Origin of the sequence: Micromonospora sp. WMMD730, from assembly GCF_049178955.1 — a bacterium.
Lineage (GTDB): Bacteria > Actinomycetota > Actinomycetes > Mycobacteriales > Micromonosporaceae > Micromonospora > Micromonospora wenchangensis.
On the sequence record NZ_JBMHML010000002.1, the window covers coordinates 6,185,615 to 6,300,957 of the forward strand.

92 protein-coding genes, 1 tRNA gene, 1 other RNA gene and 2 pseudogenes (1 of these 96 cut by a window edge) are annotated in these 115,343 nt (G+C 72.0%); 34 read left to right on the plus strand and 62 right to left on the minus strand.

Annotated features, from left to right (window positions below):
• Positions 1-387: 387 nt before the first annotated feature.
• Positions 388-4,488 (plus strand): Ig-like domain-containing protein, encoded by a 4,101-nt coding sequence (locus tag ACN265_RS26240; RefSeq protein WP_421410260.1) that lies wholly within the window; start codon positions 388-390, stop codon positions 4,486-4,488.
• An 81-nt stretch (positions 4,489-4,569) separates the two neighbouring features.
• Here ACN265_RS26240 and ACN265_RS26245 read toward each other — a convergent pair whose 3' ends face one another.
• Together ACN265_RS26245 and ACN265_RS26250 are read right to left on the minus strand one after the other, a co-directional pair.
• Positions 4,570-8,181, minus strand: coding sequence for an AAA domain-containing protein (locus ACN265_RS26245; protein WP_421410262.1), 3,612 nt, complete (start codon positions 8,179-8,181; stop codon positions 4,570-4,572).
• Positions 8,181-8,561, minus strand: a complete 381-nt coding sequence (locus ACN265_RS26250) for a hypothetical protein (protein WP_421410264.1) — start codon at positions 8,559-8,561, stop codon at positions 8,181-8,183. Before ACN265_RS26250 ends, ACN265_RS26245 begins: the two co-directional genes overlap by 1 nt.
• Positions 8,562-8,796: 235 nt before the next feature.
• Between ACN265_RS26250 and drmD the strand changes: the two genes are divergently transcribed.
• The 5 genes and pseudogenes from drmD (at position 8,797) to ACN265_RS26275 (ending at position 18,934) form a co-directional block, all read left to right on the plus strand.
• Positions 8,797-11,985, plus strand: a complete 3,189-nt coding sequence (gene drmD, locus ACN265_RS26255; RefSeq protein WP_421410266.1) for a DISARM system SNF2-like helicase DrmD — start codon at positions 8,797-8,799, stop codon at positions 11,983-11,985.
• A complete protein-coding gene (locus ACN265_RS26260) occupies positions 11,985-16,121 on the plus strand; it encodes an Eco57I restriction-modification methylase domain-containing protein (RefSeq protein WP_421410268.1) in 4,137 nt (1,378 codons plus the stop codon). Before drmD ends, ACN265_RS26260 begins: the two co-directional genes overlap by 1 nt.
• Before the next feature lie 83 nt (positions 16,122-16,204).
• The gene (locus ACN265_RS26265; RefSeq protein ID WP_421410270.1) at positions 16,205-17,221 is read left to right on the plus strand and encodes a restriction endonuclease; all 1,017 of its coding nucleotides are present in this window, start codon (positions 16,205-16,207) and stop codon (positions 17,219-17,221) included.
• A 115-nt stretch (positions 17,222-17,336) separates the two neighbouring features.
• Entirely contained in the window at positions 17,337-18,188 is an 852-nt protein-coding gene (locus ACN265_RS26270) for a hypothetical protein (RefSeq protein WP_421410271.1), read from the plus strand.
• A 129-nt stretch (positions 18,189-18,317) separates the two neighbouring features.
• Positions 18,318-18,934 (plus strand): annotated as a pseudogene (locus tag ACN265_RS26275) (DNA-processing protein DprA).
• Between the two features lie 367 nt (positions 18,935-19,301).
• Here ACN265_RS26275 and ACN265_RS26280 read toward each other — a convergent pair.
• Entirely contained in the window at positions 19,302-19,763 is a 462-nt protein-coding gene (locus tag ACN265_RS26280) for a hypothetical protein (RefSeq protein WP_421410273.1), read from the minus strand.
• Positions 19,764-20,389: 626 nt separating this feature from the next.
• Here ACN265_RS26280 and drmA point away from each other — a divergent pair.
• Genes drmA through drmC form a run of 3 tightly spaced genes read left to right on the plus strand, consistent with a single transcriptional unit; the run spans position 20,390 to position 26,525 of the window.
• Entirely contained in the window at positions 20,390-23,893 is a 3,504-nt protein-coding gene (gene drmA, locus ACN265_RS26285; RefSeq protein WP_421410275.1) for a DISARM system helicase DrmA, read from the plus strand.
• Positions 23,890-25,728: a DrmB family protein gene (gene drmB, locus ACN265_RS26290; RefSeq protein ID WP_421410277.1), complete on the plus strand. Its 1,839-nt coding sequence runs from the start codon at positions 23,890-23,892 to the stop codon at positions 25,726-25,728. The genes drmA and drmB overlap by 4 nt, the downstream gene beginning before the upstream one ends.
• Positions 25,725-26,525, plus strand: coding sequence for a DISARM system phospholipase D-like protein DrmC (gene drmC / locus ACN265_RS26295; RefSeq protein WP_421410279.1), 801 nt, complete (start codon positions 25,725-25,727; stop codon positions 26,523-26,525). Before drmB ends, drmC begins: the two co-directional genes overlap by 4 nt.
• A 150-nt stretch (positions 26,526-26,675) precedes the next feature.
• Here the strand turns inward: drmC and ACN265_RS26300 are convergent, their stop codons facing one another.
• Genes ACN265_RS26300 through ACN265_RS26315 form a run of 4 tightly spaced genes read right to left on the minus strand, consistent with a single transcriptional unit; the run spans position 26,676 to position 30,252 of the window.
• Positions 26,676-27,521: an ABC transporter ATP-binding protein gene (locus tag ACN265_RS26300; protein ID WP_357931359.1), complete on the minus strand. Its 846-nt coding sequence runs from the start codon at positions 27,519-27,521 to the stop codon at positions 26,676-26,678.
• 23 nt (positions 27,522-27,544) lie between these two features.
• The gene (locus ACN265_RS26305; RefSeq protein WP_204927311.1) at positions 27,545-28,387 is read right to left on the minus strand and encodes an ABC transporter permease; all 843 of its coding nucleotides are present in this window, start codon (positions 28,385-28,387) and stop codon (positions 27,545-27,547) included.
• On the minus strand, positions 28,384-29,235 hold the full coding sequence (locus tag ACN265_RS26310) for an ABC transporter permease (protein WP_421410281.1): 852 nt from the start codon (positions 29,233-29,235) through the stop codon (positions 28,384-28,386). Before ACN265_RS26310 ends, ACN265_RS26305 begins: the two co-directional genes overlap by 4 nt.
• A gap of 51 nt (positions 29,236-29,286) precedes the next feature.
• The gene (locus ACN265_RS26315) at positions 29,287-30,252 is read right to left on the minus strand and encodes an ABC transporter substrate-binding protein (protein ID WP_204927313.1); all 966 of its coding nucleotides are present in this window, start codon (positions 30,250-30,252) and stop codon (positions 29,287-29,289) included.
• Positions 30,253-30,774: 522 nt separating this feature from the next.
• Between ACN265_RS26315 and ACN265_RS26320 the strand changes: the two genes are divergently transcribed.
• Positions 30,775-30,903, plus strand: coding sequence for a hypothetical protein (locus tag ACN265_RS26320; protein ID WP_255553766.1), 129 nt, complete (start codon positions 30,775-30,777; stop codon positions 30,901-30,903).
• Positions 30,904-31,345: 442 nt separating this feature from the next.
• On the opposite strand, the gene ACN265_RS26325 is transcribed toward ACN265_RS26320, so the two are convergent.
• Positions 31,346-31,418: transfer RNA gene (locus tag ACN265_RS26325), tRNA-Ala, on the minus strand.
• Between the two features lie 85 nt (positions 31,419-31,503).
• Positions 31,504-32,103, minus strand: a complete 600-nt coding sequence (locus ACN265_RS26330; protein WP_088642982.1) for a YqgE/AlgH family protein — start codon at positions 32,101-32,103, stop codon at positions 31,504-31,506.
• Between the two features lie 141 nt (positions 32,104-32,244).
• Here ACN265_RS26330 and ACN265_RS26335 point away from each other — a divergent pair, with 141 nt between their 5' ends.
• Both ACN265_RS26335 and mdlC read left to right on the plus strand, forming a co-directional pair.
• Complete coding sequence (locus tag ACN265_RS26335; RefSeq protein WP_421410283.1) at positions 32,245-33,048, plus strand: S-methyl-5'-thioadenosine phosphorylase; 804 nt, start codon at positions 32,245-32,247, stop codon at positions 33,046-33,048.
• 158 nt (positions 33,049-33,206) lie between these two features.
• The gene (gene mdlC / locus ACN265_RS26340) at positions 33,207-34,802 is read left to right on the plus strand and encodes a benzoylformate decarboxylase (protein ID WP_421410285.1); all 1,596 of its coding nucleotides are present in this window, start codon (positions 33,207-33,209) and stop codon (positions 34,800-34,802) included.
• A gap of 150 nt (positions 34,803-34,952) precedes the next feature.
• Here mdlC and ACN265_RS26345 read toward each other — a convergent pair whose 3' ends face one another.
• The 8 genes from ACN265_RS26345 to pruA all read right to left on the minus strand — a co-directional run bounded on the left by ACN265_RS26345 (position 34,953) and on the right by pruA (position 42,636).
• Positions 34,953-35,933, minus strand: a complete 981-nt coding sequence (locus tag ACN265_RS26345) for a hypothetical protein (protein ID WP_421410288.1) — start codon at positions 35,931-35,933, stop codon at positions 34,953-34,955.
• Between the two features lie 310 nt (positions 35,934-36,243).
• Positions 36,244-36,619, minus strand: a transfer-messenger RNA (tmRNA) gene (ssrA, locus tag ACN265_RS26350).
• A 105-nt stretch (positions 36,620-36,724) separates the two neighbouring features.
• Positions 36,725-37,204, minus strand: a complete 480-nt coding sequence (gene smpB, locus ACN265_RS26355) for an SsrA-binding protein SmpB (RefSeq protein ID WP_204927317.1) — start codon at positions 37,202-37,204, stop codon at positions 36,725-36,727.
• Positions 37,205-37,340: 136 nt separating this feature from the next.
• A complete protein-coding gene (gene ftsX, locus ACN265_RS26360) occupies positions 37,341-38,216 on the minus strand; it encodes a permease-like cell division protein FtsX (protein ID WP_204927318.1) in 876 nt (291 codons plus the stop codon).
• A 70-nt stretch (positions 38,217-38,286) separates the two neighbouring features.
• Positions 38,287-38,967, minus strand: a complete 681-nt coding sequence (gene ftsE, locus ACN265_RS26365) for a cell division ATP-binding protein FtsE (RefSeq protein ID WP_088642977.1) — start codon at positions 38,965-38,967, stop codon at positions 38,287-38,289.
• Positions 38,968-39,085: 118 nt separating this feature from the next.
• The gene (prfB, locus tag ACN265_RS26370) at positions 39,086-40,207 is read right to left on the minus strand and encodes a peptide chain release factor 2 (RefSeq protein ID WP_204927319.1); all 1,122 of its coding nucleotides are present in this window, start codon (positions 40,205-40,207) and stop codon (positions 39,086-39,088) included.
• Between the two features lie 64 nt (positions 40,208-40,271).
• Positions 40,272-40,787: a PadR family transcriptional regulator gene (locus ACN265_RS26375; protein ID WP_145918036.1), complete on the minus strand. Its 516-nt coding sequence runs from the start codon at positions 40,785-40,787 to the stop codon at positions 40,272-40,274.
• A 220-nt stretch (positions 40,788-41,007) separates the two neighbouring features.
• On the minus strand, positions 41,008-42,636 hold the full coding sequence (gene pruA / locus ACN265_RS26380; RefSeq protein ID WP_420118980.1) for an L-glutamate gamma-semialdehyde dehydrogenase: 1,629 nt from the start codon (positions 42,634-42,636) through the stop codon (positions 41,008-41,010).
• Positions 42,637-43,090: 454 nt separating this feature from the next.
• On the opposite strand from pruA, the gene ACN265_RS26385 reads away from it, so the two are divergent.
• Positions 43,091-44,077 (plus strand): hypothetical protein, encoded by a 987-nt coding sequence (locus tag ACN265_RS26385; protein WP_420118979.1) that lies wholly within the window; start codon positions 43,091-43,093, stop codon positions 44,075-44,077.
• Positions 44,078-44,093: 16 nt separating this feature from the next.
• On the opposite strand, the gene ACN265_RS26390 is transcribed toward ACN265_RS26385, so the two are convergent.
• On the minus strand, positions 44,094-44,603 hold the full coding sequence (locus ACN265_RS26390; RefSeq protein ID WP_357931636.1) for a DUF6912 family protein: 510 nt from the start codon (positions 44,601-44,603) through the stop codon (positions 44,094-44,096).
• 196 nt (positions 44,604-44,799) lie between these two features.
• Here ACN265_RS26390 and ACN265_RS26395 point away from each other — a divergent pair, with 196 nt between their 5' ends.
• Together ACN265_RS26395 and ACN265_RS26400 are read left to right on the plus strand one after the other, a co-directional pair.
• Complete coding sequence (locus ACN265_RS26395) at positions 44,800-45,027, plus strand: helix-turn-helix domain-containing protein (protein WP_067306191.1); 228 nt, start codon at positions 44,800-44,802, stop codon at positions 45,025-45,027.
• A gap of 102 nt (positions 45,028-45,129) precedes the next feature.
• Complete coding sequence (locus ACN265_RS26400; protein WP_204927323.1) at positions 45,130-45,711, plus strand: Rv3235 family protein; 582 nt, start codon at positions 45,130-45,132, stop codon at positions 45,709-45,711.
• A 229-nt stretch (positions 45,712-45,940) separates the two neighbouring features.
• Here the strand turns inward: ACN265_RS26400 and secA are convergent, their stop codons facing one another.
• Positions 45,941-48,868 (minus strand): preprotein translocase subunit SecA, encoded by a 2,928-nt coding sequence (gene secA, locus ACN265_RS26405; protein WP_204928218.1) that lies wholly within the window; start codon positions 48,866-48,868, stop codon positions 45,941-45,943.
• A gap of 170 nt (positions 48,869-49,038) precedes the next feature.
• On the opposite strand from secA, the gene ACN265_RS26410 reads away from it, so the two are divergent.
• Positions 49,039-50,193 carry a GNAT family N-acetyltransferase gene (locus tag ACN265_RS26410; RefSeq protein ID WP_421410293.1) on the plus strand — a complete coding sequence of 385 codons (1,155 nt, stop codon included), beginning with the start codon at positions 49,039-49,041 and terminating at the stop codon, positions 50,191-50,193.
• Positions 50,190-51,320 carry a GNAT family N-acetyltransferase gene (locus ACN265_RS26415; protein ID WP_421410295.1) on the plus strand — a complete coding sequence of 377 codons (1,131 nt, stop codon included), beginning with the start codon at positions 50,190-50,192 and terminating at the stop codon, positions 51,318-51,320. The genes ACN265_RS26410 and ACN265_RS26415 overlap by 4 nt, the downstream gene beginning before the upstream one ends.
• Positions 51,321-51,410: 90 nt before the next feature.
• Here ACN265_RS26415 and hpf read toward each other — a convergent pair whose 3' ends face one another.
• The 5 genes from hpf to mtrA all read right to left on the minus strand — a co-directional run bounded on the left by hpf (position 51,411) and on the right by mtrA (position 57,278).
• Complete coding sequence (hpf, locus tag ACN265_RS26420; RefSeq protein WP_204928221.1) at positions 51,411-52,031, minus strand: ribosome hibernation-promoting factor, HPF/YfiA family; 621 nt, start codon at positions 52,029-52,031, stop codon at positions 51,411-51,413.
• A gap of 257 nt (positions 52,032-52,288) precedes the next feature.
• Positions 52,289-52,990, minus strand: coding sequence for a ComF family protein (locus tag ACN265_RS26425; protein ID WP_421410297.1), 702 nt, complete (start codon positions 52,988-52,990; stop codon positions 52,289-52,291).
• Between the two features lie 7 nt (positions 52,991-52,997).
• Complete coding sequence (locus ACN265_RS26430; RefSeq protein WP_421410300.1) at positions 52,998-54,821, minus strand: LpqB family beta-propeller domain-containing protein; 1,824 nt, start codon at positions 54,819-54,821, stop codon at positions 52,998-53,000.
• Positions 54,818-56,503, minus strand: a complete 1,686-nt coding sequence (gene mtrB / locus ACN265_RS26435; protein ID WP_420116052.1) for an MtrAB system histidine kinase MtrB — start codon at positions 56,501-56,503, stop codon at positions 54,818-54,820. Before mtrB ends, ACN265_RS26430 begins: the two co-directional genes overlap by 4 nt.
• Positions 56,504-56,588: 85 nt before the next feature.
• The gene (mtrA, locus tag ACN265_RS26440; RefSeq protein ID WP_067306208.1) at positions 56,589-57,278 is read right to left on the minus strand and encodes an MtrAB system response regulator MtrA; all 690 of its coding nucleotides are present in this window, start codon (positions 57,276-57,278) and stop codon (positions 56,589-56,591) included.
• 215 nt (positions 57,279-57,493) lie between these two features.
• Here mtrA and ACN265_RS26445 point away from each other — a divergent pair, with 215 nt between their 5' ends.
• From ACN265_RS26445 to ACN265_RS26465, 5 genes are read left to right on the plus strand one after another with little or no spacing between them, the layout of a single operon-like run.
• Positions 57,494-58,339 (plus strand): hypothetical protein, encoded by an 846-nt coding sequence (locus tag ACN265_RS26445; protein WP_421410304.1) that lies wholly within the window; start codon positions 57,494-57,496, stop codon positions 58,337-58,339.
• Positions 58,336-58,935, plus strand: a complete 600-nt coding sequence (locus ACN265_RS26450; protein ID WP_421410307.1) for a DUF4129 domain-containing protein — start codon at positions 58,336-58,338, stop codon at positions 58,933-58,935. Before ACN265_RS26445 ends, ACN265_RS26450 begins: the two co-directional genes overlap by 4 nt.
• Positions 58,932-60,362 carry a DUF4350 domain-containing protein gene (locus ACN265_RS26455; RefSeq protein ID WP_421410310.1) on the plus strand — a complete coding sequence of 477 codons (1,431 nt, stop codon included), beginning with the start codon at positions 58,932-58,934 and terminating at the stop codon, positions 60,360-60,362. The genes ACN265_RS26450 and ACN265_RS26455 overlap by 4 nt, the downstream gene beginning before the upstream one ends.
• A complete protein-coding gene (locus ACN265_RS26460; RefSeq protein WP_204928226.1) occupies positions 60,359-61,348 on the plus strand; it encodes an AAA family ATPase in 990 nt (329 codons plus the stop codon). Before ACN265_RS26455 ends, ACN265_RS26460 begins: the two co-directional genes overlap by 4 nt.
• Positions 61,345-62,655: a DUF58 domain-containing protein gene (locus ACN265_RS26465; RefSeq protein ID WP_421410313.1), complete on the plus strand. Its 1,311-nt coding sequence runs from the start codon at positions 61,345-61,347 to the stop codon at positions 62,653-62,655. The genes ACN265_RS26460 and ACN265_RS26465 overlap by 4 nt, the downstream gene beginning before the upstream one ends.
• A gap of 10 nt (positions 62,656-62,665) precedes the next feature.
• Here the strand turns inward: ACN265_RS26465 and ACN265_RS26470 are convergent, their stop codons facing one another.
• On the minus strand, positions 62,666-63,706 hold the full coding sequence (locus ACN265_RS26470) for a stage II sporulation protein M (RefSeq protein WP_204928228.1): 1,041 nt from the start codon (positions 63,704-63,706) through the stop codon (positions 62,666-62,668).
• Positions 63,707-63,747: 41 nt separating this feature from the next.
• On the opposite strand from ACN265_RS26470, the gene ACN265_RS26475 reads away from it, so the two are divergent.
• A complete protein-coding gene (locus tag ACN265_RS26475; protein ID WP_421410316.1) occupies positions 63,748-64,734 on the plus strand; it encodes an RDD family protein in 987 nt (328 codons plus the stop codon).
• 12 nt (positions 64,735-64,746) lie between these two features.
• Here ACN265_RS26475 and efeB read toward each other — a convergent pair whose 3' ends face one another.
• Genes efeB through efeU form a run of 3 tightly spaced genes read right to left on the minus strand, consistent with a single transcriptional unit; the run spans position 64,747 to position 68,273 of the window.
• On the minus strand, positions 64,747-66,048 hold the full coding sequence (gene efeB / locus ACN265_RS26480; RefSeq protein WP_421410319.1) for an iron uptake transporter deferrochelatase/peroxidase subunit: 1,302 nt from the start codon (positions 66,046-66,048) through the stop codon (positions 64,747-64,749).
• 52 nt (positions 66,049-66,100) lie between these two features.
• Complete coding sequence (gene efeO, locus ACN265_RS26485) at positions 66,101-67,234, minus strand: iron uptake system protein EfeO (protein ID WP_420116049.1); 1,134 nt, start codon at positions 67,232-67,234, stop codon at positions 66,101-66,103.
• A gap of 31 nt (positions 67,235-67,265) precedes the next feature.
• Positions 67,266-68,273 (minus strand): iron uptake transporter permease EfeU, encoded by a 1,008-nt coding sequence (efeU, locus tag ACN265_RS26490; protein ID WP_421410322.1) that lies wholly within the window; start codon positions 68,271-68,273, stop codon positions 67,266-67,268.
• 299 nt (positions 68,274-68,572) lie between these two features.
• Here efeU and ACN265_RS26495 point away from each other — a divergent pair, with 299 nt between their 5' ends.
• Positions 68,573-68,731 carry a hypothetical protein gene (locus tag ACN265_RS26495; RefSeq protein WP_204928231.1) on the plus strand — a complete coding sequence of 53 codons (159 nt, stop codon included), beginning with the start codon at positions 68,573-68,575 and terminating at the stop codon, positions 68,729-68,731.
• 110 nt (positions 68,732-68,841) lie between these two features.
• Here the strand turns inward: ACN265_RS26495 and ahcY are convergent, their stop codons facing one another.
• The 13 genes from ahcY to ACN265_RS26560 all read right to left on the minus strand — a co-directional run bounded on the left by ahcY (position 68,842) and on the right by ACN265_RS26560 (position 83,706).
• Positions 68,842-70,329, minus strand: coding sequence for an adenosylhomocysteinase (gene ahcY / locus ACN265_RS26500; RefSeq protein WP_204928232.1), 1,488 nt, complete (start codon positions 70,327-70,329; stop codon positions 68,842-68,844).
• Between the two features lie 287 nt (positions 70,330-70,616).
• Positions 70,617-71,852 (minus strand): mannose-6-phosphate isomerase, class I, encoded by a 1,236-nt coding sequence (gene manA / locus ACN265_RS26505; RefSeq protein ID WP_420116278.1) that lies wholly within the window; start codon positions 71,850-71,852, stop codon positions 70,617-70,619.
• A 2-nt stretch (positions 71,853-71,854) separates the two neighbouring features.
• Positions 71,855-72,859 carry a cation diffusion facilitator family transporter gene (locus ACN265_RS26510; protein ID WP_421410325.1) on the minus strand — a complete coding sequence of 335 codons (1,005 nt, stop codon included), beginning with the start codon at positions 72,857-72,859 and terminating at the stop codon, positions 71,855-71,857.
• A complete protein-coding gene (locus ACN265_RS26515) occupies positions 72,856-74,052 on the minus strand; it encodes an SIS domain-containing protein (RefSeq protein ID WP_204928235.1) in 1,197 nt (398 codons plus the stop codon). The genes ACN265_RS26510 and ACN265_RS26515 overlap by 4 nt, the downstream gene beginning before the upstream one ends.
• On the minus strand, positions 74,049-74,234 hold the full coding sequence (locus ACN265_RS26520; RefSeq protein ID WP_088642951.1) for a Trm112 family protein: 186 nt from the start codon (positions 74,232-74,234) through the stop codon (positions 74,049-74,051). Before ACN265_RS26520 ends, ACN265_RS26515 begins: the two co-directional genes overlap by 4 nt.
• Positions 74,235-74,297: 63 nt before the next feature.
• Complete coding sequence (locus ACN265_RS26525) at positions 74,298-75,680, minus strand: phosphomannomutase/phosphoglucomutase (RefSeq protein ID WP_204928236.1); 1,383 nt, start codon at positions 75,678-75,680, stop codon at positions 74,298-74,300.
• A gap of 69 nt (positions 75,681-75,749) precedes the next feature.
• Positions 75,750-77,030 carry a hypothetical protein gene (locus ACN265_RS26530; RefSeq protein ID WP_421410329.1) on the minus strand — a complete coding sequence of 427 codons (1,281 nt, stop codon included), beginning with the start codon at positions 77,028-77,030 and terminating at the stop codon, positions 75,750-75,752.
• Between the two features lie 140 nt (positions 77,031-77,170).
• A complete protein-coding gene (locus ACN265_RS26535) occupies positions 77,171-77,881 on the minus strand; it encodes an endonuclease V (RefSeq protein WP_421411627.1) in 711 nt (236 codons plus the stop codon).
• Positions 77,882-77,885: 4 nt separating this feature from the next.
• A complete protein-coding gene (locus tag ACN265_RS26540; RefSeq protein ID WP_204928238.1) occupies positions 77,886-78,083 on the minus strand; it encodes a hypothetical protein in 198 nt (65 codons plus the stop codon).
• Between the two features lie 61 nt (positions 78,084-78,144).
• Entirely contained in the window at positions 78,145-78,582 is a 438-nt protein-coding gene (locus ACN265_RS26545; RefSeq protein WP_357931681.1) for a hypothetical protein, read from the minus strand.
• Entirely contained in the window at positions 78,582-82,922 is a 4,341-nt protein-coding gene (locus tag ACN265_RS26550; RefSeq protein WP_421410331.1) for a toxin glutamine deamidase domain-containing protein, read from the minus strand. Before ACN265_RS26550 ends, ACN265_RS26545 begins: the two co-directional genes overlap by 1 nt.
• A 15-nt stretch (positions 82,923-82,937) precedes the next feature.
• A complete protein-coding gene (locus tag ACN265_RS26555; RefSeq protein WP_421410333.1) occupies positions 82,938-83,282 on the minus strand; it encodes a hypothetical protein in 345 nt (114 codons plus the stop codon).
• Positions 83,275-83,706 (minus strand): YbaB/EbfC family nucleoid-associated protein, encoded by a 432-nt coding sequence (locus ACN265_RS26560; protein ID WP_420117867.1) that lies wholly within the window; start codon positions 83,704-83,706, stop codon positions 83,275-83,277. Before ACN265_RS26560 ends, ACN265_RS26555 begins: the two co-directional genes overlap by 8 nt.
• Positions 83,707-83,779: 73 nt before the next feature.
• Here ACN265_RS26560 and ACN265_RS26565 point away from each other — a divergent pair, with 73 nt between their 5' ends.
• The gene (locus tag ACN265_RS26565; protein WP_420117868.1) at positions 83,780-85,006 is read left to right on the plus strand and encodes an SUKH-3 domain-containing protein; all 1,227 of its coding nucleotides are present in this window, start codon (positions 83,780-83,782) and stop codon (positions 85,004-85,006) included.
• Positions 85,007-85,023: 17 nt separating this feature from the next.
• On the opposite strand, the gene ACN265_RS26570 is transcribed toward ACN265_RS26565, so the two are convergent.
• Positions 85,024-86,463, minus strand: a complete 1,440-nt coding sequence (locus tag ACN265_RS26570) for an aldehyde dehydrogenase family protein (RefSeq protein WP_421410336.1) — start codon at positions 86,461-86,463, stop codon at positions 85,024-85,026.
• 142 nt (positions 86,464-86,605) lie between these two features.
• On the opposite strand from ACN265_RS26570, the gene ACN265_RS26575 reads away from it, so the two are divergent.
• On the plus strand, positions 86,606-88,042 hold the full coding sequence (locus ACN265_RS26575; RefSeq protein WP_357931699.1) for a gamma-aminobutyraldehyde dehydrogenase: 1,437 nt from the start codon (positions 86,606-86,608) through the stop codon (positions 88,040-88,042).
• A gap of 64 nt (positions 88,043-88,106) precedes the next feature.
• Complete coding sequence (gene gabT / locus ACN265_RS26580; RefSeq protein ID WP_421410340.1) at positions 88,107-89,378, plus strand: 4-aminobutyrate--2-oxoglutarate transaminase; 1,272 nt, start codon at positions 88,107-88,109, stop codon at positions 89,376-89,378.
• A gap of 27 nt (positions 89,379-89,405) precedes the next feature.
• Here the strand turns inward: gabT and ACN265_RS26585 are convergent, their stop codons facing one another.
• The 9 genes and pseudogenes from ACN265_RS26585 to ACN265_RS26625 all read right to left on the minus strand — a co-directional run bounded on the left by ACN265_RS26585 (position 89,406) and on the right by ACN265_RS26625 (position 97,040).
• The gene (locus ACN265_RS26585) at positions 89,406-90,095 is read right to left on the minus strand and encodes a hypothetical protein (protein WP_421410341.1); all 690 of its coding nucleotides are present in this window, start codon (positions 90,093-90,095) and stop codon (positions 89,406-89,408) included.
• A 183-nt stretch (positions 90,096-90,278) separates the two neighbouring features.
• Positions 90,279-90,839 (minus strand): endonuclease domain-containing protein, encoded by a 561-nt coding sequence (locus tag ACN265_RS26590; protein ID WP_421411629.1) that lies wholly within the window; start codon positions 90,837-90,839, stop codon positions 90,279-90,281.
• 333 nt (positions 90,840-91,172) lie between these two features.
• Positions 91,173-91,265 (minus strand): annotated as a pseudogene (locus tag ACN265_RS26595) (hypothetical protein); the annotation flags it as partial.
• A 284-nt stretch (positions 91,266-91,549) separates the two neighbouring features.
• Complete coding sequence (locus tag ACN265_RS26600; protein ID WP_421410343.1) at positions 91,550-92,752, minus strand: saccharopine dehydrogenase family protein; 1,203 nt, start codon at positions 92,750-92,752, stop codon at positions 91,550-91,552.
• Positions 92,752-92,955: a hypothetical protein gene (locus ACN265_RS26605; RefSeq protein WP_421410346.1), complete on the minus strand. Its 204-nt coding sequence runs from the start codon at positions 92,953-92,955 to the stop codon at positions 92,752-92,754. Before ACN265_RS26605 ends, ACN265_RS26600 begins: the two co-directional genes overlap by 1 nt.
• The gene (locus ACN265_RS26610) at positions 92,952-93,794 is read right to left on the minus strand and encodes an ABC transporter permease (protein ID WP_420117949.1); all 843 of its coding nucleotides are present in this window, start codon (positions 93,792-93,794) and stop codon (positions 92,952-92,954) included. The genes ACN265_RS26605 and ACN265_RS26610 overlap by 4 nt, the downstream gene beginning before the upstream one ends.
• On the minus strand, positions 93,791-94,693 hold the full coding sequence (locus ACN265_RS26615; RefSeq protein ID WP_421411631.1) for an ABC transporter permease: 903 nt from the start codon (positions 94,691-94,693) through the stop codon (positions 93,791-93,793). The genes ACN265_RS26610 and ACN265_RS26615 overlap by 4 nt, the downstream gene beginning before the upstream one ends.
• A 5-nt stretch (positions 94,694-94,698) precedes the next feature.
• Complete coding sequence (locus ACN265_RS26620; RefSeq protein WP_421411633.1) at positions 94,699-95,850, minus strand: ABC transporter ATP-binding protein; 1,152 nt, start codon at positions 95,848-95,850, stop codon at positions 94,699-94,701.
• Between the two features lie 5 nt (positions 95,851-95,855).
• A complete protein-coding gene (locus ACN265_RS26625; protein ID WP_421410348.1) occupies positions 95,856-97,040 on the minus strand; it encodes a polyamine ABC transporter substrate-binding protein in 1,185 nt (394 codons plus the stop codon).
• Positions 97,041-97,250: 210 nt separating this feature from the next.
• On the opposite strand from ACN265_RS26625, the gene ACN265_RS26630 reads away from it, so the two are divergent.
• From ACN265_RS26630 to ACN265_RS26640, 3 genes are all read left to right on the plus strand, one after another.
• Positions 97,251-97,763 carry an Lrp/AsnC family transcriptional regulator gene (locus ACN265_RS26630; protein WP_145918000.1) on the plus strand — a complete coding sequence of 171 codons (513 nt, stop codon included), beginning with the start codon at positions 97,251-97,253 and terminating at the stop codon, positions 97,761-97,763.
• A gap of 281 nt (positions 97,764-98,044) precedes the next feature.
• The gene (locus ACN265_RS26635; RefSeq protein WP_421410351.1) at positions 98,045-99,391 is read left to right on the plus strand and encodes an aspartate aminotransferase family protein; all 1,347 of its coding nucleotides are present in this window, start codon (positions 98,045-98,047) and stop codon (positions 99,389-99,391) included.
• 29 nt (positions 99,392-99,420) lie between these two features.
• A complete protein-coding gene (locus ACN265_RS26640; RefSeq protein WP_420117952.1) occupies positions 99,421-100,797 on the plus strand; it encodes an NAD(P)/FAD-dependent oxidoreductase in 1,377 nt (458 codons plus the stop codon).
• 159 nt (positions 100,798-100,956) lie between these two features.
• Here ACN265_RS26640 and ACN265_RS26645 read toward each other — a convergent pair whose 3' ends face one another.
• On the minus strand, positions 100,957-101,337 hold the full coding sequence (locus ACN265_RS26645; protein ID WP_194822950.1) for a DUF3499 domain-containing protein: 381 nt from the start codon (positions 101,335-101,337) through the stop codon (positions 100,957-100,959).
• A 154-nt stretch (positions 101,338-101,491) separates the two neighbouring features.
• Between ACN265_RS26645 and ACN265_RS26650 the strand changes: the two genes are divergently transcribed.
• The gene (locus ACN265_RS26650) at positions 101,492-101,941 is read left to right on the plus strand and encodes a metallopeptidase family protein (protein ID WP_088642935.1); all 450 of its coding nucleotides are present in this window, start codon (positions 101,492-101,494) and stop codon (positions 101,939-101,941) included.
• A gap of 155 nt (positions 101,942-102,096) precedes the next feature.
• Here the strand turns inward: ACN265_RS26650 and ACN265_RS26655 are convergent, their stop codons facing one another.
• The 6 genes from ACN265_RS26655 to ACN265_RS26680 all read right to left on the minus strand — a co-directional run bounded on the left by ACN265_RS26655 (position 102,097) and on the right by ACN265_RS26680 (position 108,734).
• Positions 102,097-102,354, minus strand: a complete 258-nt coding sequence (locus ACN265_RS26655; protein ID WP_007455784.1) for a WhiB family transcriptional regulator — start codon at positions 102,352-102,354, stop codon at positions 102,097-102,099.
• Positions 102,355-102,828: 474 nt separating this feature from the next.
• Positions 102,829-103,122, minus strand: coding sequence for a phospholipase (locus tag ACN265_RS26660; RefSeq protein ID WP_204928306.1), 294 nt, complete (start codon positions 103,120-103,122; stop codon positions 102,829-102,831).
• A gap of 73 nt (positions 103,123-103,195) precedes the next feature.
• Complete coding sequence (locus tag ACN265_RS26665) at positions 103,196-104,593, minus strand: DUF4331 domain-containing protein (protein ID WP_204928254.1); 1,398 nt, start codon at positions 104,591-104,593, stop codon at positions 103,196-103,198.
• Positions 104,594-104,768: 175 nt separating this feature from the next.
• Positions 104,769-105,047 carry a hypothetical protein gene (locus ACN265_RS26670; protein ID WP_088642933.1) on the minus strand — a complete coding sequence of 93 codons (279 nt, stop codon included), beginning with the start codon at positions 105,045-105,047 and terminating at the stop codon, positions 104,769-104,771.
• A gap of 126 nt (positions 105,048-105,173) precedes the next feature.
• A complete protein-coding gene (locus tag ACN265_RS26675) occupies positions 105,174-107,696 on the minus strand; it encodes a bifunctional FO biosynthesis protein CofGH (protein ID WP_421410354.1) in 2,523 nt (840 codons plus the stop codon).
• A 126-nt stretch (positions 107,697-107,822) separates the two neighbouring features.
• Positions 107,823-108,734: a hypothetical protein gene (locus ACN265_RS26680; RefSeq protein WP_421410356.1), complete on the minus strand. Its 912-nt coding sequence runs from the start codon at positions 108,732-108,734 to the stop codon at positions 107,823-107,825.
• Between the two features lie 98 nt (positions 108,735-108,832).
• On the opposite strand from ACN265_RS26680, the gene cofD reads away from it, so the two are divergent.
• On the plus strand, positions 108,833-109,780 hold the full coding sequence (cofD, locus tag ACN265_RS26685) for a 2-phospho-L-lactate transferase (RefSeq protein WP_363793503.1): 948 nt from the start codon (positions 108,833-108,835) through the stop codon (positions 109,778-109,780).
• Positions 109,777-110,904 (plus strand): coenzyme F420-0:L-glutamate ligase, encoded by a 1,128-nt coding sequence (locus ACN265_RS26690; RefSeq protein WP_421410358.1) that lies wholly within the window; start codon positions 109,777-109,779, stop codon positions 110,902-110,904. Before cofD ends, ACN265_RS26690 begins: the two co-directional genes overlap by 4 nt.
• Before the next feature lie 158 nt (positions 110,905-111,062).
• Here ACN265_RS26690 and ACN265_RS26695 read toward each other — a convergent pair whose 3' ends face one another.
• Together ACN265_RS26695 and ACN265_RS26700 are read right to left on the minus strand one after the other, a co-directional pair.
• Positions 111,063-112,064 carry an ArsR/SmtB family transcription factor gene (locus ACN265_RS26695; RefSeq protein WP_204928259.1) on the minus strand — a complete coding sequence of 334 codons (1,002 nt, stop codon included), beginning with the start codon at positions 112,062-112,064 and terminating at the stop codon, positions 111,063-111,065.
• Between the two features lie 279 nt (positions 112,065-112,343).
• Positions 112,344-113,381 carry a hypothetical protein gene (locus ACN265_RS26700; protein WP_420117957.1) on the minus strand — a complete coding sequence of 346 codons (1,038 nt, stop codon included), beginning with the start codon at positions 113,379-113,381 and terminating at the stop codon, positions 112,344-112,346.
• A gap of 39 nt (positions 113,382-113,420) precedes the next feature.
• Here ACN265_RS26700 and ACN265_RS26705 point away from each other — a divergent pair, with 39 nt between their 5' ends.
• Positions 113,421-114,053 carry an NUDIX hydrolase gene (locus ACN265_RS26705; protein WP_421410360.1) on the plus strand — a complete coding sequence of 211 codons (633 nt, stop codon included), beginning with the start codon at positions 113,421-113,423 and terminating at the stop codon, positions 114,051-114,053.
• A gap of 84 nt (positions 114,054-114,137) precedes the next feature.
• Here ACN265_RS26705 and ACN265_RS26710 read toward each other — a convergent pair whose 3' ends face one another.
• Positions 114,138-115,229: a mannose-1-phosphate guanylyltransferase gene (locus ACN265_RS26710; RefSeq protein WP_421410362.1), complete on the minus strand. Its 1,092-nt coding sequence runs from the start codon at positions 115,227-115,229 to the stop codon at positions 114,138-114,140.
• Positions 115,230-115,292: 63 nt separating this feature from the next.
• Positions 115,293-115,343: the 3' portion of a glycosyltransferase family 4 protein gene (locus tag ACN265_RS26715; protein WP_421410364.1), read on the minus strand. 1,095 nt of this gene lie beyond the right edge of the window; only the last 51 of its 1,146 coding nucleotides appear in the window; its start codon lies beyond the right edge, outside the window; its stop codon occupies positions 115,293-115,295.

Below are 115,343 nucleotides of genomic sequence, written 5' to 3' on the forward strand. Positions count from 1 at the left end.
CCTTGATCACCGCGTTGGGTGGTTAGCAACCCATCCGTAATCCGTGGAGCCGTCACCCCCGGTAGTGCGAAGCCTCCGCTCACCGACAGCGACCGCACCGATTCTCCGGGGCCCGTTCCACCGATGTCCACGACCCCCATCGCGCCCACGCCCCGCCCCTTGCGGGGCCCGGAAACGCACTGCGGAGAAGGCCGGGGCCCTACGTGTCAGAGTTGCCGCGAGAGTGCCGCCGTGGGCGCATATCCCCTGGTAGGACTGTATTCGATCAGCCGGAAAACGGCTGTCGACGGAAACCTCGGAGAAACGAGGGCTGGTTAGCGTTCGCGACCGTTGAACGCTCAATCTCGCTCCGAGGAGAAACCTTTGAAGGTACGAACATCGAGGAGCATGCGCGTGCTCCTCTCGGTGATCGTCGCGGTGACGGCCCCGGTGGCCCTGGCGGGGCCGGCCACCGCGGCGTCACCCACCGCGGTCACGCCGCCCCCGGCGTCCACGACCGACCTGCCCGACCCGACGGCCCGTGGCCCCTTCGGCCACCAGGCCGTCCAGGAGGCCAAACTCGGCCTCGCCAGCATCCAGGAGCCGAACTCCTCAGGCGCCGACCCGACGGCCGGGACCGCACAGGCCCCGGAACGGATCGAGATCCGGGGCCAGCTGTACACACCTGACTTCACCCGACGCACCACGCCGTCGCCGGTGCTCGTCCTGGTGCACGGCAACCACGGCTCGTGCGACTCCGGTCAGGACACCGCCCAGCTCACCTGCGCCCAGTTCAAGCACAACGAGAACGGCTACGCCTACCTCGCGGAGAACCTCGCCACCTGGGGTTACACCACCTTCTCGGTGTCCCAGGACCAGCTGATGATGCGGCAGGACGGCAACAAGGGCAAAGGCATGCACAGCCGCCGGATGCTCATCGCCGCGACCCTGGACGCGCTCAGCGCGGCGAACCGCCCCGGCGGCCTGCCGGCCGACGCCCACACCACCATCGGCACCACGCTCGCCGGCCGCCTCGACCTGACCCGCATCGGCCTGATGGGCCACTCGCGTGGCGGTGACGCGGTGTCGAGCTTCATCGACTACAACCGCATCCGCACCGACGGCCCGCGCTACCCGCTGCGCGGGGTGATCTCGCTCGCCCCGGTGGACTACGAGCGCAAGGCCCCGTACGGGATGCCGTACCTGACGATCCTGCCGATGTGCGACGGTGACGTCTCCAACCTGCAGGGCGCGCGGTTGTTCGAGCGCAGCCAGTACGTCAACCCGGGTGACCCCTTCCCCCGCATCCAGGTGGAGCACCTGGGCGCGATCCACAACTGGTACAACACCGTCTGGTACGCCGACGGCGGCGCGGACGGTCAGGCCAACAACGACGCCGCCTGCGGCAACTCGGCACCGTTCGCGACCAACAACATCCACCCGAACAACCTGCGGCTCAGCGGCGCGGCCAGCTACACCGACCCGGACCTGAACTACAAGATCGACAACTCCGACCCGCTGAACCCGGCCGTGAACACCAAGTTCTCCGGTGACGCGGCACGGATGGGTGACCAGGAGAAGCTGGGCCTGGCGACGATGGCGGCGTTCTTCCGGCGCTACGTCGGCGGCGAGGGCGCGTTCCAGCCCTACCTGACCGGCGAGCTGGCGAACACCCCAGGTGGGCTCCAGGTCCCCGCGTCGGCCTGCCCGGCCAGCCCGTCCGGCACGGCGATCCCGTGCAACGAGCGGGTCAACACCAGCTACTTCGCCGCCCCGCAGGAGCGGGTGGACGTGATCCGGCCCGAGGTCAACAACCCGCTGACCCGTAACGCCCTCGGCGGCACCCTGACCGGCACCGGCTTCGCCGACCCGTACGCGCAGGCCGCCGGGGTCACCCCGAAACCGGCGAGCACCCCCGGCGGGTACGACTGGTGCAACCCGGAGCCGCAGGACTTCGCCCCGGCACAGCTCGGCAAGACGGGGCTGCCGACCGCCGCCAAGCCCTGCCCGCTGCCGGCGGCGGGAGCGCCCGGCGGGCAGAACGGCACCCGGGAGAACAGCCCGGTCAACCACTCCTACGGCCGTCAGCTCACCCTCGCCTGGGAGCCGGGTTCGACCGCGTCGCTGACCGCCGCGATCCCGGCCGCGTCCGCCGACGTACGGCACCTGAAGGCGTTGGCGCTCAGCGCCGCCGTGAACTTCTTCGACACCCGTAACCCGGGCGCCGACAACCGGGGCGACAACACCCGGGACACCACCGTCAACGGCACCCCGACGAACCCGGTCTGGCCCAACGAGAAGCCCACGTCGTACGACCCGGCCTCGACCACCCAGCGGTTCGTCATCGCGCTGCGCGACGCCGCCGGTCACGAGGGGACCGTCGACGCCGGTGATCCCCGCTGGGGCAACGCCCTGCACATGTCGACCGGCACGAACACCCCGAACACCCACATCGTCCTGGACCAGATCCGGGTCCCGCTGGCCGAGTTCGCGGCGCAGGGCGTCGACGTCGGCGCGCTGGCGAAGCTGGAACTCCGGTTCGGGGTGGGTGACCTGCCGAAGTCCGGTTCGATCGAGCTGGCCGACGTACGCTTCCAGGAATCCGACGCCGGGGCTTCCCTGTTGTCCGACGGCGACCGGGCCGACGGCGCGGGTCACGGCCCGTCCGCCCTCGGCGGCCCCGACCCGGCGACCTACCTCGCCGGTTACGACAACACCCCGGGCACCGTCGCGCTCGTCGACCCGGTGGCCAACCCGCAGGGCAACACCACCTGGACGGTCGACGACGACCGCAAGCAATGCCCGACGGCCGACTTCACCTCCGTCCAGCGGGCCGTCGACTTCGCCTCGCCGTGGGACACCATCGTGATGTGCGCGGGGGTCTACCGGGAGTCGTCGACGCCGGTGAACCACGCGTCCAACCCGGTGCAGACCGGTGCCCGCAACGGCCTGACCATCACCAAGCCGCTGAAGATCAAGGGGGCCGGCGCGGACAAGGTCACCATCATGCCGGACCCGTCGCTGGGGAACCTGGCCGGCGACCAGCCGTACCTGCGCGACGGCGGCGGCAACGTGATCACCGTGTCCCGGCAGTCGCTCGGCTCCACCGACACCAACGAGATGTTCCTCGACCTCTCCGGCGTGACCGTGACCTCCGGCGACGTCTGGGCCGAGGCGGGCATCGCGTTCTTCGGCGCGGCCGGCCGGGTCGCCGACAGCGTCGTCGGCCCGCTGCGGGTGGCGACCACCGACGAGGAACTCGCCGCGCACCCGCACGGCTGGGGCATCGTCAAGGCCGGCATCATCCGGGGGGCGGGCACCGGCACCGTCGAGAGCGAGGTGACAGTCACCGGCAGCGTGGTCAGCGGCTACCAGTCGGGCGGCATCCTCTTCGACGGCGCGCGGGGCCGCGACGGCACCCCCGAGACCACCGTCCGCAGCAGCATCAGGCAGCACGGGTACGTGACCGACACCGTCGTCACCGGCCAGCCGAACAGCCGCTTCCCGCAGACCGGCATCGCGTACACCAGCGGGACTGACGGTTTCGTCAACACCAGCCGGATCACCGGGAACTACTTCGCGCCCGCACCGTCGCGGTCGTACGGCATCCTGCTGACCGACGCCGGCACCGAGACGGCCGGGGCGCTCACCGGCACCCGCAACGTGCTCACCGGCAACGGGTTCGCCGTCTACAACGCCAACGCCGACAACACCGCCGTACGCGAGGGCGCCCCGTTCGCGTTGACCGGCAGCTACCTCGGCAGCGGGCAGCCGGTGTCGGGCGGGCCGGCGGTCCCGGCCACCAGCGTCGAGGCGATCTCCGGAGTGGACGGCACCGGCGCGGCCACGGTCACCGTCACCAAGCGCCGGCCGACCCCGCCACCGGCGGTGCCGACCACGGTGGGTCGGGTCGCCGACGCCGCCCCCACGGCCGAACTGGCCGACCCGGGACGCGGCGCGGTGCTCCAGGTCGGGTCGACGGTGCACCCGCTGGTCCGGGGCACCGACGACTTCGCCATCGCCTCGACGAGCCTGTTCGTCAACGGCACCCTGGTCGGCACCAGCACCACCGCCCCCTACCTGTTCGACTGGACACCGGCGGCGAAGGACGCCGGCAAGCAGGTCAAATTCCAGGCGATGGTCGTCGACTCGTCCGGGCAGTCGACGCTGTCCAAGCCGATCGTCGGTACGGTCGACCCGGCGACCCCGGCCCCGGCCCCGACCGTACGGATCGACTCGGTGCAGGCCGACCCCGTCTCGGGAACGGCGACGCTCACCGCGACGGTCAACACCGCCGGCACCCTCACCCTCAGCGGGGAGAAGGTGGCGACGGTCAGCCGGCAGGTGGCGAAGGCGAACACCGTGACGGTGACCGTGACGGTCGCGCCCGCGTACCGGCAGACCCTGGTCAAGACCGGTCGGCTGGACGTGACGTTCACTGTCGGGTTCACCAACACGGCAGGTCAGAGCCCAGGCGAGACGGTGCAGGTGACCCTGATCAGGACCTGACGGTCCGGCACCGGAAGGACCCCGATGGTCCTTCCGGTGCCGTCAGGTCGGTTGCCGCCCCTCCTGCGGGAAGGAGCAGGCCTATTCGCCGTTCCGCTCCCGCGCCGACAGCAACAGGGCGTCGGCCAGCTCCGCCGCCACCTGCTCCGGTTCGGCCAGGCACCGCCACGCGGGCACCCGGCGTACGGGGTGGGACCCGCCGGTGACGTCGAGCCGGGCGAGCACCTTACGCAGCTCGCGCCCTTCGGGATCGCCAGCCGGATCGTCGACTACCACCGCCAGCTCGACACTTTCGCGCCGCACCACGATGTCGACGGTCTGCCCGGCCACGGGGACGTCGCGCCGCACGGTGAGTCCCACCTGCCGGAGGGCGCGGTGGAGCCGGTCCGCCGCTACGGAATCCACGTCCGACCGGGTGCCGGTAGCATCGCCGCCCAGCGCCAGAGCGGTCAGCAGACCCCGTTGCGCCGACCACCACGACCGGTCACCGACCACCACGAGCTGGGACCGGGCCCGGGTGATGGCCACGTTCCACAGGTTGGTCTGGTGGACCAGCCAGCCCCGGGTACGGTCCGGCACCCCGTGCGCCCCGATCGGCGACACGACCATGATGTCCCGTTCGCTGCCCTGGAACTTGTGGATCGTCGCGCAGAGCAGGTTGTCGGTGAGGCCGGCGGCGTTCAGGGCCGCCGACAGTCGACGCTGGTGCGCGGCCAACGGCGTGACCACCCCGATCGAGACGTCCGGGTACGCCCCCCGCAGGTCCCTCACCTCGGTGACGACCGCGTCGAGCTCGACCTGGTTGTACCCGGACCCGGTCGCTCCCGGGCTGTACCGTCCGGGAACGTCGCGCCACCGCACCGCCGGATCGGCCGGCGCTGCCAGCCGGGCCGGATCGGTCAGCACCGTGAGCCGGCCCTGGTAGACCTCCCGGTTCGGCACGTTGACGATGTCCGGGTGGCACCGGTAGTGCTCGTCGAGCAGGTGCGTGGACTTCGCTGCGGCGGCGAACGCGTCGTAGGCGGAATGAGCGGTATAGGTCAGCCGGCGAGAGGTCAGCCAACCGGTGCTCAACTCGGCCCGGGCCCGCTCGGTGACATCGTCGGCCTCGGGCAGGTCGACGACCGGCGCGAGCTGACGTGGATCGCCGATGATCAGGGCCCGCTTGGCGCGGTAGAGCATGGGCAGGACTGCGGGGATGGTGCACTGCGCCGCCTCGTCGATCACCACCAGGTCGTACAACGCAGGGCTTCTCTTCAACCGCCGGGCCGACAGGGCGGTCACCGCCCAGCCGGGCAGCACCCGCAGCAGCTCCGGAAAATAGGCCCAGCTGTCCGACTGTGGCCGGGCCATCTCGTCGGCCCGGTCCTGTAGCAGGCGGGCACCCGCAGCCACCCGGCGGGCGATCTGCGCCCGCAGCAGATCGATGCTGAGGGCGGGCCGGGTGGTGCCGATCAGGTCGACGAGCCGCCGCCAGGTGACGTCGGCGTCGGGCAGCCCGGCCAGTCGCCGCAGGCTATCCCGCCAACGCAGTTCGAACACCGCCTGCTCGGCGAGCGCCTCGACACCGTGCCGGTCGACGACCCGGTACGGCCGCAGCCGCCACCGGTACCACCAGCCGAACCACCTGCTGGCGAGCGCCCGATCGGTCATTCGGACAAGTTGCGCCAGCGCCGTGTCGTCGGCTGGCAGCGGGACCGTGCCGAGGCCGGCCTCCACGCCAACCCGGTCGGCACCGCGCTCGGCGGCCAGGTCCGCGAGGTCGCGTTCGAGCAACCGCCGCTCGTCCAACGTGGCGCGCAGGCGGGTGGCCTCCTCGGCCAGCATCCCCAACTCGCGCAACGGCGTCCGGTCGTCGGGCGGGGTCGACCGATCCACCGTCGGATAGGCGGCCATGATGTCGGCGAGGTGCTTCGGCTCCTGCTGACGGTGTTCCTGGTTGCCCGTCCGCATCAGCAGGCCCGGGCCGACCATGTCGGTCACCCGGTGGAGCACCGAGTCGACGGCCTGGTTGCTGGTGGACCCGATCAGCACGCTCTGCCCGGCGGCGGTGGCGGTGGCCAGTAGGGCGGTGACGAGCTGACTCTTACCGGTGCCGGGCGGCCCCTGGGCCACGGTCAACGGCTGCGACATCGCCGCCTGGATGATCTCTTCCTGCGCCTCGTTCACCACGCTCGTCGCCACCGTCACGACCGGCGGTGTGGCTGCCTCGTCCGGGCTGAATGCCAACGCACCCAGCGCCGTCCCCGCGATGAGCCTCGGGTTCTTGATCATGCCGCGCAGGTCGTCGACGAGCTGCCGCTGCGGTGAGTCAGCGGCGTCGACGGTGTATAGGATCGCGGCGTTCTGCACCCCGTTGAGCGGTCCCGGCCGGATGGTGCCGCCGAGCGTCGCCGGATCCACCTCCGTCACCGGACGCAACCCGAACGTCTGCACGAGCACGTCGACGGTGGCGGTGAGGGACGTCGGGTCACCCGGCACGAAAGCCTGCTCGACGCGCTGCACCAACTCGTCGGCCTCCACCTCGGAGAGCTGGAGCAGGTCGATGAGGGCGGCGCTGGGACGGGGTGGGAAGGAGGCGTGCAGGACGTCGTCCGCGCCGACGGTGGCATCACAGACCAGGAGCGGTGCGAGCCGGGGTCGCTTCTGCCGGGCCGGCCTGACGACGACGACCGGATAGCCGTACTGCACCTCCCGGCCGTCGGCGCGGGCCCGGCCGGCGAGTCTGGCCGCCGTGCCGCCCAGCTGGACAGGGGTCTGCGAGGTGAAAACGGCCTCGCGTCCCGGAGGGGCCGCCACGTACGTCCCGGTCGCCTGCGGGTCGATGAACGACTGCAGCACGGTCGACCGCTGCATGCAGTTGACGTAGTAGGTGACCAGGCGACGCCACTGGTCCGTGTCGAACGGCGCCTCGTCCGCCGGGCTCGCCGTGACGGCGGTGGCCTGCCTCGCCTCGGCGGCGGAACCCGGTGCCGCGACCAACCTGATCGGCTCGGTGACGCCCTCGCTCGACTCGACCGGGGTGTGCTGACGACGCCGGGCCATCTCGGTCAGGGCCCAGCGGGACAGGTCGTTGCTGGTGATCCAACCGTCGTCGGACGGCCCTTCGGCCGCACCCCGCAGACCGTCGAGAAGCACCTCGGTGAAGACCGACGGACGGTCCGGCCCCTGTGCCTTCGACGCCTTCAGGTGGGTGCTGGAGGTCAGGATGAAAGTGCCACGCTCCCGCTTGAGACGGCGTGGCTCCTCGCGTACGCCGCCCTGGAAACGGTTGCGGGCGGTGAACGCTCCGGAGAAGCAGCAGTCGAGCAGCACCACCTTCTGCGCGGCCCTGGTGTTGTTGAGCAGGTGCCGCAGGGTGCCGTCGGTGTCGAACGCGGTCGCGTGCAACTGCCCACTGGCCGTGTCGCTCGCGGCCAGGAACAGCGACTGCCCGTCGCCGTGCAGCACGCCGTGGCCGGAGTAGTAGAGCAGCGCCAGGTCGCCCCGGCTTCGCGCGCCGTAGAACTCCTCGACGATCTGTCGCAGGTGCGTCGCCGGCAGGTCCACTTCCGTGCGTACGGAGTCGAACTCACCCGCGCCGTCCAGCAACGCCTTGAGCTGCGCCACGTCCTGGCGTACCGAGGGCAGGGGCGCGAGTTCACGGTCGACGTGGCAGGTGGCCGTGCCGAGCAGCAGGGCGTGCCTGCCCATCAGGGGCGGGTCCGTTCGATCGCCGCCCGCACCGTAGCGATCAGTTCGTCGGTCTGGCCGTGGGTGGGCCGGTCGATGGTCAGCTCGATGTCACCGACCCGCAGGTGCACCCGGCGCCCGGTATGCCGTTGCAGGAACGCCAGCACCACGTCGACGAGCGCCTGCACATAACCGGGGTCGGTGCCCGCCAGCACGGTGACGACGCCGAGCGCCAACTCGGCCACGCCCTTCGCCTCCGGATCGGTCACCGGCCGCTCGACGCGCTCGACCTCGCCGACCTCGCGGAGGTCGTCCGCCAGTTCCTCGGTCAGCTCCCCGAGGACGAACTCGTCGTCGTCGGCAAGGGGGGTGAAGTCGATCCGGATGCGGGCGTGGGACATCCAACCTCCTGGCTGCGCGGTGCTGACCAACCTACGGAAATCGGTAGGCGTCGGGCAGTGTCTGTCGGCTAGCCGATCGAACCGACAAGCCGACGAGTCCCATGTGGATCATACGTACGTCCAACGTAGATTGTGGTTCCTGTCTGCCCTCTGAGCGCCTACATCCCCGGAACGCTCGACGGATCAGGGACGACGCCCACACGGGCCGAAGGAGCACACCGATGGTTCGAGCCGGATGACCACGGCGATCGACAGCCCTCCGGCTCCAGGCCAGCTCGTCACGGTACGCAGCCGGCGCTGGGTCGTCGCCGACGTGGTCCGTAGCGAGGTGACCAGCGGCGACCCGCACGTCTTCACCGGTATGGCCCCGCACCTGGCCACCCTGGTCAGCGTCGAGGACGACGCCCGCGACGAGGAGTTGCGGGTGGTCTGGGAATTGGAGCCGGGGCGGCGGGTGCACGACAGCGCGACCCTGCCGGACCCTCGGCACGGATTCGACGATCCCGGTCAGTTGGCGGCGTTCCTGGATGCAGTGCGTTGGGGTGCCATCGCCTCGGCCGACCGGACCGCCCTCCAAGCTCCGTTCCGCTCCGGCATCGAGATCGAGGACTACCAGCTCGACCCGGTGGTCCGGGCGCTGTCGATGCCGCGGACCAACCTGTTGATCGCCGACGACGTCGGCCTCGGCAAGACCATCGAGGCCGGGCTGGTGATGCAGGAGCTGATGCTGCGGCACCGGGCCCGCACCATGATGATCGTCTGCCCGGCCGGGCTGACCCGGCAGTGGCGCGACGAGATGCGCGACAAGTTCGGTCTCGACTTCCGCATCGTCGATGCGGCCCTGCTGCGGGAGCTGCGTCGCGCCCGGGGGCTCTACACCAACCCGTGGACGCACTACCCTCGGTTGATCGTCAGCGTGGACTGGCTCAAGCGGGACCGGCCGATGCGGTTGCTACGCGAGGTGCTGCCGGCGACGCCACGCTATCCGCGCAGCTTCGACCTGCTGGTGGTCGACGAGGTGCACACCTGCGCGCCGTCCGGCCGGGGTCGGTACGCGGTGGATTCGCAGCGTACGAGGGCGATCCGGGCGCTCGCCCCGCACTGCGAGCATCGGCTGTTCCTCTCCGCCACCCCGCACAACGGTTTCACCGAGTCGTTCACCGCGCTGCTGGAGCTCCTCGACGACCAGCGGTTCGCCCGGGGCGTCAAGCCGACCGACGAGCAGTTGGCCCGGGTGATGGTGCGGCGGCTCAAGAGCGAACTGCCGCCGAAATGGGACGGCACTCCCCGGTTCCCGGTGCGGCACCTGGGCTATCTGGAGGTCGACTACCCGGCTGCCGAGCGGCACGCCCACGCCCAGCTCAGCCGCTATGCGGCGAGCCGCCGGGCGAACGCCGACGGCCGGGCCGGTGAGATCGCCGCCGACTTCGTCACCACTCTGCTCAAGCGCCGGCTCTTCTCGTCGCCGAAGGCCTTCGCCGAGACGGTGGAAACCCACCTGGCGACGATGACCACCCGGGACGCCGCCCCTCCCGGTGACCCGGTGCGTGGGGCGGACCGGGCAGCCGGCGAGAAGGTCCTACAACCGGTGATCGACCGGCTGGCCGAGACGGCCGAGGACGACGCCGCCTACGGCAGTGCCGAGGCGGATGCCCTGACCACCGTCCGGCACTACGCGGCCCCGCTGTCGGCCGAGGAGCGGGAACTCCTGGGTGAGCTGCGCACCTGGGCGCGTTCGGCGCAGGACCGGCCGGACGCCAAGCTCGCCGCGCTGCACCGCTGGCTGGACCCAATCGTGCGACCCGACGGTGAGTGGTCGGCCGAGCGGGTGATCATCTTCACCGAGTACCGCGACACCCAGCGTTGGTTGCACGAGCGGCTGCTCAGCGCCGGCTATCCACCGGAGCGGATCGCGCTGCTCTACGGCGGGCAGGACCCCGACGAGCGCGAACACGTCAAGAACGTCTTCACCGAGCATCCCGACCTCGACGACGTGCGGGTCCTGCTCGCCACGGACGCCGCCAGCGAGGGCATCAACCTGCAACGGCACTGTCACCGACTATTGCACTGGGAGATCCCCTGGAATCCCAACCGTCTCGAGCAGCGCAACGGCCGGATCGACCGGCACGGTCAGCGCGCCGCCCGGGTGGAGGTGCTGCACTTCGTGCCGGCCGGGTGGCAGCAGGTCGACTACACCACCGGTTCGTTGGAGGACGAGCTGGCGTTCCTGCGGCTGGCGGTGGAGAAGGTCGAGGCGATCCGCACCGACCTGGGCAGCGCGGGTGAGGTGATCGCCGCCCAGGTCGAGCAGAAGATGACCGGCAGGCAGACCGACTGGCGGGTCACCGACGTCGAGATCGACAGGCGGGCCAGCCGGGCCCGGCTGCGGGTGGAACGGGACCTGGCCCGGGACCTGCAACGGCTCACCGACACGCTGAAGGGGAGCCGGGCGGAGCTGAACCTCACCCCGGCCACCGTGGAACGGGTCGTCCGGACCGGGCTGCGGCTGGCCCACCGCCGGGACCTGCTCGACGCGCCGACCCCGGCAGGCGCGTCGGGTGCCTGGTTCCGGCTGCCCGAGCTGCCCGGCGCCTGGGCCACTGCCCGCAACGACGGTCTGCTGCACCCGGTCACCGGCCGGGAACGGCCGATCACCTTCGATCCGGACGCGGCGGTGGGGCGCACGGACGTGGTGCTCATGCACCTCGGGCACCAGTTGGTGCAGATGTGTCTGCGTCTGCTCCGGGCCGAGCTGTGGGCGCAGGCCCGGGGTGGGGCCGGGTCGGGCGACGCGAAGCTGAGCCGGGTCACCGCCCGGGTGGTGCCGGGTGACCTGCTGCGTACACCGGCGTTGGTCGCCCACGGTCGGGTGGTGGTCACCGGCGCGGAGGGCACCCGGTTGCATGAGGAGATCGTCACCGCCGGAGGCCCGATCGAGGGTGGCAAACTCACCCGGGCCCGCCAGGAAGAGTTGGAGGCGCTGCTCGCCGCCGCGACCGACGAGGTCCCCGCCGAGCAGGTCCGGCAGAGCCTGACCGAGCTGTGGCCGACCCTCGCCGACGCCCTGGGCCGGGCTCTCGGCACCCGTGCCGACCAGCGTGCCCGCAGTCTGCGCGGGCTGCTCGCCCGACGTTGCGAGGAAGAGGTCACCGCGATCGGCGCGGTGTTGACCGAGCTGGAGACCTCGATCCGCAGCAAGCTCGCCGACGAGCCCCACTGGGAGCAGCCCACCCTGTTCACTGTCGAGCGCGACCAGTTGCACGCCGACCGGGATGCGCTCCAGGCCCGACTGCGCGACATCCCGGCGCAACGCGAGCGGGAGAGCGACGCACTGCGCCGCCGCTACGCCGACCCGACGCCCCGCTGGTTCCCGGCCGCCGTCACCTTCCTGGTCCCCGCGTCCCTGGCCCGAGGTGCCCGCTGATGCCCGCCATCCCCCGCCAGTCCCGAGGAACGTCCCGCCGTGCCGGCACCGGCCACCGGTCGGTTGGACCGCCCACGCGACGGCCCCGACCGGCCGCGCTGAGCATCGACGAGCAGCACGCCGAGTGGCTGGGCCTGCTGCGCCCGGAGGGGCCGTTCCTGACGGTGCCGGTGCTCGTCGAGGTGCTGCCGCACGGCCTCGACACCGTGCCGGACGACGTACGCGACCGGGTCCGCCGGGGCTGGGCCGAGGTGCAGGACGCCCCGGACCTGCTCGGTCCGGCCTGGGTCGAGCTGATCCTCGGCGAGCTGCTGCGTTATCCGGCCAGCACCCGTGCCGACGGCCCGGTCGAGGTCACCGGCGTCGACGGTTTCCGGCCGGACGTGGTGCTGTCCGGCCCGCAACCCGGCGGCGGCCGGGCGGCCCGGTTGCACGTACACCGGCTGCCCTTCGATGCCTCGCTTACCGCCGCCCGGGGTGACCGGCCGAGCGCGATCGAGCAGGCCGCCCAGGTGTGCCGGGACACCGGCGTGCCGCTGGCGTTGGTGACCAACGGACAGCACTGGGCGTTGGTGCACGCCCGGCGGGGGGAGCCCACCGGCGTGGGTGTCTTCGACGCCGACCTCTGGCTGGAGGAGCCGGCTCTGCTGCGGGGCTTCGCGACGCTGCTCGCCGCGTCCCGGGTGCTCGTCCCGCCGACCGACGTCGACGGCCGTCCGTCGACCAGCCTCGCCGGGTTGTTCGTCCGCAGCGCGGAGGCGCTCACCCAGATCACCACCACCCTGGGCGACCAGGTCCGCCGGGCGGTGGAACTCTTCGTCGGCGAGCTGGCCCGGCTGGACCGGGAGTCCGAGGGGATGCTACTCGGCAAGGTCAGCCACCGGGAGATCTACCGGGGCTCGCTGACCGTGCTGATGCGGCTGGTCTTCCTGCTCTATGCCGAGGAACAGCGGCTGCTGCCGGTGGCCGATCCGCTCTACGCGCGGGCGTATGCCGCCTCCACCCTGCACGGTCAGCTCGGCGCGGTCCGTGACCTGCACGGCGACGAGGTCGGCGACCGTCGTACCGCCGCCTGGCCCCGGCTGCTCGCCCTCTTCGCTGCGGTGTACGACGGCTGCGAGCACCCCGACCTGCGGATTCCCGCCCACGGCGGTTCGTTGTTCGACCCGGGGCGGTTTCCCTGGCTGGTCGACGCGGCGGTCACCGACCGGGTGGTGCACGAGATGCTGGACGCCCTGCTGGTGCTGCGGCACCAGGGCCGAGCCGCCGAGCAGCTCAGCTATTCCAGCCTGGGCGTCGAGCAGCTCGGCCACGTCTATGAGGGCCTGCTGGAGTTCTCCTGCGTGCGGGTGCGGGAGCCGTACGTCGGTCTGCTCGGCAAGCGTGAGCCGGAGCTGCCACTTGCCGAGTTGGAGGCCGCCGCCGCCCGGGGCGAGGCGGAGCTGCGGGTCTGGCTGGTCGCCCGCTGCGACCTCACCGTCCGGCAGGTGGCGAAGGCCCTGGCCGCGACGCCCGCGCCGCACCAGCTCGCCGCGCTGCACGCGGCCTGCGACAACGACGCCGACCTGACCGATCGGGTACGCCCGTTCTGGGGCCTGCTCCGCACCGACCTGCGTGAGCTGCCCACCGTCTTTCCCGCCAACTCGGTGCTGTTCACCCAGGCCGGCGACCGGCGGAACACCGGCACCCACTACACCCCGCGCCCGCTGGCCGAGGAGGTCGTCAGGCACACCCTCGCCCCACTCTGCTTCTCCCCCGGCCCGGCGCAGGGCGTCACCGACGAGAAGCTGTGGCAGCCCAGGACCGCCGACGAGCTGCTGCGGCTCAAGGTGCTCGACCCGGCGATGGGCTCCGGGGCGTTCCTGGTGGCGGCCTGCCGCTACCTCGCCGAGGTGCTGGTGCGCGCCTGGCGGCGCGACGGGCTCCCCGCCGAGTTCGCCGACCTGGCCAACGGCAACCCGGACCAGGAGGATCTGCTGCTCGCGGCCCGTCGCCTGGTCGCCGCCCGGTGCATATACGGGGTGGACCGGGACGACATGGCGGTGGAGCTGGCGAAGCTGTCGCTGTGGCTGGTGACCCTGGCCAAGGGGAAACCCTTCGGCTTCCTCGACCACGCACTGCGGTGCGGCGACTCACTGGTCGGCATCACCTCCGTCGACCAGCTCACCGCCTTCCACCTCGACCCGCAGATGGGGCGTTTCCAGCACAGCCGCCTCTTCGGCGACCTGGTCGACCGGCTGCACCGGACGGTCGACGAGATGACCGCGCTGCGCGAGTCGATCGGTGCGACCGTCGTCGAGGACACCCGGGACGCCGCCGACAAGGCCGCCACGCTCGCCCAGGTCGAGCAGCTCGGCCACGGGCTGCGGCTGGCCGCCGACGCGGTGGTCGGCGCGGCGCTGTCCACCGCCGTCCGCCCCCAGCGCCGACCGTGGGATCCGGAGGACGACACCGACGACCCCGAGACGAAGTACGACGGCCGTCTGCTCGCCATCAGCGACGACGTGTACGGCCTGCTCGACGGGCCGTACGACGCGGATTTGGAGCAGCGGGTCACCCTGACGGTCGCCGGGTGGCTGCGCGGTTCCCGACCGGAGCCGATCCGGCCGCTGCACTGGCCGTTGGAGTTTCCCGAGGTGGTCAACCGGGCCGGCTTCGACGCCGTCATCGGCAACCCACCGTTCGTCGGCGGCCAGCGCCTGACCGGTGCGATCGGGCCAGACGTCCGCGAATACCTGGTCGAGCGGGTCGGCCGGGGGAAGCGGGGCAGCGCGGATCTCTGCTCCTACTTCCTGCTGCGCAACCTCAGCGTCACCGGCAAGGGGCGGGTGGGCATCATCGCCACCAACACGATCGCCCAGGGCGACACCCGGGAGGTCGGCCTCGACCAGGCTGTTGACATGGGCTGGACGGTTTACCGGGCGAACAAGTCCCAGCCCTGGCCGGGCACTGCCTCGCTGGAGGTCTCCCTACTCTGGGTCGGCCACGCCGCCGCCGACGAGCAGCCGATCCTGGACGGCAACCAGGTGCCGGGCATCACCCCGTCACTGGACGCCCGCTCTCGCGTCACCGGTAACCCGTACCGCCTGGCCGCCAACGCTGGTCAGTCATACATCGGCTCCTACGTCCTGGGAAACGGGTTTCTGCTCGAACCCGAGCAGGCGCAGGCGCTGATCGCCAAGGACCCGCGCAACAAGGATGTCCTCTTTCCCTATCTCAACGGGGAGGACCTGAACGGCAGGCCCGACTGCTCCGCGCGCCGCTGGGTCATCAACTTCCATAACTGGTCACTCGAACGCGCCCAGGAATACCCCGACTGCTTCGCCATCGTCGAACGGGACGTCAAGCCTTTCCGAGCCACCAACAATCGAGTAGCACGGCGAGAAAGATGGTGGCAATTCGCAGAGCGTGCTCCGGCCCTGTACTCGGCGCTTGAAGGACTCGATCGGGTGCTTGTCATCGCCCGAGTCAGCAAGACTGGACTACCGGTATTCGTGCCAACTGGGCAGGTCATCAGCGAAGCAACAGTCGTCTTCACCACAGAGCAAAACCTGATGCTCACCCTTTTATCTAGCAACTTCCACTTCTCATGGTGGACAACAAAGGGAGAGTCAAGCCTCCGGTCTGACCCCCGCTACACCCCATCGGACGGGTTCGAGACGTTTCCTCAGCCGGAACCGACCGAGCGGATGGAGCGGGTCGGGGCGGAGTTGGATTCGAATCGACGGTCGGTGATGCTGGGGCGGGAGTTGGGGCTGACGAAGCTCTACAACCTGGTCCACGACGAGCAGGTCACCAGCGCCGACATCCAACGCCTGCGGGACATCCACGTCGAGATTGACGAGGCGGTGGCCGAGGCGTACGGCTTCGACCTCACGTTGGGGCACGGTTTCCACCAGACCCGCCAGGGCACCCGGTTCACCATCGCCCCGACCGTCCAGGTCGACGTGCTGGATCTACTCCTCGAACTCAACCACCAGCGCCACGAGCAGGAGAAGCCCCACCAGGCCACCACCCGCCGCAGGTCGCAGAAGAGGACCAAGGCCGTACCGCGCGCCAGGTCCGAGGCGGCCCCGGCGGCGATGGGGTCCGCATCTGACGACGGCCTGTTCCCCCTCCCCGACGCCCTCTTCTGAGCGAACGAAACCAGTAAGGAAAACTGATGGCTACGGCGACTCCACGGGTATGGCTGGTGCGAGCGGGTCGGCATGGCGAGCGCGTGAGCTGGGCCCTCGACAACCAGGTCGCCGGAGGCGGGTTCAGGGAAGTCAACGACCTCACGAAGGCAACTACCCGGGAGTCGGTGGGCGACCTTGTGCGAGCTGGTTTTCCCGAGGCCAAGGCAAACCTGGTGGCCAACTACACAGGCCAGTTGTGGGCGCTACGGGAGCGCATAGCGGTGGGTGACATCGTCGTGTTGCCCATGAAGATGACTGGTCAGATTGCCATTGGCAAAGTAGTAGGTGGCTACCAGTATCTGTCCGATCCGGACCCGGAGCGACGTCACGTCCGACCGGTGCAATGGCTGCGTACGGATGTGCCCAGAACCGCGATCAAGCAGGATCTGCTCTACACACTCGGCGCGTTTCTCACCATCTGTGAGGTCAGCCGCAACGATGGCGCCTGGCGTATGGCCAAGGTGTTGGAGTCAGGCCATGACCCTGGCGCTCGGCCCACCCTTGGCAAGGCGGCACCAGTCGCGCCCGACGTGCCCCAAGCGGGCGATGTTGAGGCAGACGCCTCACCGGCTGTCGATGTGGAGCGCTACGCGCGCGACCGCATCACCAGCACGGTGATCGAACACTACGCCGGGCACAAACTCGAACACCTGGCCGCCGCTGTGCTCACTGCGGAGGGTTTCACCTGCACGGTGACGAAGGCATCCAGCGACGGAGGCGTAGATGTCTTCGCCGGCCGGGGGCCGTTCGGCCTGGACAGCCCCCGCTTAGTCGTTCAAGTCAAGAGCGACGCCAACCCGGTCGGCGTCGACGTGGTGCAGAAGCTACAGGGCGCCTTGGGTAGCCACGGTGCGGATCAGGCGTTGCTTGTGGCCTGGGGTGGCATCAACGGGAACGCCCGCGCGTTGCTGATCAACCAGCACTTCCGCATCCGCGTTTGGGACGCCGACGATCTCATCGACGCCGTGTGCCGAAACTACCTCCAACTTCCGGACGAGCTTCGCGCGGAGCTACCCCTCAAGCAGGTGTGGGTGCTGGTCGAGGAGGAGACGCCCTAACGTACCGGGTCGGTCTTGGAGTCGGGAAGCTGGCTCATGAGCGGCCGTCGAACCAAGACAGCGGTGCTTCCTGGCACTAAAATGCGACTATGAATCACTTCCGGGATGGTGGCGAATGCCCAAGAAAAAGATGTGGGTTGAGTACGACGACGGATCACATCTCTCGAAGTCGCAGAAGAAGCCCGGCGGTTACAGCCCTCTGACTCGCGAAGACAAAACTAACAAGCTCGGCCAGGTCACACTGAGCGACATCGACGACGAGGACGAGGACGAGGACGAGGACGACGATCCGCCGGTGGTGTTCGTTTACCACATGGGATCGAGCCCCTCAGGCGGACCGGTGAAACGCGAGGAGCCGTCGCTGTCGGACCACGCAATCGGCCTGCTCGGTGACCTACTTATCGCCGGCGCCACCGCAGCCGCGGACAAAGCCAGGCCGCACCTGGCGAGATGGCTAGCCGAGCAGGCGGCACCGGCTGTGATGTCGGGATGGAGTCGGCTCAAGTCCCGCATGCCCGGACAACCGGACGGAGGTGCCGAACAGTCCGCAATGACAGAGCCAGCACCTTCGAACGAGAGGCAAGAAGTTGTCGCCGCTCTCCAGGCATGCCAGGCTGGTATCAGCACCAAGGAAGCGCGCAACCGCTTCCTTGCGGCCCTTGTGACTCGGCTCTACAGCGAGGAGCAGCTAAGAATCCTCCGGGAAGCCCACATCGAAGACGTCAACGGTCTTCTGGGGGTGGGCAGCATGGTGGAGGCGCTCACCGCGGAGCAACTTTGGTCTGCCATCACGGCATTGCTTGAGGAAGATCCGTCTCTACTGGGAGACGGAATGCAGGCTGAACTCGGAAGAACTCTCGGCGGAAGCCACCCCGCAGCCACCCGCGAAGCCTTAGCCGGCGAACCACCCTCAGAGCTGCTCCATAGCGACCGCAGGCTGAAGCCGCCGCGAGCCGGGAGAGCGTGAGCCCAAGGCTGTCAGCTTGCCGGGTCGGCCTTGAGGCTGGTCAGGAAGTTGACCCAGGAGCGGACGTCGAAGGCGAGCAACGCCTTCTTCGACGCCACCTACCCGGCCCAGCTGCTCGGCATCCGGGAGATGCCGCCGCTGCTGTTCAGCCGAGGCGACCTTCGGGTGCATGACCGGGCGGTGGCCGTCGTCGGCAGCCGCAGGGCGAGCAGTGACGGGCTACGGATCGCCCGGGCAGTCGCCACCACCCTCGCGGCGCGTGGGGTGACCGTGGTCAGCGGGCTCGCCAGCGGCATCGACACCGCTGCTCATTCCGCCACGTTGGAGGCAGGGGGCTCACCGTCGCGGTCATCGGCACCGGCGTCCGCCGCTACTTCCCGGCAGACAACAGACGCCTCCACGACCACATCGCCGACGTAGGGCTGGTGATCTCCCAGTTCTGGCCCGACGCCCCACCGAGCCGGCAGAGCTTCCCCATGCGCAACGCCGTCATGAGCGGATATGCCGTCGCGACTGTCGTCATCGAGGCAGGGGAGACCAGCGGAGCACGAATCCAGGCCAGGCTCGCCCTCCAGCACGGCCGCCCCGTCGTCCTGACCCGTCAGGTCATGCGATGCGACTGGGCCAAGGCGTTCTCGCCGAGAACCCCGGCGTCTACGTCGTGCACGGCACCTCGCAACTCCTGGAAGCTGTCGACGACATCCCTAGTTACCAGCCCACCGAAGCCGTTCGTCAGCGGACCATAAGTCTGTTCATTGGGGCGGATTCCGGGGGCCCCTAGCACGAATTATGCGCCCCGTAACGAAAATTCCGACGAGGGAAACTGCTCCTGAAATCATTAAGGCGGCGCCCTGCATGGCTGCGTCTGACCTGACGTAGTCACGCGCCAATTCAGCCAAGATAAAGACGGAGGCGAGCGCACACAAGTATCCCAAATATCTCGCGATAAGGTCACCTCGATCCATCAACCTCTGATGAGAACGAGCGCGGGAATCCTCTATACGAAAATGCTCAACCAAGGCTGCTTGTTGCGCGCGTGGGAGATCTTCGAACTCCCATGGAATTTCGAAAGAAGGAGTCCCCTTCGCAACGCGACGACGGGCGGGTCGAGTGTCAGGCATCGTCACCGCCACCCTCTCGCGCACGCGCCACAGCAACTCCCTTACGCCTCAGGAAACGAGTTACTTGGCCCTGAAATCTCCACCACTCGCCTTTACCGTCAAGGAGCACGCGCTGCTGTCGACCCACAAGCCCTCCCTTAATGAGCACCCAGAAAGGGCTCCATACTTTCTGAACACATCGATAGAGAGCGCTAGAATGGCCGTTCGTCGGAAGCGAATTCCCGTCCTTCAGCAACACATTAGCCAGCAAGCTCGTGGCTTGATCATCAAGTTCAGCGACTTCCGTGTCGTGGTTTTCGCTGCTTATTGAGATCCTGGTACGAGTGACAGGAACACCACCTGAAGGCGTGCTGGGAACCGGGCGAATCGTGATTTTCACAATTCCCAGCAGAGCATTGGAAGCGGGAAATTCCTCGATCACGGTGGCCTGCATCTCTTCACGTTCAGCACTCATCCAGCCCATCGGGTTAGCCGTTCCTGCCGGACGACACCCGAGATAGTATCTTGTCGACAATCAAAGCACTTACTTCAATTGACCCATCTTTGTTTATTTCCAGAAAGGCGAGAGTCTTGCCAGCCTGTATCCCCTTGATAACCTCCTGAAAGATAAGCTCAGCCACCCGTTCACGATCCGCGGGGCTCAATTGGGGGTAGCGACGCTGCAGTGCTTGCTGAAGGGGTGTTTGGTCAATTCGCAGATCTGACTTCCGCTGCACATTTCGCGCCATAGGAATCCTCTGCAACTCGGGCCATTGCGGCTAGCCGTTGCGACCCTGGCAGGATAGAGTAGCTGCGCTTTCTCCGGCTTGTCGGATCAAGGACAGCACCAGTGCTGCCCCCGTCGGGCGAGCTTGGCTCCGATGTAGGCGACGACGAGCTGCCCTGCCTCGGCCATGCGCAGGTGCAGTCGGCCCGCACCTGACGCGAAGCGCGGCCCAGTCGAAAAGTCGACGCAACTAACGCGGATGCGGGACACCAGCAGGTCGACGCCGGTCCGCGCCAGCCAACGGATCGAGGCCCTCCAACGTGCAGAGCCGACCGCGCCCTCCGCGGTCGCAGGGAACCGCTACGGTCACTTCCGTGACTGGGCAGGGCGTGCTCGCCGTACCGGATGAGCGAGCGATTCGCGACGAGCTGCAACGGCTGGTCCTCGCCGACCTGCTCGGGCCGCTCGACGGGCCGGCGGAGGAATTCTCCACCAGGGAAAACCCGCTCGACCGCTACATTCTCGGGCGGTTGGCCCCCAACGGCACGTCGGTCGATCCGGCCACTGAGGACACCTTCGCCGAGGCGACCGCCTCGGATGCCGCCGAGGGTGGCGCCGAGCCGACCGCGCCGAGCGTGCCGAGCCTGGCCCCCTCCGCGCTCGGCTTCACCGCCAGCGTGCCGTCGTCGGTCACCGCGCTGCGGGTCACCGCCTCCTGGGGCAGCTACGACACCGCCGTCGGCGAGCGCGACGGGCACGCGGGCGGCACGGTCTGGCGGCGGCACCAGCGCGGCGGCCCGGTCACCGTGCCGCTGCGGGAAGGGTTGATCACACCGCTGGAGGCCGACGCTGCGCAGCCGAAGGTCGTGGTGCGGGGTCGGGTGCGCCGGCTGGGTGAGGTGTGGCTGGTCTCGCTCTTCTTGGAGAACCGGGAGCACAGCGAGTCGGCGCGTCAGCCGAAGCGGTGGATCTTCCAGGTCGGGTTGACCGCGACCGGCCCGACCGACGGCGAGCCGGTCTTCCTGCCCCGGCCGGAGCAGGTCACCGGCGGCGACGCCGCCGACCAGTCGGAGCGCCGCCGGCTGGCGATGGCCTACCGGTTCCACCCGGAGTTCGCGGTGGGGCACGGCACAGGAGTCGATGCCGAGCCGTCCCCCACCGACCCCCTACGTGCCCTTACGGTACGCACCGCGACCGTCCCCACGCACGAGATGCCCTTCACCGACGTGCCCAGCAGCGAGCGGGACGACGACCTGCCCGAGCTGGCGGACGTCGAGCTGGACATGCGGCGGCTGGCCGAGCTGGCCGACGGCCCGGTCGACGCCCTCACGGCGGCGTTGCGCCCCCTCGTCACCGGCTACCGGGCGTGGATCGACCGCAACGAGGCGACCGCCGGTGACCCGCCACGGCGACTCGACGACTACCACCGCCAGGTGCGCGAGGCGCTGCGCGACGCCCGGGAGGCCGCCGAGCGGATCGCCGCCGGCATCACGCTGCTCGCCTCCCCCGACCCGTCGGCCCGCCAGGCGTTCGGCTTCGCCAACCGGGCGATGTACCTGCAACGTGTGCACAGCCTCGTCGCCGCCCGACGGCGGGAACACCCGGGCATCCCGCTGGAGCAGGCGGTCGCCGACGCCGACCGACCGGAGAACCACCGGTGGCGTCCGTTCCAGTTGGCCTTCATCCTGATCAACCTGCCGGCCCTTGCCGACCCCCGGCACCCGGAGCGGGGTGACGACGTCAGCAAGGCGGTTGCCGACCTGCTCTGGTTCCCCACTGGTGGTGGCAAGACCGAGGCGTACCTCGGCCTCACCGCCTTCACCATCGCGGTACGCCGTCGCCAGCCCGACCAGGGCGGGTTGACCGGTGCGGTCGGGCTGACGGTGCTGATGCGGTACACCCTGCGATTGCTCACCATCCAGCAGTTCGAGCGGGCCTCGACGCTGATCTGCGCGGCCGAAACCCTGCGCCGCGCCGACCCGCAGACCTGGGGCAGCACGCCGATCCGGATCGGCCTCTGGGTCGGCGGCCGGGTCACCCCCAACCGCACGCAGGACGCCAAGGACTGGCTGGACGAGCGGCGGCGGGGCCGCTCCAACCGTGGCATCGGCTCACCGCACCAGCTCACCAGTTGCCCGTGGTGCGGCTCAAAGATCAACCCTGGCAAGGACATCGTGGTCGAGCGCGACCACTGGCGCACCCTGGTGCTCTGCCCCGACGTCGAGTGCCCGTTCAGCGAGGTGGGCAGCCTGTCGGCACGCAAGGACGAGGCGGGGCTGCCGGTGATCCTGGTCGACGAGGAGCTCTACCGTCACCCACCGGCGCTGGTGATCGCCACCGTCGACAAGTTCGCCCAGCTGCCGTGGAAGGGCGAGACCGCTGCTCTCTTCGGCCGGGTCGGCAAGCACTGCGACCAGCACGGCTATCTCACCGAGGATCTCGAATCGACCGACTGGGAGCGCAGGCGACACCGGCCGGGCAACAAGGTCGTCGCGTGCGGACGGCTCCGTCCACCCGACCTGATCATCCAGGACGAGCTGCACCTGATCTCCGGGCCGCTCGGCTCACTGGTCGGGCTGTACGAGACCGCGGTGGACCGGCTGGCCAGTTGGGAACCGGTCCGGGGGCACTGGTCCCGGCCGAAGGTGATCGCGTCCACCGCAACCGTGCGCCGGGCACAGCAACAGATCGGGGCGCTGTTCAACCGGCGGACCCGGGTCTTTCCCCCGTCAGGGCTGGACGCCTCCGACAGCTTCTTCGCCCGGCAGCGCTCGACCGAGGATCGTCCGGGCCGTCGTTACGTCGGCATCTGCGCGCACGGCAACCGACTCCGGGCCACCCTGATCCGGGTCTACGTCTCCGTGCTCGGCGCGGCGCAAAAGCTCCACGAGACATACGGCCGCAACCCGGTGACCGATCCCTACATGACGCTGGTCGGCTACTTCAACAGCCTGCGCGACCTGGGCGGCATGCGGCGGCTCGTCGAGGACGACGTCTCCAGCCGTCTGATCAAGGCCGACGAACGCGGGCTCGCCCGACGGTACGACCCGTACCTGGAGGAGTTGACCTCCCGGATGCCCTCGGACGCCATTCGGCCGTTGCTCGACCGACTCGCGGTGCGCTTCGACGCCACCCGGGCCAAGGGCGCACCCCGGCCGATCGACGTGCTCCTGGCCACCAGCATGATCGCCGTCGGGGTCGACATCGAACGGCTGGGCGTGATGGTGGTGGCCAACCAGCCGAAGTCCGCCGCCGAATACATCCAGGCGACGAGCCGGGTCGGGCGTAGGGCGCCGGGCCTGGTGTTCACCGTCTTCAACTGGGCACGGCCACGCGACCTGTCGCACTTCGAGCGGTTCGGCCATTTCCACGCCACCGCCTACCGGCAGGTCGAGGCCCTGTCGGTGACCCCGTTCGCCGAGCGGGCCATCGACCGGGGGCTGACCGGGGTGCTGGTGGCGCTGGTCCGCGATCTGGAGGGCACCTACAACGGCAACCTGCGGGCACGTGAATTCGACCGGCACGGCCAACTCGCCGACCACGTGGTGCGCTATCTCAAACGCCGCAGCGAGGTGGCCGCCGACAACACCGTCCGCCAGCGGGTGGAGGACGAACTCGAAGCCCGCCTCGACCTGTGGGCGCGGGAACGCGCCCGGCCCGCCCGGCGGCTGGCCTACGACAAGCCGTACCACAGCGATGACGTCGCCGGGCTGCTGCACCGCCCGGAGGAGGGCCGGTGGGTGCAGACCACCTGCCCCACCTCGCTGCGCGACGTGGAGCCGGGCATCCAGCTCCAGTTGCAACTCGGTGCCATCGGGGACGATCCACCGCCGTTCGTTCCGCCCCTCGGCGGCGGCGTCGCAGGGGCATCCTCATGAGCGGGCCGCAGCCGCGCAACCTGCGGGTCGGTGCGTTGCGTCCCAACCAGTTGCTGCACACCTACGGCGTCGGCTCGGTCGCCGACCTGCCCAGCCTGTCGGTACTGACCCTCGGCCTGGCTCACTGGGACCTCACCCACTCGACGCCGGTCACCGAGGACCGGCTGTTGACGGCGGTCCGGCGCAGGCTCGGCGACCAGGTGGAGAGCCTGCGCCTCCCTCCGCACCTGCCGGAGACGTCAGACCTGTTCGCCGACTGGACCAGGGTGGGCGTGCCGGTGGCCCTCTTCCCCACCTGGCTGCGCTGCTCGGATACCCGGTGCAACCGGCTCGCGCCGGCCGATTCCGGGCTGTTCGAGCTGCTGACGTCGCCCTACCAGCCGGACCGGATCCGTTACGTGCACAGTTGCCGGGGCAACGGAAACTCCCGCCCCACCGCTGTACCGGCCCGTTTCGTGCTGGCCTGCGACAACGGCCACCTGGACGACTTCCCCTGGTCCTACATCGCGCATGGCGGCACGGACCCGGGCGCGGGCCATTCGCTCACCCTCACCGAGCGCGGCAGCACCGGCGAGGCGGCCAACATCTTCATCTCCTGCGAGTGCGGTTCGCGCCGACCGATGTCGGTGGCGATCGGTCTTCTCGCCGAGCGGAGCCTGCCCGCCTGCCGCGGCCGTCACCCCCACCTAGGCGTTTACGGGAACTGCGACGCGCCTGCCCGGACGCTCGCTCTCGGTGCCACCAACAGCTGGTTCGCCATGCAGTTGCGGGTGTTCAGCATTCCCCGGGCCGAGCATCCGGTCGATCAGGTGGTCGACGACCACTGGCGGGACCTGGGCGTGCTCGCCGGGCTGGACGAGGCCACCGCGAAAAAGATCATGCAGACCCAGAGTTGCTGGGCCGAGCTGAAGCCCTACGGCGTGGACCGGGTCTGGGCGGCTATCCAACGCCGCAACAAAGCTGAGCCTGGCGATGCCCCGGATGACAGCGGTGACCTGCGCAAACCCGAGTGGCGGGCGTTCACCGCCGGCACCAGCACCGAGCTGCCCGACTTCACCATCCGCCCGGAGCCGGTGCCACCTCAGCACCGGAGTTGGCTGCGGGAGGTGGTCCTCGCCCCCCGCCTACGCGAGGTTTCCGCGCTGTACGGCTTCACCCGGATCGACGCACCCGAGTGGGACGTGCTCGACACCCCGGAGCGGAGGCGCGCTCCGCTGACCGTCGGCAAGCCGACCTGGCTGCCCTGCGCCGAGATGCGGGGCGAAGGAATCTTCCTGCGCCTCGACGAGGAGCGGGTGGTCGAGTGGGAACACCGACCGGAGGTCAAGCAACGCGAAAAGCTGCTGGTCCGGGCCCATGACCGCTGGCGGGCACAGCGCAGGCTCGACCCGGAGGAGCACCCCGGCGCCCGGTACGTCCTGCTGCACACCCTCGCCCATGTGCTCATCCGCGAGTTGGCCCTGGAATGCGGATACAGCGCCGCCGGTATCGGCGAGCGTATCTACGGCCGGATGGACGACACCCTCGGCGCTGGGGTGCTGCTCTACACCTCGGCACCCGACAGCGAGGGCACCCTCGGCGGTCTGGTTTCGCTGGGACGCAGTGACCGGCTGGGGGGCCTCGTCGAGCGGGCACTGGAAGCCGCCCGGTTGTGCAGTTCCGATCCGCTCTGTGCGGAGCTCGATCCGACCGTGCACGCCCGGCTATCCGCCGCCGCCTGCCACGCCTGCCTCTTCGCCGCAGAAACCTCCTGCGAGCGGGGAAACCACTACCTCGACCGGGCACTGCTGGTCGACACTCTCAACGACCCCGGCTCCGGATTCTTCGCCCGGTGAGCCACGAGCGGTTCGCGGCGCTGATCGCCGACCTAACCACCATGCTCCCCGCCGACCATCTCGACGTCTGGGCCGATGTGCTGGTGAATGTGGATGCTCCCGGTGACGGTGCGATGGTCGCCGAACTGGCCGATGCCCGACCCGGGTTCTCGGTCGGCACTCATGCCGAACGGCTGATCCGGAGCTGGCGTACCGAGGCACCCGACCTCTCGGGCGCGGCCGTCGCGCTCGCGTTGCGCAGCTCCGCCCTGCTGCAGCGGCGCACCGAGGCCAGGCGGACCGAGTTGGCGGTCAGCGGGCCAACCACCGTCGCCGGGCCGGTGCGGCTCACCAGTTCCGTGGTCGTCGAGGTCATCCGGGGCGCCCGGAGCAGGCTGCTCGTGGCGAGCTTCGCCGCCTACGGGATCGCCGAGGTGATCAACGAACTGCTGTCCGCGGCTCAGCGGGGCGTACACATCGATCTGATTCTGGAAAGCTCTACCGAAGACGGTGGTGCCTTACGGGGGTCCGGGGCCGCAGCGACTTTCGCCGCGCTCCGGCATCAGGCGACGTTCTGGCACTGGCCGGCCGCACGACGGGCCGCCAGTGGGAATCCACGCGCCGCGTTGCACGCAAAACTCATCGCTGCTGACGACGAGGTAGCGGTGATCAGCAGCGCCAACCTCACCGACCGAGCGCTGTCGCACAACATCGAGGTCGGCGTGGTGCTCCATGATCCAGCGGTGGTGCGTAGGCTCGTCGCGCATTTCCGGGCCCTTACCGATCCACGGACCGGCGTGTTGAAGCGGCTCCTCTAAGCAGACGGCTACCTACTACCAAGGTCCAGAACCTGCCTCTGCCGACTCCCGATGCGCTTGAGCAGCAGAGGCACACGGAAGGGCGGGACGGGCCTCTCCCGAAAGGCCCGTCCCACCCGTAAGCCGCGTCGACGCGGCCCGGTCACCCGGTCAGCTCGGCTCCCCCGACAGGGAGGTCCGCCGCTGCGAGGCCATGACCAGGGAGTACACGTGTTCGCGGAGTTCACCGAAGAGCGGGGTCTGCTTGGTGGCGATCTGGTCGCGGGGCCGGTCGAGGGTGACCGGCAGGTCCGCCACGACGACGGAGGGGCCCTGCGACAGCACGACCACCCGGTCGGACAGGTACACGGCCTCGTCGATGTCGTGGGTCACGAACAGCACGGTCGTGCCGGTCTCGGCCCAGACCTTGAGCAGCAGGTCCTCCAGGCTGGCCCGGGTCTGGGCGTCGACCGAGGCGAACGGCTCGTCCATGATCAGCATTTCCGGTCGTACGGCGAGCCCCCGGGCGATGGCGACCCGCTGCTGCATGCCGCCGGAGAGCTGCCACGGGTGCAACCCGGCGGCGTGGGCCAGGCCCACCATCTCCAGCGACTCCTGCACCCGCTGCCGGATCTCGGCGCGGGGCAGACCCCGGTCCCGCAGCGGGAGGGCGACGTTCTTCTCGACCGTCAACCAGGGGAACAGCGAGCGGCTGTAGTCCTGGAAGACGACCGCCACGCCGTCACGGGGACCGGACATGCGTTCCCCCCGGAACATGACCGCGCCGCCGGAGATGGGCAGCAGCCCGGCGATGCACATCATCAGGGTGGTCTTGCCGCAGCCGGAAGGCCCCACCACCGACACGAACTGGCCGGCGTGGACGGCGAACTCGATGCTGCGTACGGCGGGCACGTCGCCCTTGCGGGACCGGTAGGACTTGCTCAACTCCTGCACGTCGAGCACGGGGGTGTCGAGGGCGGCACCGGGCTGGTGCGGTCGGGTCGTCACGGGGTTCATCCGGGGCTCCTACGTGGTGTCGGTCAGTGGCTTTCCGCGCTGTCGGGGCGCACGTTGCGGTGCCACCGCAGCAGCACCCGCTCGACCAGGGCGAAGACGGCGTTGAAGAGGATGCCCAGCAGCGCCAGCAGGACGATCGCCGACCACAGCTGCGGGAACTGGAACAGCCGCTGCTGGCTCACGATGTAGAACCCGAGGCCGGCCGTGGCGGCGTACAGCTCTGAGATCACCATCAGGACCAGCGCGATCCCGATGCTGATCCGCATCCCCGCGAAGATCGCCGGGCTGGCGCCGGGCAGCAGGACCCGCAGGAAGTAGCGCCGCCGGGTCAGTCGCAGGCTCCGGGCGGCGGTGACCACCGTACGGTCGATGCCCCGGACGCCGTCGTAGGTGTTGATCAGGATCGGCCAGAGGCAGCCCAGCGCGATGAGGAAGACGTTCATCCCGCTGGTGATGCCGAACAGCACGATGGCGATGGGCAGCAGAGCGGTGACCGGCACCGACATGCCCAGTCGGATCAGCGGGTTGAAGAACGCGCCGGCCGGCCGCCACACCCCGATCAGGATGCCGAGACCGACGCCGAGCACCGTCGCCGCGCCGTAGCCCAGGCCGAGCCGGACGAGACTCGGCAGGACGTCGGCCCGGAACTGGGAACTGAGGAACAGCGACGACGGGGACGCGGACAGCCAGGTGTCGACGAACGCTCCGAAGATCTGCGACACCGGCGGTACGAACAGGGAGCCCACCATCCGGGCGGCGACCTCCCACACCACCAGCAGCAGGGCGAGCAGCCACAGCGACCGCACCCCGCGTCCCACCGCCAGCGCCGACGTGACCACCGGCCGGCTCAACCCCTGCCCGCTCATCGTCCACCCTCCCGCTGTGCCTGGCCCCACGGCACCACCAGGCGCTCAACCAGGTTGAAGCCGTAGTAGAGGCCCATTCCGAGCAGGCCGACGAGCAGGATGCCCGCGTAGACGAAGTCGGGTCGCTGCGCCTGCTGGTACGTGGTGATCACCGTTCCCACCCCGTTGGTGGCACCGAGCAGTTCGGCGGAGAGCACCACGATGAGCGCCGTCGAGCTGGCGACCCGCAGCCCGGTGGCGATGGACGGGGCCGCCGACGGCAGCACCACCCTGGTCAGCAGCCGGGTACGCGTCCAGCCCATGCTCCGCCCCGTGGCCAGCATCAGCGGTTCGGTGTCGCGGACGCCGTACATCGCGTTGAGCAGGATCGGCCAGAAGATCGCGTAGATCGCCAGGGACACCTTCATCTGGGTGCCCAGGCCGAACATCAGGATGGCGATCGGCAGGAACGCCGAGGAGGGGATCGACCGGCCGGCGTGCACCACCGAGGACGACGGCCGGTAGAGGGCGGAGAAGTAGCCCAGGGTCAGCCCCAGCGGAATGCCGACGGCGCTGGCGACGAGCATGGCGAGCAGCCACGCCCACAGGGTCTGCGCCACCTCGGTCAGGAACGTCGCGTCGACGAGCAGTTCGCCGGCGCGTTGCAGGGTGTCCACCGGGTACGGCAGGGAGTCCACCGAGACCGTCCCGGTCCGGACCACCAGGTCCCACAGCACGAACATGGTCACCACGCCCGCCACTCCCAGCACCCAGTCGGGTGTGGGGCCCCACCGGCGGGCCGCGACGGGCCCGCCGGTGGGTCGGGCGTCCGCCTCGACCTGGTCAATCACGTGGACGTCCGACGCCATGTCACGTCCTCTCCCCTCATGGTGGCCCGCCTACCGCGACGACAGGACAGGTCAGGACCGCGCGAAGTCGGTGACGAAGGGCCCCAGGTCGGGCTTCTTCTGGAGCATCTTCAGGTCGACCATCTGCTGGGCCATCCGGTCCAGCGCGGCGACGTCGACGGCGGCTTCGAGAGCGTTCTGCGGTTGTGCGGCGAGGGTCTCCGCCGGCACCTTCTGGCACTCGGAGAGCAGCCGGAACGCCTCGTCCTTATTGGCCGGGTCGCTGAGCTGCTGCGCGGTCTCGGCGATCGCCTCGTGGAAACGCTTGGCGGCGTCGCCCTTGCCGACGAAGCTCTTGGCGGCGACGTAGGTCGCGATGTAGATCTTGTCGCTGCTGGCGAAGGGGTCGGCCAGGCTGCGTACGTTGTCGTTGTTGTTGCCCAGCAGCGAGTAGCCCAGTTGCGCGGCGTCGACCCGTCCACTGAGCACGGCGGGGATCTGCTCGGTGAAGGGCAGCGCCACGAAGCTGACGCTGTCCGGCTCGACCCCGTTGGCCTTCAGCCAGCTCGCGGTGACAATCTGGTTGATCCCGTTGATCTCGTTGACCGCGATCTTCTTGCCGGCGAGGTCGGCGGCCGCCTTGATCGGGGAGTCCTTGCCGACGAAGACGCCCTGCGCGGGCTTGGCCGGCGGCAGCGCGTTGACGTTCACCCCGGACACCATCTGGATCGGGAAGCCGGTGTTGTAGGCGTTGATCGCGGTGTAGCCGTTGACGTAGCCGAAGTCGGCCGCCCCGGAGAGCACTGCGGCGACCGCCGCCGAGCCACCTCCGGAGCGGACCAGTTCGACGTCGAGGCGGTGCTTGCCGTAGACGCCCTTCCCGATCGCCCAGGTGTTCCAGATTTCGCAGCCGAACGTCGTGACGGAGACCTTCGTGGTGCCGTCCGCGTTGTCCGCAGCGCCTTCGGCCCCGCCGCAGGCGCTCGTGAAGAGCAGCGCGGCGAGGGCGACCATCGCACCGGTACGTCGTGTGTTCATCGTGATGCTCCTATGTGCTTCGCGCGTGGCCCCGACGTCTCCCGCTGCCGGTGCCGGTTGCGGGAATGAGGGCGTTCGGTGGATACGAAGGGACGGCTCTGCCGCGACGGATACGACCGCCTGGCTGCTGCGGTGCGGTTCCGACGCGAGCTGCATCGACTTGGTGATGGTGCTGAATGCCTGAATTGCCGGTTCGAGGGAATCAATCAGGGCCGCGAGAACCGCAGACGGCGTCACGGCATGGCCGGGCAACGCTGGTCACGGTCGGTTCGGGCGGTCGGGCTGCACCCCAGCAGCACCCTGACGCCTCGCCGACTTGCAGCGAAGGTACGGGGCCCGAAAACCTCTGTCAAGATGCGGAACGTTATCTCGCATTGCGCCATAACGCAGACTGCCGGCACTCCGCCCAACCCGGCGAACACGCAGGTCGGCGGGCAGATAACGATACGTCTCCCCTGGTTGACCGGGCCCGTGACGGCGGCTAGCTTCTCCACCAGATGCCGCCGGCCCCCGGGAGTGGACATGAGCGTGGAAGAGCCCGTCGCGGCCGTTCCCGCCATCACCCGCGCGCCGATCGGCCACTGGAAGGGACCGGAGTTCCCCGCCATCCGCCCCGGCACCGGCGCGGGCAAGGCCCTCGTTCCGTTCTGATCGGCAGCTCCGCGCCTCGGCGCACCCTGCCCGGATCCGGCCACACCGTCCGCGTCGGCCGCTCCTGTCCACACCGTGGCGGAGCAGACCGTCGTCGGTGACCCCAGCACCCCGGTATCTGCGGCAGTCCGTCGCCCGTACCCGTGACGGTCCCTCCGTCGTCGCGGCCGGCCCCGGCGCAGGAGACCACCCACCCCCGCAACCCCAGCCGGGCAGGTGGGCCGGTCCCCACACCCCAGCGCGCGGGCGGCCGGCCCGGTAAGGGCGGAGTCAGGACGACCGGCCACCCCGCGCCACCGACCCCAGCCGGCGTCGGGGTGTCCGGCATCGTCAGCCCGTCGACGCACACTGCCCCGGCCCGGGTGGCGTAGCCAGCCGGGCCGGATACGGAAAAGCGGCCCGGTCGATGCTCGACCAGGCCGCTGACCTGTTGCCTCAAGGGTGGAGCCGAGGGGACTCGAACCCCTGACCCCCACACTGCCAGTGTGGTGCGCTACCAGCTGCGCCACGGCCCCTTGCGGTCGTCCCCGGTCGCCCGGGCACGGAGAGAACTATACACACGCGGCCGAGCATGGTCATCTCGCGGGGGTCCCCGGCGGATCAGTTCAACGCCACGTCCGGCGGGAAGTGCGCGACCGCCGCCATCATGCCGCCCTGCCGGCGCAGCACCATCGGCCAGAGGTCGTCCGGACGGTCGACGAAGGCGTCCCCGGGCAGCGCATCGAGCACGAACCAGGAGCCGTCCTCGATCTCCTGCTCCAGCTGCCCGGAGCCCCAGCCGGAGTAGCCGGCGAACACCCGGATGCCGCCGATGCTGTCGCGCATCCGCTCCGGATCGGACGACAGATCGACGGTGCCGACCGCACCGGAGATCGGCTGGAAGCCCTTCAGCCGACGCATCGGATGACGCATCCGGGCCAGGCAGATCGCCGACTCCGGCTGCACCGGGCCGCCCTCGAAGAGCACCGCCGGATGCCGGGCGAGATCGCTCCACTCGCCGAGGACGTCCGCGACGGCCACCTCGGTGGCCCGGTTGAGCACCACCCCGAGCGCCCCGTTGGCCTCGTGGGCGACCAGCAGCACCACCGTACGATCGAAGTTCGGATCCTTGAGGGCCGGCGTCGCGACCAGCAGCCGCCCGGTCATCGACTCCACGGCACGACCGCTGATCGCCGGTCCCTCCCCCTGCGTCTCGGACATCGTCAGCCGCGCACCGGGTCCGACAACCGGGCACCACCGACCATCTGTGCTCTCACCGCCATGCCTGGCACCATAGCCTGCACCCGGTGCGGTGGCTAAGGTCTGACCGACAGGTGATCGAGGGCGGTCGAGGGAGGATCGATGGGTCCGACGGCGGACATCGCGGTGATCGGCGGTTCGGGGCTGTACGCGCTCCTCGACGACGCCACGGAACACCAGGTCGAGACCCCCTACGGCGCCCCCTCGGACGTGCTCACCATCGCCACCGTGGACGGCCGGTCGGTGGCGTTCCTGCCCCGGCACGGGCGTGATCACCGCCACCCCCCGCACCTGATCCCGTACCGGGCGAACCTGTGGGCGCTGCGGTCGCTCGGGGTACGCCAGGTGCTCGCCCCCTGTGCCGTCGGCGGGCTGCGCCCCGAGTTGGGCCCCGGCACGTTCGTGGTGCCCGACCAGCTCATCGACCGCACCAGCGGCCGGGTGCAGACCTACTACGACCAGGGCGCGGTGCACGTGGCGTTCGGCGACCCGTACTGCCCGGTCGGGCGGCGTACCCTGCTCGACGCGGCGGCCGGGCGCGACGTGCCGGCGGTCGACGGCGGCACGGTGGTGGTGGTCGAGGGGCCACGCTTCTCCACCCGTGCGGAATCCCGCTGGTACGCCGCGATGGGCGGCACGGTGGTCAACATGACCGGCCACCCGGAGGCGGTACTCGCCCGCGAACTGGCCCTCTGCTACACCTCCATCGCCCTGGTCACCGACCTGGACGCCGGGGTGGAGGCGGGCGACTCGGTCACCCAGGAGGAGGTGTTCCGGGTCTTCGGCGAGAACACCGACCGGCTGCGCGGCGTACTGCTGGACGCGGTGGCCGCCCTGCCCACCGACCGCGACTGCCCCTGCGGGCACGCGCTGGACGGCATCCGGACCCCGTTCCCCCTCCCCTGACCCGTCGCCGCTCGGCCCGGACGGCCTCCCGGCAGCCCCGGACAGGGCAATAGCCGGCAAAGCACGCGGAACGCCGGCTGCCGCCCGCTAGATTCGGCAGGTCAGGGGTCCGGTCCCGGCGGACGCCGGACGGGTCGGGGACACGGAGGCGGAGGGCGATGGCGACCGTCCGGGAGACCACCTACGACCTGCTCCGCGCCCTCGACCTGACCACGGTCTTCGGCAACCCGGGCTCGACCGAGGAGCCGTTCCTCCAGGACTTCCCGGCCGACTTCCACTACGTGCACGCCCTGCACGAGGCGTCGGCCGTCGCCATGGCCGACGGGTACGCCCAGGCCACCGGCCGGCCGGCGCACGTCAACCTGCACACCGCCCCGGGCACCGGCAACGGCATGGGCAGCCTGGTCACCGCGTGGCACAACCGGACGCCGCTGATCGTCTCCGCCGGGCAGCAGAGCCGGGAGATGCTGCTGATGGAACCCCGGCTGGCCAATCGGCACCCCACCGAACTGCCCCAGCCGTACGTGAAGTGGAGCCACGAGCCGGTGCGGGCGCAGGACGTCCCGGCGGCGTTCATGCGGGCGTACGCCACGGCGGCGCAACCGCCGAGCGGCCCGGTCTACCTCTCCCTGCCGTTGGACGACTGGCACCAGCCGGCGGACCCGCCGCCGCAGGTGCGGACGGTGGCCACCCGGTTCGCCCCCGACCCGCGTCGGCTGCGGGAGTTCGCCGCGCTGCTCACCGCCGCCCACAACCCGGTGCTGGTGCTCGGCGCGGCGGTGGACCGGGCCGCCGCCTGGCCGGTGGCGGCGGCGGCGGCCGAACGGCTCGCCGCGCCGGTCTGGTCCGCGCCGGCACCGGAGCGGGCCGCCTTTCCGGAGCACCACCCGCACTACCGGGGGGTGCTGCCGTACGCGATCGCCCCGCTGGCCGAGAAACTCACCGGGCACGACGTGGTGCTGGTGGTCGGCGCGCCGGTGTTCCGCTACTACCCGCACGTGCCCGGCGACCATCTGCCGCCCGGGGCCCGGCTGCTGCACGTCACCGACGACGCGGACGAGGCCGCGCGGGCCCCGGTGGGCGACAGCCTGCTCGGCGATGCCGGGCTGACCCTGGCCGCGCTGCTGGACCTGCTGCCGGCGGCCGACCGGCCCCCACCGGCGGCCCGTCCGACGCCGCCACCTCCGCCGGCGGGTGACCCGCCCGACGCGGACGCGCTCTTCGCCGCGCTGGCCGCCTGCTGGCCCGCCGACGGGGTGCTGGTGCAGGAGTCGCCGTCGAACCTCGCCGCGCTGCGTCGTCGGCTCCCGGTGACCCGCCCGGCGTCGTACTTCACCATGGCCAGCGGCGGGCTCGGCTACGGGCTGCCGGCCGCCGTGGGTATCGCCCTCGCCGAGCGGGACACCGGGCGGGGCCGGCCGGTGGTCGCGGTGATCGGGGACGGCTCCTTCCACTACTCGGTGCAGGCGTTGTGGACCGCCGCGCGGCTGCGGCTGCCGGTGGTCGTGCTGGTCCCGGTGAACCAGCAGTACGCCATCCTCAAGTCGTTCGCCGAGCTGAAGTCCACCCCGGGGGTGCCGGGCCTGGACCTGCCGGGCCTGGATCTCACCGCCATCGCCCGCGGCTACGGCTGCGCCACCCGCGTCGTCGACGCACTGCCCGACCTGGCCGACGCACTCACCGAGGCGCTACGCGCCGACGTCCCCACCGTGCTCCCCACCCCGATCAGTACCACCATCCCCGCCCTCCTCTGAACCCCTCCCCCGCCCGCGTCGAGGTCGGGGTCGGCGGTGATCAAGAGGTTTGCGTCATCCTCGACCGGGCGGGGTGACGCAAACCTCTTGATCACCGGCCAGCGGGCGACGTTCTGACGGGGGACCCGAGTGCGGGAACGGCTTGGCGGGTCAGTGGGCGGTGAGGGTGAGCACCCGGCCGGTGGCGACGTCGAGCACCGGACGTTTCCCGAGCGGGGCCGCCAACGTCACGGTGACCGGCTTGAGCACCGCCAGGTCGATGCACTCCCCGGTGCCCCGGACCACCCCGCCGCCGACCACCACCACGTCGTCGGTCTCCCGAACCAGGGCGGTGGGTCCGCTGTCGCAGGCGCCCATACCGACCGTGTACGTCAGCCGGGCGCCGTCGACCCGGCGGAGCTGGTCGGCACCGGCCACCCCGCCCGGCAGGGACCGGTTCGGGGCGGCGGGCTCCGGGGCGGCGGTGACCGACCGGGGCGCCACCGCCAGGCGGGCCACCGGGCTGGTCAGCTCCGCCACGGTGAAGATCCAGGCGGGTACGGCGGCGACCCCCCGGCTGGTACGAACCTCGGCGGTGCCCAGAGTGACCCCGGTGACCGTCAGCGGGATGCAGGCGGCCTGGGTGGAGACCGGATCGTCCGGCCGGGTACCGGCCGTGGGTTCGGGGGGCCGTGGCCCCCGGGGCCGTCCCTCGCACGGCGGCGGGTCGCCCTGGTCCAGCTGCCGGTACGCCTCGGCGGCGCTGATCAGCGGTACGGTCAGGGCACCGTCGGGGAACCGGATCGCCCCGTCGGCGGGTACGGCGGTCGGCAGCTCGATCTGGTCCCGGTACCAGCCGGCGCGGAAGGCCGCCTCGGTGCCGGCGTCGAAGCCGGGCTGGCCGGTGAGCACCGTGGCGTCCTGCAACGGCAGATACCCGCTCGACCACTCGGGGCCGGGCCGCCACGCCCCGGCGACCTCGGCGGCCCGCTCGTCGAACGCCTCCCGCTGCCGCCCCGGATCACTCCCGACCGCCCCGCCGGGCACCGCACCACCGGGCACCGCACCACCGGGCACCGAGCCGGCGGCCGCACACCCACCCACCGCCACCAGAAGCCCCAACCCCCACGTCAGCCCTACGAGTCGCCGCATCCCCCTGAGACGCCCACCCACCGTTCCCGGTTCCCTCCCTCTCGACGCCTCACCCCGCCCTCCCACCGCGCACACCTGGTTGATCAAGAGGTCTGCGTCAAGTTGATCTCCAAATCTGACGCAAACCTCTTGATCACCGCACGCCATCCGTCAAGGCCGGGTGATCAAGAGGTTTGCGTCATTCGCCGCGCCGGGTCTGACGCAAACCTCTTGATCAACGAGGCATGGCGGGGCGGGACAAGGCAAGGCGGGGCGGGAGGGGGAACAGTGATGCGCCCCGGTCCGTGGGGACCGGGGCGCATCATCGAGGTGGTGGAGGTGCCGGGAATCGAACCCGGGTCCTTCGCCGGTTTGTCAGGGCTTCTCCGAGCGCAGCTCGCTATGCCTCTACTCGGCCCCACCGCTCACGCGAGCAAGTTGGTGTGACGGGCCCAGTCGCTGATTGATCTCGCCGCACGGACCCCGCGACCGGGTCCGATTGGCCAGCCTTCTAGCTGATGCCGGCTAACTGGGACGAAGGCGTTCCCAGGCCGACAGACTCACTACTCGCCTCAGGCGGCGAGAGCGAAGTCAGCGCGATTTTGCTTGGCGCTTATTGGTTTCCGACGACCGATTCTCGAGACGACGTCGGCTTCCTCGGCTCGCTTCCCCTGTCGCTGCGTACGAAGTCGAAACCAGTCACCCCCTCGACGGGCCGCCGGATGTGGCGGCACTGTCCAGACTAACGCCTGCCGCAACGGGTTTCATCCCGAGCCCCGGCCCGGCGTGCCGACCCGGACAGAAGGGGCGAATCAGTCGTCCATCCCCTTGCCCCGGCGACCGGACACCCGGGCGATCTCCCGGTCGGCGTCCCGCTTGGCGAGGTCCTGCCGCTTGTCGTACGACTTCTTGCCCTTGGCCAGGGCGATCTCCACCTTCGCCCAGCCGTCGGAGAAGTAGACCTGCAACGGGACCATGGTCAGGCCCCCCTCGCGGGTCTTGCCGATCAACTTGTCGATCTCCATCCGCTTCAGCAGCAGCTTGCGGGTACGCCGGGGCTCGTGGTTGGTCCAGGTGCCCTGGGTGTACTCCGGGATGTGCATGCCGTGCAGGAACAACTCGCCGTCACGTTCCTGGGCGAACGCGTCGACCAGCGAGGCCCGCCCGGCACGCAGCGACTTGACCTCGGTGCCGGTCAACGCCATGCCCGCCTCGTACGTGTCGAGGATGGCGTAGTCGTGGCGGGCCTTCCGGTTGGAGGCGACCACCTTGCGGCCCTTCTCCCGTGGCATCCGGCGCCACCTCCCTTCCACTACGCTCACCGACCACCCGGCCGGCGAGCGGGGATCATGCTACCCGAACGACAAGGACCCTCCCGCGCCGTTTCTTCCCGGCCCGGGAGGGTCCCCACGGAGAGCGCTGCGGCGACTAGACCCGCAGGTAGAAGCGGAGCGTGACCCAGGCGGTGGCGGCGCTGATCAGGCCACCGACGCCGGCCATCAGCGGGAACATCAGGAAGATGTCCGACCACTGGACGGGCGAGAGCAACCCCTCCAGCGCCTTCAACGATCCGCTGAACAGCAGTTGTTTCGCCCCGATCAGCGCGACCAGGCCCAGCAGCGAGCCGATCAGGCCGGCGACCACCGCCTCCAGCACGAACGGCGCCTGGATGAACCAGTTCGACGCGCCGACCAGCTTCATGACCGCGACCTCACGCCGCTTGCTGTACGCGGCCACCTGGATGGTGTTCGCGACCAGCAGCAGCGCGGCGATCGCCATCACCACGGCGGCGGCCAGCGCGATGTTCTGGATCGCGGTGAGCACGTTGAAGATCTTGTCGAGCAGCCGGCTCTGGTCGACGATCACGTCGACGCCCTCGGTGCCCTGGTACTGGTCGTAGATGTTCTTGTACTGCTCCGGGTTGACCAGCTTCAGCCGGAACGACTCGGGCAGCAGGTCCGGCTTCACGGCGTTCACCAGGTCGGGCGCGTCCTGGTACATCTCCTTGAAGGTCTTGTACGCCTCGTCCTTGTTGACGTAGAGGACCTCCTTGACCAGGGGGTCGCTCTTCAGCTTGGCGTCGAGGTCGGTGCGCTGCTGCTCGGTGACGTCGGTCTTGAGGAAGATCGAGACTTCGACGTTCTTGTAGTAGAGGTCCTTCATGTCGCCGACCTGCTTGTACATCAGGCCACTGGCGCCGAGCATGGTCAGCGAGACCGCCATCGTGATGATCATCGCGACGGTCATGGTGACGTTGCGCCACAGTCCGACCAGTACCTCGGACAGGACGTACTTCATCCGCATCGGGTGTTCCTCCGGCTCTCCGGCGTGAGGTGTTCGTCGTCAGGTCGTACGGCAGGGGTGGAGCGCCGGCTCACCCGTAGACGCCGCGGGCCTGGTCGCGCACGATGCGGCCGCTTTCGATCTCGACGACGCGACGGCGCATCTGGTTCACGATGTTGGAGTCGTGTGTGACCATCACGACGGTCGTGCCGGTGCGGTTGATCCGGTCCAGCAGGCGCATGATCTCGATCGACGTGTCCGGGTCCAGGTTTCCGGTCGGCTCGTCCGCCAGCAGGATCAGCGGGCGGTTCACGAACGCCCGCGCCACCGCGACCCGCTGCTGCTCGCCACCGGAGAGTTCGTGCGGGTACCGGTGCTCCTTGCCACCGAGCCCGACCAGCTCCAACACCTCGGGCACGACCCGGCGGGCCACCGCCTTGGTCTTGCCGATCACCTCCAGGGCGAACGCCACGTTCTCGTAGGCGGTGCGGTTCGGCAGCAGCCGGAAGTCCTGGAAGACGCAGCCGATGGAGCGCCGGAAGTGGGGTCGCTTCCAGGAGCGCATCGACGTGACGTCCTTGCCGTTGACGATGACCCGGCCCTTGTTGGGGGCGACCTCGTGCAGCAGCATCTTGATGATCGTGGACTTGCCGGAGCCGGACGGTCCGATGAAGAAGACGAACTCGCCCTTCTCGATCGAGACGGACACGTTGTCGAGCGAAGGCCGGGACGCCTTCGGGTACGTCTTCGTCACTTGCTCAAGCTGAATCACGGGTCGTGAGTCTACGCGGTGTAACCGCAGAGCCAAGTGGCACGCCCCGCCGATGCGGGGCGCGTCATCGATTCGCCCGGTCAACCCGGGATCGACGACGCGCCCCGTTCACGTTCGATCACGCAGCGTCGTTGGCGAGCTGCTGCTGCTTACGCCAGCGGATGCCGGCTTCGAGGAAGCTGTCCAACTCGCCGTCGAAGACCGAGGACGGATTGCCGGTCTCCTGCTCGGTTCGCAGATCCTTCACCATCTGATAGGGGTGCAGGACGTACGAGCGCATCTGGTCGCCCCAGGAGCTGGTGCTGCCGGATTTCAGGCCGGCCAGCTTCGCCTCCTCCTCCTGCCGCTTGCGCTCCAGCAGCCGGGACTGGAGCACCCGCATCGCGGAGGCCTTGTTCTGTAGCTGGGACTTCTCGTTCTGGCAGGTCACCACGATGCCGGTGGGGATGTGGGTGAGCCGCACCGCCGAGTCGGTGGTGTTGACGCTCTGCCCACCTGGCCCGGACGACCGGTAGACGTCCACCCGGATCTCGTTCTCCGGGATGTCGATGTGGTCGGTCTGCTCGGTGACCGGCAGCACCTCCACCCCGGCGAAGCTGGTCTGCCGGCGGCCCTGGTTGTCGAACGGGCTGATCCGGACCAGCCGGTGGGTACCCGACTCGACGCTGAGCGTGCCGTAGGCGTACGGCACCTTGACGGTGAAGGTGGCGGACTTGAGGCCCGCCTCCTCGGCGTACGAGGTCTCGTAGACCTCCGTCGGGTAGCCGTGCCGCTCGGCCCAGCGCAGGTACATCCGCAGCAGCATCTCGGCGAAGTCGGCCGCGTCGACCCCACCGGCGCCCGCCCGGATGGCGACCAGCGCCTCCCGGGAGTCGTACTCGCCGGAGAGCAGGGTGCGGACCTCCATCTCCTGGATGGCCTTGGTCAGCGTGGCGATCTCGGACTCGACCTCGCCCAGCACCCCGGAGTCGGCCTCGTCCTCGGCCAGCTCCAGCAGCACCCGGGCGTCGTCGAGCCCGGAACGCAGGCTGCCCAGCTTGCTGATCTCGCCGTTGACGTACGACAACTGCGAGGTCACCTGCTGTGCCTTGGCCTGGTCGTCCCAGAGGTCCGGCGCGGACGCCTGCTCCTCCAGCCGGGCCTTCTCCTCCCGCAGACGGTCGAGGTCGAGCACCGCCTCGATGTTGCGCAGGGTCGCGTCGAGTTCCTTGAGCTGTTCGGCGTAATCGGCAGCGGTCACGACAGACAAGGGTACTGTGCGTGCGGCGGTCCGCTCACGTCACACCACCTACCAGGGCGGATGATCAGCCGACCGGGGCGGTCTTGAGCCAGGACAGCGCGGCCTTGTGGTAGGCGACGGCGAACTCCAGCGCGCTGGCGTCGTACTCGTCGCCCTCCTTCTTGGCGGTCTTGACCTGTTCGCGGACGTACGCGAGGGCCTCGGTGTGGTATTCGTTGGCTGAGGTGTAGAGGTTCTTGAGCTGGCTGGCCGAGTGCAGGTTGCCGAACGCGATCCGCAGGGCGATCGGGTTGCGGATGGTGTCCCGACCGGGATTCTCCGCCAGCCAGCGGGAGAAGGTCCGCTTGCCGGCCGCGGTTATCGCGTAGGGTTGACTCATCCGCGGCCCGGGCTTGCCCAGCCGCACGAAACCACGCTCAGCCAGCACCGGCAACTCACGGTAGACCTGGCTGCGTGTCATCGACCAGTACGGCGCCAGTCGGCGCTCAGCGGCGGCCATCAGTTGGCCACCTGTCATCGGCCCCTCGTGCAACAGACCCAGCAGGGCCGCCGCGGTGGGGTTGACTCCGGAATCCGCCATGCCCTCTAAGCTGCCACTTTGCCGTCCCGGCGTCCAGGATTTCCGGATTTGCCACCCGGGAGGATTTCCAATGTGCACTGTCGGCCGACGACAGTGCTCCCAGGACCACCCCCGACCGCCGCCCCGGACCCGACCGCGCAGGGTGTGCCGGCCCGTCGCCGGGTCGGGCGGGCCCGGCCGGCGGGGACGTCGTCGCACGCCACCGCCGGCCGTCGCCGGTTCAGCCCATGTGCGGGTACGTGTGGTCGGTCGGCGGCACGAACGTCTCCTTGATGGTCCGGGGGGACATCCAGCGGACCAGGTTGTGCCACGAGCCGGCCTTGTCGTTGGTGCCGCTGGCCCGCGCACCCCCGAACGGCTGCTGCCCGACCACCGCCCCGGTCGGCTTGTCGTTGACGTAGAAGTTGCCTGCCGCGTACCGCATCTTCTCGGCCACCGCGTCGATCACCCGGCGGTCGGTGGCGAAGACCGACCCGGTCAGCGCGTACGGGGCGACCGACTCGGCCTGGGCGACCACGTCGTCGAACCGGGCGTCGTCGAAGACGTGCACGCCGAGGATCGGCCCGAAGTACTCGGTGGTGAACGTCTCGTGGGCCGGGTCGGCACACTCGAACAGGGTCGGTCGGACGAACCACCCGACCGTGTCGTCGGCGGTGCCGCCGGCCAGCACCCGGCAGCTGTCGTCCCCGCCGATCAACTCCAGCGCGGCGGTGTGCCTGTCGAACGCGCGGGCGTCGATCACCGCACCGCCGAAGTTGCCGAAATCGGTCACGTCGCCGTAGGTCAACGCGTCGGCGGTGGCGGCCAGCCGGTCCCGCAGGCCACCCTCCCACAGCGACCGGGGCACGTACGCCCGCGAGGCGGCCGAGCACTTCTGGCCCTGGTACTCGTAGGCGCCCCGGATCAGCGCGGTGTGCAGGGCGTCGACGTCGGCGCTGGTGTGCGCGACGACGAAGTCCTTGCCGCCGGTCTCCCCGACCAGCCGGGGGTAGCCCCGGTAGGAGGCGATGTTCTCGCCGACCGTGCGCCACAACTGCTGGAAGACCTTGGTGGAGCCGGTGAAGTGGATGCCGGCCAGGTCCGGGTCGGCGAGCACCACGTCGGAGACCTCCTCGCCCCGCCCGGTGACCATGTTGATCACGCCGGGGGGCAGGCCGGCCGCCTCGAACAGCCGCATGGTGAAGTGCGCCGCGAACTGCTGGGTGGGGCCCGGCTTCCAGACCACGGTGTTGCCGAGCAGGGCCGGCGCGGACGGCAGGTTGCCGGCGATCGCGGTGAAGTTGAACGGGGTCACCGCGTAGACGAAGCCCTCCAGGGGGCGGTGGTCGAACCGGTTCCACACCCCCGGCGACGAGTTCGGCTGGGCGGCCAGCAGCTCCCGGGCGAAGTGCACGTTGAACCGGAGGAAGTCGATGAACTCGCAGGCCGCGTCGATCTCGGCCTGGACGGCGGTCTTGGACTGGCCGAGCATGGTGGCCGCGTTGAGGGTGTCCCGCCACGGGCCGGCCAGCAGCTCGGCGGCGCGCAGGAAGACCGCGGCGCGTTCCTCGAACGGCAGCGCCCGCCACATCGGCGCGGCGTCCTTGGCGGCCCGCACGGCGGCGCGGGCGTCGTCGTGGGTGGCGTGACCGGTGACCCCGAGGACGTGCGCGTGCCGGTGCGGCTGGACCACGTCGATCGGGTCACCGCCGGCCATCCGCTGCTCACCGGCGATGGTCATCGGCAGGTCGATCCGGTCGGCGGCCAGCTCGGTCAGCCGCCGCTTCAGCCGCTCCCGGTCGGCGCTGCCCGGCTCGTAGGTGCGTACCGGCTCGTTGCGCGGCTCGGGTACGGAGAACACGGCGTCCATCACAGGCTCCTGGGCGATCTCGACAGCGGCGGCGAAATCGGACCCGCGGGCACCGACCGGACGGCCGGACGCCGGACACCGCGCGGAGTAGCTGATCGCGGCGGCGGGACCTCCGGCGATTCTCCCACGCCCGGCTCGCGGGACTCACGCCCCGCCCGCCCCACACCGTGGATCACGAGGCGGACACCGGCTGTTCGGTGACGATTCCCCACCAGAAGTGCCATCCGAACGAAGAAAGACAGGGTGGGTCGGTACCGGCCGGCCGGGTCGGTCCGCCGGCACGCCCCGGCTCGTCGGCGCGGCGTCCCGGGCGACCCCGCCCGCGCCCGGCTCCCGGGCCGGCCGGGAGCCGCCACGCCCAGCCCGGGGCGGTCCGGCCCGTCCGCGTACGCTGGTTCGCGCGAGGGTGAGGCCCGTCCCGGTGCCGGGGTGGCGCGGTGTCGAAGGGGAGACGATGAGCAACCAGCCCGGCAGCTCGACGGCCGAGTCCATCGACCGGTCGCCGGAGCAGCCGGCCGGGCGCACCGGGTACGCCCCGGGCACGCCCGTGCTGGCGGTGCTGGCCCTCGGCTGGCTGGCGGCGATGCTCTGGTCCACCCGGGAGGCGATCCACTCGGCGGCGGTCGGGCTCACCGCGATCACGCTGTCCGCCTTCGCCCTGCCCGGGGTGATCTCCGCCGCCCTGGTCGCCGGGGCGGCCGTCGCGCTGGCCGCGAGCGAGTTGGCCGCCCGCCGGCTCGGCGACCGGGCCGCGCTGCGCTTCGCGGCGGCGATCGGAGCCGGCATGCTGGTCGGGCTGGGCACCGCACTGGCGATCAACCTGACGTACGCCGACAACGCCACCACCAACACCATCGCCGGCACCAGCGCGGCGGCGGCCATCATCGGTGGGGCGCTGGCCGGGGCACGTACCCCGGCCCCGGTCGGCGCGGTGGTCACCGCCGCCCTCGGCACGCTGCTGTTCGTGGTGCTGTTCAGCCAGGCCCGGGACCCGCTGTTCGACCTGTTCGGGGCCGGCGACTCCCAGGCGTCGCTGGTCGGCGCCGCGAAGTGGGTCTCCCGCACCGAGTCGCTGCTCGGCGGGCTGGTGGCCGGGCTGCTCGCCTTCGGCTACCTCACCTGGGCCCGCCGCCGGGCCGTCCGGCACGCCCCGGACGCCACGGCCCCGCGCTGGCCGGCCTACCTGCTCGCCGGGGCCGGGCCCGGTCTGCTCCTGCTGCTCACCGAGGTGATCATCCGGATCGGCGGGCGGACCCTGCTGGACCTGGCGGGCGCGCTGAGCGAGGCGGACGCGGTGGCCCAGACCAGCATGGGCACCTCGCGGATCGACAACGGCATCTGGGTGCTCTTCGTCGGCGCGTTGACCACCGTCGTCCTCTTCGGCCGCACCCTCGGCCCGACCCCGCGCGACGACGACCCGGAGGACCCCGCCGAGGACTGATCCGGCCCGGCCCCGCTCAGGACACGCTACGCAGCAGCAGTTCCCACTCGGACGGGTCGTACCACTCCAGCTCGTGGTCCTCGGCCCCGTCCACCGTGAACTGGGCGTCCGGGTCACCGCCGAGCGCCTCGACCACCACGTCCACGGCGGCGGCCACGTCCCCGACCGCCTCGGCCCCGTCCACGTGCAGCGCGGCCACCGCCGACGCCGGCAGCGGCCCGTCGAGGTCGACCACGCTGGAACCCAGCTCACCGTCACCCCGGCCGACGAGGCCGGCGGGCAGGTCCACCGACACCACGACCCGGCGACGGGGCGCGTCGGCGTCCTCCCGCAGCAGTTGCAGGGCATCCTGGGCGGCCCGGGTGAAGGCGACGTACTCCAGCTCCTCCTCGTCGCCCTCGGCGTACCACTCGCGCAGGGCGGGGGTGACCGCGTGGCCGCCGCTGGCTGGCAGCCCCCGCTCCCGCAGCAGGGCCAGCATCGGCACGGTCGCCGGCACGTACACCCGGACCAGCTCGTCGCCCACCGTCGTCTCCCCTGGTCGTCTCCGCTCACCGGGGCGGCGGACGGCCGCCCCGAACGCCGATCATGCCGTACGTCCAGACCGTCATACACCGCGCACCGCCCCGGGGGAAGCCGCCGCACCAGTCGACGGGCGGTGCTGGGCGGGGAAGGCTGTCGGTGGCAAACTGGGCCGAACGACGCCAAGCCGAGGGGTTTCCGTGGAGCCGAGGTTTCTCCTGCTCTCCGACGTGGCCGCCGAGCTGAACGTGTCGGACTCGCAGGTCTACCACATGGTACGCAGCGGCGAGCTGCCCGCCATCAAGATCGGCGGACGGGGACAGTGGCGGGTCGAGCGGGCCCGGCTGGAGGAGTACATCCAGCTCAAGTACGCCGAGACCGCCGAGTGGGTACGCGGCAACCCGCTCACCGACCGCGACCCGGAGTGACCGGACCATCCCGCTGAGCCATTGACCCTGGGCGTTGCCGTGCCCGACAATCGACGCTGTCGGAAGCAAACGAAGGCAAACGCAGAGAACGAGGGGGCAACGATGGCCGACTCCCGCCGTCCGGGGCCGACCCGACCGCCGATCCGGTTACGCCCGGCCCCCGTCACCGACCCGCCCTACGTCGACGAGGTGCCGGATCTCTGGCCCCGGCCACCCGGCCAGCTCGCCCTCGACCTGTTCGGCACGGGTCGGCCCGCCGCCGGCCGACCCACCGGCCGGCGGCCCGATCCCCGACCCCGCCCCGGGCACCCGGCCGCCCCGCCCCTGCCGCCGCCCGCCACCACCACCCCCGAGGCGACCCGGGCCGCCCACCGGTTCGTCGGCACCTGCCTGGAGATCCTCAACGGCTACCGGCCACCCGGCCAGATCCGGGCCCTGGTCGAGCCGGGGCGCACCGTCGAGGTGGCCGAGCAGCTCGCCCGCGCCGCCGCCCGCACCCCGCCGGTACGCCGCCGCTCCACCCGGCCCGCCGTGCACCTGCGCCGGCTGCGGGTGTGCCAGCCGCGGCCGGCGGCGGTCGAGGTGGCCGCCGTGGTCACCGGCGGCAGCCGGAGCTGGGCGATGGCCCTGCGTCTCGAACACCGCCGGGGCAACTGGCTCTGCACCACCCTCCAGGTCATCTGACCCACCCGGGCCGGGTGGGTCACCCGGCCACGCGGGGTCAGGCTGGCCCGGTGGGGCCACCCGGTCGTGTTGATCAAGAGGTTTGCGTCAATTTGATCTTCGAAGCTGACGCAAACCTCTTGATCACCGCACAAAGGCAGGGGCGCAAAGGCGGGGGCGGCAGGGGACGGGAACGCCCTCCCGCTCGACAGAGCGGGAGGGCGTTCCCGGATCAGGCTGGGGTGGTGGGTCAGGCGCCGCCGTTGGGGGCGCCGTGGCAGCGCTTGTACTTGCGGCCGGAGCCGCAGGGGCAGGGGGCGTTGCGGGACGGGCCACCCTCGGCGGCCCGGTCGACCGGGCCGGTGTTCCGCCGGGCGCTGCTGGCCGCGGCGGCCTGACCGCTCGCCCCGGCGGCAGCCGGCCGACGCGACCCACCGGCGGCCGGACGGGCCTGCGACGGAGCCTGCGGCTGCCCACCCCCGATGCCGAGCGCCGGGGCGGACGGCTCGGGCTCGGGCCGCTCCACGGCCACCGCACCCGCGCCCGCCTCACCGTCGATCGTGGGGGCGGAGTATTGCAGCCCCTGCTGCTGCGGTGCCCGGTTCAGACCCTTGGCCCGGATCTCGACCGGCTTCTCCAGCAGCTGGACCTCCTCGGCCTCCGGCTCCGGCTCCTGGACCTGCACCTCCAGGTTGTAGAGGAAGCCGACCGTCTCCTCCTTGATGCCCTCCATCATCGTGGCGAACATGTCGAAGCCCTCGCGCTGGTACTCGATGACCGGGTCGCGCTGGGCGTACGCCCGCAGGCTGATGCCCTCCTGGAGGTAGTCCATCTCATAGAGGTGCTCGCGCCACTTGCGGTCGATGACCTGGAGCAGCACCATCCGCTCCAACTGGCGGGTGGCCTCCTCGCCGAGGTTCTCCTCGCGCCGGTCGTACGCGGCGTTCGCGTCCTCGCGGAGTCGGGCCAGCAGGAAGTCCTGGTCGAGGCCCGCCCGGGAGCCGACCTCCTCCTCCAGCTCCTCGATGGTGACGCCCACCGGGTAGAGCTGCTTGAGGCTGGCCCAGAGCTGCTCGAGATCCCAGTCCTCGGCGTAACCGTCGCTGGTGGCGCCCACCACGTACGCGCCAACGGTGTCGTCGATCATGTTGCGGACCTGGTCGGAGAGGTCCTCGCCGTTGAGCACCCGCAGCCGCTCGGCGTAGATCACCTGGCGCTGCTTGTTGAGCACCTCGTCGTACTTGAGGACGTTCTTACGGATCTCGGCGTTCTGGCCCTCGATCTGGGCCTGGGCGTTCTTGATCTGCCGGGTGACCATCTTCGACTCGATGGGCACGTCCTCCGGGATGTTGAACCGCTCCATCACCGCCTCGACCGCACCGGCCCGGAACCGCTTCATCAGCTCGTCCTGGAGCGACAGGTAGAACCGGGACTCGCCCGGGTCACCCTGCCGGCCGGCCCGGCCGCGTAGCTGGTTGTCGATCCGGCGGGACTCGTGCCGCTCGGTGCCGAGCACGTAGAGGCCACCGGCGGCGGCCACCTCCTCGGCTTCGGTCTCGCACGCCTGCTTCCAGGTGGGCAGGACCTCCTCCATCGCTTTGGCGTACTCCTCCTCCTGCTCGACCGGGTCGAGGCCGCGCTGGCGCAGCTCGCTGGCGGCGAGGAACTCGGCGTTGCCGCCGAGCAGGATGTCGGTGCCCCGGCCGGCCATGTTGGTGGCGACGGTGACCGCGCCCTTGCGGCCGGCCTGGGCGACGATCTCGGCCTCGCGGGCGTGGAACTTCGCGTTCAGCACGGAGTGCGGGATGCCCCGGCGGCGCAGCAGCGTGGACAGGATCTCGGAGTTCTCCACCGAGACGGTGCCGACGAGCACCGGCTGGCCGGCCTGGTGCCGCTCGGCGATGTCCTCGATGACCGCGTTGAACTTGGCCTTCTCGGTCTTGTAGATGACGTCGGCCTTGTCCATCCGGACCATCGGCCGGTGCGTCGGGATGGTCACCACGCCGACCTTGTAGACCTTGTTGAACTCGCCCGCCTCGGTCTGGGCGGTACCGGTCATGCCGGAGAGCTTCTCGTAGAGGCGGAAGTAGTTCTGGAGGGTGATGGTGGCCAGGGTCTGGTTCTCCTGCTTGATCTCCACCCCCTCCTTGGCCTCGATCGCCTGGTGCATGCCCTCGTTGTAGCGGCGGCCGTGCAGGATGCGCCCGGTGAACTCGTCGACGATCAGGACCTCGCCGTCGCTGACGATGTAGTCCTTGTCGCGCTTGTAGAGCTCCTTGGCCTTGATCGCGTTGTTGAGGTAGCCGACCAGCGGGGTGTTCACCGACTCGTAGAGGTTGTCGATGCCGAGCCGGTCCTCGACCTTGGCCACACCGCGCTCGGTGACCGCGATGGTGCGCTTGGCGTAGTCGACCTCGTAGTCGCCCTCGCCGTCCTTGCCGGCCTGGAGGCGGGCCACCACCCCGGCGAACTCGCCGTACCAGCGGGCGGAGTGCTCGGCGGGGCCGGAGATGATCAGCGGGGTCCGGGCCTCGTCGATCAGGATCGAGTCGACCTCGTCGACCACGGCGAAGTTGTGCCCGCGCTGGACAAGTTCCTCGTGGGACCAGGCCATGTTGTCGCGCAGGTAGTCGAAGCCGAACTCGTTGTTGGTGCCGTAGGTGATGTCGCACTCGTAGGCGGCCTTGTGCTCGGCGGCCGGCCGGTTGGGCAGCACCACGCCGACGGTCAGGCCGAGGAACTCGTGCACCTGACCCATCCAGGCGGCGTCGCGCTGGGCCAGGTAGTCGTTGACGGTGACCACGTGCACGCCCTTGCCGGAGAGCGCGTTGAGGTAGACCGCCATGACCGAGGTCAGCGTCTTGCCCTCACCGGTCTTCATCTCGGCGATGTTGCCGAAGTGCAGCGCCGCGCCACCCATCACCTGGACGTCGTACGGCCGCTGGCCGAGCACCCGGGCGGCCGCCTCGCGCACCGTGGCGAACGCCTCGGGCAGCAGGTCGTCGAGGGTCTCACCATCGGCGAGCCGCTCCCGGTACTGGTCGGTCAGTGACCTCAGCTCGTCGTCGGTGAGGTTGACGTAGTCGTCCTCGATCGAGTTGACGGCGGCGGCGATGGCCTTCAGCCGGCGCACCATACGGCCCTCGCCCGCGCGGAGGACCCTTTCCAGAATCGACACGGATCAACGCTCCCCTAGACAGTCTCGAACCATCGTAGGCGCTCAGTCGGCGCAATGGTCACTGGTGGCGGCGGTCCGACCCGACCAAACCGACATAACGCTCGGCTCAACCCGCCGCCCGGTGGTTATCCGGTTACGCCCACCGCGAACGATCCGGCACGATGACCCGCATGGAGCCTGTGGAGATCATCGAGGACGGCCTGCTGCTGCGTCCGTGGCTCGCCTCGGACGCGGACGACGTGCACCGGGCTTGCCAGGACCCGGACATCCAGCGCTGGACCACCGTACCGCGTCCGTACCGGCCTGAACACGCCCACGGGTTCGTCACCGGGATGAGCGCCCGCGCCTGGGCCGACGGCAGCGGTGCGCCGTTCGCGGTCTGCGACGCCGCCACCGGCGAACTGCTCGGCTCCTGCGGCCTGGTCACGATCGACCGGGAGGTCGAGACCGGCGAGATCGGCTACTGGACCGCCCCCTGGGCCCGGGGCCGGGGGGTCACCGTGCGGGCCACCCGGGCGGTCGCCCGCTGGGCCTTCGACGCCCTGGCGCTGCGTCGGCTGATCTGGCAGGCCGAGGTGGGCAACCACGCCTCCCGGCTGGTCGCCCTGCGGGCCGGTTTCCAGATCTCCGGTGAGCTGCGGCTCGCCCGGCCCGCCGGGAACGGCCGGGTCGAGGGCTGGGTCGGCTCGCTGCTGCCCGGCGAGGTGCCGGCGGCCGGCGCGGACGGTCCGGCCGGGCCGGGCACCCTGGACGCCCGGCGGGCCGCCGTGTTCGGCCGGCCGCAGCCCGTCCTGTTCGCCACCGCCGGGGACACCGAGTTGCGGCTGCGGCCGATGGAGGAACGCGACCTGGACGGGGTGGTCGCCACCTGCCAGGACCCGGACACCGTCCGGTGGACCAGCGTGCCGCACCCCTACCAGCGCACCGACGCCGAGGGCTACCTGACCTACGGCGGGCTGGCCTGGGCGCGGGGCAGCAGCGCGTGTTTCGTGCTGGCCGACCCGGACGACGCCTTCGCCGGCACCGTCGACCTGCGGTTGAACCCCGTCGACCCGCTGCGGGCCGAGGTGGGCTTCATGACCGCGCCGCAGGCCCGGGGCCGGGGCTGGATGCCGGCCGCGCTGGGCGCGCTCGCCGCCTGGGGCGTCACCGGCCTCGGCCTGGTCCGGGTCGAGTGGAAGGCCCACGTCGGCAACACCGCCTCCCGGCGGGCCGCCGAGAAGGCCGGCTTCACCGTCGAGGGCACCCTGCGGGGCGGCGTGTCGCACCGGGGTGAGCGGGTCGACGCCTGGGTCGGCGCACTGCTCGCCGAGGACCTGACGTGACCCCGGAGGTCATCGAGGCCGGACCGGTGCGGCTGCGGCCGTTGCGGCCGGACGACGCCGAGGACCTCGCCGCCGGCTGCGACGATCCGGTGAACCTGCGGTTCAATCCGGTGATGCCGCAGCCGTACACGGTCGCCGACGCGCACTGGTGGATCGCCGAGGGCGCCCCGGCGGCGTGGCGCAGCGGCGGCGCCGCGTACGCGATCGCCGATGCCGGAACCGACCGGCTGGTCGGCGGGGCCGGGCTCAGCCAGGTGGTGCCGGGTCGGGGGCAGGCGGAGCTGGGCTACTGGGTGGCACCGCGGGCCCGGCGGCGCGGGATCGCCACCGCCACCACCCGGGCCCTGGCGACGGCCGCGTTCCAGGCCGGCCTGGCCCGGCTGGAGCTGCTGATCAGGGCCGAGAACCCGGCCAGCCAGCGGGTCGCGCTGGCCGCCGGTTTCCACCCCGAAGGGGTACGCCGGGCAGCCGGCGCGGGCCGCGACGGCGACCGGTACGACCTGCTCGCCTGGGTACGCCTCGCCGACGACCCGCCCGGCCCGGTCCCGCGCCTGCTGCCGGACCTGCCCGACGGGCGGCTCACCGACACGGTGGTGACCCTGCGCCGGCTCACGCCTGCCGACGCCGAGGTGCTGCACCGGTTGCACACCCGCCCCGAGGTGGTGGCGACCCGGGTCCGTCCGGTTGCACCAACCAGGGCGGACATCGACCGGCGCTGCGCCGTTGCCGAGAGCGACTGGCTGACCGGCCGGGCGGCCGACTTCGCGCTGTGCGACGCGGTGACCGGCACGATGGTCGGTGGTTGTGCACTGATCTACGACGAGCCGGCCACCGGCCAGGCAATGATCGGCTACAGCCTGCTGCCCGAGGCGCGGGGGCGGGGGCTGGCCACCCGGGCGGTCCGGCTGCTGGCCGGCTGGACGTGCGGCCCGGTGGGCCTGGCCCGCCTCTGGGCCGGTACGGCCCCCTGGAACACCGCCTCCCAGCGGGTGCTGGACCGGGCCGGTTTCCACCGGGAGGGCGTGATGCGCGCCCGCCTCCCCGCTCCGACGCCGGACACCCCCCGCCCCGACACCGTCCTCTGGTCCTTCCTCCCCACTGATCCCCACCCCCTCCCGCCGCGGTGATCAAGAGGTTCGCGTCAGATGGATCTTCGAAGGTGACGCGAACCTCTTGATCGACACCGCCGGGTGGGCGGGGAGAGCGGGGCGGGTGGGTCAGGTGTCGAGGGAGATGATGCCGTAGTCGTAGGCGTGGCGACGGTAGACGACGCTGGGGCGGCCGGACTCCTTGTCGTGGAACAGGTAGAAGTCGTGGCCGACGAGCTCCATCTGGAACAGGGCGTCATCGACGGTCATCGGGTCGGCGGGGTGCACCTTCGCCCGCGCGATGTGCCAGGGCTGGTCGTCGTGCTCCTCCGGGCGCTCCTCGACGGCGGTGGCCGTGCCACCGGCGGACACGTTCGCGTCGTCCAGGCCGGCCACCGGCAGACCGGCGGTGGCGGCGGCGACCGAGATCGGCGCGTGCCGCCCCCGGTGTACGCGGCGACGGTCGGCCGCCCGGCGCAGTCGGGTGTCCAGCTTGGCGATCGCGGCGTCCAGTGCGCTGTAGAAGTCGTTCGTGCAGGCCTCGGCCCGGATCACCGGACCCCGGGAGACGCAGGTGATCTCCACTCGCTGGCAGGTGTCGGACTGCCGGGGATTGCGTTCGTGGAACAGCTCCACATCGACCCGGATGAGCTTGTGATCGTAGCGTTCGATTTTTGCGAGTTTCTCCGCTACGTGTACCCGGTAATGGTCCGGCACTTCGACGTTTCGACCCTTGACCACGATGTCCACGTGACCTCCCTTTTCCGGATGGCCGGCTGATCTTTCGAATCCGGCCGCGCGACCTCGGGAGGGCCCCTGGGAGCGTCGACCGGTCAGGTACGGCTACGCCTCCTTCCACCGTCGGGGGCTGGTGGGAAACCTTCCTACCCCCGACACGAAAACGCTAACTCCTGTACGGGCGACAGTCACCCCCGGTTGCGGGAAACCCTCAGAGAATTAACAGCAACCAACACCATGGGGTGAAACGGAAACACGAAGCGTCACCATCACCGCCGTTTTTGCGTTGCACCCAGCACGGCCGCGCCGTATGGCGTCATTCCCGCCGCACGCAAAGTCCGACTCACCGCCGCCAGGGTCGCCCCGGTGGTCAGGATGTCGTCCAGCACCACCACCGCCCGGCCACCGGCACCCCGCCCGGCCCAACCGGGCCGCAGCCGGAACGCCGACTGGGCCGCCGCGGCCCGCCCCGCCCGGTCCAGCTCCACCGAATCCGGCCGGGGCAACGCCCGCACCGGCACCGCCGTCCGCACGTCCCAGCCGGCCCGCCGCAACCGGATCGCCGCGTGCCGGGCCAACCGGGTCAGGTGGTCGCCGTAGCGCTCCCGGGCTGCCGCCGCCCGGTCCGGCACCGGCACCAGCAGCACCGGCCGGGCCTCGCCCACCGAGGCCGCCACCACCTCCGCCAGCAACCCGCCCAACGGCCGGGCCAGCCCGTGCCGACCCCGTTCCTTGTACGCCAGCAGCGCCTCCCGCAGCGGCCCCGCGTACGGACCGAGGGCGTGGCACGGGGGCAGGTCGGGCGGGGCCGGGGTGGGGCGCGCCGGCACCGGGCGCAGCGCGGCGAGCCCGCGTACGCACTGCGGGCAGCAGCCCTGCCGCAGGCGCGCGTCCCGCCGGCCGCACCCCGCGCACCCGGTCGGGAAGACCAGATCGCTCAGGTCGGCCCAGAGCCCGCCCACGTCCGGCACGGCCGGCTCAGAACAGGAAGAACGGCGCGGTCGGGCTGCCCGCCCGGCCACCGGCGGGCGGGGGCGGCACGTCGAGCACCTGCTCGCCCCGGATCGTCTCCGCCGACGACGCCCGGAAGCGGTAGGAGACCCCGTTGGCCTCGTACATCATCATCACCGTCGGCAGCACGTACGTCGGGTTGCCCGGGTACACCGCCAGGTGGGTCACCCGGGCGCCCACGTCGGTGACCAGCGGAGTCTGCTGCACCCCGTCCACGCCCACCTCGTACACGGCGGAACGGTTGGTGGAACCGGCCACGGCCAGCGCGTTCTCCTGCGCCCAGTCCACCGCCGACAGGTCGGTCAGCGTGGTGGCGACATGGCGTACCGGGCCGAGCGAGACCACCCCGCCGTCGAGGCTGGCCGTGCTGAGACAGAGCCGCCCACCGACGATCAGCGCGATCCGGTGTCCGTCCAGCGAGGCGGCCACCGCGCTGACCGGACCCGCCACGCCCACCGGCACCGGCACCATCCGGGCCCGGTCGTCGAACCGGTAGAGCCGCCCATCAGCCACCACCAGCCCGTACGGCTGGGCCGCACCGAGCGGGCGCAGCCAGACCGGCCGGCCGATCGCCGCGAAGGTCTGCGCCCCCGGGGTCATCACCTGCACCGGCGCCACCCCCGACCCGGTGACCAGCCGCTGCCGGCCGCCACCGGCGGTGGTGACCAGGGCCGCGAGGGTCTTCTCGGCGGTCCGCCGCACGGCGGCCGAGACGACGTCGTGGTTGTCCTCGGTGCGGACCGGCACGGTGCCGATCGCCTCGGCCTCGAAGGCGAGCGGGTGGATCGCCCCGGCGTAGACGGTGAACCGCTGCGGCCCCTGCGTGAGCGGGTAGACCGGGTTGGCCAGGCGGTGCGCGGCGAGGTCGTCGATGGTCACCCGGGACTGGTTGCGGGTGGTGAGCTGGAGCGGCCCGTCCAGGTCGGACAGCGACCAGGCCAACTGGATGCCGAGCTTCTCCAGCTTGCGCCGGTCGTCGCCGGGCAGGTCGAGGTTGACCTCCCACCGGCCGTCGGTCTTGACGGCGTTGTTGATCAGGGCGGTGCGGTCCGGCAGGCCGCTCACCCCCTGCCGCAGCCACTCCGACGGTCCGGCGATCAGCCACTTGACCGCCTCGCTGACCAGCCGCTCGGCCGGCACGGCCAGCGGCAGGTAGCGCTGGTCGGCGACCAGCCGGGTGGCGTCGGAGTTCCAGAAGTAGACCGTCCGGGTCTGGTAGTAGTCCCGCAAAGACAGCGTGTCGAGCAGCAGCACGGAGGGCGGATCGGTGACGTAGTAGCCGCCGGCCTCGGTGCCCTCCTGGCCCGGCTCGGCGGAGCCGCGCAGCGAGAACTGGTATTCCGTGTCGGTCACCACCGGCGGGCCGAGCACCCCGTTGGCCCGCAGCACCCCCACCTGCTGCACCGGCACCCGGACGGTGAGCAGGCCACTGGCGTTCTCGGTGATCACCGGATTCTCGATCAGCCGGACCACGTTGATCGCGACCTCGCTGCCCTGCTTCTCGGCGAGCCGGTTGCGGTCCTCCCGGGCGATGAACTGCTTGACCCGGGCGTACGCCCGCTCGGGCTCGCCGGCCGCGGCGGCCAGGAAGTTGCGGACGAACGCTTCCCGGTCGGCGCCGCTGGCCGTCCGGGTGGGGGGTTCGCCGCGAGCGAAGCTGGACGAGCCCGCCGACGCGGCCGGCCCGGAGCCGTCGACCTGCACGTCGGTGCGGTCGGGGATGCCACAGCTGGCGACGGCGGCCAGCAGTGCGGCGCAGAGCAGCCCGGCCAGGGCCCGGGGCCGGTTCACGACCGGGCCTCCGCCCGCTCGTCGGCACCGGTGGCGGACCCGGGGCCGATGGCCAGCACACCCCCGCCGGCCGGTCCGATGGCCAGCAGGTCGCCGTCGCGGGGGCCACCGAACGGCAGGGTGGCGTCGGCGGGCACCAGCCGCAGCGGTGAGGTGGTGAGCCGGTCCCCGGAGCGGACCGGCAGGGTGAGCCGGAACTGGGCGCCCTGCCCGGGAGCGCCCCACGCCTCCAGCCAGCCGCCGTGCAGCCGGGCGTCCTCCAGGCTGATCGACAGGCCCAGCCCCGTGCCGCCGGTCTGCCGGGCCCGGGACGGGTCGGCCCGCCAGAACCGGTTGAAGACCAGCTTCTCCTCGCCCGGCTTCAGCCCGACGCCGTGGTCGCGGACGGTGACCGCGACGGCGGTCTGGTCGACGCCGAGGGTGATCACCACCGGCTTCGCCTCGCCGTGCTCCACGGCGTTGCCGACCAGGTTGCGCAGCACCCGCTCGACCCGGCGCGGGTCCACCTCGGCGATGACCGGGGTGGTCGGCACGGCCAGCTCGATGGTGACGCCGACCCGTTCGGCCAGCCCGGCGAGGCGGTCGGCGACCCGGTGCACCACCGGCACCAGGTCGGTCGGCTCGGAGTCGAGCATGGCGAAGCCGGCGTCGAAGCGGCTGATCTCCAGCAGGTCGGTGAGCAGCTCCTCGAACCGGTCCAGCTCCGCCTGGAGCAGCTCGGCGCTGCGGGCCACCGCCGGGTCGAACTCGTCACGCTCGGCGAAGATCAGGTCGGCGGCCATCCGGACGGTGGTCAGCGGGGTCCGCAGCTCGTGCGAGACGTCGGAGGTGAACCGGCGTTGCAGGCGGGACATCTCCTCCAGGCGGAGGATCTGCCGTTGCAGGTTGGTCGCCATCTGGTTGAACGAGGCGGCGAGCAGGGCGAGGTCGTCCTCGCCGTCGACGACCATCCGCTGGTCGAGCAGGCCGGCGGAGAGCCGTTGGGCGGTGCGCGCGGCGACCCGGACGGGGGTCACCACCAACCGGGTGACCAGGGCGGCGAGCAGGCCCAGCAGCAGCACCAGGGCCACCCCGGTGGCCAGCACGGTGGCCCGCGCGTCGGCGGCGGTGGCGTCCTGCCGGTTGAGCGGGACGAGATAGTACAGCTCCAGCTGGCCGAAGCGGGTCGGCACCGGCGAGCCGTAGACCAGGTACTTCGTCCGTTCGCCGGCGAGTCGTCCGGTGCGGATCTGGTGGGCCACCTTGCCGTCGGCGACGGCGGCCCGCAGCTCCCGGCTGACCAGCGGGCGCACGTCCATCGCCGGCGAGGTACGGGTCTCGATGATGCCGGCGTAGTTGTCGGCGGTGATGGCGACCACCACCCCGCTGGTCTGCTGCGGGTCACCCCCGGCCAGGTAGTTGACCGTGCCCTCGATGGTGTCCTGGAGCTGCGCCTCCTGCGGCTGGCTGTAGAGGAAGAACTGCTTGGCCGAGTAGTCGCTGCCGTTGCGCAGCCGCAGCAGCACGTCGGTCTCGGCGTTGTCGAGCAGGATGCTGGTGATCTTGTCGGCGATGAGGTAGGCGAAGCCGCCGACCAGCAGGCTGGACACCACCAGCGTGATGGTCACCACCCGGACCTGCAACGACCGTCGCCAGGTCTGACGCAGGCCGGCGGTCACCCGCAGCGCGCGGCCCACCAGCACGCGCCGCAGGGCCCGCGCGGCGGGGCGCCAGCCGGCGGTGTGCTCGGGGGTGGGGGCGGGTGCACTGGTCACGGTGCAACCCAGGCTATCCGGTACCCGCCTTGTAGCCCACGCCCCGCACGGTCAGGATGATTTCCGGCCGCTCCGGATCCGGCTCGATCTTGGCGCGTAGCCGCTGCACGTGCACGTTGACCAGCCGGGTGTCCGCCGCGTGCCGGTAGCCCCAGACCTGCTCCAACAGGACCTCCCGGGTGAAGACCTGACGCGGCTTGCGGGCGAGCGCGACCAGCAGGTCGAACTCCAGCGGCGTCAGCTTCACCTCCTCGCCGTCGCGGCTGACGGTGTGCGCCGGCACGTCGATGGTGATCTGGTTGCCGGGCGGGCCGATGGTCAGCATCTCCGGTGCGACGTCCTCGCCCCGACGCAGCCGGGCCCGCATCCGGGCCACCAACTCCTTGGGCTTGAACGGCTTGACCACGTAGTCGTCGGCACCGGACTCCAGGCCGAGCACCACGTCGACGGTGTCGCTCTTGGCGGTCAGCATGACGATCGGCACGCCCGATTCGCCACGGATCGCCCGTGCCACGTCGATGCCGCTCATTCCAGGCAGCATCAGGTCGAGCAGCACGATATCGGGGCGACTGTCCCGGAACGCGGCCAACGCCCGTTCCCCGTCGGCGACGAAGGAGGGCAGGAAACCCTCGCTGCGCAGGACGATGCCGAGCATCTCGGCGAGCGCGGGGTCGTCGTCGACCACCAGTACCCGGGCTCTCATGGGGTTTATGTTTCCATCCCCGTTCAGTTGGTGGGATCGGCGTCTGGATGGCACGGTACTGCCGGACGAGGTGCCTCCGCACGTCCCACGCGCGATATCTCCCCCGATGACCGCATCGCGTGAGCCGCACGGTGGGTCCGCCCGGCCGGTCGTCCCGTGTCACCATGATCCCCGGGCAGGTCGCCGCCCGCCAGCCACCATCCGCAGGAGTACGCGTGCCCGACGTCGGCCCGACCGCCGTGCTTCCCCGGCGTCCGCTCACCGTCGGCGAACTGCTCGACTCCGCCGTCCTGCTGCTGCGCGACCAGGGCCGGGTGCTGGTCCCGCTGGGCGTCCTGCTCGCCGCCGGTGAACAACTGCTGCTGTATCCGCTGCGCCGGCTCGCCGACGCGCTGCCCCCGGTCTGGTGGAGCGACAGCGGGGTGTTCCCGCTGTGGTGGCAACTGCTCGCGGTGGGCGCCGCCGCCGAGGCGGTGATCGTCCTACTGCTCGGCAACCCGGCAGCGCGGGCGGCCGGCGCGGCGCTGCTCGGCCGCCGGGCCACGGTGGCGGAACTGCTCCGCCCGGCCGGCGCCCGCTGGGGCGTCACCCTGCTGCTCGCCCCGGCGGTGGGCCTGCTGATGCTGATCGCGGCGCTGCTCGGCCCGGCCTGGCTGGTCGGCTACGGGCTGCTCGGCTCGGTCGCCGCGGCGGTGGTGCTGGACCGGGTGCCCGGGGTGTCGGCGGTGCCCCGGGCGGCCCGCGTCGCGGTGCGGGGCCGGGCCGCCGCCGTCCGGCTGCTGGGCTACCTCGGCTGGTGGGTGCTGCGGGTCGGGCTGGCCCTCGGTCTCTTCTTCGGCGTCGAGTCGCTGCACCTGGTCGACCTGGCCGACCCCGGCGTACGGGTCGCCGCCACCATGCTCGCCTTCGGCGCGGTGAACAGCGTCGCCTACCCCGCCCTGGCCTGCCTGGACGCGGTGATCCACCTGGACGTCCGGATGCGCACCGAAGGGCTGGACATCCAGCTCGCCCGTACCCCCGCGGGGCTCGTCGCGGCTCACCTGCCGGCGGTCGGCAGGTGAGCCGGTGGTGGACCGAGGCCGTCGCCGCGCTCGGCGACGTGCTGCCGCTGCCGCTGGCGGCGCTGCTGGTGGTGCTGCTGGCCGGGGTGGTGGCGCTCGCCTGGTACCACTTCCCGGCCTGGGTGCCCCGCCGGCTGCCCCGGCTGCGGCTGCCCCGCCTGAGGATGCCCCGGTGGCGGCTGCCCCGGCAGCGACGCCGGACGGCCGACGGGCCGGGCGCGGTGGCGCTGCCCCGCCCCCGTAGCGCCGACGACGACCTCCCGGCCGACGCCGCGCGCTCCCTGGCCGACCGGCTGGCGGCCGAGGGCCGGTACGCCGAAGCCGTCCGCGAGCGGCTGCGCGCCATGGTCCGCCGGCTGGTCGCGGTCGGCGCGGTGGCCCCCCGGGCCGGGATGACCGTCACCGAACTGACCGACGCGGCGGCCCGCGCCCGGCCCCCGGTCGACCCGCCGCTGCGCGCCGCCGGGGCCATCTTCGCCGAGCTGTGGTACGCCCAGCGCCCGGCCGCCGCCGACCACGACCGGCGGATGCGGGAACTCGCCGACGACCTGGACCGGGCGCTGTCCGCCCCACCACCGGACGGGGGCACCCGGTGACCGGCCCCACCACCGCCACGGTCGACGGTCCACCGCCGGCCCCGCCGGCTGCGGGCGGCCCGCCACCGGCCGCGCCCGTGCGGCGACGCCGCCGCCGGCACCGGGTGCTCGTGCCGTTGGCGCTGGCCGCCGCCCTGCTCGCCGGCACGATCGCCGCCCACGAGCTGGACCAGCCCGACCCGGGAGACCCCGGCTTCCTCTCCCCGGTCGCCACCGACGACGACGGGGGCAGCCGCCTCGCCGACGCGCTGCGCGCCCGGGGGGTCACCGTCGCCCGGGAGACCGACCTGCTACCGGCCCTGCTCGGCCTCGACCGTGGCCCGGCCACCCTCTTCGTCCCGGCGGCGGAGCTGCTGCACCCGGACACCCTCGGCGCGCTGGGCGAGCTGCCGGCCGGCCGACGACTCGTCCTCGTCGACCCGTCCCGCCGGGTGCTCGAATCCGCCGGCCTGCCGCTGGTGCCGACCGACCGCCGCTGGGCCACCCGGGCGTTCTCCCCGGAGGCCGGCGGCCGGCCCTGCGCGGTGCCCGAGGCGACCCGGGCCGGGGTCGCCGCCGCCGGACTCCAGCGGTACGCCGCCACGCCCGGCACGGCGGCCGCCCTCGACCGTTGCTACGCCGACGGCCTGGTCCGGCTGCCCGGCCGGGCCGAGGTGATGGTGATCGGCGCCAGCGACCCGTTCCGCAACGACCGGATCGCCGAGCACGGCAACGAGGCGCTCGCCACCGGCCTGCTCGGCGTCCACGGGCGGGTGGTCTGGTTGGACCTGGACGGCCCGGCACCGGCGCCGACGTTCGGCCGGCCCGGCGGCACCGGCGAGCCCGCCTGGTCACCCACCCCCGGCGGGTCCACCGGATACGACGGCGACGGCAGCGGCGAGGCCGGCCCGGGAGGCCCCGGCACCGCCACCGGTGACGGCGACGGTTCGGGTGACGCCCCCGAACCGGCCGGTCCCCCACCACCTGACGACCATCCGCTGCTGGACGCCTTCCCGCCCTGGTTCTGGGCGCTGCTGCTCCAGCTCGCCCTGGTCGCCCTGCTGATCGTGCTGTGGCGGGCCCGCCGGCTCGGCCCGCCGGTGACCGAGCCGCTGCCCGTCGAGGTCCGCTCCGCCGAGACCGTGCTCGGTCGGGCCCGGCTCTACCAGCGGGCCCGCGCCCGGGGCCCGGCCGCCGCGACCCTGCGTACCGCCGCCTTGGGGCGGCTGCGCGGCCGGCTCGACCTGCCCGCGACGCTCGGGCCGGCGGAGGTGGCGGCCCGGGTGGCCGGGCCGGCCGGCGGCAGCCCGGAGCAGATCCACGAGCTGCTCTTCGGCGCGGCCCCGCAGACCGACACCGAACTGCTGGAGCTGGCCCGGTCGCTGGACCGGCTGACCCGTACCGTGGCGGCAGCGCCCGGCCGTCCGACCGAAGGAGACCCCCGGTGACCCGACCCGCCACCACCGCCGAGCCCACGGCCGGCCCGGACGACGCCCGGGCCGCCCTGCACCGGCTGCGCACCGAGGTGGCCAAGGCGGTCGTCGGTCAGGACTCGGTGGTCACCGGCCTGGTGATCGCGCTGCTCTGCCGGGGCCACGTCCTGCTGGAGGGGGTGCCCGGGGTGGCGAAGACGCTGCTGATCCGTACCGTCGCCACCGCACTGGACCTGGACTCCAAGCGGGTCCAGTTCACCCCCGACCTGATGCCCGGTGACGTCACCGGTTCGTTGATCTTCGACCCGCGTACCGCCGCGTTCACCTTCCGGGAGGGGCCGGTCTTCACCAACCTGCTGCTCGCCGACGAGATCAACCGGACGCCGCCGAAGACCCAGTCGGCGCTGCTGGAGGTGATGGAGGAGCGCCAGGTGTCGGTCGAGGGCGCCCGCCGGCCGCTGCCGGACCCGTTCATCGTGGCCGCCACCCAGAACCCCGTCGAGTACGAGGGCACCTACCCGTTGCCCGAGGCGCAGCTCGACCGGTTCCTGCTCAAGCTGACCGTGCCGCTGCCCAACCGGGACGAGGAACTGGGGGTGCTGCGCGCCCACCACGCCGGCTTCGACCCACGTGATCTCGGTGCGGCCGGCGTACGCCCGGTGGCCGACGCCGCCGACCTCGCCGCCGCCCGGGAGGCCGTCGGTCGGGTGCACGTGGCCGAGCCGGTGCTCGCCTACATCGTGGACCTGTGCCGGGCCACCCGGGTCACCCCGGCGCTGGAGCTGGGCGCCTCACCCCGCGGGTCCACCGGGCTGCTCAGCACGGCGAAGGCGTGGGCCTGGCTGGCCGGCCGCGACCACGTCACCCCCGACGACGTGAAGGCCACCGCCCGGCCGACGCTGCGGCACCGGCTGCGGCTGCGCCCCGAGGTGGAGTTGGAGGGGGTCGGGGTCGACGCCGTGTTGGACACGGTGCTGGCCACCGTGCCGACCCCGCGATGACCTGGCGGGCGGCCGTCCTGCTGCTGGCGGGCGTGCCCACCCTGCCGTTCTGGCCGGATCCGGTGCCCGCCGTCGCCGTGATGACCGCCGTCGTGCTGCTGCTCACCGCCGTGGACTGGGCGCTCGCCGCCCCGCTGCACGGGCTCACCCTCGACCGGGAGGGCGACCGGGCCGTCCGGATCGGCCACCGGGCGACCGTCACGCTGCGCCTGGCCAACACCTCCGGCCGTACGCTGCGCGCCCAGGTGCGCGACGGGTGGGTGCCGTCGGCGGGGGCCCGTCCGGACGTACCACCGGACCGGGTGTCCCGGGTCGGACCGGGCGGAGTGTTGGTGCTGCCCAACCGGCTCACCCCCACCCGGCGCGGCGACCGGCCGGCGGTGACGGTGACGGTGCGTTCGCTCGGGCCGCTCGGGTTGGCGTTCCGGCAGCGGGCCGGGCGGCCCGCCACCCCCGGCTGGACGCTGCGCGTGCTGCCCCGGTTCGACTCCCGGCGGCACCTGCCGGAGAAGCTGTCCCGGCTGCGGGTCATCGACGGCACCCAGGTCACCCGGGGCCGCGGCCAGGGCACCGAGTTCGACACCCTGCGTGAGTACGTGGTCGGCGACGACGTGCGCTCCATCGACTGGCGGGCCAGCGCCCGCCGCTCCGACGTGCTGGTCCGCACCTGGCGGCCGGAGCGCGACAGGCGGTTGGTGTGCGTGCTGGACACCGGCCGCACCTCGGCGGTGCGGGTCGGCGACGTACCCCGGCTGGACGCCGCCATCGACGCGGCGTTGCTGCTGACCGCGCTGGCCGCCCGGGCCGGCGACCGGGTCGACCTGCTGGCCGCCGACGCCACGATCCGGGCCACCGTCACCGGCACCGGACGGCGGGACCTGCTGCACCGGCTGGTCGACGCGCTCGCGCCGGTGCACCCGGCGCTGGTGGAGACCGACTTCGACCTGATCGTCGCGGAGATCCTGCGGCGGCACCGGCGGCGCAGCCTGGTGGTGCTGCTGACCGCGCTGGAGCCCGGCGCGCTCGCCGAGGGGCTGCTGCCGGTGCTGCCCCGGCTGGCCGCCCGGCACCGGGTGGTGGTGGCGGCCGTGCACGACCCGGTGCTCACCGCGTTGACCACCGGCCCGCCGGTACGCCCCGAGGACGCCTACGCCGCCGCGGCCGGCTGGCGGGCGCTCGCCGAGCGGGACCGGGTGCGCGCCGCCCTCGGCCGGTACGGCGTGACCGTGGTGGACGCCCCGGCGGACCGGCTCGCCCCGGCCCTGGCCGACACCTACCTCCGGCTCAAGGCCCTCGGTCAGCTCTGACCCTGGCAGGTCAGCGGGGTGGCCGGGAGGTGGGATGCCAGGCGCGGGCCGGGTCGGTGCTGGGCCAGAGTTCGGCGAGCCACGGGTCGACCCGTTCGGCAGGTGCCCGTTCGGCGGCGACCGCCCGCCGGCCGAGCAGCACCACGTAGGCGAAGAAGCCCAGCCAGACCGCCGCGCCGACGCCGACCCGCAGCGCCACCGGCACCGGTGCCGGGGTGACGAACGCCTCCAGCAGCGCGGAGACCGCGAACAGCCCGACCAGGCCCACCGCCACCAGGATCGCCGACCGGCCCGCCTCGGCGACCGACCGGCCCCGGCCCAGGTGCTCCGGCGGCGAGATCCACGCCCAGGCGGTACGCAGCCCGACCCCGGCGGCGACGAAGACCCCGGTCAGCTCCAGCAGCCCGTGCGGGGTGATCAGTCCGAAGAAGACGTCGGAGCGGCCGTAGGAGACCATCACGCCGCCCACCACCCCGATGTTCAGCGCGTTCTGCCACAGCAGGTAGAGCACCGGCACGACGAGCACCCCGGCGGCGAGGCACTGGGCGGCGATCCAGGCGTTGTGGGTCCACAGGTGGAAGGCGAAGGTCGGGGCGGAGAACTCGGTGTAGTAGCCGGCGAAGCCGGAGTCGACGAGGTCGGCGGCGGCGTCCGGGCCGATGAACGCGGCGGCGGTGCCCGGGTTGCCGGCGACGTACCAGATGAGGAAGCCGCTGAGCAGGCTGAACCCGGTCGCCACCGCGCACCACCACGGCCAGGCCCGGTAGACCGCGGCGGGGAACCCGACGGTGAGGAACCGCCCGAGGGCCGACCAGGAGGCCCGCTGCCGGCCGGTGATCCGGGCCCGCGCCCGCAGCACGAGCTGGGAGAGCCGGCTGGCCAGGGCCGGGTCGGGTGCCCGGCTGCGCAGCGCCGACAGGTGGGTGGCGGTGCGCTGGTAGAGGACGATCATCTCGTCGATCTCGTCGACGTCGAGCCGGCGACGGTCGCAGAGCAGCTCCAGCCGTCGCCACTCGTGGCCGTGCTCGGCGACGTACGCGTCGAGATCCACTGGTCCTCCCCCGTCCCGCGACCATAGTGTTCACTGTCCGGGTGAGCGCGCAACCACCGGTGCCGTCCGGCACCGTCCCGACCGGCGTCGACCCGGCGGGGCACTGGGCGGACGCGGGTCTGGTCAGCGGCGAGGCCGTCGCGCTGGACGTCCGGGCGGCACGGCTCGGCTCCCGGGTGTTGGCGCTGCTGATCGACATCGCCGGTCAACTGTTCTGCGCGGCGTTGCTGGCCCTGACGTTGACCCCGCTGGTGCTGATCGTGCTCCCCGACCAGGTGGTGGACCGGGCCCTCACCGGCGCGTTGGAGACCCTCGGCCTGGTGCTGGTGGTGGTCGGCTACCCGGTGCTCTGGGAACGCCTCAACCATGGCCGGACGCCCGGCAAGCTCGCCGTGGGGCTGCGGGTGGTCAGCGCCGACGGCGGCCCGGTGCAGTGGCGTCAGTCGCTGACCCGGGCGCTGGTCGGCGCGGCCGTGGAGTGGCCTGGGCTGGTGCTGCCGCTGCTGAGCTGGGTGGCCGGGGCGACGGTGATGCTGACCGACCCGCGTGGCCGACGGCTGGGTGACCTGGTGGCCGGCACGATGGTCGTGCACACCCGCACCACGCACCCCTGGCGGCCGGCCCCGGCGATCGTCGCGCCGCTGGTCGGCTGGGCCACCACCCTGGACCTGACCCGGCTGGACGATGCACTGGCCCTGGCGGTGCGGCAGTACCTGACCCGGGGGCAGCAGATCGTCGAGCCGTACCGCAGCCGGCTGGCCCGGGAGCTGTGGCGCGAGGTGGCGGCGGTGACCGCACCGACGCCGCCGCCCGGCGTACCGGAGCCGTTGCTGCTGGCGGCGGTGCTGGCCGAACGCAACAGGCGCGGCTCGCTGCGGCTGCGCCACCAGCGGGCGCTCACCGCCTCCCTCTGGCCCGACCCGGCCACCCCCGCCGTCGTCGCGCCGGCCGCCGACCCACCGGCCCCGGCCAGGGTACGACCGGCCGTGCCGGTGCTCCGGTCGGCGTCGCCGGACGGCCCGGCCTGACCGGTACGCCGCTCAGCCGAACAGGGTGCGGCCCCACCAGTCGGCGGCGTCGCAGACCCCGGGCGGGCAGGCGAACAGCCCGCTGGAGACGTGCCGCAGGTACTCGTTCATCGCGTCGTTGCGGGCCAGCCGGGTCTGGATCGGCACGAACTGCCGGCGCGGGTCCCGCTGGTAGGCCATGAAGAACAGCCCGGCGTCGAGCCGGCCCAACCCGTCCGACCCGTCGACGTAGTTGTAGCCCCGGCGCAGCAGCCGGGCGCCGTCGTTCTGCGTGGGGTGGGCGAGGCGCACGTGTGAGTCCACGGCGATCACCGGCTGGCCGTCGTCGCCCTTCGCGGCGAAGTCCGGCTCGTCGAACTCGTCGCGGCGGCCCAGCGGCGCGCCACTGCCCTTGGTCCGGCCGACGATCTGCTCCTGCTCGGTCAGCGAACTGCGGTCCCAGGTCTCGATCTGCATCCGGATCTTGCGGGTGACCAGGTAGGACCCGCCGGTCATCCAGTCCGCGCCGTCCTCCGGCTGGGCCCAGAGCTGCTCGCGCAGCAGCCCGGCGTCCTCGGCCTTGAGGTTGGCGGTGCCGTCCTTGAAGCCGAAGAGGTTACGCGGGGTCGCCTGGTCCCGCGACGTCGACGAGGTACGCCCGAAGCCGAGCTGCGACCAGCGGACGCTGACCACGCCCATCCCGATCCGGGCCAGGTTACGGATGGCGTGCACGGCCACCTGCGGGTCGTTGGCGCACGCCTGCACGCACAGGTCGCCGCCGGAGATCTCCGGGCGCAACGCGTCCCCGGCGAAGTGCGGCAGGTCGGCCAGCGCGGCGGGGCGGCGGCCGGCGATGCCGAACCGGTCCCGGCCCTGCGCGTCGCGGAACAGCGTCGCGCCGAAGCCGACGGTCAGGGTGAGCTGCGACGGGGGCAGGCCCAGCGCCTCGCCGGTGTCGTCCGGCGGGGCCTCCGGCATGCCGCCGACGGCACCGATCACCCCGGCGTCCTTTCCGCCGGTCATCCGGGCGGCGGCGGCCGTCCACTCCTGGAGCATCGCGACCAGCCGGTCCCGGTCCTTGGTGATCACGTCGAAGGCGACGAAGTGCAGCCGGTCCTGCGCCGGGGTGGTGATTCCGGCCTGGTGTTCACCGTGGAACGGCACCGCACCGGCGGCCCCGTCGTACGCGGCGGCCCGGTCGCCGTCGCGGGTCAGCGCGCCCGCTCCGGCGGCCACCCCGGCCACCCCGGCGACCCCGACCCCGGCGAGGGTGATCGCCCGCCGCCGGGACAGCCGGCGGCGTCCCCGGCCGGCGGTGCTGCTCTGCTCGCTCATCGACTCTCCTGGGAGGGACCGGCCGCCGTACGACGACCGTGCTGACCCGTCGTCACCGGGCGACGGCGGCGGCGACCTTGCTGACCGGCTCGGCGAGGGCGTTGATGCTGTCCGACAGCTCCTTGAGGTCGGTCTTGCTCAGCTGGGTGTGCAGCTTCCAGCCGTCGCCGTCGCGGTGCTTGCCGAGCGCCGCCTCCACGTTGGCGAACTCCTTGTCGAGCTGGGCGACCAGCTCGGGGGCGCGCTGCTCCAGCGCCGGCCGCAGTGCGGCGACGGCGGCCTTGGAGCCCTCCAGGTTGGCGTTGAAGTCCCAGAGGTCGGTGTGCGAGTACCGCTCCTCCTCGCCGGTGATCTTGCCGCTGGCCACCTCGTCGAGCAGAGCCTTGGCACCGTTGGCGAGCTGGAGCGGGGTGAGCTTCTCGGCGTTGGCCCGGGTCACGATCTCCTTGACGTCGGCCAGCAGCCGGTCGGCGATCGGGCCGTCCTTACTGATGTCCCCGGTGGTCCAGAGGTCCTTCTCGATCCGGTGGAAGCCGGTGAACTCCATGCCCTCCTCGATGACCTCCTCCCGACCGTCGATCTTCGGGTCGAGGTCGCCGAAGCTCTCCGCGACCGGCTCGATCCGCTCCCAGTAGGTGCGGGCCACCGGGTACAGGGCCTTGGCCTTCGGCACGTCGCCGGCCTTGACGGCGGTGACGAACTCCTCGGTCTTGGTCAGCAGGGCGGCGGTCTGGCTGGTCACGTACCGCTGGTAGCTGGCGGTGGCCTCGGTCAGCGCGGCGTCCGGGGCCACGGTCGCGGCGGTGCCGCTGACCTTCAGCGCGCCCCGGATGCCCCGGCCGCTCATCCCGGGCTTGCAGGCCGTCTCGTACGTCCCCGCCGGCAGCTCCACCCGCAGTTCCCGGCTCAGCCCCGGGGCGATGTTCTCCACCTCGCCCATCACCCGGTCACCGGCGGCGTAGACGTAGAACTCGTTGACCTTGCTGCCGGAGTTGGTCACGGTGAAGGTGGCCTGGCCGGCGTCCAGTTCGGTGACGTCGACCTCGCACACGCTGTCGGTGGCCTTCACCTTGACCGTGTTGCCGGCGCCGGCGTCCCGCTGGTCGTCCTTGCCACCGCAGGCGGTGACACCGGTGACGGCGAGTGCGCCGACGGCGGCGAGCACCAGGAAACGGGTGGTACGCATCGTTGCTTGTCTCCTTGCAGAGGGCGGTGGATCAGGCGCGCCGCGACCCGGCCGGCTGCGCGGTGGCGGGGCCGTCCTGCGCGGCGGTGGCGTCGCCGTCGACGGCGGTGGCCTCGGGGTCGTCGACGGCGGTGGTCGTGGGGCCGTCGGTGCCGGTGGCCTTGGGGTCAGCGGCGGTGGTCGTGGGGCCGTCGGCGGCGGTGGTGGGGGCCGGGGCAGGCTTCGCCGGGGCGGCCGGTCGGCGCAGGAACAGCACCAGCACCGGTACGGCGTACGCGACCCAGGCGAGCATCTCCAGCACGCTCGGGGCGGCGGTGACGTTGAACATCCCGGCCAGCAGGGCGGCGTACCAGGTGTTCGGATCGAGCACGCCGGTGATGTCGAAGGCCAGGTCGTTCAGGCCGGGCAGCACCCCGGCCTCCTGGAAGTCGTGCACCCCGTACTTGAGGATGCCGGCGGCGACCAGGATCAGCAGCGCGCCCGTCCAGGTGAAGAACGTGGACAGGTTGATCCGCACGGCGCTGCGGTAGAGCAGGAAGCCGATCCCGACGGCGGTGGCGATGCCGCCGACCAGGGCCAGCAGCGGCCCGGAGCCGGTGCCGCCGGTCGCGCTCTGCGCCGCCGAGTAGAAGATCAGCGCGGTCTCCAGGCCCTCCCGGACCACCGCGAGGAAGGCCATCCCGGCCACCGCGAGCGAACCGACCGCGAGTGCCTCGCTCAGCTTGCCGCGCAGCTCACCGGCGATGGTCCGGGCGGCCCGACGCATCCAGAAGATCATCCAGGTCACGAAGACCACGGCGGCGACGGAGGTGACGGCCTCGAACAGCTCCCGGTCCTCGGAGCGGGCCAGCAGCGAGGTCGAGGTGTACTCGATCAGCCAGCCGAACAGGACCGAGAGCGCCACGGCGAGCCCGACGCCGGCCCACACCTGCGGCAGCCGGTCCCGGCGCTGCGACTTGACCAGGAAGGCCACCAGGATGCTGACGACGAGCGTCGCCTCCAGGCCCTCCCGCAGGCCGATCAGGTACGTGGCGAACATCGGTGCTCCGTGTCGTGGTAAGGCTTGCCTCAGGCAACTTAGGGCAGCCATACCTTCCTCCTGATCGGGGCTTCCGTCAAGTCGTTCCTGACAGCTTCACCCTGGTCGGAAGGGTCGGCCGGACCCGTCGCCAGGGGGTGCCGACCCGCCGCCCGACGTGGCAGGATGCGGCATACCCCCAGGACAGGACGCCCCGTGGACGACGCGCCCCGCAGCCCCACCCTCCGCCCCGCGGACACCCCCGCACCAGGGACTTCCGGCCCGTGTGCGCTACACCACCGTCGGTCGGGCAGGCACCGGTGAGGGGCTTCGGCCCGTGGCTGGCCGTCCTCGCGCTGGTGATCGTCCTCAACGCCCTGCGGCTGCGCCCGCTGGCCGTGGCCGTCTCCCTGGCCTGGCTCGCCTGGTGCGTGTGGACCTGGGTCCGCCCGACCCGCCGCGGCCCCGGCCCGTCCTGACCCGGCCGCCCCGGCTCCGGCTGCCCTGATCCCGCCGGCTCCGGCCCGACCCGCAGACGCAGGAGGGGGTCGGCCACGTCGTGGCCGACCCCCTCCTGCGTACGGGTTGCTCAGTAGCGGTAGTGCTCCGGCTTGAACGGGCCCTCGGGCGAGACGCCGAGGTAGGCGGCCTGCTCCTTGGTCAGCTCGGTCAGCCGGGCGCCGAGCGCGTCCAGGTGCAGCCGCGCCACCTTCTCGTCCAGGTGCTTGGGCAGCACGTAGACGCCGACCGGGTACTCGTCGGTCTTGGTGTACAGCTCGATCTGGGCGATCGTCTGGTTGGCGAACGAGTTCGACATCACGAAGCTCGGGTGGCCGGTGGCGTTGCCCAGGTTCAGCAGGCGGCCCTCGGAGAGCACGATGATCGCGTGGCCGTCGTCGAAGCGCCACACGTCGACCTGCGGCTTGATGTTCTCCCGGGTGACGTCCGAACGCTTCGCCAGGCCGGCCATGTCGATCTCGTTGTCGAAGTGGCCGATGTTGCCGACGATGGCCTGGTGCTTCATCCGGGCCATGTGCTCGTTGGTGATGACGTCGAAGCAGCCGGTGGCGGTGATGAAGATGTCGGCCTGCTCGACCACGTCCTCCAGGGTGGCGACCTGGTAGCCGTCCATCGCCGCCTGGAGCGCGCAGATCGGGTCGACCTCGGTCACCACGACCCGGGCGCCCTGGCCGCGCAGCGACTCGGCGCAGCCCTTGCCCACGTCGCCGTAGCCGAGGACGACGGCCATCTTGCCGCCGATCAGCACGTCGGTGGCCCGGTTGATGCCGTCGATCAGCGAGTGCCGGCAGCCGTACTTGTTGTCGAACTTGCTCTTGGTCACCGAGTCGTTGACGTTGATGGCCGGGAAGAGCAGGGTGCCGGCCCGGTGCATCTCGTAGAGCCGGTGGACGCCGGTGGTGGTCTCCTCGGTGACGCCCTTGATGCCGGCGGCGATCCGGGTCCAGCGCTGGTTGTCCTCGGCGAGGCTGCGGTGCAGCACCTGGAGGATGACCGCGTACTCCTCGGAGTCGGCGGTCTCGACCGCCGGGACCGTACCGGCCTTCTCGAACTCGACGCCCTTGTGCACCAGCAGGGTGGCGTCACCGCCGTCGTCGAGGATCATGTTCGGGCCCTGCCCGTCCGGCCAGGCGAGCACCTGCTCGGTGCACCACCAGTACTCCTCGAGGCTCTCGCCCTTCCAGGCGTAGACCGGGACGCCGGAGGGCGCCTCCGGGGTGCCCTCGGGGCCGACCACGATCGCCGCGGCGGCGTGGTCCTGGGTGGAGAAGATGTTGCAGGACGCCCAGCGGACCTGCGCGCCGAGGGCGACCAGCGTCTCGATCAGGACGGCGGTCTGGATGGTCATGTGCAGCGAACCGGTGATCCGGGCGCCGGCGAGGGGCTGGGCGTCGGCGAATTCGCGGCGGATCGCCATCAGGCCGGGCATCTCGTGCTCGGCGAGGCGGATCTCCTTGCGCCCGAACTCGGCGAGCGACAGATCCGCCACCTTGTAGTCGCCCTCGGCGAGGGTGCTCGGCCGGGCGTCGCTGGATGACGCCGGGAGGGTGCTGGTCATGAAGGCTCCTGTCGAACGATGGCTGCGCGACCATCCACCTTACGCCCGCCTCCTCGCGGCGCACTGTGGGCCGCCTCGAGACAGCGCACGGGGCGGTCGGCATGGGACGAAACCTCGTCCACCTGCCGGCCGCCCCGTGCATCCCCCCGGTTTGGTTACCCCCGCGCGCCGCCGGACCTTCATCGCGACAACGCTGCGTACTCATGAGATTACCGTGAGACACGGATCAGTCAAGCAATTCGGGAAAGTCGGACTTGCGGCGTGGCGCAGGTCGCTGCGCGGTGCCGTCAGCCGCCGCACGTGGCGACGAACGCCGTGCCCGTACCGGACAGCACCAGCGCCGCACCCGCGGCCGTGCCCACGGCGGCCTGCCCCGGGCCGAGCATCACCGCCCCCTGGCCGTCGTCCACCCCGACCTTGCCCTGGTGGCAGAACACCACCCGGGGGCCGGGCAGCGGCAGCCGGACCTCCGGCCCGGCCGCGTCCACCGTCACCCGGTGCAGCGCGAAGTCGTCCACCGGCACCGGCCAGCAGACCACCCCGGGCGTCACCGACCGGGCGACGAGGACCGGCTCGTCCAGCACCTCGAACCGCAGCACCCGCAGCAACTCGTCGACGTCCACGTGCTTCGGGGTCAGCCCGCCGCGCAGCACGTTGTCACTGGCCGCCATGATCTCCACACCGGTGCCGCTCAGGTAGGCGTGCAGGTTGCCGGCCGGCATCCAGATCGCCTCCCCCGGCGTCAACCGCACGTGGTGCAGCAGCAGCGCCACCAGCACCCCCGGATCGGCCGGGTAGCGGGTCGCCAGGTCCCGGGCCAGCTCCGCGTCCGGCCCGCCGGCGTCCGCCGTGCGCACCGCCTCGACCAGCCCGGCACGGTCGGCGTCCGGCCAGCTCAGCAGCGCGCGTACGGCCTCCCGCAGCCCCGCCGGCCCGGCCCGCAGCGCGGCCACCACCGGCGACAACTCCGGTACGCCGAACCCGGCCAACGCCGTCGCCGACACCTGCGGATCCCGGAACCCGCAGAGCGCGTCGAACGGCGTCAACGCCACAAGCAACTCCGGCTTGTGGTACGGGTCGACGTAGTTGCGCGGCCCCCGTGCCCGCCCCACCACCCCGTCGACCCACCCGTCACCGGCCTGCCCTGCCCCGGCCTGCCCGGCACCTGCCCGCTCGACGTCAGCCTGCTCGGCGGCGTAGCCGGCGCGGGCCTGCTCGGCGTCGGGGTGGGCCTGCAGGCTCAACGGGGCGTCCGCGGCGAGCACCTTCAACAGGAACGGCAGCCGGGTGCCGAACCGGCCGACCACCTCCGTGCCGAGCCAGTGGTCCGGCTCGGCGACCAGCAGGTCGGTCAGGCTCACCCGCGCACCGTCCCGGTCGACCATGGCCGGGCCACCCGGATGGGCGCCCAGCCACAGCTCCGCCTCCGGGCCGTCGGTCGGCGCCGGTCGCCCCTGCAACTCGGCGAGCGCCGAGCGGGACCCCCAGGCGTAGTCGCGGATCGACCCGTGCAGCAGTTCCACGGTCAGCCTCCGGCCCGCCCGGCCACCTCACTCGCCCCACCCGCCGGTGCCGCGGCGGTCGGCGCGGCCGTGCCGGTGCCCGCCCGCTCGGCGGCGACGCTGTAGATGTCCGGCTCCAGATAGATCACCCGGGCGATCGGCACGGCCGCGCGGATGCGCGCCTCGACCGCGTTGATGCCCCGGGCCAGTTCCTCGGCGCTCTCCCAGGCCGGCACGCCGATCTTCGCGGCCACCATCAGCTCCTCCGGGCCGAGGTAGAGCGTCTTCATGTGGATGATCCGCTCGACCTCGGGGCCGTCGGTGACGGCCCGCTCGATCGTCGCCAGGTCGCCCGGGTCGGCACCCTCGCCGAGCAGCAGGCTCTTCGTCTCGATCGCCAGCACGATCGCGATGATCACCAGCAGCACACCGATCATCGCGGTGCCCGCGGCGTCCCACATGCCGTTGCCGGTGATCAGCGTCAGCCCCACACCGAACAGCGCGAGCACCAGACCGACCAGCGCGCCGAAGTCCTCCAGCAGCACCACCGGCAGCTCCGGCGCCTTGGCCCGACGGATGAAGTTCACCCAGGACTGGCTACCCCGGGTGTGGTTCGACTCCTTGATCGCCGTACGGAAGGAGAAGCCCTCCATCACGATCGCGGCCAGCAGCACCGTCACCGGCACCCACTGCCACGCGGTGATCGGGTGCGGGTCGGCCGCCTTGTGCCACGCCTCGTAGAGCGCGAACAGGCCACCGAGGCTGAACAGCACGATCGACACGATGAACGCGTAGATGTAGCGCTCCCGGCCGTACCCGAAGGGGTGCTCCGGGGTGGCCGCCCGCTTGGCCCGCTTACCGCCGAGCAGCAGCAGCGCCTGGTTGCCCGAGTCGGCCACCGAGTGGATCGACTCGGCCAGCATCGACGACGAGCTGGTCAGCAGGAACGCGATGAACTTGGTGATGGCGATACCGACGTTCGCCATCAGGGCGGCGATGATCGCCTTGGTACCGCCATTCGCGCTCACTGGTTCGACAGCTCCTTCATCTCGGTGACGGCCGGCACGGCCATCGGGTCCAGCCCATGGGCCAGGGCCAGATAGATCGACGCGAAGTCGGGCACCGCGACGAGGGAGGCGAGCCGTTCCAGCGCGGAGCCGCCCTCGGCGGTGACCACGTCGCAACGCACCCCGCGCCGCTCGGCGAGGGTCTGCACCGCGTCGGCGCGACGCTCCTCGACGGCCAGCGGCTCGTCGGTGTCGTCGTCGGCGTTGAGGCCACCGTCGCGCAGCAGCACCAGCCGCAGCCGGGTCGGATCGGGCTCGACCTCGTCGGGGTCGGCGAAGATGTCCCGGGTCGACTCCACCAGGCCGCCGAAGACACCGTCGAGCAGGCCGACCCGGCCCCGACCGGCCTCACCCAGCGCCCCGGCGACCACCGGGTAACGGGCGTTGGCCGACAGCGTGTCACCGAAGCGGCGGGCCGCCACGGTGGCCAGCGGGGACGAACCCCAGACGATCGGAATCGACCCGGCCAGCCCGAGGGCCAGCGACTTCGCCGGGTTGACGAAGGACTCGGCGGTCGACCGGCACCGGTCGGCGTCGGCGTCCAGCCGGGCCGCCGTCTCGGCCAGATCCGCCTCGTTGACCTTCACCAGGCCGAGCGTACGGGCGGCGAGCAGAACCGGCACGGTGAGCGCCCAGAGACTGGCCCGGGCCGGGGCGCGGCGGGGCACCGGGATGAACGGCGCGCGGGCCCGCTCGGCCACCGACTGCAACTGCGAGTCGGGCGCGCCGACCGCGACCAGCCGGGCCCCCCGGCGGTGCGCGGCCTCGGCGGCGCCCAACGCCTCCGGGCTACGGCCGGACGCGCTGACCGCGATCACCACGTCGGCCGCGCCGACCCAACCGGGCACCCCGGCGCTGCGGTGCGGGATCACCGGCACCGGGCAGCGCGGCCCGGCGACCGTGGCCAACACGTCCCCGGTCCGCCCGGCGGTGCCGATGCCGGCGATGACGACCGCACGCGGGCGGCCCTCGTCCTCCAGCAGCGCCAGGTTGGCCTCGGCGGCCAGCGCGGCGGACTCCCGCACCTGTGCCCCTGCCGAGGCGGTGAAGCGCAGCATGCCGCCCGGATCATGGGCGGCGACCGCGTCCGGGTCGTCCAGGATCGACTCGTCGGCCACCCGCCGGCCGCTGACGCCGGCCGTTCCGTCCATCACCGCTGCGCCTCCGGCCCGCCACGAGCCTCGTCCAGCAGCAGCACCGGCACGTCGTCGCGCACCTCGAAGATGCGACCGCACTGCGTGCAGGTGAGGGTCTGGGCCTGAGCGTCGTAGTCCAGCGGTGCGTGGTGTGTGTCCGGGCAGGCGAGGATTTCGAGCAACTGCGGGTCCAGGGCCACGGCGCGGCTCCTTCCACGTGTGTGGTCTGTGCCGGTCGGCGGTGCCGACCGGCGGAGGGGATCTTATCGGCGAACCCGCTCCAGCACCTCGTCGCGCAGCGAGGTCATCCGCTGCTCGGTCGGACCTTCGACGTTGAGCCGCAGCAGCGGCTCGGTGTTGGACGCGCGCAGGTTGAACCACGCGCCGTCGGGGAACCGCAGGGTGAGCCCGTCCAACTCGTCGGCCTCCGCCTGCGGGTACGCCGCCCGCACCGCCGCGACCCGGGCTTCCTGGTCGGTGACCGTGGAGTTGATCTCGCCGGAGGCGACATACCGTTCGTAGACGCTGGCCAGCAGGGACAGCGGCTGGGACTGCTCACCGAGGGCGGCCAGGGTGTGCATGGCGGCGAGCATGCCGGTGTCGGCGAACCAGAAGTCCCGGAAGTAGTAGTGCGCCGAGTGCTCCCCACCGAAGATCGCGTTGGTCCGGGCCATCTCGGCCTTGATGAAGGAGTGCCCCACCCGGGCCACCACCGGCACGCCCCCGTGCTCGCGGATGATCTCCGGTACGGCCCGGGAGGTGATCAGGTTGTGGATCACCGTGGACCCCGGGTGCTTGGCCAGCTCGCGGGCGGCGACCAGGGCGGTGATCGCCGACGGGGAGACCGGCTCGCCCCGCTCGTCGATCACGAAGCACCGGTCGGCGTCGCCGTCGAAGGCCAGGCCGAGGTCGGCGGAGTGGGTCACCACGGCCCGCTGGAGGTCGACCAGGTTCCTCGGGTCGAGCGGGTTGGCCTCGTGGTTGGGGAAGGTGCCGTCCAGCTCGAAGTAGAGCGGCACGATCTCCAGCGGCAGGGCCGGCAACGCCGCGTCGCCGAGCACGCTCGGCACCGTGTAGCCGCCCATCCCGTTGCCGGCGTCCACCACCACCTTGAGCGGACGGATGGTCGACAGGTCGACCAGTTTGCGCAGGTGGGCCGCGTAGTCGGGGAGCAGGTCACGCCGGTCGACGGGGGCCGGCGACGCGGCGGCCGGCCGGGTGCCGGCGTCCAGCAGCGCCTGGGCGCGGGCCCGGATGTCGGCCAGGCCGCTGTCCTGGCCGATCGGGCGGGCACCGGAGCGGCACATCTTGATGCCGTTGTACTGCGCCGGGTTGTGACTGGCGGTGAACATCGCCCCGGGCAGGCCGAGCGCGCCGGAGGCGTAGTAGAGCATGTCGGTGGAGGCGAGCCCCAACTCGATCACGGCCCGCCCCTCGGCCCGCACGCCGTCGGCGAAGGCGGCGGCCAGCCCCGGGCCGGTGGCCCGCATGTCGTGCGCGATCAGCACGGCACCGTCCGGCTCGCCGGCCTCGTCGAGCACCCGGGTGAGGGCGGCACCGAGGGCTTCGGCGACCCGCTCGTCCCACTGGTCGGGCACCGTCCCACGGACGTCGTACGCCTTCACGATCTGGGACAGGTCAGACACCGGTTTCAGCTCCTCGACAGGGGTCGTCAACGACCCTGAGCGTATCGGAGCGGTGGCGTCCGTCCCCTCCTAGCCGGGGAGCTCGGGCATGATCGTCGTCGCTTCGCCGCCGGTGGCGGGCGGTGACGCCGGCCGGCCCGGTGCGGGCGGCGCGGCGGCCGGCGGGGCCGGGGCGGCGGGCGGCGGGGCCGGGGCAGCGGGCGGCGGGGCCGGGGCAGCGGGCGGCGGGGCCGGGACGGCGGGCGGCGGGGCCGGGACGGGGGCCGGCGGGGCCGGAGCGGGGGGCGCGGAGACCGGACCGCCCTGGGCGGGTGGGGCAGCCGCCGGGCGGCTGCCGTACACCCCACCGGCCGGGCGCGGGGTGGGCGTCACCGTCGGATAGGCGGCGGGTGCCCCGTACAGGCCACCCGGGCGGGCGGACGCGGACGGCTGCGGCTGCGGCTGCGGCTGCGGCTGCGGCTGCCCGTACACCTGGCCGGCGGGGGCCGGGGTCGGAGCCGCCACCGCGCCGCCGGAGCGGTAGGTGGTCGGGCCGGGGTTGCGGGGTTGCGGCAGGACCGGAAGATCGACCGGGTCGGCGGCCCGGGCCGGGTCGACCGCGGCCCGGTCGGCGCGGGACCGGAAGATCAGCAGGGCGATGAGCCCGGCACCCAGGATCACCAGGGCGATGCCGGCAAACATGGTCATGGATCCTCCGGAGGTCTCTGCGGCGGCGGTACCGGCCGGGCCGGCCGCCGGGGCGGCGAGCGCGGCCCCGGTGGTCGCCGCCGTCGGGGCGGGCGCGGGCGTGGTCGCCTCGGGGGTGGGGGTGGGCTTCCTGGTCGGGGTGGGGCTCGGCGTCGGGGAGCCGGCGGCCCGTCCGCCGACCCGGGACGTGTCGGCGGCACGGCCGATCAGCCGGCCGACCGCGGTCGTCGCCTCACCGACCACGTCCAGCCGGCCCGCCGGCGCCCCGGCGAGGAACGCCACCCGGTAGCGGACGGTGCTGCTCTTTCCCTTGCACAACGGTGGACCCGCCGACGAGGTACGGGAGACCTGGAGCACGCCGCCGCCACCGGTGACGGGCACAGTGGACCATCGCCCCCCGACACTCACCTCTACCCGAACCTGGTCCGCGCCAACCCCGGCCAGGCTCAACCCCAGCGCGGTCCGCAGCAGCACACACCCGTCGGTGCGTTTGCGCACCTCGATCGCGACCCCGCCCGGGGAACCACCGGCGGAGAAGCCACCCGAGGCCCGCACCCGTACCCGGTCCCCGTCCGCGTGGGCGGGGAGCGCACCGAGGGTCACCAGCCCGGCGAGCAGCGCACCGACGGTCACCACCCGCGCCGGCTGCCGACGCACGGACATCTCCCACCTCACCCTCCGCCCCGGCGGGGGCCGCCGGCCAGGTTACTACCAGCGCGACAGGGCACCCGGTGACAGAGCGCCCCGCCTGTGGGCCGCGTTACCCCTCGACCCGACCGCCCGGGTCGGCCGGCCCGCGCCCCTCAGCCGGCGGTGCGGGCCGGGCCGGTGGCGGCGGCGAGGGTCTCGCGGCAGAGCCGGTCGGCGGTACGGGTGGTCTCCGGCAGCCGGAACCGCGGGGTCAACGCGAGCACCTGCGCGACGGCGTTGTCCAGTCCCATCCGGTGCCCGACGCTGACGAACACCGGCTTCACCCCGTCCCGGGTACGCAGCACCCGGCCGACCACCTCACCGGCGTCGACCAGCTCGGCGGCGTCCCCCCGGCGCGGACCCGGCCCGGTCCAGCCGCCGACCAGCGGGGTCTTGCCCACCCCGATCGCGGGGAGCCCGGTCACCACGCCCAGGTGGCAGGCCAACCCGAAGCGACGCGGATGGGCCAACCCGTGCCCGTCGCAGACCAGCAGCTCGGGGCGAGTGGTCAGCCGGTCCAGGGCGGCCAGCAGGGCGGGCAGCTCACGGAAGGCGAACAGCCCCGGCACGTACCCGAACGCGGGCCGGCCCACGCTGACCGCGTGATCCACCACCGTCAGGGTCGCGGTGTCGAGCACGGTCACCGCCGCAGCGAGCAGGTCGCCGTCCGGCGCGTACGCCACGTCGAGGCCGGCCACCGTCGCGGGCCGGCGCGGACCCGGCCCGACCAGGTCCACCCGGGGTCGCAACCGGTCCTGTACGGCCACCGCCTCGGCGACCGTCAACCCGGGCGACCCGGTGTCCCCGTGCTCCGGCCGTCCCACGGTCTCAGCCGGGCTCACCGTCGCGTCCACCCTCCTTCTTCTTGTCGAAGGCACCGAAGGCTATGGCGAAGGCGATGCCGATGGAGATCCCGAACGCCACACCGACGGCGTCCCGGAACATGATCAGCCCGATGACGATGCCGATGGCCATGCCCGACACCCAGGCGCTCGTCTGACGCTTCTTGGCAGCAGGGTCCGTCATCGCCCCACCCTAATCGGGCACCGCCGGTCACACGCTCCACCAGTCACCGACACCGGCGCCCTCAGGCACCGACATCCGGATCAGCCGCAGGATCTCCGGCGGAGTGCAGCGCCTCCTCGAACATGACGAAGGTCTTCCGTCTGATGCCGCGCACCATCGCCTGTTCCCCCGGGGTGGGGTTGCGCCGCTCGCGCCGAGCTGAATCGAGAATCGCCGCCGCAGTCTCATAGAGGGCGAACACGGGACCGTCGCCGGACAGGTAATTCGACCGGTATCTCTCCACGTCCTGCACGAACTCCTCAGCCGAACGCTTCGCAACCTCACCTGAAGCGGCGAAGAGCAGTTCGCCGAGGAGGTCATCCTCCCGGCTCCAGCCGCCCGTCTCCATCACGACGCGCCACACCTGCGGCACCCCGCCCTCCGCAGCGACGACCTTCACAGGAGAGTCGTAATAGGAGTAGTAAGCGGGCAGATCGATGCCCACACCCGCGCCCGACATCACGTCTCCCCGATTGTCGACACCAACGCGTGCCAGAACAGCCGTTGCTGCTCACGCAGGATGCCGGTCACGAGGGCCCACTCCACCCCGGTCATCATCCTGCTGTCCTGCCGAGCAAGGCTGTCCAGGTCGCGACGAACCTCGTACAGGGCATGCTCCCAGACCGCTACCTCATCAAGGGCAGCCAGGTGCAGCCGGAACTCGGCGAGATGGCCGTTCGACATTTCCAGAACGAGCTGCACATCCCGGTAGCCGCTCTCCTGCGGGACGACGAACCTGTCCTCGCAACGCACTATCCGAATTCCAGGGCGATCGCACAGGCGATCGAGTGCCCGATAGAGATCACCCAGGGACCGGAACTCGACCTTCGCGCCGGCAAGGTCCCGGAGGAGGGAAACGTCACCCCGGTACTTGCGGACCTTGTCCTCGGCCCGTTGGCGGTCCTTGGGATGTCGCCTCCAACCGGCCGAGCCGACGACCGTATCGCCCTCATGCGCCAGGTCCACGGCGAGCCCGTTCAACTCTTCCTGCGCCACGACGGCGGCGGCATAGAGCGAGTCGAGGTATGCGGAGCGGTAGCCAGGGTCCGCCACCCGTCGACTGTCGAATCCTGGTTGCCGCACGTTCTCACCGGGCGTGGCAGCACGTTCACTGATCCGCAACTGCTCCGCAGAGAGCGGTGTCGGCAGCGGCACCGGCGGCTGCTGGGTGGCGATCTTCTCCGCGCCCTGTGCTGTCATCTCCTCGAGCACCGATCCGAGGGCGTCGATCGCCGCCGGATGCGAGGCCAGGTGGTGCAGCGTCAACGGACGGGCGGTCAGCGAGGTGGCCAGTTCGGGCGCGGCCAGGATCATGCGGGCGAGGTCCGGCCGACGCGCCAACTCCTGTAAGAGGGTGCCCGCGAGCGCCCGCTGCTGTCCGATGGGAGGGTCACGCCAGCTTTCGTCCAGCATCCGTACGACCCGCCGATCGCCGAGCAGCCTCGCCACGTCCGCCGCGTCCGCCTCGTTCAACTGCGGCACGAGCCGTCGGAGCATCGGGGCGTCGACGTGTGCACAGATTTCGGCAGGGGACAGACCGGCATCGAGGAGCCCGCCGAGATCGGCACCACCGGACAACAGTGTCGCGATCTCAGTGGGGCGTCCAGGCGTGGGCCGCTGCGGTTCATAGTCCTGGCGGGAGCCGGCAGGTCCCGGTGGTCGACCGATGTCTTCCGACGCCTGTCCCGCCTGGTCGGCAGATCCCGGCCCGTCGAGGAGGTGGACGCGGTTGAGATAGGGGTCGCCGTAGCCCTGCTCGTCGTCCGGCACCGCAGGGTGGTCGGGCAGGTCGGGACGGACGCTGAACCGTCCCCGCGCCAGCCCGCCCAACGGCATCGGTCGGCCGTCCCCGCCGAGGATCAGCGCGTCGATGCCGACGACGTTGTCAGGTCGCCGCCGGCCCGTGTGTCCGTAGAGCGGGCGGTCATGCACCGTGCCCGCCTGTGGGTCGAGATAGAGCACCGTGCCGTTCTGGTTGAGCGCCACCCAGGCGTGCGAACCGCCGTTCTCCCACTCGGTGATCAGGAAGGCGTAGCTACCGTGGCCGCCGAGGACGAGTTGGTCACGCAGGTTGCGGTAGCCGCGCTCGACCGACGTACGCAGGGCTGCCGGGCCCGGCCGGACACCCTCGTCGACAGCGAACAGCTTCTGGAACCGCCCGCCGGTGACCTCCTCCACCCGGCCGGGTCCACCGGTCTCACCGTTGACCGGACGCCGGACGTCGCCCTGCAGGTAGCCGTCGAACGTACGGGGTGCGGCCACCCTGGGCCGGCCGTGCAACCACGTCTCGTAGAGGGACAGGGTGCAGTCCAGGCAGTTGATGCCCCGGGTCGGATCGGCCTGCGGGCCCCCGTCGTTGGTCAGCGCGAACCAGCCGCCCTGCCGGGGGTCGGCGGTACGCACGACGCCGCCGTCCGCAGTGCGGGGCATCTGCCGTTCGAGGTCGGTCTGGTGCAGCGCGAGGGGATGGCGCAGCCCGCCGAACTCCCCGTACCGGCGGGAACGGTCGATGGGCGGTGGATCGTCGTCGCCGGTCAGCGCCGACCTGTCCCCCGTCTCGACCCCACCACCGGCCAACTCGGCCACATCGTCGTTGATGCGGCGGAAGTCGTCTGGATCATCGACAGTGACATCTGCGGGTGAGAGTCGGCCGTCGATGATCGCCGAGGCCCGGTCCAGTTCCCGATAGCTGTCGGCCTGCGCGCGGTGTGCGATCTGCTGATACCAGTTGGCCAGGTGGGAGCGGCCTTCGCGGTGCGCCTGGACGGCACGCCGGGCGGCACGATCTGCCCTCGCCTCGTGCTCACGGGCGACCTGTCGTCGGAGGTCGGCATCGTCCGTGCGTCGCCGGTCCTCGAACCAGTGTCGCTGTGCTTCGAAGTAGCCCTGGTAGCGACGCCGCTCCAGCGCCTCCCGCTCGGCCGCCCACCTGGCCGCGTACCACCGTGGGGTTCGGGGGCGGGGTGGTTCGTCGTTCGCCGATGGTCCCGGGTCGTCGGATCGCCCGGTGGTCGGGGAAGCCACGGGTCCGGGTGCCAGCGCCGCCAGGAGCGGAAACCGCCCGACCCGCTGCGGCCCGATGTCACCGTCGGCGGTGCCCGGTCGCTCCGGGGCGGTCGACGGGCCGTGCGGCCCGATGACCGGCACGCTGCTGGGCGATGGGACGGTCGTCGGAGCCGGTCCCACCGGCGCACCAGCCGTCGATCCGGGCGGGACGCCGGTCGTCGGGCCGGGCGGTACACCGACGGTCGGCACCGTACCCACCACGGGTGCCGGTGCCGCAGCGGCTCCTGTCGGTGGTCCGCCCGCCGTCGTCACGCCCCCGCCCGGATTGCCCTGGCCGGGGTCGGCAGCGTGGGGCACCGCCGTGTTGACCGCCTCCACGGGTCGACCTGCCGTGGCGGGGGAGGCAGCCTGATCCACCGCGATCGACGACAGGGTGGGGCTGTCGGACACCGGGCCGGCGGAGACCGACGGTGTCGCAGCGTCGACCGCGTGCGGGGCGACGGGTTCGGGTCGGGCCGGAGGTGCCGGCGAGGTCGGCTCGGCCGGCGAATCGACCTGGCCTGCGGCAGCGGCCCGGTCGGGGCCGGCCGGCCCCGGTGGGTCACGGGGTGGCAGCGGATCCGTTACCGCACCACCGGTCACGACGACCGGATCGGCCGGCGTTGCCGGCCTCGGTGCGAGGGTGTCAGCGGGCGACCGTGCGAGGACGTCGGCGGACGGCGTCACCTGGTCACCGACCGGCGGCGGAACGGGAAAGGCGTCGGACGGCGGGGAGGCGGAACCGGCGAGCGCGGTCAGCCGGGCGCGCAGCGCGGCGTCCGCCTGCCCGGTCGCCGAGCCGGCGACCCCGGACACGGCGGCCCGGCTGGCGTCCTCCAGCGACGGCATCCCCTGCCCGGTGGCCAGACCGGCCGCACCCTCCGCCAGCACCTCACCGGTCATCTCGCGGCCGACGTGTTCACCGACCCGGGCTGCACGCCCGCTGGCGTGCCGTCCCAGGCCCGCCAGCGGCGCGACCGCCCCGCCGGCCAAGCCGCCGAGCGCCGACGCACCGAGATCGGCGAGGTCCAGGCCGTGCCGACGACCGGTGGAGTTCTGGTACGCCTGCGTCGCCAGGCTGACCCCGGCCTCCTGCCCGGCCTCGAACAGGCCACCCTTGACCGCCCGCCTGCCGAGCCCGCGCATCCCCTCCCGGGCGACTTCCTTCGCGGCCCGCTCGCCGGCCTCCTTGAGGCCCTGCCGGAGCGCCTTCTTGGCCAGTTGGGCCAGTAACCGGCGGAAGATCTGCTGGATCACCAGCCGGCTGGCGGTGACCGCCGCGCCTGCTGCGGGTGAGGCGGCCCCGGCGGTGAGCGCGGCGGCGACGGCGAGCGCGAGCAGTTCCGCGACCAGGATGCCGAGTTCGATCCACACTTCGATCTTGGCGGCCTCGATGTCGCTGCCGCACTCCTCGACCAGACGCCCCAGGTCGGTGCTGACCGCCAGCAGTACCGGCAACGGGGCCTCGTCACCCTCGGCCAGCCGCCGCCACGCCGCCTCGAACGCCTCCGGCACGGCCCCGGTGCCGCCGTAGCCGCTGCGGACCTCGGTGGCGGCGGCGATCGCGTCGGCCCGGGGGCCGGTCAGGGCACCCGCCACCGCGTACCACTGGTCGGCGAGGTCCCAGACGGCGCGTTCGTTTCCCTCCGGCCACTCGACCCCGACCACCCAGTCGAGCGCCTCGTAGGCCCAACCCGGCAACTCCCAGGGGCTGTAGTCGAGCGGGTGCGGGATCGGGCTCGGCAGCACACTCACGGCTTCCCCCGCAGGTCAGCGCTGAGGGCCGCGCGGATCGGCCACCCCGTCGAGCCGCCGTCCGCTCGCCGTGTCCGTCCGGACGTTAGCGTCGACCGAGGTGACCACGTCCGTGCCGAGCCGTTCGAGGGACCGGCCGAGCCCGGCCCAGGCGCGCAGCAGGCTCTCCTCGTAGGCCCGGTAACTCCTGTCGAAGGCCGCGCCGATGTCGTCCCGACCCCACGGACGGCCGGCGCTGGCCCCGGCGATCTGCCCACCAAGCGCGGTCCGACGCGCCGACACCGACGCACCGGCCAGGTGCAGGTCCGCCCCGGCCCGTCGGGCCCGGTCGGGATCGAGCCAGAGGTGCCCCTCACCCATGCCGTTCCGCCTCCCGTCGGAGCACCGCGTCGGCGCGCCCGAGCAGTGCGCCGAAATCGCCGGTACGCAGGAACTCCACCGATCCCGAACCGGCCGGCAGGTGCGCGGCGACCAGTTCCTGGGTGGCCGTGGCGGCACGGGCGCAGGCCCGCTGCACCGTCGTGGTGATCTTCCGGCTCAACGCGTGGTGATCGCGGTCCCGGTAGACGGCGGCGTCCAACTCCACCGAGATCAGCTCGCCGCGCGCCCCCACCGTGGCGGTGACCTGGCCGTCGTCCGAGCGTTCCGTGACCCGCAACTCCGCCAGTTCGGCACGCAGGTCGTCCACACCGGACCGTAACCGCTGGTACTGGCCGTACACCTCGTCGAACCGCGCCCGGAGCGCCTGGTTCGCGTCCCGGTCCACCCTTTCGGCCAACGCCATCCTCCCCCGTCACCGTCAGTCAGGCGAACCATACCGGGCGCCACGATCCGGTGGGGTCCGGTAGTTTCGGGCCGTGATCGATCGACAACAGGCCGAGCAGCTCGCCGAGGTGTGGGCCCGACGGGATTCGCAGCGCCTCGGCCACGAGTGCCGGCCCACGCTCGACGAGTTCGACCTGGGCTACGTGATCCGGTCGACCGTCGACCGCGCCGTCGACACGAACCCCGGCGACCTGCCGACCACCGTCGTCGACAAGCAGACCGGCGAGGTCACCACCTGGCCCCGGGTGCCGGCGGCGGTGGTGCAGCAGATGTACCGGCGCAGCCGCCCCACCGGCACCCCGGCACCCCGCACCGTCGACCCGGCCAGCCTGCTGCTGCGCGAGATCCGGCGGCTGCCGACGCCCGCCGCCGTGGCCCACCTGACCGTCGAGGGCCGCACCTACGTCGGGCACGGCGTCAAGGGGGACGTACCGCCGCTGCGGCACCACCCCCTGGTCCGGGCTTACCTGGACGAACTGCCCGCTGGGCACCTGGTCCGTGGCGGCGACCGGCACGCCGAGCTGGTCGTCGTCTCGGACGTCCTGCACGAGTACGACCATCGACGCGCCGCCGCCGGTCTACCCCCGCTGACCATGCGCGAGGCGGAGTCGCTGCTGACGGCGACCGGAATCGACGTGTTCCTGGTCCGCGAACCAGGCGATCCGGACGCCGGCCCGGCGGAACGTCCCTGCGACTCCTGCCTGAACTTCCTGGTGCACTTCGCGGTCGTCGGCTGGTCGGAACTGGCGTTCACCAGGCAGTGGCGACCCGACAGGCAGGCCGTGCCAGAGGTGGGACGGTTCCCACCGGAGGTCGCCGACGCGCTGGTCAGTGCCGGATGGCGTCCGGGGCTCGGTGACGACGGGCTCGCCGAGGAGGCGATCGCGGAGGCGCGGGAGATATCCCACCGGCATCCTGACCTCACCTCTGCACTGGACGCCCTCACCAGATTCCCGGGGCTGGTGTCCGGCCGGCGCGGGCCCGGTCGGGAGGTGTGGATCTCGCGGTTCTCCGTCGATCCGGTGCACGCCGCGTACACCGCCGACACCCTGGCGGACTTCGGTGCCGTGCTCGGCGTGCGGCTCTTCCCGATCGGAGCGGGGCATCCGGACGCGATCCTGGCGGTGGACGACCGCGGCCGGGTCTTCGCGCTGGACCAGGCGGGCGAGTGGTTCCTCGGCGACGACATCGACGCCGCGCTGACCACCCTGCTGCTCGGCCTCGCCCCGCCCCGGGTCCGGGACGACGGCACCTGGTGACGAGGGAGGCGCGTGGGCTACAGCGGCATCCCGGTCAGCACCAGCACCCTCGGCTCGGTGTAGTCGTCCATCGCCGACCGCACGCCCTCCCGGCCGACGCCGCTGCCCTTGACGCCCCCGTACGGCATCTGGTCGGCCCGGTACGACGGCACGTCGCCGACGATCACCCCGCCCACCTCCAGCACCCGCGCGGCGGTGAACGCCACGTCGAGCCGGTGGGTGAACACGCCGGCCTGCAACCCGTACGCCGAGTCGTTGACGGCGGCGAACGCGGCGTCGTCGGTCTCCACCGACGCCACCACCAGCACCGGCCCGAAGACCTCCTCCGCGCAGACCTTCGCCGACGGCGGCACCCCGGTCAGCACCGTGGGTGGATAGCTGGCGCCGTCGCGGCGGCCCCCGACCTCGACGGTGGCCCCGGCGGCGACGGCCTCGTCGACCCACGTCTCGACCCGGCGGGCGGCCTCGACGGAGACCAGCGGCCCGACGTCGGTCGACTCGGCGGTCGGGTCGCCGGTGCGCAGCGACCGCACGGCGGCGACCAGCCGGGGCAGGAAGTCGGCGTAGCGTCGTTCGTGCACGAGGACCCGTTGTACCGCGATGCAGGACTGCCCGGCCTGGTAGTTGCCGAAGGTGGCGATCCGTCGGGCGGCGAGATCCAGGTCGGCGTCGGACGACCAGTCGGCGCAGATCACCGCCGCCGCGTTGCCGCCGAGTTCCAGGGTGACGTGCTTGTCCGGCACCTGACGGCGGATCTGCGCCCCGACCGGCCCGGAGCCGGTGAACGACACCACCGGCAGCCGGGGGTCGTCGACCAGGGCGGCAGTGCGGTCGTTGGGCAGCGGCAGCACCGACACCATGCCGGCCGGCAGGTCCGTGCCGGCGAGGATCTCCCCGAGCAGCAGCGCGGACAGCGGTGTCGCCGGGGCCGGCTTCACGATGATCGGCGCACCGACCGCGAGGGCCGGGGCGACCTTGTGGGCCACCAGGTTGAGCGGGAAGTTGAACGGGGTGATGCCGAGCACCGGCCCCCGGGGCACCCGCCGGACCAGGGCGATCCGGCCGGTCGCGGCGGCGTCGGTGTCGAGCCGCTGCAACTCGCCGGAGAACCGTCGGGCCTCCTCGGCCGCCCAGCGGAACGTGGACACCGCCCGGCCCACCTCGGCCCGCGCCCAGGTGACCGGCTTGCCGTTCTCGGCGGTGATCAGGTCGGCCACCTCGGCCGCCCGTGCGGCGAGTTCCCGGGACACGTGGTCCAGGGCCGCCGCCCGGACGTGCACGGGCAGCGCCGCGGCCTCCGCCGCCACCCGGGCCGCCGCGGCGACGGCGGCCTCGACCTGGTCGGGCGTGGCCCAGCTGGTACGCCCCACCACCCGACCGTCGTACGGGTGGGTCACGGTCACCTCGTCGTCGCCGTGGACGGCCCGACCGGCGACCCAGCACGCTCTCGGTTCCACGTCGGCAGCGTAGACGACAGGCAGTCGCACGGAAACAGTCGCCCAAGCCCTTGTCTGCCGCGAATTCAGTAGCCAAGATGGCAGTCAGACTGCGATTACGTCCGCTGACTTCACTCCCAGCCACCCCTGGAGAGACCTCACCATGAGCGACCAGCAGCAGCTACGCAACTTCGTCGACGGCGCGTACGTCGACCCGGTGGACGGCGGTCACGCCGACCTGATCGACCCCTGCACCGGTGACGTCTTCGCCCAGGCCCCCGTGTCCGGCGCGGCCGACGTGGACGCGGCGATGCGGGCCGCCGCGACCGCCTTCGAGACCTGGCGGGACACCACCCCGGCCGAGCGGCAGCGGGCGCTGTTGAAACTCGCCGACGCGGTGGAGTCCCGGGCGGCCGAACTGGTCGACGCGGAGGTGCGCAACACCGGCAAGCCGCGCCAGCTCACCGCCGAGGAGGAGCTGCCACCGGCGGTGGACCAGTTCCGGTTCTTCGCCGGGGCGGCCCGGCTGCTGGAGGGCCGCTCTGCCGGGGAGTACCTGGCGGGGCACACCTCGTACGTGCGGCGGGAGCCGATCGGCGTCTGCGCGCAGGTCACCCCGTGGAACTACCCGCTGATGATGGCGGTGTGGAAGATCGCCCCGGCGCTGGCGGCCGGCAACACGGTGGTGCTGAAGCCGTCGGACACCACGCCGGTGTCGACGCTGCTGCTGGCCGAGATCGCCGCCGAGTTCCTCCCGCCCGGGGTGTTCAACGTGGTCTGTGGCGACCGGGACACCGGCCGTACCCTGGTGGCGCATCCGACGCCGCAGCTCGTGTCGATCACCGGCTCGACCCGGGCGGGCATGGAGGTCGCCTCGGCCGCCGCGCCGGATCTCAAGCGGACCCACCTTGAGCTGGGCGGCAAGGCCCCGGTGGTGGTCTTCGACGACGCGGACGTGGCGGCGGCGGCCGAGGCGATCGCGACGGGCGGCTACTTCAACGCCGGCCAGGACTGCACCGCGGCGACCCGGGTGCTTGCCGGTCCCGGCGTGCACGACGACTTCGTGGCGGCCCTCACCGAGCAGGCCCGCAACACCCGCACCGGGGCCCCGGACGACGCCGACGTGCTCTACGGCCCGCTGAACAACGCCAACCAGCTCGCCCGGGTCAGCGGCTTCGTCGACCGGCTGCCCGACCACGCCGATCTGCACACCGGTGGCGCACGGGTGGGCGGGCGCGGCTACTTCTACTCCCCCACCGTGGTCTCCGGGGTACGCCAGGCCGACGAGATCATCCAGCAGGAGGTGTTCGGCCCGGTCATCACCGTGCAGCGGTTCACCGACGAGGACGAGGCGGTGCGCTGGGCCAACGGCGTCGACTACGGCCTGTCCGCCTCGGTCTGGACGCGTGACCACGGCCGGGCGATGCGGATGACCCGCCGGCTCGACTTCGGCTGCGTCTGGGTGAACACCCACATCCCGTTCGTGTCGGAGATGCCGCACGGCGGTTTCAAGCACTCCGGGCACGGCAAGGACCTGTCGGTCTACAGCCTGGAGGACTACACCCGGATCAAGCACGTCATGCACCACATCGAGGGCTGATCCCGTGAGCGCGAGGAGTGAGCCGGGTTTGCGAGCCCCGCAGTCGCGAACGAAAGACGGCACTGTGGTTTCCAGCGCGGAGCTGCACCGGCGGCGGGAGGCCGCCGTGGCCCGGGGCGTCGGCAGCGTCATCGACTCGTACGTGGACACCGCCAGCGGCGGCACGATCGTCGACGTCGACGGGCGGGAGTGGATCGACTTCGCCGCCGGCATCGCGGTCACCAGCGTCGGCAACGCCGCCCCGCGCGTTGTCGAGGCGGTACGGGCCCAGGTCGAACGGTTCACCCACACCTGCTTCATGGTCGCCCCGTACGAGTCGTACGTGGCGGTCTGCGAGCAGCTCAACGCGCTGACCCCGGGCACCTTCGCGAAGCGGTCGGCGCTGTTCAACTCGGGTGCCGAGGCGGTGGAGAACGCGGTGAAGATCGCCCGGCACGCCACCGGACGGCAGGCCGTGGTGGTCTTCGAGCACGCCTACCACGGCCGGACCAACCTGACCATGGCGTTGACCGCGAAGAACATGCCGTACAAGCACCGGTTCGGGCCGTTCGCCGGGGAGATCCACCGGGTGCCGATGTCGTACCCGCTGCGCGACGGCGGGCTGTCCGGGGCGCAGGCGGCGGCGCGGGCGATCGAGCTGGTGGACAAGCAGGTCGGGGCCGAGAACGTGGCCGCGCTGCTGATCGAACCGATCCAGGGCGAGGGCGGTTTCGTCGTACCGGCGACGGGTTTCCTGCCGGCGTTGCGCGAGTGGGCGACGGCGGCCGGGGCGGTGTTCGTCGCCGACGAGATCCAGACCGGCTTCTGCCGTACCGGCGACTGGTTCGCCTGCGACCACGAGGGCGTGGTGCCGGATCTGGTCACCCTGGCCAAGGGCATCGCCGGTGGCCTGCCGTTGGCGGCGGTGACCGGCCGGGCGGAGCTGATGGACGCGGTGCACGTCGGCGGTCTCGGCGGCACCTACGGCGGCAACCCGATCGCCTGTGCGGCGGCCCTGGCCAGCATCGCCACGATGCGGGAACTGGACCTGGCCGCCGCCGCGCGACGGATCGGGTCGGTGCTCGCCGACCGGCTGCGGGCGATCGCCGCCCGCGATCCCCGGATCGCCGAGGTACGCGGCCGAGGCGCGATGCTGGCCGTGGAGCTGGTCCGGCCGGGCGGCCTGGTTCCCGACCCGGCCGCCGCCAGCGCCGTCTCGGCGGCCTGCCACGCCGCCGGCCTGCTCACCCTCACCTGCGGCACCTACGGCAACGTGCTGCGGTTCCTGCCGCCGCTGGTGATCTCCGACGACGAGTTGGCCCGTGGGCTGGACATCCTGGACGCCGCCTTCGGCTGACGTCCACGCCCCCGACCGCCGGTACGCTCAGCGCACCAGCTCGACGAGGTTGCGCCGGATCACGTTCTTGCCCGGCTCCCGCAGCAGCTCCATCGCGGCGGCGTTGAGCAGCACGCAACTACCCGACGGCCCGCTCACCGACACCGTCGCCACCTTCCCGTTGTCCAGGTTCGTCACCCGCAACCGTGTCCCCACCGGGAACCGGTCACTCGTCGCGGCAGGCGCACCGGCCTCGGCGGAGAACGTGACCGAGCCGCTGCACGCGGTGGCCGCCACTCCGGTCGCCGGTGGTGTCGGCCGCTGGGTCACCGGAGGCTGGGCGGCACCGGGCCGGGTCTCACCGGGAGCCGGGGCTGCCGGCACGTCGGCACCGACCCGCTCGACCACGTTGCGCCGGATCACGTTCTTGCCCGGCTCCCGCAGCAGCTCCATCGCGGCGGCGTTGAGCAGCACGCAACTGCCCGACGGCCCGCTGACCGAGACCGTCGCCACCTTCCCGTTGTCCAGGTTCGTCACCCGCAACCGTGTCCCCACCGGGAACCGGTCACTCGTCGCGGCAGGCGCACCGGCCTCGGCGGAGAACGTGACCGAGCCGGAGCAGATGCTCGGCCGGGCGGACGTGGTGTCGGCGAACCCGAATCCGGTCCCCACCGCGACCACCGCCATGGCGACCACCGCCACCCCCGCCGCCAGTACGTGCTTGCGCTGCACCTTCACCACGCCTCCCGTCGTCGCCGTTGCCTGCACCGCCTGGTACGTCCCGGACCCGCCCCCCGTTCAACCCAACCCGCCGCCATCCCGCACTTCCGCTGTCGATCAAGGAATTGTGATGGCCTTTCCCACCCTTTGATGCCGATTCCTGCCCGCCACGACTCCAAGATCGACTGGCCAGGGGCGGGGTCAGGGGTGGAGGAGGTGGGCTATCTGGGTGGTGATCACGGAGGGGTGGCGGTAGAGGTCGTGGGCGGTGAAGTGGCGCATGCGCCAGCCGTGGGCCGCCAGCCAGTTCATCCGGGCGCGGTCGTGGTGGAGACGGTCGCGGTCGAGATGGGACAGGCCGTCGTACTCGATGCCGACCCGGGACCGTCGGTAGCCGAGGTCCAGTCGGTAGCGCCGGAAGCCCTCGTCATCCGACACCCAGATCTGCGGTTCCGGTGCCGGCAGCCCACCGTCGATCAGGACGAGCCGCAGTTGGCTCTCCTGCCGGCACTCCGACCTGGGGTCGGCCAGCCGTACCAGTTGCCGCGCCTGGTCGACGCCCCGCAACCGCGCGTGTCGGGCAAGCTCGACGGTCAACCCCTCGGGGCGACAGGCTCCCACCCGCAGGCACAGGTCGAGAAGTGGCAGTGCGTCCAGCCGGGCGACCGTGCGGGCCAGGTCCACCGCACACCGGTCCGCGGGTGCGCACGGCAGGCCGGCCACCAGGACCGGCTCGGGTACGGCAAGCACCGCCTGATGCACCACGACACCCCGAATCTGCGGCACCCTCCCGCCGGCGGGCACGATCACATGGAGATCGTCGCTGGGTACGGCCCCGAACCCGTGCAGTCGAGCGCCCGTCTGGAAGCCGACGACCACCCCCTCCGGAAGCCGACTCAGGAGCGCCTGCCACCGCACCACCTGCTCACCCAGCACCCCACCGACACCCCTCGAACGCCGCCCGCTCCCCGCCGCCCGGACCCTCCCCCACCCACCACCCTCCCCCGCCCCACTGACCTCCCCAGCCATACCGACGTCTCCCGGCCCGTAGACACCCCGCGCCCACCGGCGCAGTTCACCCGCACCGACCGCCCGCCGAACCCCCTCCCGACTCCACCCAGCCGACAACAACTCCGAGTACCGAATCAGCCGCCCCGCCACACCCACCCACCCTGCCCACCACCCCACCTCCCCACCACCCCCTGTGGATAACCCCCACCCCCTTCCACAACCCCCACCCGCCCCACCCAGCCCCGTCGATCATGGAGTTGTGGTGCTCCGCAAAAGTCATGGAAACCAACCAATCGCCCACCACGACTCCATGATCGACGGGCAGAGCGGTGGGCGCGAGCCCCAGGCAGGGTGGTGGCCGCGAGCCTCGGGCAGGGAGGGCGCGAGCTCTCAGCGGGGAGAGGGCCGCGAGACCCACACGGGGGGGCGTGAGACCCGGGCGAAACCGGGTGGGGTGGGGGTCAGCGTTCTTCTATTGCCCAGGGGGAGCCGTAGGCGGTGAGCAGGTCGAGGAAGGGGCGGGGTGGCAGCGCCTCCGGGCCGAGCACCCCGACCCCGGACCAGCCGCCGGTGGCGAGCAGTTCCAGCGCCACCACCGGGTTGACCGCGGTCTGCCAGACCACCGCCTGGTGGCCGTACTCCCGCATGGACCACTCGTTGTCGACCACGTGGTAGAGGTAGACCTTCCGGGGCCGACCGTCGACGCCGGTGCCGGTGACGTACGTGCCGGCGCAGGTCTTGCCGCGCATCCGGTCGCCGAGGGTGGCCGGGTCGGGCAGGCTGGCGGCGACCACGTCGCGCGGCGAGACCTGCACACCGCGCACCGAGACCGGGGTGGTCGAGTCGAGGCCGACCTTGTGCAGGGCCCGGAGCACCTCGATGAACTCGTCGCCGAGGCCGTACTTGAAGGTGACCCGCCGGGCCCTGACCCAGCGCGGGATCAGCAGCACCTCCTCGTGTTCGACGTTGACGCACTCGACGGGGCCGATGCCGGCCGGGAAGTCGAAGACCTCCGGTTCGCTGAACGGTTCGGTGGTGAACCAGCCACGGTCCCGTTCCCAGATCACCGGCGGGTTGAGGCATTCCTCGATGGTGGTCCAGATGGAGAACGACGGGGCGAAGTCGTAGCCGTCGACGGTGAGGTTCGCGCCGTCACGGATGCCGATCTCGTCGATGTCGGTGAACAGTTCGTCGGCGGCGTACCTGGCGAACACGTCGGACAGGCCCGGTTCGATGCCGATCCCGCACAGCGCCAGCCGACCGGCGTCCGCCCAGGTGGTGGCGGCGGCGAACTGCTCGTCGCCGAGCTTCACCCCGGTCTGGGTGTAGGGCCGGGCCGGGTGCGGGTGGGACAGCGACATCGCCATGTCCAGGTAGTCGGCCCCGGCGGCGAACGCCCCGTCGAAGATCGGCATGACGAAACGCGGGTCGACCGCGTTGAGCACGTGGGTGATCCGGTGTTCCCGGCAGAGCGCGGCGACCGCGTCCGCCGAGGCGGCGTCCACCCGGGCGGCGACGAACCGGTCGCCGTACCCGGCGACGGCCCGCTCGGCCCGGATCAGGTCGTAGTCGGCGACGACGACGGTGTCGAAGAAGGAACGGCGGGCGGCGATGGCGACGGCGGCGGAGCCGACCCCTCCGGCGCCGACGAGCAGGATACGCATCAGGAATCGAACCCCAAACCAAGACGATCGAGCGTACGGAGCCAGTGCTGACGCCGGTCGTCGTGCGCGTGCGCGTCGGCGCGGGCCGGCGACCGGCGGGTGAGGTTGGTGTCGGCGGCCGGACGGGGCAGGTCGGGGCGGTGGTGCGCATACCGGCCGGGCGTCGCCTCGGCGAGCGACCGGCCGGTATGCGGGAGGATCATGACGGGCCGGTCGCCCGTCGGCCGGGCGCGTCGGCGACCGGGAGCGCGGCCCGGCGGGCCCGTCGACCGCGCAGCATGCTCAGCCCGACGAGCAGCAGGGCGATGCCGAACATCGCCGTGCCGATCACGTTGACCTGTGGGGGGATGCCCCGCTGGGCGGCACCCCAGACGTACATGGGGAAGGTGACGGTGGTGCCGGCGTTGAAGTTCGTCACGATGAAGTCGTCGAAGCTGAGCGAGAAGGCCAGCAGGGCGGCGGCGACGATGCCGGGCAGCACCAGGGGCAGGGTGATCCGCCGGAACGTCTGCCACTCGCTGGCGTAGAGGTCCATCGCGGCCTCCTCCAGCCGCCGGTCCATCCCGGCGAGCCGGGCCTTGACCGTCACCACCACGAACGACACGCAGAACATCACGTGCGCGATGACGACGGTCCAGAAGCCCTGCGGCACCCCGGCGGAGACGAACAGGGCGAGCAGCGAGGTGCCGAGCACCAGCTCCGGCGTCGCCATCGGCAGGAAGATCAGCAGGTTGATCCCGCCGCGCCCCCGGAACCGGTGCCGGACCAGGGCGAACGCCATCAGCGTGCCGATCACCGTGGACCCGACGGTGGCGAGGAACCCGATCTGCACGCTGCGGACGACCGCGTCGCACATCTCGGGGGTGGCGCAGGGCTGTCGCCAGTTGTCCAGGGTGAACTCGTTGAAGTCGTACGACAGCCGGCTGGACGGGCGGTTGAGGGAGAGGCCGGCGACCACGGCGATCGGCAGGAACAGGTAGCCGAGCACCAGCAGCGCGACGATCATCACCCACCGGTCGGCCAACCACCGCGACACCCTCATAGCACTTCCTCCGTGCCGGCCCTGCGCAGGTAGACGAAGACCACCGCGAGGATCGCCGCCATCAGCAGGAAGGACAGGGCGGCGCCCTGCGGGTAGTCCAGCCGGACCAGGAACGCCGAGTCGATGACGTTGCCGATCATGTACTCGTTGGGGGTGCCGAGGAGTTCGGCGTTGATGTAGTCACCGGTGGCCGGGATGAAGAACAGCAGCGTGCCGGCGATCAGGCCGGGCATCGACAGCGGCAGGGTGACCCTGCGGAAGGCGCGCAGCGGGCCCGCGTACAGGTCGCTGGCCGCCTCCAGCAGTCGACGGTCGAGCCGCTCCAGGCTCGCGTACAACGGCAGCACCAGGAACGGCAGGAAGTTGTACGTCAACCCGAGCACCACCGCGACGGGGGTGGCGAGCAGCCGCCCGTCGGGGCCGAGCAGGTGGACGTCGCGCAGCAGCCCGACCAGCGCGCCGTTGTCCGACAGGATGGTCTTCCAGGCCAGGGTACGCACCAGGAAACTGGTGAACATCGGGGCGACCACGCAGACCAGCAGCAGGTTCTTCCACCGGCCGGCCTTCTGCGCGATCGCGTACGCCAGCGGGTAGCCCATCAGCAGGGCCAGCACCAGCGCCGCCCCGGCGTAGCCGAACGACCTGGCGAACTGCGGCGCGTACGCCTGCAACGCCTCCGGATAGTTGCCGAACGCCCAGGTCAGCGCGTACCCGGTGGAGAGCGAACCGGTCGGGTCGTAGAGGCTGGCGGCGGCGAGCTGCACCAGCGGCACGACGAAGAACAGCAGCAGCCAGGCCGCCCCCGGCAACAGCAGCAGATACGGCAGCAGCCGGTGCCGTCCGGGCCGGGCCGGTGGCGGTGCCCCGGTCGTCGGTGTCCCGCCGCCCAACTGGGCCAGTGCGGTCACGACGGTGCCCCGACCGGTTCGTCGAGCAGCGGGGTGGTGCGGTCGTCCTGGCCCGGCGCGCGGGGCAGCAGGAAGGCGTGCCGGGGGTCCCAGTGCGCCACCACGGACGCGCCGACGGGGTGCTGCCGGCCGACGCCGCTGTTCGCCGCGAACGCGGACAGTTCACTGCCCCACCCGGTGCGCACCAGGTACTGCGTGCTCACCCCCACGTACGACGCGTCGGTGATCACCCCTTCGACGTGCTGGTGGCCGGCGGGCACCTCGTCGGCGGTCTCGGCCAGGTGCAGTTTCTCGGGACGTACCCCCAGGTAGACCGGACCCCGGTCGACGCGGGCGCGGTCGACGGGCACCGAGAAGCGCGCGCCGTGCGCGGTGACCGGCACCTCGGGCCCGGCCGGGCCGGCGGCGTCGGCGGCGAGCAGGTTGGACTGGCCGAGGAAGTTCGCCACGAACGGGGTCGCCGGGTACTCGTAGAGTTCGGCCGGTGCGCCGAGCTGCTCGATCCGCCCGGCGTTCATCACCGCGACCGTGTCGGCCATCGTCATGGCCTCCTCCTGGTCGTGGGTGACGTGCACGAAGGTGATGCCGACCTCGGTCTGGATGCGCTTCAGCTCGATCTGCATCTGCCGGCGCAGCTTCAGGTCGAGCGCGCCGAGCGGCTCGTCGAGCAGCAGCACCTGCGGGTGGTTGATCAGGGCGCGGGCCAGCGCGACCCGCTGCTGTTGGCCACCGGAGAGCTGCGCGGGGCGACGCCTGCCGAACCCGTCGAGCTGGACCAGCGACAGCATCTGCCGGACCTGGCCGTCGACCTTGCGGATGCCGCGCCGCCGCAGCCCGAAGGCCACGTTCTCGGCGATGTCCAGGTGCGGGAAGAGCGCGTAGCTCTGGAAGACCGTGTTGACCGGCCGCCGGTACGGCCGCAGCCGGCTGATGTCCCGGTCGCCGAGGAGCACCTGCCCGCTGGTCGGTTCCTCCAGCCCGGCGATCATCCGCAGGGTGGTCGTCTTGCCGCAGCCGGATGCCCCGAGCAGGGCGAAGAAGGACCCCTGCGGGACGGTCAGGCTGAGGTCGTCGACGGCGGTGAAGATGCCGAACCGTTTGGTCAGGTGGGTCAGCCGCAGGTCACCGGCGGGTGCCTCGTTCGCCATCCCGCTCACGCCCCGATGACCTGCTGGAACTTGGACTCGTATTCCTTTTCCTGTTTCTCGTCCAGGGCCATGAACACCTTGGACTTCGCCAGCAGGGCGTCGTCCGGGAAGATCAGCGGGTTGGCGGCCAGCTCCGGGTCGATCTTCTCCATCTCGGCCTGGGCGCCCTTGACCGGGCAGATGTAGTTGACGTACGCGGCGAGCTTCGCCGCCACCGCCGGCTGGTAGTAGTAGTTGATCAGCTCTTCGGCGTTGCCCCGGTGGGTAGCCTTGTTGGGCACCAGCATGTTGTCGCTGAACAGCATCACCCCCGAGTCCGGCGCGACGAACCTGATTTTGGGGTTGTCGCCGGCCAACTGGATCACGTCGCCGGACCAGCCGACACACGCGGCGATGTCGCCCTTGGCCAGGTCGGGGGCGTAGTCGTTGCCGGTGAACCGGCGGATGTGCTTCGACTCGACGGCCTTACGCAGCTTGGTGAGGGCGTCGTCGAACTGGGCGGCGGTGAAGTTCGACGGGTCGTGCCCGTTGGACTGGAGCAGCAGGCCCATGGTGTCCCGCATCTCCGACAGGGCGGTCACCTTGCCCTTGAGGTCGGAGCGGGTGAGCAGCTCGTCGACGGTGCGGATCTCCCCGGTGACGCTGCCGTTGTAGGCCAGCCCGGCGAGGCCGGACTGCCACGGGATGGCCACCCGGTTCTCCTGGTCGAAGGAGCGCCCGCGCAGCGACGGCAGCAGGTTGGCCGCCACGTTCGGCAGCTTGGCCGGGTCGAGTTTCTGGATCCAGCCGAGCCTGATCATCCGGGCGGCCATCCAGTCGGTGAGGACGATGATGTCCCGCCCGGTGCTCTGACAGCCGGCCAACTGGTTCTGCACCTTGCCGAAGAACTCGTTGTTGTCGTTGATGTCCTCGGTGTAGGTCACCTGGATGCCGCTGGCGGCGACGAACGCGTCGAGGCTGGGCCGCTTCGCGGCGTCCTTGTCGTCCACGTCCATGTACTGCGGCCAGTTGGAGAAGGCGAGGGTCTTCTCCGTGGCGGACAGGTCGTCGCTCTTGCAGCCGGCTTCGGTCTGGGTGGCCGCCTTGGTGCCGCAGCCGGTGAGGCTGCCGCCCGTGGCGAGCAGGGCGGCCGATCCGAGGGTGCCGGTGAGCAGTCCACGCCGGGTGAGGGGCCGGAGGGGAGTACGCATATGACGACTCCTAGGGGTCGTCCGACGGCGGCGGGGACGGGGGTGCGGCGCCGGCGGGAGGGTCGGGTGCCTGAGACGACTGATCCTGGCATGAGGTCACCGCCCCCACAAGGGATTCCGTTGCTGGAATAGGCTGTGACGACGAATTACGCCAGCATGCGCGGGTGGCACTAGGCTCGACCCGGGGGAAACGGACATGGGGAGCGAACGATGACGATCCGGCAGCAGGAGCACGGCACCGGCGGGCGACGCGTCGCGGTGCGTGAGGGGGCCAGCCACGCGCTGTTGGACGACGTGGCGAAGCAGATCATCGAACAGTTGCAGGAGGACGGCCGCCGGCCGTACGCGACGATCGGCAAGGCGGTCGGGCTCTCCGAGGCGGCCGTCCGCCAGCGGGTGCAGCGGCTGCTCGACGCCGGGGTGATGCAGATCGTCGCGGTGACCGACCCACTCCAGCTCGGCTTCCCCCGCCAGGCCATGATCGGCCTGCGCACCGACGGCGATCTGGAGGCCGTCGCCGACCGGCTGGCCGGGTTCGACGAGATCGACTACGTGGTGATCACCGCCGGCTCGTTCGACCTGCTCGCCGAGGTGGTCTGCCGCAACGACGCCCACCTGCTGGAGATCCTGCAACGGCTGCGGTCGGTGCCCGGGGTGCTCGCCACCGAGGCGTTCGTCTATCTCAAGCTCCGCAAGCAGACCTACAGCTGGGGTACGGCCTGAGCCCCACCCCTTGATCCACACCCGTGGGCCGCACCAGCGGCATCCCCGCACCCGGACCCCGCCACGGGGCCGACATCAAGTCGGTCACCCGACCCGACCGGCCACGAGACCGGCCACGAGATCAGCGAGTGCGGAATCCGTCGCCTTTAAACCACACTCCCGCCGAATCCGTCGCCACCAACCCGAACAAGGCTTGCATTTCGCGGCGAGGCTGTGGGATAACCGAGGGCAGAGCGGCCGGTGTCCCCTCCTGACCCGGCCCGAGACCCGATGGGGCTGACATGGCCGACGCCACCGACCACCTCTGGATGCACTTCACCCGGATGGCCAGCTACGCCGCCGGGGAGGTGCCGACCATCGTGCGCGGCGAGGGCGCGTACGTCTGGGACGCGCAGGGCCGCCGCTACCTGGACGGGCTCGCCGGGCTGTTCGTCGTCAACGCCGGACACGGGCGCACCGAGCTGGCCGAGGCCGCCGCGAAGCAGGCCGGCGAGCTGGCGTACTTCCCGCTGTGGTCGTACGCCCACCCGAAGGCCGTCGAGCTGGCCGAGAAGATCGCCTCGCTGACGCCCGGCGACCTCAACCGGGTCTTCTTCACCACCGGCGGCTCGGAGGCCGTCGAGGCGGCGTGGAAGCTGGCCCGCGCCTACTTCAAGCGCACCGGCAGGCCGACCAAGCACAAGGTGGTCAGCCGCTACCTCGCCTACCACGGCACCTCGATGGGCGCGCTGTCGATCACCGGGCTGCCCGGCATCAAGACCGACTTCGAGCCGTTGGTGCCCGGCGGGATCAAGGTGCCGAACACCAACTTCTACCGGGCCCCCGAGCACGGCGACTCGCCCGAGGCGTTCGGTGCCTGGGCCGCCGACGAGATCCGCCGGGCCATCGAGCGGGAGGGGCCGGACACCGTGGCGGCGGTGTTCTTGGAGCCGCTGCAGAACTCCGGCGGCTGCTTCCCGCCGCCGCCCGGCTACTTCCAGCGGGTACGCGAGATCTGCGACGCGTACGACGTGCTGCTCGTCTCCGACGAGGTGATCTGCGCCTGGGGGCGGCTCGGCGAGTACTTCGGTGCCGCCCGGTACGGCTACCAGCCCGACATCGTCACCACCGCCAAGGGCATCACCTCCGGCTACGCCCCGCTCGGCGCGATGATCGCCAGCGACCGGCTGATGGAACCCTTCCTCACCGAGACCGGCATGTTCGCCCACGGGGTGACCTTCGGCGGCCACCCGGTGTCCTGCGCGGTGGCCCTGGCCAACCTGGAGGTGTTCGCCCGGGAGGACCTGATCGGCCACGTCCGGGCCAACGAGGACGCCTTCCGGACCACCCTGGAGAAGCTCACCGACCTGCCGATCGTCGGCGACGTCCGGGGTGACGGCTACTTCTACGGCATCGAGCTGGTCAAGGACAAGGCGACGAAGGCCACCTTCGACGAGGCCGAGTCGGAGCGGCTGCTGCGCGGCTTCCTGTCCTCGGCACTGTTCGCGGCCGGGCTCTACTGCCGGGCCGACGACCGGGGTGACCCGGTGGTCCAGCTCGCCCCGCCGCTGATCGCCGGGCAGGAGCAGTTCGACGAGATGGAGCAGATCCTGCGCGCCGTCCTCACCGAGGCGTGGTCCCGCCTGTAGACCACCGGCGCTCTCCCCCGGAGCCGCACATGCGCTACCAGGAACTGTCCCACTGGCTGTCCACCGTGGACGACCCGTTGACCCCGCGGCCGGCGTTGCCCGGCGACACCGACGCCGACGTGGTGGTCGTCGGTGCCGGCTACACCGGACTGTGGACGGCGTACTATCTCGCCCGCGCCGATCCGACGCTGCGGATCGTCGTGCTGGAGGCCGAGATCGCCGGCTACGGCGCGTCCGGGCGCAACGGCGGGTGGTGCTCGGCGCTGTTCCCGACCGCGCTGCCGGCGCTGGCCCGTCGGCACGGCCCGGCGTCGGCGCTGGCGATGCAGCGGGCCATGCACGACACCGTCGCCGAGGTCGGTCGGGTGGTAGTCGCCGAGGGGATCGACTGCGACTGGCGGCACGGCGGGACGGTGCTGCTGGCCCGGACCGACGTGCAGCTCGGCCGGGCCCGGGCCGCCGTCGCCGAGGCCCTCGAACACGGGCTCGACCCCGACGACCTGGTGCTGCTCGACGCCGCCGGGGCCGCCGCCCGGTGCGCCGCCGAGGGGGTACGCGGCGGCACGTACACCCCGCACTGCGCGGCCGTGCACCCGGCGAAGCTGGTCCGGGGGCTGGCCCGCGCGGTGTGCCGGCTCGGGGTGCGGCTGCACGAGCGTTCCCCGGTCACCGCGATCCGGCCCGGCGCGGTGGTCACCCCGCACGGCACGGTACGGGCGGAGGTGGTCGTACGGGCCACCGAGGCGTACACCCCGGCGCTGCCCGGCCACCGCCGCACCGTCGCCCCGGTGTACTCGCTGATGGTGGTGACCGCGCCGCTGCCCGAGTGCACGTGGGAGCGGATCGGGCTGGCCGGCCGGGAGACCTTCTCCGACTACCGGCACCTCATCGTGTACGGCCAGCGTACGGCCGACGGGCGGCTCGCCTTCGGCGGGCGGGGTGCCCCGTACCATTTCGGCTCCCGGGTCTCCCCCGGCTACGACCGGGAGCCCCGGGTCTTCGCCGCGCTACGTCGGACGCTGGGGGAACTCTTCCCGGTGCTCGGGCCGGACGTGCCGGTCGAGCATGCCTGGGGCGGCCCGCTCGGGGTGGCCCGGGACTGGTCCGCCTCGGTCGGGCTGGACCGGTCGACCGGGCTGGCCTGGGCCGGCGGCTACGTCGGCGACGGGGTGGGGACGAGCAACCTGGCCGGCCGTACCCTCGCCGACCTGGTCCGGGGCGTTGCGTCGGAGCTGACGGCGTTGCCGTGGGTGGGCCACCGCTCCCCCCGCTGGGAGCCGGAACCGCTGCGCTGGCTGGCGATCAACGCCGGCCTCCGGGTGATGTCCTCGGCCGACGAGGTCGAACGCCGCACCGGCCGCCCGGCCCGCCGCGCCACCGCCCTCTCCCCCCTCCTCGGCCACTGACCCCCGCCCTGCCTCCCCTCCTCACCCGCCCGCTCCCCCACCGCTGACGCCCCGGTGATCAAGAGGTTCGCGTCACGGTCGAGCATCAGACTGACGCAGACCTCTTGATCACCGGGGAGAGCCGGGGGCGGAGGGGGCCGGGGCAGCGGGGGGAGGGGGTTAGTGGTTGGGGGGGATTACGCGGAGGTGGCCTCGGCGGCCGGTGGGCGGGGTCTGGGGGTTGGGGTGGTGGGGGTCGTGGTCGTCCTGGGGCGGGCGGGGGGCGACCGGGCGGGCCGCCTCGCGGACGGCTTCGGCCAGGGCGACCAGGTCGTCGGTGGTGGGCGGCGGCGGTTCGAACTCGCCCTCGTGCCGGACGACGTCCCAGCCCCGGGGGGCGGTCAGGCTCCGCGCGTGCTGCTCACACAGGTCGTACGTGTGCGGCTCGGCGAATGCCGCCAGCGGGCCCACCACCGCCGTCGACTCGTTGTAGACATAGGTCAATGTGGCGACCGCTTGCCGGGGGCAGCCGTTACGGGAGCAGCGCCGTGGTGACCTCACGTGCGGCAGGGTATCCCCATTACCGGGTCCGGCGCACCGGTTCGCTTTGCGACACGCCCGTCACCGTGATCACAATTCGCACCTGGTGCTTCCGCCGCGCCCGTCGGCGCGCGCCGCCACGGGCCGGGGCGGGCCGAGGGCTACCCTTTGGCTCATGACGAGCCCGGAACACCGCCGCCCCGGCTCCGGCCGGCGCAACCACCGCGACCGCCACGGACGTGGCCTGCGCGGGCGGCTGGTGCCGGCGACCGTGCCGCTGGCCCGGACCAAGGCCGAGATCTTCGACGACCTGGTGCTGGACACGGTGGAGACGCTGGAGCGCCGGTTCGCCACGGAGCTGGCCGGCGTCGAGTTCGCCGTCGAGGACGTCCCCCCGGACCTCAACGTCTACGACTCCGACGTGCTGGAGGACGGCGAGGTGCCGCTGGCCCGGTTGCTGCCCGGCCGGCCGGGTCGGCAGGAGGTGCCGCCCCGGATCGTGCTCTACCGCCGGCCGCTGGAGTTCCGGGCGATGGACCGTGAGGACCTGGCCGACCTGGTCCATGACGTGATCATCGAACAGGTGGCGAACCTGCTCGGGGTCGACCCGGACGAACTGGCCTGACCGCCGGGCCGACCGTGCCCCGGCCCCACCCCGACCGGTAGTTCCCCCGTGGACACGGTCCCGGCCCTGCTCCGCCGGCCCGACGTCGGTCACCCCCGCGACCCCCGTCGGGCGTGAGCCGGGCGGCCCCCACCGCCCCGGCTCGACCCGTCGGCTCAGGCGGCCCGCCGCTTGAGCTTGCGCCGCTCCCGCTCGGAGAGCCCACCCCAGATCCCGAACCGCTCGTCGTGCCCGAGCGCGTATTCCAGGCATTCCGTCTTGACCTCGCACCGCGAACAGATCCGCTTCGCCTCGCGGGTCGAGCCGCCCTTCTCGGGGAAGAACGCTTCCGGGTCGGTCTGCGAGCACAGTGCCCGCTCCTGCCACTCCGGCGCGTTTCCGAGCAGGTCGGCCACCTCAAGCTGGCCGTCCATCAGATGCCTCCTTGTCGCGCACCGACGTCACCGCCGCTGCAACCCCCCACGCGAAAGGCGTGCTTGTCCGTCCGGTCCCTATTTGTTGCGTTCCGCGCGAACAACCCCATCGAAATTACACGCGTGTAATGCGTGCGCCGTCAAGCCGAACTTGATAATGGAGTCGCCCTCCCGACACGCCGCCGGACGGTCACCGGACCACCCGGCCCTCGCAACCTGCCCTATCGATTCAGACCCCGGGCGAGTAACGCCCCCTCCGGCGAGTTGCCCCAGATTTCTGCCGTGGCGTCGCCGCCCCGGACGACACCCGGGAACGCCGTCGGACACTCCGTCCGACCGTCTCGCCAAGATCATGAGCATGGTGGGGGACAGGTTAACGCGGTTGGCCCCGGACCGCCCGTCCAGCCGGAAATGCCGACAGCGCCCCGTCCACAATGTGGACGGGGCGCTCGGGTCGGGATGCCGTGACGGCGCTCAGGTCGACCGGGATGGGCTGCTCGGCCAGACGAACTCGGCGATCGCCCCACCGTTGACGGAAATCGTTCCGGCGGGTGTCTCCTCGTCCCACCAGACGGTATAGAGACCCGCGGTCAGATCCGGGTAGACGGCACTGTGGAACACCCCGTCCCGGACGATCCGCTCCCGGACGGCGGAGTGCGTCCGCACCGCGCCGTCCTGGTCGACCCGGCTGATCTCGATCTCCCGACCGTGCAGGTCACGTCCGGTGTAGATGATCAGGGCACCCATCTCCCCGCCGACGTCGAGCATCACCGTGCCGCTCTCCGTCGGCCCGTACTGGTGGTGATGGTGGTGGTGTCCGTTCACGCCACGCTCCGTCCGCTCAGGAATCCGCCGCGGGCGGGTTGTTGAACCCGTCGTACGGCGTACCGAGGAAGGGGAAGTCCCGCAGGAACGGCGCGGTCACGTCGGCGGCGCTCAACCCGGGGGTCACCGCGCCGGCCGCCGCGTCCGGCTTGAACTTCTTGTCCACCAGCGGCACGGTCACCCCGGCCACCGCCCGCAGCGCGATGCTCACCACGTCGTCGACGACCCGGCGGCCGTTGGGGAACCCGGCCAGGTCCCCACCGAGCAGACCGAACTGGTTCGGCTTGCTGCTCGGCCTGATCGCCGTGTTCAACCGCAGCATGTCGGCCTGCACGTCACCGGTGAGGTTGGTGAAGCCGTCGATCAGCCCGGACGGGATGCCGGTCAGCAGGATGGCGAGCAGGTCGGCCCGGGGCTTCTTGGACTTGTTCAGCGCGTCCAGGTTGGGGAACACCCCCGGGTAGAGCACCGGCAGCAGCGCCGCCAACTCCGGCTGCTCGACGAACCGGGCGAACCGCTTGTCCTCGGTCGGCGGCAGCGTGTTCCACAGGTCCTTCTTGGACATCGGCACGATGACCTCGTTGAACAGCGGGTTGCCCAGCCGGGACACCTGGGTCCACGGGCCGACCGCCGCGTCCGCCGCGACCTTGTCGCCGAGCACCCGCACCTGCTGCCGGGAAGCGGTCGTCCACACCCCGATCGTCGAGGCCCGGTCACCCACGCCGTACCGGTTGGCCCGGCGACGAACCTTGCTCAGCGGCACCTGCACCGCGATGCTGTGCACGTTCATCCGGTCCACCGCGTTGACCGGCTCGCCCTCGGCCTTGAACAGCTTCTTGCCGGCCACGTGCAACTGCTGGAACGGCCGCAAGGTGCCCAGGTCGAAGATCGCGCCCAGGTCGACGAAGAAGCCGTCCGCACGCTGACCGGCGAACACCTTCTCCCCCGTCGACAGCTTGAACGTCGCCTGCCGGACCAGGTCGTTGTACTTGGGGATGGACAGCGGCCCGACGTTGCACGGCGGGCAGGGCAGCTTGTGCGCGAGCACGTGCTCCTTGCCGTCGGTGACCCGGGTCAGCTTGTAGAACTGCCGCCGGTTCCAGTTCTTGCTGTCCAGCGAGTCGATCGGGCCGGTGTTGTAAAGAAAACTGTTCTGGTTCGTGATCTCGGTACGGAATTCGAACCGGTAGGTCACGTCGGGATGGCCGTCACCGTCGTTGTCGATATGGATCTCGTACCGCACGTCGTCGCCGAACTCGAAGAAGTTCGGGCCGCCCGAGGGGAGCTGCAACGGCACGTAGTTGGCGATCAACGTCACCGAGTCCGGCCGGTCGGGGCTGACGAAGGCGTACAGGTCGGAACTGTCGGCGACCGGGTCCTTGCTTATTTCCGGTGCTTCGCGGTGGGACGACATGGCGGACCAACCTTTGCGGAATCTTGAGGAATCAGGGCATGACGGACCGGGCGCGGGACCTGCGCCTGGCGGTGAAGGGGAAGGAACGCGGCCGGTCGACGCCGCGCGGCGGAAGCGGACGGGTCAGGCCGCCCGCTGACAGCGGTCGGGGCGGCCCGTCCGGACGACGGACAGGTCAGCCGCGCCCGGCGGCACGGCGCAGCCGGTCGGCCAGCCCCCGGTCGCGTACCTCGATCCGGGACGAACCGACGAAGACGTCCATCGTCCCCGACCTGGCGTCCCGCAGGTGGACCACGATCGGGCCGTCCGCGCCGGCCGCCGCCGGGGAGTTCTGCGCCACCGACACACCGGTGACCGTCAGGGCCGCCGCACCCAGCGTGGCACTCGCCGCGGCGGTCAGTGTCTGCCGGCGGGTCAGTCGCGGCCAGGAACGCTTCCGCACTTCGCTCGTCATGGGGAACCTTTCCTCCGGCGGCGCGTGAGCGCGCGCGGTGTGGAGCGCGAGGTTGCCGGCGGCGGCCCTCGCCTCAACCGCCGCCGACGAACACTGGTACGGCCCGCACGCGCGAAAGGTTCGATGTCATCGCGACGGATGACCGTAAGCGGTCGTCCGTCTGCGCGCCGGCCGTCCGGCGGCGGCGGCGATCGCCCGCAACTGCTCCTCGGTACGCGCCGAACCGTTGCCCGAACCGGCCATCCGGGAGATGGTCTCCTCCATCAGGGTGCCGCCCAGGTCGTTGCAGCCACCCTGCAACATCGCCACGGTGCCCTCGTCGCCGAGCTTCACCCACGAGCACTGGATGTTGTCGATCCGGCCGTGCAGCAGCAGCCGGGACATCGCGTGCACCACCCGGTTCTCCCGCCAGGTCGGGCCGGGGCGGGCGATGCCGGCCAGGTAGATCGGGGCGTTGGTGTGCACGAACGGCAGCGCCACGAACTCGGTGAACCCGCCGGTGCGGTCCTGCACGCCGGCCAGCACCCGGAAGTGCGCCAGCCACTGGCCGGGGTGGTCGACGTGGCCGTACATCATCGTGGAGCTGGAGCGGATGCCCAGCTCGTGCGCGGTCGAGACCACCTCGACCCAGGCGGCGGCCGGCAGTTTGCCCTTGGTGAGCACCCAGCGCACGTCGTCGTCGAGGATCTCGGCGGCGGTGCCCGGGATGGTGTCCAGGCCGGCCTCGCGCAGCATCGACAGCCAGTCCCGCACCGGCACGCCCGCCTTGGCGGCGGCGGTGGCGATCTCCATCGGGGAGAACGCGTGCACGTGCATGCCGGGCACCCGGGCCTTGATCGCCCGGACGATGTCGGCGTACCCGGTCACCGGCAGTTTCGGGTCGATACCGCCCTGGAGGCAGACCTCGCCGGCACCGGCCGCCCACGCCTCCTCGGCCCGGTCGGCCACCTGCTCCACCGACAGCCGGAACGCGTCGGCGTCCCGCTCCCGCTGGGCGAACGCGCAGAACCGGCAGCCCACGTAGCAGACGTTGCTGAAGTTGATGTTGCGGTTGACCACGTAGGTGACGTCGTCGCCGACGGTGTCCCGGCGTACGTCGTCGGCGAGCCGGCACAGCTCGTCCAGGGCCGGACCGTCCGCGCCGAACAGCGCCAGCGCCGCGTCGGCGTGCCGGGGCTCCAACAACGCCGCCGGATCGTCGGCCGCCAGCCGCAGCCCCGCCCGCAGGTCACCGTCGGCACCCGCCGCCGGTCCGGCCGACGCGGCCGGGCTCACCTTGCCGGCGACCTCCGCCCAGTCACCGTAGACGCTGTCGAAGTCGCCCCGCCGGTCGTCGGTGCGCCCGGCGGTGTCGATGGTGGCGTGCAGGTCGGTCCGGCCGCCGCCGAAGACCTCCTCCGGCTCCTGCCACGGGCGGCCCACCGGCCGGGCCGCCTCGACCGCCAGCCCGGTCGTCGGATCGGCGAGCGCGCCGACGTGCGGCGACAGCCGGGGGTCCAGCCACGGGTCGCCCGCCCGCACGTACTCCGGGTAGATGGTCAGCCGTTCACGCAGGGTGAAGCCGGACTTCTCGGTCTGCCGGGCCAGCTCGTCGAGCTGCGGCCAGGGCCGTTCCGGGTTGACGTGGTCCGGGGTGAGCGGGGAGACCCCGCCCCAGTCGTCGATGCCGGCCCGCAGCAGCAGGTCGTACTCGTCCTCGATCAGGTTGGGCGGGGCCTGGAGCCGGGCCTTCGGGCCGAGCAGCAGCCGGGCCACCGCCACGGTGGCCGCCAGGTCGTGCAGCTCGGCGTCGGGCAGGCCGCCCATCGCCGTGTCCGGCTTGGCCCGGAAGTTCTGCACGATCACCTCCTGGAGGTGGCCGTACTCCCGGTGCGCGCGGCGGATCGCGAACAGCGCGTCGACCCGCTCGGCCGGGGTCTCGCCGATGCCGATCAGGATTCCGGTGGTGAACGGCACCCCCACCCGGCCGGCGTCGTCGAGCACCCGCAGCCGCACCGCCGGCTCCTTGTCGGGCGAGCCGAAGTGCGGGCCGCCCGGCTCCGACCAGAGCCGGGTGGCGGTGGTCTCCAGCATCATCCCCATGCTCGGCGCGACCGGCTTGAGCCGTTGCAGCTCCGACCAGGAGAGCACCCCCGGGTTGAGGTGCGGCAGCAGGCCGGTCTCCTCCAGCACCGCCACCGCGCAGGCCCGCAGGTAGTCCACGGTGGAGTCGTAGCCGCGCTCGTCGAGCCAGGCGCGGGCCGCCGGCCAGCGCTCCTCCGGCCGGTCACCCAGGGTGAACAGGGCCTCCTTGCAGCCCAGCGCCGCGCCCTGCCGGGCGATCGCCAGCACCTCGTCGGTCTCCAGGAAGGCCGCCGGCAGCCGGTGCGGCACCGTGGCGAAGGTGCAGTAGTGGCACCGGTCCCGGCACAGCCGGGTCAACGGAATGAAGACCTTCTTCGAGTACGTCACCACGCCGGGCCGGCCGGCGTCGCGCAGCCCGGCGTCCCGGACCTCGCCGGCGATCCGGAGCAGTTCGTCCAGTTCGGGGCCCCGGGCGGTCAGCAGCGCGGTGGCCTCGTCGACGTCGAGCGCCCGCCCGGTGGCGGCCCGGCGCAGCGCCCGACGCACAGCCGCCGGGGTCGGGCCGGAATCGGTGCGGTCAACCATCCGCCCAGCCTAGGCGCTTGCGGCGGCGATCCGGCAGGCACGCGAGCCGGGTGTGACATCTCCCCGGCGTCGCACCGGCCGGGTCGGCGGCGCGCCGCAGCGCGTCGACCGACCCGGCCGGGCGGTTCAGTGCGGGGTGTTGGGGTCGTCGCGGCGGAAGGTCTGGGTACGGTCACCGTCGGTGTCGGTCGTGCCGGTGGTCGGCTCGCCGGGCTGCCGGGGGATCGCCTGGGTCGGGTCGGCCGACGGGGGCTGCCCGAACGGCGGCCCGGCCTGCGGCGCACCGAACGGCGGAGCCGACTGCGGGGTGCCGAACGGCGGAGCAGACTGGGGAGCGCCGAACGGCGGGGCCGACTGCGGCGCGGCACCGGCCGGCGGGGCGGACTGAGGGCCGCCGAACGGCGGGGCGGACTGCGGCGGCGGGGCGAAGCCGGGCTGGCCGTACTGCCCGGCACCGGGCTGATCCGGGTAGCCGGCACCCGGGTAGCCGCCCTGCTGCTGCGGCCAGCCGGGCTGGGGCTGACCGTAGACGCCGGGCTGCGGCTTCGGCTTCGGCACGTGGTAGAGCGTGCGCCAGATCCGGTAGACCACGAAGGCGGCCACCCCGAACAGCGCGAACCAGGCGGCCCGGGTCAGCATGCCGAGCAGGGCGTCCAGCACCTCCGCCTCGGCCAGCCGGCCGACCAGCCAGATCAGGAAGGTCAACACGCCGAACAGGGCGGCGAAGGCGTACTCGCCGACGGCGATCTGGGTGAACTGCCGGGCCCGGCCGGACACCGGCGCGAGGTGGGTGACCAGCAGCACGGCCAGCAGCGGCAGCACCGTCGACTCGACGCCGACGAAGGCGAAGAACTCGCTGCCCGCCCGCCCCGAGAAGGTGCTGTAGTCCGATGTCGGCACGAGCAGCCGGACGAACCCGACGAAGAGCAGCACGGCGTTCGCGCCGAGCAGGACGAGCGCGGCGAGTTCGCGCAGGGGTGCGGTGATCTGGCGGGCCTGCGACGCGTCGTGCGACGCGGGCTCGGCGGGGCTGGTCACGAACTCTCCCTCGGGGCGAAACGGACAGAGGCCGACGTGAGCCTAGTCTCCCGGGCCGCCCGGCGGCGGGACACGTCCCGTACGGGAGGATGGACGACATGCGCATCGTGGTTCTGACCGGCGGAATCGGGGGTGCCCGATTCCTGCTCGGCGTCCGGGCGTACGCCCGCGAGGTGGGTGCCGAGGTGACCGCCGTGGTCAACGTCGGCGACGACCTCTACCTGCACAGCCTCAAGGTCTGCCCCGATCTGGACAGCGTCCTCTACACCCTCGGCGGGGGCGCCGACCCGGAACGCGGGTGGGGACGGGTCGGCGAGAGCTGGACGATCAGGCAGGAACTGGCGGCGTACGGGGCCGAGCCGAGCTGGTTCAACCTCGGTGACAAGGACGTCGCCACCCACCTGGTGCGCACCACCATGATCAACGCCGGCTATCCGCTGTCGCAGGTCACCGAGGCGCTGGCCGCCCGCTGGCAGCCCGGCGTACGGCTGCTGCCGGCCACCGACGACCGGCTGGAGACGCACGCGGTGGTCGACTTGGACGGCGAGCGGCGGGCCATCCACTTCCAGGAGTGGTGGGTCCGGTACCGGGCGGGCGTGCCCACCGACCGGTTCGTCTTCGTCGGCGCGGACACCGCCAAGCCGGCCCCCGGGGTGGCCGAGGCGCTGGCCGCCGCCGACGTGGTGCTGGTCGCGCCGAGCAACCCGGTGGTGAGCATCGCCCCGGTGCTGGCGGTGCCCGGCCTGCGCGACGCGGTCGCCACCGGGCCCGCCCGGGTCGTCGGGGTGTCCCCGATCATCGGCGGCGCACCGGTGCGCGGGATGGCCGACAGGTGCCTGGAGGTGCTCGACGTCGAGTGCAGCGCGGCCGGGGTGGGCCGGCTCTACGGCGGGCGCAGCGAGGGTGGCCTGCTCGACGGCTGGCTGGTCGCGCCGGAGGACGACGGGGTGGCGGTGCCCGGGGTGACCGTCCGCGCGGTCCCGCTGCGGATGACCGACGAGGCGGCGACCACGGCGATGGTCCGGGCCGCGATGGAGCTGGTGTGAGACTGGAGATCCTGCCGGTGCCCGGCATCGGCGACGTGACCGAGGGCGACGACCTGGCGGTGCTGATCGGCACCGCCGCGCCGTGGCTGCGCGACGGCGACGTGCTGGTGGTCACCAGCAAGATCGTGTCGAAGGCGGAGGGCCGGCTGGTGGACGTGCCGGCCGACGGGCCGGAACGGCTCGCCGCCCGGGACGAGGTGCTCGCCGCCGAGACCGCCCGGGTGGTGGCGACCCGGGGGGCGACCCGGATCGTGCAGACCCACCACGGCTTCGTGATGGCCTCCGCCGGGATCGACGCCTCGAACGTCGACAAGACCCGGCTGGTGCTGCTCCCGGTCGACCCCGACGCGTCCGCGCGGGCGCTGCGCGCCGCCCTGCGGGACCGCTACCGGATCGACGTCGCGGTGATCATCAGCGACACGATGGGCCGGCCCTGGCGCAACGGGCTGACCGACGTGGCGCTCGGGGTGGCCGGGATGGCCGCGATCCGCGACCACCGGGGTGAGGTCGACCCGTACGGCAACGAGCTGCAACTGACCCAGATGGCCGTGGTCGACGAACTGGCCGGCGCGGGCGAACTGATCAAGGGCAAGTGCGACCAGGTGCCGGTGGCGGTGGTCCGCGGCTACCTGCCCGCACCGTCCCCGTCCACCGACGGCACCGGACCGGCGGCGACCCGCCCGGCCGAGGACGGCGTCGGCGCGGCGGCTCTGGTCCGGGAGAGCGACCTGGACCTGTTCTCCCTCGGCACCGCCGAGGCGACGGCGGCCGGCCTGCGGGCCGCCGCGACCCTCGCCGACGGACCCGGCGCGACGCCCGCCGACCCCGCCGCCGTCGACCGGGCCATCGCCGCCGTGGCGACGGTGGTCGCCCCCGGCACCACCTTCACGCACGTCACCGACGACGAGGTACGCGACGGTCTCGCGGCGACCGTCGACGGCTGGCCGGCCGGGGCCACCGGACTGGTGCTCGGCGCGGCACCCACCCCGGTCGACCAGCCCGACCTGGTGCGCTTCGGCGCCGACCTGTACCGGCTGCGGATCGCGCTGGCCGCCGAGGGCGTCCCGTCCACCCTGCTGCCACCGCCGACGGGCAGCATCGCGAGCGCCTGCCTGGCCCTGTGACCGGCCGGGCCGACCTGTCGGGGCGGCCACCCCGACGGCCGGGCCGGCGGCCGATGGCCCGACGGTGATCGACACGCGATCGCGGAAGTTGCGGTATCCGCTCCACGGGATACCGCAACCTCGACACCATTGCCCCGCCCGCCCGCCGGCCGGCGGGGTCAGGCGTCGAGCACGGCCCGGCCGAGGGGGGTCAGGGTGTGCAGGACCGTGTTGCGGTCCCGGCGGCTGACCAGCAGGCCGGCGTTGCGCAGCACGGCGGTGTGCTGGCTGGCCGCGGCGGCCGAGATGTGCAGCCGGCGGGCCACCTCGCCGGTGGTCGCGCCGTCGTCGCTGACTTCGAGCACCGCCGCCCGGGTGCGGCCGAGCAGCGCCGCCAGCGCCTCCCGGCCGCCCTCCCCGGCGGGCCGGCCGCCCTCCCCCGGTGACGGGTCCAACCCGCCGAGCCGGTCGGCCGGGTAGACCAGCACCGGCGGGAGCGCCGGGTCGAGCAACGCGACCGGGGTACGCGCGCAGAAGAACGACGGCACCAGCAGCAGTCCCCGACCGTCCAGGTGCAACTCCCGCCGGTTCGGATAGTCCAGGACCTGGAGCACGCCGGAGTCCCAGCGCATGCCCGGCCGCAGGCTCGCCAGCAGCCCCTCCGCGCCACCGTCGAGCAGCGCCCGGGCCCGTACCGCGCGGTCGGCCTCCACGGCGGCCCTGATCCGCCCCCAGTACGGGTCGATCGCCACCGACCGGTACTGCGTCATCGACTCGGTCAGGTGGCGCAGCACCTCCGGCTCACCCCGGGCCAGCGCGGCGGCCGACGACGGCAGCGGGTTCGCCCCCGCCAGCAGGGTCAGGTCCCGGCGCAGCAGCTCCGTCGGGGTGGACCGGACAGCGTCCAGGCCCGCCTCGAAACCGTCGAGGCTCTGGTAGGGGGTGAGGAAGTCGGGGAAGTAGCCCCGAGGCGGGTTCAGCGCGAACAGCAGCCGGAACTGGTCGGCGGCGGTGTCCCGGCGCAGCCCTGCGGCGACCCCCTGACGCCAGCGCGCCATCAGCGGATCGCGGGTCCGCCCCTGCAGCAGGTGCAGGCTGAGGACCAGCTCCCACACCGGGTCGGCGGCGGGGGCGACCCGGGTCCGGAGGATGTCCTCGCGGGAGAAGTGGATGGTCAGCATGGAGCGCTCCTGGGGCGGGGCAGGGGGAGGCCCGCCGACCCACTGAACTGTACCGGGCGGCACTTATCTCCACTTTTAAGCGTGGGCTGAAAGACCTCGACGCCCGTCCCGCCGGTTGGCATGCTCCTACTGCCCGGTACGACACGCGGGGTTCTTCCCGCTGCCGGTCGGGCGGGCCGGGGCCCACGAAAGGTGACGCCCGGGAGGCACCACGAGGGTCTGCGGCCCTGGTTCCGCAGAGGTGTCACCCGGGCCTCACCGCCCCTGTGGTGGGTGGGGTCAGCCGATCCAGAGCGCCACCCGGTGGTCCTCGTCGGTGACGTAGAAGCTGCGTCCGTCCATCTCGGCCACCCCCTCGACGTGCCGGAATGGTGCCAGCTCCGCCACCACCTCGCCGGCGATCCGACCGTCGTCGGCCGGCTCCCACCGGAACCTGACGTGCCGCGAGGTGACCTCGCCGCCCGTGGGGTGGTCGTCCAGCAGCACCGATCCCTTGCCCAGCGCGTCGATCGAGCCGACCACCGCCGCGTACCCGCCGTCGGCGGTCGGGGTGACCGCGCGGAAGCCGACCAGCGCGCCGGGCGGGGTCACCCCGGTCAGCACGTACGCCCGGCCGGCGCGCGGCCAGCCGCCGCCCGGGGTGAACATCTCCGGCACCCCGGCCAACTCGACCAGGACCGGTTCCCCGTCCACGGTCACCGGGAAGCGCAGCCCCAGCAGCACCGTCCCCTCCGGGGTGAACGCCGCCGCCTCCACGTTCAGCGGCAGGTCGTCGTCGGCGAGCCGACGTACCCAGGACTTGGCCCGCGCGGTGCCCCGGGACACCGTCTCGCCGATGAACCGCTGGCGCACCCGCTCCCCCGGCGGCAACGGGGTGAACGCCGCCTTCACCAGCGCGTCGTTGACCGCCCGGTGCACCCGGAACCGGTTGCGGACCACCTGCACCGGCAGCGTCCCGGTGGCCGCGTCGTCCTCCCGGAAGCGGGCCACGAACGCCCGGCGGGGGCGCAGCGGGCCGGCCTTGGACCCGAAGTGCGACCCGAAGACGTACACCCAGCCGTCGTGCGCGGCGAGCGCCTCGCCGTCCTCGGTGCGGCCGTTCTCCACCCCGGCGTCGGCCCGCACGTGGTGGGCGACCCACTCGCCGTCGGTACGCTCCAGCAGCAGGGCCAGGCAGTGTTCCACCGGCCCCTCGTCGAGCACCGTCCAGAAACCACGTACGGCGTCGTGCGCCCGCAGCAGGGACCGGGAGTGGACCGGCAACAGGTCACTGGCCTCGTTGCCGGCGACCACGAACTCCAGAAGTCTCAGGTTCACCGCGCCAGGGTACGGAGCGCGCGCTCGTAGAGTGTCGGAATGCCCGACGCCTTCCCCACCCCACCCCCGGCCGCCGCGACCACCCCACCCTACCCCGCCGGGCCGGACGCTGCCGGCGGGAACGCGACGCTGCACGCGGACGCGGTGGCGGTGCTGACCGGCTGGACGCCGGCCGGGCCGGCCGCCGCCGGGGCCCGGGACCGCACCCTCGACCTGCTCGCCGACGGCCCGGTCGCGCTGACCCGCCACCACCTGCCGGGTCACCTCACCGCGAGCGCGCTGATCCTCGACGCCGCCGGGGAACGGGTGCTGCTCTGCCTGCACGGGAAGCTGCACCGTTGGGTGCAGTTGGGCGGGCACTGCGAACCTGGTGACGCGACGCTGGCCGGGGCGGCGCTGCGCGAGGCCACCGAGGAGTCCGGCATTCCCGGGCTGGTCATCGACCCCGTACCGATCGACGTGGACATCCACCCGGTGCGCTGCCAGGGCGGCTCGCTGCACCACGACGTCCGGTTCGCGGTCTTCGCCCCGCCGGGCGCGGTCGAACAGGTCAGCGACGAGTCGGAGGCGCTCGGTTGGTTCCCGACCGACCGGCTGCCGGAGCCGCTCGCCGGGGGCACCGCCAAGCTCGTCGCGCCGGCCCTGGCCGTGCACGCCCGCCGGCCCCGCTGACCGCGCCGCGACCCCCGCCCGGGTGCCGACCCGCCCGGCGGTCGGCGCGGGCCGCCGCCGGACGGGGTCAGGCCGTGCGGTGGTTCAGATCAGTCCGTCCTCGCCCCGGGCCTTCAGCTCGTCGACCAGGGCCTTGACGTCCTGCGCCCGGTCACGCGGGCACACCAGCACCGCGTCGGGGGTGTCCACCACGATCAGGTCGCGGACCCCGACGGCGGCCACCAACCGACCCGACTGCGGCACCACCACCAGGTCGTGGGCGTCGTGCAGCAGCACCCCCGGCTTGGCGTCGGCCCCCAGCACCACGTTGCCGTCCGGGTCGGCCGGCAGCACCTCGCCGAGGGTGTGGAAGTCGCCGACGTCGTTCCAGCCGAAGTCGCCCGGTACGGTGGCGACCCGGCCGGCGGTGGCCGCGCCCTCCATCACCGCGTAGTCGACGGAGATCTTCGGCAGCGTCGGCCAGACCGTGCCGAGGACGTCGTCCTGCTCGGGGCCGCCCCAGGCCGCGGCGATCGCGGTCACCCCGGCGTGCAGGTCCGGCTGCTGGCGGGCCAGCTCGGCGAGGAAGACGTCCACCCGCCAGACGAACATGCTGGCGTTCCAGAGGTGCCGACCCGAACGCAGGTACGCCTCGGCGACCGGCGCGGCCGGCTTCTCCTTGAACTCGGTCACCGGGCGCAGCGGGCCGTCACCGGTCGGCTCCCCGGTCTCCAGGTAGCCGTAGCCGGTCTCGGCCCGGGTCGGGGTGATCCCCACCGTCATCAGCAGACCCTGCTCGGCCCCCTGGACCGCCGCCCGGACGGTCCGCACCCAGGCCGCCGGGTCCCGGATCAGGTGGTCGGCGGCGAACGAACCCATCACCGCCGACGCGTCGCGCCGGGCGATCACCGCCGACGCCAGCGCGATCGCCGCGCAGGAGTCCCGGGGGGACGGCTCCACCAGGATGTTCTCCTCGGGCACCCCGCGCAGTTGCCGGGCCACCGCCGCCGCGTGGGCGACGCCGGTGACCACCAGGACACGCTCCGGTGTGGTCAGCGGCGTCAGCCGGTCGACGGTCGCCTGGAGCAGCGACGCGTCGGTGCCGGTGAGCGGGTGGAGGAACTTGGGGTGCCCCGCGCGGGACAGCGGCCACAACCTCGTGCCGCTGCCACCCGCCGGGATGACGGCGTAGAGCATCAGCACATCATGCCCGAACCGCCCCAGGTCGGATGGCGGCTCGGCCGTACCGTCAGCGACCACTCAGGAACGGGCCCGGCTCCACGCGGCGATGTGCACCTCGGCACTGGACGC

What these genes read in the sequence shown, in the direction of transcription:
- ACN265_RS26655 (WP_007455784.1), bottom strand. Translation starts at nt 102,354, where the DNA reads ATGGACGGCCAGCTTGAGGTGGCCGACCTGCTCGGAAACGCGCCGGAG.
- ACN265_RS26710 (WP_421410362.1), bottom strand. Translation starts at nt 115,229, where the DNA reads ATGCTCTACGCCGTCATCCCGGCGGGTGGCAGCGGCACGAGGTTGTGG.
- ACN265_RS26705 (WP_421410360.1), top strand. Translation starts at nt 113,421, where the DNA reads ATGCCCGACGCCTTCCCCACCCCACCCCCGGCCGCCGCGACCACCCCA.
- ACN265_RS26625 (WP_421410348.1), bottom strand. Translation starts at nt 97,040, where the DNA reads ATGCGTACTCCCCTCCGGCCCCTCACCCGGCGTGGACTGCTCACCGGC.
- ACN265_RS26675 (WP_421410354.1), bottom strand. Translation starts at nt 107,696, where the DNA reads ATGGTTGACCGCACCGATTCCGGCCCGACCCCGGCGGCTGTGCGTCGG.
- ACN265_RS26345 (WP_421410288.1), bottom strand. Translation starts at nt 35,933, where the DNA reads ATGCGGCGACTCGTAGGGCTGACGTGGGGGTTGGGGCTTCTGGTGGCG.
- pruA (WP_420118980.1), bottom strand. Translation starts at nt 42,636, where the DNA reads ATGGACGCCGTGTTCTCCGTACCCGAGCCGCGCAACGAGCCGGTACGC.
- ahcY (WP_204928232.1), bottom strand. Translation starts at nt 70,329, where the DNA reads ATGACCAGCACCCTCCCGGCGTCATCCAGCGACGCCCGGCCGAGCACC.
- ACN265_RS26610 (WP_420117949.1), bottom strand. Translation starts at nt 93,794, where the DNA reads ATGAGGGTGTCGCGGTGGTTGGCCGACCGGTGGGTGATGATCGTCGCG.
- ACN265_RS26300 (WP_357931359.1), bottom strand. Translation starts at nt 27,521, where the DNA reads ATGAACCCCGTGACGACCCGACCGCACCAGCCCGGTGCCGCCCTCGAC.
- ACN265_RS26320 (WP_255553766.1), top strand. Translation starts at nt 30,775, where the DNA reads ATGAGCGTGGAAGAGCCCGTCGCGGCCGTTCCCGCCATCACCCGCGCG.
- ACN265_RS26330 (WP_088642982.1), bottom strand. Translation starts at nt 32,103, where the DNA reads ATGTCCGAGACGCAGGGGGAGGGACCGGCGATCAGCGGTCGTGCCGTG.
- ACN265_RS26660 (WP_204928306.1), bottom strand. Translation starts at nt 103,122, where the DNA reads ATGCTCGACGTCGGCGGGGAGATGGGTGCCCTGATCATCTACACCGGA.
- ACN265_RS26600 (WP_421410343.1), bottom strand. Translation starts at nt 92,752, where the DNA reads ATGCGTATCCTGCTCGTCGGCGCCGGAGGGGTCGGCTCCGCCGCCGTC.
- ACN265_RS26280 (WP_421410273.1), bottom strand. Translation starts at nt 19,763, where the DNA reads ATGAGTGCTGAACGTGAAGAGATGCAGGCCACCGTGATCGAGGAATTT.
- ACN265_RS26245 (WP_421410262.1), bottom strand. Translation starts at nt 8,181, where the DNA reads ATGGGCAGGCACGCCCTGCTGCTCGGCACGGCCACCTGCCACGTCGAC.
- mtrA (WP_067306208.1), bottom strand. Translation starts at nt 57,278, where the DNA reads ATGAGAGCCCGGGTACTGGTGGTCGACGACGACCCCGCGCTCGCCGAG.
- drmB (WP_421410277.1), top strand. Translation starts at nt 23,890, where the DNA reads ATGAGCGGGCCGCAGCCGCGCAACCTGCGGGTCGGTGCGTTGCGTCCC.
- ACN265_RS26410 (WP_421410293.1), top strand. Translation starts at nt 49,039, where the DNA reads ATGGAGCCTGTGGAGATCATCGAGGACGGCCTGCTGCTGCGTCCGTGG.
- ACN265_RS26635 (WP_421410351.1), top strand. Translation starts at nt 98,045, where the DNA reads ATGGCCGACGCCACCGACCACCTCTGGATGCACTTCACCCGGATGGCC.
- ACN265_RS26250 (WP_421410264.1), bottom strand. Translation starts at nt 8,561, where the DNA reads ATGTCCCACGCCCGCATCCGGATCGACTTCACCCCCCTTGCCGACGAC.
- ftsX (WP_204927318.1), bottom strand. Translation starts at nt 38,216, where the DNA reads ATGCGGATGAAGTACGTCCTGTCCGAGGTACTGGTCGGACTGTGGCGC.
- ACN265_RS26640 (WP_420117952.1), top strand. Translation starts at nt 99,421, where the DNA reads ATGCGCTACCAGGAACTGTCCCACTGGCTGTCCACCGTGGACGACCCG.
- ACN265_RS26530 (WP_421410329.1), bottom strand. Translation starts at nt 77,030, where the DNA reads ATGTCCGTGCGTCGGCAGCCGGCGCGGGTGGTGACCGTCGGTGCGCTG.
- ACN265_RS26385 (WP_420118979.1), top strand. Translation starts at nt 43,091, where the DNA reads ATGAGCAACCAGCCCGGCAGCTCGACGGCCGAGTCCATCGACCGGTCG.
- ACN265_RS26670 (WP_088642933.1), bottom strand. Translation starts at nt 105,047, where the DNA reads ATGACGAGCGAAGTGCGGAAGCGTTCCTGGCCGCGACTGACCCGCCGG.
- ACN265_RS26400 (WP_204927323.1), top strand. Translation starts at nt 45,130, where the DNA reads ATGGCCGACTCCCGCCGTCCGGGGCCGACCCGACCGCCGATCCGGTTA.
- ACN265_RS26260 (WP_421410268.1), top strand. Translation starts at nt 11,985, where the DNA reads ATGCCCGCCATCCCCCGCCAGTCCCGAGGAACGTCCCGCCGTGCCGGC.
- ACN265_RS26665 (WP_204928254.1), bottom strand. Translation starts at nt 104,593, where the DNA reads ATGTCGTCCCACCGCGAAGCACCGGAAATAAGCAAGGACCCGGTCGCC.
- efeU (WP_421410322.1), bottom strand. Translation starts at nt 68,273, where the DNA reads ATGTTCGCCACGTACCTGATCGGCCTGCGGGAGGGCCTGGAGGCGACG.
- ACN265_RS26560 (WP_420117867.1), bottom strand. Translation starts at nt 83,706, where the DNA reads ATGGCGTTGGCCGAAAGGGTGGACCGGGACGCGAACCAGGCGCTCCGG.
- ACN265_RS26375 (WP_145918036.1), bottom strand. Translation starts at nt 40,787, where the DNA reads ATGGCGGATTCCGGAGTCAACCCCACCGCGGCGGCCCTGCTGGGTCTG.
- efeO (WP_420116049.1), bottom strand. Translation starts at nt 67,234, where the DNA reads ATGCGTACCACCCGTTTCCTGGTGCTCGCCGCCGTCGGCGCACTCGCC.
- ACN265_RS26555 (WP_421410333.1), bottom strand. Translation starts at nt 83,282, where the DNA reads ATGGGTGAGGGGCACCTCTGGCTCGATCCCGACCGGGCCCGACGGGCC.
- drmD (WP_421410266.1), top strand. Translation starts at nt 8,797, where the DNA reads ATGACCACGGCGATCGACAGCCCTCCGGCTCCAGGCCAGCTCGTCACG.
- ACN265_RS26465 (WP_421410313.1), top strand. Translation starts at nt 61,345, where the DNA reads ATGACCTGGCGGGCGGCCGTCCTGCTGCTGGCGGGCGTGCCCACCCTG.
- efeB (WP_421410319.1), bottom strand. Translation starts at nt 66,048, where the DNA reads ATGAGCGAGCAGAGCAGCACCGCCGGCCGGGGACGCCGCCGGCTGTCC.
- ACN265_RS26305 (WP_204927311.1), bottom strand. Translation starts at nt 28,387, where the DNA reads ATGAGCGGGCAGGGGTTGAGCCGGCCGGTGGTCACGTCGGCGCTGGCG.
- smpB (WP_204927317.1), bottom strand. Translation starts at nt 37,204, where the DNA reads ATGCCACGGGAGAAGGGCCGCAAGGTGGTCGCCTCCAACCGGAAGGCC.
- mdlC (WP_421410285.1), top strand. Translation starts at nt 33,207, where the DNA reads ATGGCGACCGTCCGGGAGACCACCTACGACCTGCTCCGCGCCCTCGAC.
- ACN265_RS26605 (WP_421410346.1), bottom strand. Translation starts at nt 92,955, where the DNA reads ATGATCCTCCCGCATACCGGCCGGTCGCTCGCCGAGGCGACGCCCGGC.
- ACN265_RS26335 (WP_421410283.1), top strand. Translation starts at nt 32,245, where the DNA reads ATGGGTCCGACGGCGGACATCGCGGTGATCGGCGGTTCGGGGCTGTAC.
- ACN265_RS26630 (WP_145918000.1), top strand. Translation starts at nt 97,251, where the DNA reads ATGACGATCCGGCAGCAGGAGCACGGCACCGGCGGGCGACGCGTCGCG.
- cofD (WP_363793503.1), top strand. Translation starts at nt 108,833, where the DNA reads ATGCGCATCGTGGTTCTGACCGGCGGAATCGGGGGTGCCCGATTCCTG.
- ACN265_RS26695 (WP_204928259.1), bottom strand. Translation starts at nt 112,064, where the DNA reads ATGCTGACCATCCACTTCTCCCGCGAGGACATCCTCCGGACCCGGGTC.
- ACN265_RS26620 (WP_421411633.1), bottom strand. Translation starts at nt 95,850, where the DNA reads ATGGCGAACGAGGCACCCGCCGGTGACCTGCGGCTGACCCACCTGACC.
- ACN265_RS26545 (WP_357931681.1), bottom strand. Translation starts at nt 78,582, where the DNA reads ATGTCGGGCGCGGGTGTGGGCATCGATCTGCCCGCTTACTACTCCTAT.
- ACN265_RS26310 (WP_421410281.1), bottom strand. Translation starts at nt 29,235, where the DNA reads ATGGCGTCGGACGTCCACGTGATTGACCAGGTCGAGGCGGACGCCCGA.
- ACN265_RS26270 (WP_421410271.1), top strand. Translation starts at nt 17,337, where the DNA reads ATGCCCAAGAAAAAGATGTGGGTTGAGTACGACGACGGATCACATCTC.
- ACN265_RS26650 (WP_088642935.1), top strand. Translation starts at nt 101,492, where the DNA reads ATGACGAGCCCGGAACACCGCCGCCCCGGCTCCGGCCGGCGCAACCAC.
- ACN265_RS26315 (WP_204927313.1), bottom strand. Translation starts at nt 30,252, where the DNA reads ATGAACACACGACGTACCGGTGCGATGGTCGCCCTCGCCGCGCTGCTC.
- ACN265_RS26540 (WP_204928238.1), bottom strand. Translation starts at nt 78,083, where the DNA reads ATGACGGACCCTGCTGCCAAGAAGCGTCAGACGAGCGCCTGGGTGTCG.
- ACN265_RS26240 (WP_421410260.1), top strand. Translation starts at nt 388, where the DNA reads ATGCGCGTGCTCCTCTCGGTGATCGTCGCGGTGACGGCCCCGGTGGCC.
- ACN265_RS26575 (WP_357931699.1), top strand. Translation starts at nt 86,606, where the DNA reads ATGAGCGACCAGCAGCAGCTACGCAACTTCGTCGACGGCGCGTACGTC.